Raw genomic sequence first — 115343 nt, 5'->3', positions numbered from 1 at the left:
GACCCGCAGATCGAGAACATCGACATCAACGGCTGCGACCGGGTCTTCCTCTCGTACGCGGACGGCCGCGAGGTCATGGGGGAGCCGGTCGCCGAGAGCGACGACGAACTGATCGACCTGGTCCAGGTGCTCGGCGCGTACTCGGGACTGTCCTCGCGCCCGTTCGACTCGGCCAACCCGCAGCTGGACCTGCGGCTGCCGGACGGCTCGAGGCTGTCCGCGGTCATGGACGTCACGCGGCGCCCGGCCGTCTCGATCCGCCGCGCCCGGCTGGGCAAGGTCTTCCTGTCCGACCTGGTCGGCAACGGCACGCTGGCGCCGGAGCTCGGCTCGTTCCTCGCGGCCGCGGTCAACGCCCGCAAGAACCTGATGATCGCGGGCTCCACCAACGCCGGCAAGACCACGCTGCTGCGCGCCCTGGCCAACGAGATCCCGGCGCACGAGCGCCTGATCACAGTCGAACGGGCGCTGGAACTCGGTCTCGATCAGTTCCCTGAGCTGCACCCGAACGCGGTGGCCTTCGAGGAGCGGCTGGCGAACTCCGAGGGCCTGGGCGCGATCACGATGGCGGAACTGGTACGCCGCTCGCTGCGCATGAACCCGTCGCGGGTCATCGTCGGCGAGGTGCTCGGCGACGAGATCGTCACGATGCTCAACGCGATGTCCCAGGGCAACGACGGTTCGCTCTCCACGATCCACGCCAACTCCTCGCTGGAGGTCTTCAACCGCATCGCGACCTACGCGCTGCAGGCGCAGGAGCGGCTTCCGGTGGAGGCCTCGCACATGCTGATCGCGGGCGCGATCGACTTCGTGGTCTTCATCGAGAAGCGCAACGACTACGCGCGCGGCGGCACGCTGCGCCGCTTCGTCTCCTCGGTGCGCGAGGTCAACGGCGTGGACGGCAGGGTGCTGTCCTCCGAGGTGTTCGCCGCCGGCCTGGACGGGCGCGCGGTGGCGCACTCGCCGGTCTCCTGTCTCGACGAGCTGGTCGCGCACGGCTACGTGCCCAGCGGACTGTGGCGGTGACGTGGTGAAGAGATGGTGACGCGGTGAATCCGGGCGAGCTGTTCACGCAGAACACCGCGCTGGCGGTGCTGATCGGCGTCGCGACCGGGCTCGGGCTCGCGCTGCTGGTCGCCGGCCTGGTGGGCTGGCCGCGCCGGCCCAGGGACGCCAGGTCGGCGTCCGAGACGGACCGGTTGCGCAGGCTCGGCCGGCGCTCGGTGATCGCGCTCGCGGTCGGCCTGGTCGTGGGCCTGGCCAGCCAGTGGCCGGCGCTCGGGCTCGGCGCGGTGGTGCTGGTGTTCTTCTGGAACGCGCTGTTCGGCGGCGCGGCGTCGGAGAAGCTGGCGATGCGCCGGGTCGAGGCGCTGGCGATGTGGACCGAGTCGCTGCGTGACACGATCGCGGGCGCGGTCGGCCTCGAACAGGCGATCCCGGCCTCCGCACGCGGCGCGGACCCGGTGCTCCGCGAGAATCTCAATGCCCTGCTTGACCGGCTACGCGGCCGCATGCCGCTGGCCGAAGCCCTGCAGTTTCTCGCCGACGACCTGGACGACCCGTCGGCGGATCTGGTGATCGCGGCGCTGATCCTCAACTCGAAGCTGCGCGGTCCCGGTCTGCGCGAGGTGCTCGGCGCGCTGGCCAAATCAGCGCGCGAAGAGGTCGACATGCGCCAGCGGGTGATCGCGCAGCGCGCCGGGACGCGTCGCTCGGTGCAGATCATCGTGGGCGTCGTCGTGGCGTTCGTGCTCGGCATGGCGCTGTTCAACCGGAATTTCGTCGAGCCCTACGGCTCGCCGGTCGGCCAGTTGATGCTGACCGTGGTGCTGGCGCTGTTCGGCCTCGGATTCATGTGGCTGCGCCGGCTGGCCAAGGTGGAGTCCCCCGGCCGCTTCCTGCTGCGGCACGCCACGGGCGAGCAGCCGCCCGAGGCGGGCCGGGCGCACGGCCGGCCGGGCGCGGCGGACCCCTCCGGTACGCTGCGGGCCGGAGGCCGCTGATGTTGACCGATGTGATGGTCGGCGCGCTGTTCGGGTTAGGGCTCTTCATCCTCGTCAGGGCCCTGGTACCGTCGCGGCCCGGGGCGACCGCGCAGGTGGCCCAGATCGACGCGTTGCGTGCCCGCGGCCAGTTCGGCGCGCCGGCCCCCGGCGGCGATTCGCTGCGAGAGCGCATCGGCTGGCGCATCGCGCGCTTCTACGCGAGCCAGGGCTGGCAGCAACGCTCGATCCGCGCCGACCTGGCTCTGCTGGAGCGCTCCTGGCAGCAGTTCCTGGTGACCAAGGTGGGACTCGGCGCTCTCGGCTTCGTCTTCGGGCCCTTCTTCTTCGCCCTGCTGTGGCTGGTCGGCCTGCACCTGACGCCGATCATCCCGGTGTGGCTCGCGCTGGCCGTCGGCGGGCTCTGCTTCGTCCTGCCCGATGTCGAGGTGCGCCGCGACGCCACGGCCAAGCGCGAGGACTTCCGCCGGGTCATCGCCGCGTACCTGGACCTGGTCTCGATGAACCTGGCCGGGGGGCGCGGCCTGCCCGAGGCGCTGACGTCCGCGGCCGAGGTCAGCGACGGCTGGGCACTGCGCCGGGTGCGCGACTGCCTGACCGACGCGCGCCTGGCCGGGGTGCCGCAGTGGAGCGCGCTGGGCGAGCTGGGCACCGAGATCGGAATCAAGGAACTGACGGATCTGGGGGCCGCGCTGAACCTGGTCGCCGACGACGGCGCCAAGGTGCGCGCCTCGCTCGCGTCCCGCGCCGAGACGATGCGCAGGCGGGAACTGGCCGAGATGGAGGGCAAGGCTGGTGCGCGCTCGCAGTCGATGCTCGTGGCGCAGATGCTGCTGTGCGCCGGATTCCTGATCTTCATTCTGTACCCGGCCACGGTCCGCATCTTCCAGATGCGCTGACCCTGGCACAACCGAAGGAGGGAACTGCGATGGGCAGACTGTTCGGCGGCGACGCAGCGCTGCAATACGCGTGGGTGAGCCTGCGCGCCCGGATCGCGCGGGTCCGCTCCGGCGAGTTGGAGCGGGGCGCCTCGGCGGTGGAGTGGGTGGTGATCTCGATGATCGTGGTCACCATCGTGGCGGTGGTCGGCTACGTCATCTCGACCGCGCTGAAGAACAAGGCGAATGCCGTGAGCACCTGCATCGGCGGCGCCGACGGCACGACGAACGGCTGCGGCGGTGGCGGTGGGGCCGGCGGGGGAGCTGGTGGCGCCGGGTGAGGTGCCGATGAGGCGGCCGGGTGGCGCGGCACGGCGTCGCGCCGGGAGTGAGCGCGGCGTCTCGGCGATCGAGTTCGTGCTGCTCACCCCGGTGCTGTTCTTCCTGCTGTTCGCCACGGTGCAGTTCGCGCTCTATTTCTTCGCCCGGCATGTCGCGATCGCCGCGGCGCAGGAGGGCGACCGCGTGGCGCGCGAGGAGCGGGCGAACCCGAACGAGGACTGGTCCGGCGACGCGGTGGCCAAGGCGAACGGCTGGGTCGACCAGTTGGCCTCGGGCCTGGTGGGCGACTCTCGGGTGCAGCCGCCCGGCGAGTCGGGAACGCCGGGCACGGCCACCTGGACCGTGTCCGTCACCGTCACCGCGACCGTGCATTCGCTGTGGGGCGACATGAGCGTGACCGAGACGAGCGCAGGTCCGGTGGAGCAGTTCGTTCAGGACCCGACCAACTGAATGGCCTGACATGAGACGAAACGGGCGAGGGGAGCGATGAAGCGAGTGCGGCGGGACCGCGACGGCGAGGGCGAGCACGGCATGTCCGCCCTCGAAGTCGTGCTGCTCGCGCCGCTCGTGATCGGGTTCATCATGGTGCTGGTCTGCTTCGGGGTGCTGGTGAACGCGCGTGGCAACGCGCAGGGCGCCGCGCGGGACGCGGCCCGGGCGGGCTCGCTCCAGCGCGACCACGACGCCGCGCTCGCCGCCGCGACGCAGGCGGCGGCGTCCGACCTCGGCGGCGTCTGCTCCGGCGGATCGCACGTGGACGAGGTGGATCCGGTCAGCGAGCTCTCGTCCCGGTCGTTCGTCAGCGGAGGGCTGTACACGATCCAGGTCACGTGCACGGTGTCGCTCTCCGGCCTCGACTGGTTCGACCTCGGCGACCAGACGATCACCGCTTACTCGACCGCGCCGCTCGACACGTATCGCAGGGCGGGATGATGCGGGCGCGGAGAGTCTGGATCAGGAAGTTGATCGCGCGCCGGCCGCTCGGCGAGCGCGGGTCGTTCACCTTCGCGATCGTCTTCTGGGCGCTGGTGACGATGATGCTCGCCGGGCTGGTCGTGGACGGTGGTCTGGCACTGACCGAACGGCAGCGCGCGGGGGACATCGCCGAGCAGGCGGCCAGGGCCGGCGCGGACGATCTGAACCCTGACCTGCTGCGCATCGGCACGTATAAGCTCGTTGATGGCGCCTGCGGCCGCGCCACGGCCGTCGCCGCAGCCTCGGGTGTCGATGCGAATCTGGTCACCTGCGGTCCGATCGGCTCGGTCACTTTGCCGAACGGGCTGGTCGTGCCCACCATTACCGTAACGATCCAGATTCACTACACGCCGATCCTGATCGGCATTGTCTACTCAGGGAACTTCATCGCTAACGCGTCCGCCACCGCCCATCCCCAGCCGGGGCCCTGAGCCGGAAAGCGAGGAACGTCATGAGTCCGCCGACGAACGCCCCTGTCCGGCCCGTGCCGGATGCCGGTGGGCCGCACCCTGTGGGCTGGAACCCGCAGCCGCAGCGGCTCAAGCACCGCCGCACCGCTGGCGACGTGCTCAAGGGTGTCGGCGCACTGCTGGCACTGCTGATCCTGCTCGGCGCCATCCCGGCGGCGCTGGTGTGGTTCATCGGCTGGCCGCTGCCGCACCACCTGCCGTCGGCGCAGATGTTCAACCGGCCGATCACGCCGCAACTGCTGCTCAAGGCGCTCGCGGTGATCGTGTGGCTGGCTTGGGCGCAGTTCGTCGCGTGCGTCCTGGTCGAACTCGTGGCCGCGGCCCGCGGGGTCGGCATGCCGGCGCGCGTGCCTGGCGCGGGCCCGAGCCAGTTCCTCGCCCGGCAGCTGATCGCGGCACTGCTGATGATCACGGCCTCGGCCGCGTCCTTCGTGCCGAACCTGGCGCACCTGGGCGCGGATCCCGGGCCCGCGGCGGCGAATCCGAGCACAGCGACCGCCGGCCGGCTGCCCGCGGCGCAGCCGCATCAGCATCCGGCGATGGCTGCGGCGGCGCACGGCCCGGACGCGGCGGGCCCGGCGGCCGTCGCGCACAGCGCCGCGAATCTTCCCGCGGTACGCGGGGAATCGGGGATGCGCGCCGCGGGTGATTCGCTTTCGGCGGCGTCGCTCGGTGCCAGCAAGCTGTATCGAGTCCAGCCGCCGCACGGCCGTCACCACGACACGTTGTGGGAGATCGCGCAGCGGCATCTCGGGGACGGCCGCAGGTACAAGGAGATCTTCGAGCTCAACAAGGAGCGGGTGCAGCCGGACGGCTCCCGGCTCACCCACGCGGCGCTGATCCGGCCCGGCTGGATCCTGATGATGCCGCCCGACGCGACCGGCGGTGACCTCGTCGCCGAGCCCGCGCCGATCGGGCCCGGCAACCTCAGCCCGGTCCAACCCGGTGGAATCCAGGTGCAGCCGAGTGCCGGCCAGTCAGCGGGCGCGCAGGGCACGGTTTTGCAGGGCGTGCAGGGCGTGCAGCAAGCTGACTCGCAGACCGCTGATTTCCAGACCGGCTCCGCGGCTCAGCTCCCAGCACCAGCCGCGCCATCGCAGACGTCTAACGCTGTGGGCAATGGCAATGGCAATGGCAATCCGACTGCCGGTGCCACCGCCAGTGCCAGCCGCGCGGGTGACGGCAGCCGAATCGCTCCTTCGGCGCTCACGCCGGTTCCGGCCACGCCGCCGCCCCCGATCGCCGCGGCCGCGCCGAGCGCGCCGGACACCTCCTCGGCCACGCATCACCAGGCGCCTCCGGCAGCCACGCATCACCAGGCGCCTCCGGCAGCCACGGACCGCCAGGCGCCTGCGGCCGTCGATCAGTCCGCAGACGAGCTTGTGAAGATCGCGAGCGCCGCCGCCGCGGCCGCCGCCGACCTGAGCCACACCGCTGCATCCGCAGTGCCGCCCGCGGCTGCGCCCGCAGTGCCGGCGACCGCGTCCCCGGCTCCCGGCACGGCCTGCGCGCAACAGCCGGCCGAGCGGCAGGCAGCGCCCGCTGCGCCGGCCCAAGCCGTCCCGGCGACCCCCGCCGCACTCAATGCCGCAGCACCCAGTGCAGCCCCGCCCAGTGCAGCACCACCCAACGCCGCCGTCCCGCTTCCGCAGGCGCCCACGCGGGCGCAGATCGCCCCTCCGCGCCCGGCCGCCACCGGAGCCGCACTCGTACGTCAGGGCACGGTCGTCGCAGGCACTGGAACTGGCACTGGAACTGGCACTGGAACCGGCACTGGCACTGGAACCGGCACTGGCACCGGCACCGGCAACGCGGCCACCGGCCGGCCGTCACACCGCGGCGCGCACTCCCCGGAGGAAAGCCAGCCGCCCTCCACCGAGGACCGGGTGCTCTACGGGCTGGCCGCCGCGCCGCTGCTCGCCGCCGGACTGCTCAAGGCGCTCGGCAGGCACCGCCGCCGCCAACTGTTCAACCGGGTCTTCGGCCGTCGCCCGGTCACCGCTGCCGGAGACGCCGCGGTCGCCGAGGAATCCATCCGCGTCGGCGCGAACGAAGTAGAGGTCTGGTTCCTCGACCTGGCGCTGCGCGGCCTGTCCGCGGGACTCGCCGAACGCGGCCGCAGCGTCCCGGGGGCGTACGCGGTACGGCTGCGCGGCGAAGGCATCGAGCTTCTGCTGAACAAGCCGGTGGACCCGGACGACCCCGAGGCACAGCCGCCCGCGCCCTGGTTCACCGCCGCCGACGGCCGCTCCTGGAACTTCCCGCGCCCCGGCATCGTCGACGTCGACGCACAGGCCGCGCACCGCCGCTTTGCCCCCTACCCGGGCCTGGTCTCGATCGGCGCCCTCGCCGCGCCCGGTGAGCGGGGCCGTGACCGGCTGATGCTCGACCTCGAAGAAGCCCGCGGCCTGATCGGTCTGGACGGCGCGCCCGAGGTGCGCCGCGCCGTGCTGGCCGCCCTCGCCGTGGAACTCGCCACCAACTCCTGGTCCGACCGGATGACCGTGACCCTCGTCGGATTCCCCGGCGACCTGACCGCGCTCGCGCCGGCCCGGGTCCGGCACGTGCGCACCCTCGACGAAATCCTGCCCAGCCTGGAGATCGAGGCGGCGGAGCGGGCAAAGGCCCTGGCCGCCGCCGGGCTCGGGTCGGTGCTCGACGGACGCTGCCGGGCCAGCCAGGCCAGCTCCTTCCCCCCGCACTTCGTCCTGGTCTCCGAGGAACCGCACGCGGCGATCCTGGCCCGGCTCGGCGCCGTGGCCACCACCGCCGCGCGCGTCGGCCTCGGTTTCCTGGTCGCCGGCGAACCCGCCGGCGCGACATGGCAGCTGACCGTCGGCTCGGACGGACGGATCACCGCGCCGCAGCTCGGAATCGAGGCGCAGGCCCAGTTGCTGCCCGAGGAGCAGTACGCCGCCGTACTCGGGCTCTTCCGCACGGTCTGCGACATCGAGGGCAGCGAACTGCCGCAAGGGCCGGTCCACCAGTCCGTCGGTTACGGCGGTCCGCTGCCCGACGAGCCACCCGCCGTCTACGCCGCGCTGCTCGGGCCGGTCGAGGTCACCGGCGCCGGCCGGATCGAACCCGAGCGAACCGCGCTGCTGCACGAGGCCCTGGTCTTCCTGCTGCACCACCGCGACGGCGTGCACCCGCGGGTTCTCGCGGCCGCGCTGTGGCCGCGCGGCGCCACCGCGGACGTCGCCGAAGCCACCTTCGTGCGGCTCGCCGGCTGGCTCGGCGACGATCCGCACGGGCGGCCGAACCTTTCCACCGACGCGGACGGCCGGCTACGCCTCGGTCCTTATGTGTGGTCCGACTGGGACGCCTTCGTCTCACTCCAGTCGCGAGCGCTGTACGACGCGTCGGTGGGTGATCAACAGCAGCGCGACCAGTTGCTCAAGGCGGCTCTCGATCTGGTTCGCGGCCCGTATCTCGCGGAACGCGAGCCGAACCGCTACGGGTGGCTCGCGTACGAGGTCGCCGAGGCACAGGTGCCCGCGGTGATCGCGGACACCGCGCTCCGGCTCGCCGAGTCGCGCATCGCATCCGGCCGCGCCGAGGAAGCGATCGACGCGATCAAGGCGGGCATGCTCGGCAGTCCCGACGATGAGGAGCTCTGGCGCGGCTTGCTGCGTGCGACGGCCGCGACCGAGGACACCGAGCGGCTGCGCGGCGCGATCGAAGGGCTTTACAAGCGCACCTGGTACGTCCACGGCGTGCAGGGGCTGCATCCTCGCACCGAGGCGCTCGTGAACGAGCTGATGCCTGATTGGCGGGACGCGCTCGCGGCCTGAGCGGAGCGCTTCACCGCGCGTCCGGCGCTGCACGCGCTTCAGGGTGCGGCCTCCCGCCGAAGGCCACGCTTGGCGGCGCACCCACGTCAAGCCCCGAAACAAGGTCGAACGCCCTTATCAGGCTGAAGGACGGCTGGCCGCGCATCGGCTATCGTGCGAACTATGGTCGGTCGGACAGCGGTGGTGACGGATTCGACCGCGTGCCTGGCGCCGGAGCGTGCAGCGGCCGCAGGGATCACGGTTGTACCGCTTCAGGTGGTCGTAGGTACCGAGTCGTACACAGAGGGCACGCCCCAGGCGCGCGCCGCGCTCATGGACGCGCTGCGCAGGCGCCAGCCCGCCACGACCTCCCGCCCCTCGCCCGAGCAGTTCGCGGCGCAATACCGCGAGCTGGCCGAAGCCGGTGCGACCGGCATCGTGTCCGTGCACCTTTCCGCGGAGCTCTCGGCCACGCACGAGTCCGCGGTTCTCGCCGCAGCCCGCTCGCCGATCCCGGTCGAGGTCGTCGACTCGCGCTCGGTCGGCATGGGTCTCGGCTATGCGGCGCTGGCCGCGGCGCAGGCCGCCGCGCAGGGCGAATCCCCGGCCGCGTGCGCCGCGGCCGCCGCCAAACGCGCGACGATGACATCAGCGTTCTTCTACGTGGACACGCTCGATTACCTGCGACGCGGCGGCCGGATCGGATCGGCGCGCGCGTTCGTCGGCTCGGCCCTCGCGGTCAAGCCGCTCCTGCACCTCGTCGACGGCCACGTGGAGCCGCTGGAGAAAGTACGCACCGCCGCGCGCGCGATCGCCCGGCTTGAGCAGGTCGTACTGGAGCGGGCGGGCCAGGACGCGGTAGACGTGGCGGTACATCACCTCGGCTCGGTCCCGCGCGCGGAACTACTGGCGGAGCGGCTGCGCGCGCAACTGCCGTGCCTGTCAGGAGCCGCGCGGGGCTCCCGGCCGGATGCTTTCGGCTCGTTCGCCATGGCCGGGGGAACGAGTATCGCCGACTTGCCGTCATCCGCGGTCGCGCTCGTCGAGCGAACCGGGGAGCTGACGGTCTCGGAGGTCGGCGCGGTACTCGGCGCGCACGCTGGTCCCGGGCTGCTGGGCGTGATCGTCTCGCCGCGCCTTCCCTAGTCTTCGGGCCATTCCCGCGCTGCTCTCCTGAGCCGCTGCGCCTCACCCGCCCGGCGGGACCGGGTCGCCGGTGCCGGTGGTGCGTGCTCGACTGTGGTTAGCCAGCGGCGGCCGCGACGGGAGGTGCACTGTGACGATCGCCGGAGGACTCGGTCTGATCATCCTCGGTGCGATCCTGCGGTACGCCGTGACCTGGCGAGCGAACTGGATCGACATCGACAAGCTCGGTGCGATCCTGATCTTCGGCGGCGCGGTCGGCCTGGCCGCGGGCCTAGCGGTCCAGTACACGCGTCGCCGCGGCCGAACCCGCAAAGGTATCTAAACTAAAAGCACGGATACAAAGGCGGCGACCAGCGCTCCTCGGGCTTGAACCGTCGTCGGCGCAGACGCGATATGTCTTGACTTTTCGAAGTCGAGCTATATCGTGTCCGTCGACGGATTCATTTCGCGTTGGCCCGGGAGGGTAGCGATGCACGCTGCGCTGAATCTGGCGGTGGATGCCAGAGAGCTGGTCAAGACCTACAAGGGCGGCGTCGAGGCGGTGCGCGGGATCAGCCTGCGCATCCCGGCCGGCTCCGTCTTCGGCCTGCTCGGCCCGAACGGGGCGGGCAAGTCGACCGTCGTCAAGATGCTCACCACGCTGTCCGCGCCCACGTCCGGGACCGCGACCGTCGCAGGGCACGACATCGTGCGCGAACCGAACGCGGTGCGCCGGGCGATCGGCTGCGTCGCCCAGGAATCAGGGGTCGACGTGCAGGCCACCGGCCGGGAGAACCTGATGCTCCAGGGCCGCATCTACGGGCTGCGCGGCCGCGAGCTGAACCTCCAGACCATCGAGCTGCTCGACCGCTTCACGCTCACCGAGGCCGCCGACCGCCTGGTCAAGACCTACTCGGGCGGCATGAAACGCAAGCTCGACGTGGCGATGGGCCTGATCCACCAGCCGCAGGTGCTCTTCCTCGACGAGCCGACCACCGGCCTGGACCCCGAGGCGCGCGCCGAAATGTGGGAGCAGCTCAGGGAACTGGCATGGGATCGCGGCCTGACCATCCTGCTGACCACGCACTACCTGGAAGAGGCCGACCAGCTCGCGCAACGGCTCGCCATCGTCGACAGGGGCCGGATCGTCATCGAAGGCAGCCCGGACGAGTTGAAGGCGGAGTTGCACGGCGACGCGGTCACGCTCGAACTGGCCGCGGACGCGGACGCCGAGCGCGGCCGGGACCTGCTCGGCTCGATGACCGTGGTCGAACAGGTCGCGCTGGACGGACGGGTGCTGCGTGCGCGCGCGGCCGACGGGGCCAGCGCCGTGCCCGGCCTGCTCGGCGCGCTCGACGCCGCCGGCGTCACCGTCGCCGCGGTCACGGTCGCCCGGCCCTCGCTCGACGACGTGTACCTGCGGCACACCGGCCGGTCCTTCTCCGAGGCCGAGGAAGAGGCGGGCCGCGCGAAGCGCCAGGACCGTTCCGCCGTGGCCGCGTAACCAGTCGCTCGCATCATCGACGCAAGGGAGGAACAGTGCTCGCGCTCACCCACACGTGGTACATGACGCAGCGTCACTTCAGAGCTTTCGTCCGCCAGCCCATGTACGTGGCCTTCACCCTCGTGCAGCCGGTGATCTGGCTCTTCCTGTTCGGCCAGCTGTTCAAGCGGGTGACCGAACTGCCCGGCTTCGGCGAGGGCGTCAACTACGTCACCTACCTGGCGCCCGCGATCGTGGTCATGTCCGCGCTGTTCGGCTCCGGCTGGGGCGGCATGAGCATCCTCGAAGACCTCAACCGCGGCGTGATCGACCGCTTCCTGGTCTCACCGGTCAGCCGCGGTTCGCTGATCGCCGGGCGCCTGATCGTCCAAGGCGTCGCAACGATCATCCAGGCGGTCATCATCCTGCTGCTCGGCGCGCTGGCCGGAGCCGACTACCGGCAGGCGGTGCTCGGCGCGCTGGTGCTCCTGGTGGCGGCGAACCTGCTGGCCACGGCGATCGGCTCGCTCTCCTACGGCCTCGCCCTGGTCGCCCGCAAGGAGGAGTCGATCATCGCGGTCTCCAACTTCGTGCTGCTGCCCCTGCAGTTCCTCTCCACCGGCTTCATGGCCGCCGCGCTGATCCCGGGCTGGATCCGCTCGGTCGCCGCGTACAACCCGGTCAACTGGACGCTCACCGCCGGCCGCGGCGCGCTGATGCCGAACCCCGACTGGGGCTCGATCGGCGCCCACCTCGGCTACCTCGCGCTGTTCGTCATCGCCTGCGGGCTGCTCTCCACCCGGGCCTTCAGGTCGTACCAGCGCTCGATCTGATCGGCGCGGACCCGGTCGTGGACACTTGACGCATACCCCCAGTCGGGTTATGAAGTAGCTATAACCCTTCACTAACCCCATGAGGGAGGTATGGTGCCCAAGATCAATGTCTACGTCCCGGACGAGCTGGCCGAGGCGGTGAAGGAAGCCGGCATCCCGGTCTCGGCCGTGTGCCAGCGGGCGCTCGAGACCGCGGTGCGCAGGGTCACCGCGATCCGGGAGGCGGTGCTCACCCCGTCGACGGGACTCGAAGAGCGATCCGACCGGCTGACCCACTTCACCCAGCGCTCCCGGACCGTACTCAAGCTGGCCGCCCAAGAGGCACGCGACCGGTCCGCGGCCGAGGTGGGCACCGGGCACCTGTTGCACGGTCTGCTCGCCGAAGGCGGCAACCTCGCGCTTCAGGTGCTCGGCGCCATGGAAATCGATCCGGAGCAGATCCGGCGGGAAATCGACCGGTCTCGGGCCGACGCGCCCGCGGCAAGCGCGGCGGGCCCTGGCGAGGCCGGGACGTCCGCCGAGCAAACCGCGGCGCCCGCCGTCGACGGACTGCGCTTCGGCAGCCAAGCGGCGGCAGCGCTCGAACTCGCGGTCACCGAGGCGACCTCGCTCGGCCACAACTACGTGGGCTGCGAGCACCTGCTGCTCGGGCTGGTCGCGGAACCGGACGGCGAGGGCGGGCGCATCCTGCGCGGCCTCGGCGCCGAGCTGCGGTTGACCCGGCGCGCCGTCGGCGCGGCGATCGCAGGGTACGTCCACCTGCGCGCGCAGCAGGGGCAGAACACCGCGCCCGCGACCGCACCCGAGCTCGCGGACCCGATGACCAAACTGTCCGCACTGATCGACCAGCAGCTCAAGCCGGTCGTCCAGCGGCTCGAACGGATCGAGAACAACATGCGTCTCGGCGACGGCTGAGCCACACACGGCGCTGCAGCGGGTCCACGTGCCTGCTGACATGCACATTCCTGCTTGCGGGAGCACCCGGTTCCGGAGTCCCGGGAGAGTTATCCACAGATTTCCGGAACCGGGTGTTGTGCGGCGAGCGGCTCCGTAACGTCGGAAGCGAAGATCACGACCGTGATCCCCGCATCCTGAGGAGCCGTCATGTCAGGCAGCGAACGCCCTGGATTCACGCACTACGAGTTCGACGGGACCGCCCGCGCCGTCGGCGTCGAACCCGCCGCCGCGCCGGTGCGCAGGCCCGGTCGATTGGACCAGCTCGCACAGCGGATCAACGATCGATTACCGGTCACGCTGCGCGGCCGCTGGCGGCTCGACTGGCGCTCCGGCACGGCACTGGCCGCGGCCGTCGCCCTCGCCGCCGTCGTGTTCGGCGGCTGGACCCTTTTTCGCGCCCGATCGCAGGCGGTCGCCCGCCCGCAGTTGTTCGCCGCAGGGCACAAGGCACACCGATCGGCCGCCGCCTGGGAACGCACCGGCGCCGCGCGTCCGGACCCGGGGCTCGACCCGCCCGGAACCGATACCACGGGCACCGAAGCCGCGGGCGTTGATTCGGGCATTGATCCGGGTTCTGGATACGCGGGTTCGGCCGTGCCGCTCGACACCGCGGGCCCGCTGCCGGCGGCCGCGGGTTATCCGGGGTCCGCGGCGATTGGGACGGTAGTCGTCGACGTCGAGGGAAAGGTGGCCCGTCCCGGAGTCTTCCACCTGCCCGCCGGTTCGCGGGTGATGGACGCGCTAAGAGCAGCGGGCGGCGCGTTGCCGGGCACGGACCTCGCGCCGCTGAACCAGGCGCGGATCCTCAACGACGGAGAGCAGGTGCTCGTCGGCGCGGCCCCGGGCCTCGAAGGCGCCGCCGGTCTTCCCCCGGCGAGCGCCCGTGCAGGCGGACGCGGCAAGGCGCCGCTGACCGGACCGGTGCACCTCAACACCGCAACCGCGCAGCAACTGGAGCAGTTGCCCGGGGTCGGGCCCGCGCTGGCACAGCGGATCCTGGACTACCGCGCCGAGCACGGCCCGTTCACCTCCATCGCCGAACTGCGGCAGGTGCACGGGCTCGGCCCGAGCAAGCTCGCAGCGTTACGCCGGTGGGTGACACCGTGAGACGGCGCGGCGGTCCCGCCGACGTCAGGCTGCTGCCGGCGGTGATCGCCGGCTGGGCGGCGACCTGGCTCGGCCTGTCGCTGCCGCCCGGGTTCACCGCCGCGGCAGGCAGTGCGGTCGGCCTCGGCGGCGTGGCCGGACTCATCCGAGCAAAGCGCCGGCTGGTGGCGCATCCCACGCAGCCGGAACCGTGGTCCTCCGCGCTGTGCGCGCTGCTGCTCGTCGGGGCCGGACTAGCGCTGTCAGCCGCCTTACACGTCGCGGCCGGCTCCAGCGGACCGGTGCCGCACCTGGCGGCGCAGTCAGCCTTCGTCGGTACGACGCTCACGGTCACCGGCGACCCGCGCAGGGTCGCCACCCGGCGCCCGCCCGACCAGCTCTCGGGACGTAACGGCCTGCACGGCTCCGCGGGTTCCTCCGCGCTGGTGCTGATCCCGGTACGCATTACCCTGATCGTCCCGGAGCGCGGAGCGTCAGACCAGCCCGCCTACCGCGTCGGCACCGCAGCCACCGTGCTCGCCCTGCCCCGCTCCCAGGCCGACCTCGACGCCTGGCTCGCCCTGCTGCCCTCACAGCACCTGTCGGTCTTCGGGCGGCTCGAGCCCCCGCGCGGTGGCACCCGCGATGCGGCGCTTCTCGTCGCGCACGCGGCGCCCAAGCTGATCGGCGGCCCCTCTCCGGTGCAGCGGCTGGCCGGCCGGCTGCGGGCGGACCTGCGCGAAGCGGCCGCCGACCTGCCCGCCGAGGAGGCCGGGATGTTGCCCGCGCTGACCGTCGGCGACATCAGCCGCGAGCCGACCGAGCCAGCCGAGGCGCTCAAACGCACCGGGCTGACCTACCTGACGGTCGTCAGCGGCGAGAACCTGGTGTTCGCCATGGCGGCGCTGCTGCCCGTGGCACGCTGGGCCGGACTGCGCGGCCGGGCGGTCACGGCGGCCGGAGCCGTGTTCGTGGTCGGATTCACCGTGCTCGCCCGGCCCGGCCCGCCGATGGTGCGCGCCACGGTCACCTCGCTGCTCGGCTGCTTCGCCGCGCTGTCCGGCCGCCGCTTCCGCGCCCTGGCCGCCATGGCGGGCGCCGTGCTGGTCCTGCTCCTGGTCGACCCCTGGCTCGCCCGGAGCTACGGTTTCGCGCTGTCCGTCGCGGCGACCGCGGGTCTGCTCGTGGCGGCGCCCGGCTGGTGCGACCGCCTGCTCGACCGCGGCCTGCCGCTCTGGGCGGCGGCGCCGGCGGCCGCGACCGCAGCCGCGGAGTTGTTCTGCGAGCCGCTGCTGGTCACCTTCTCCGGCTCGCTGCCGCTGATCGCCGTGCCCGCCAACGTGCTGGCCGTGCCGGCCGCGCCCGTGGCCACGGTACTGGGCATCGGCGCCATGGCCGCGGACGCGCTCTCCCCGGCACTCGGACACGCGGTCGCCTGGGTCGCCCAATGGCCGGTGCGGTGGATCTGCCTCGTCGCGCGGACCGGCTCGGCGGTACCCGGCGCGGCGATCGGCTGGCCGCGCGGCCTCGGCGGCTGCGGCCTGCTGCTGGCCTGCTACGCCCTGGCGTGGCGGCTACTCGCACGCACTCGCCGCCCGGCCGGGGCCGGTGGCGGTTCGACGCCACATGCCCGGAGCAGTCTAGACAAGATCGGCTTGGTGTAGATATGACTGGGGATCGTCGCCGAGGGAGGGGCGAGCAACCGGACCGGAGCGCCGGAGGGGAGCGCTCGCGTCCAGGCTCGGTGGCTACCACGCATCGGCGCAGACTGCTCCGGTTGGGCGTGCTGACCCTCATCGGTGTGCTGATCACGGGAGCCGTGGCCGTGGTGCGGCTGGCCGTGGCGCCCGCGTGGCCGCCGCGCGACTGGGCCATGGTCGTGTGCGACGTCGGCCAGGGCGATGCGCTTCTGCTGCACACCGGACCCTCGACCGCGATCGCCGTGGACACCGGGCCACAGCCCGAGCGCGAGGACGCCTGCCTGCGCCGTTTCGGCATCACGCGCCTCGCTCTGGTCGTGCTCACCCACTTTCACGAGGACCACATCGGCGGCCTGGCCGGCCTGCTCGCCGGGCGGGCGGTCGGCGCGATCGAGACGACGCTCGTCGAGGATCCGGCCGCCGGAGCCAGGCGGGTGCGCGACGAGGCGGCCGCGGCGGGCGTCCCGGTGCGCCAGGTGCGGCCGTTCGAACGCGGCAGCCTCGGCAGGGTCGCGTGGCACGCGCTGTGGCCGGATCCGCGGGAACTGCCCGCGGTCGAGGCTCCGGCCGCGGACCAGGACGAGCGCAGCGGAGAGGGTTCCGGCCCGAACAACTCCTCGATCGTGCTGGCCGTGTCCGTCGCCGCGGACCCGGCAGGCTCGGCCGCGCCGCTGACCGCGTTGCTGACCGGCGACATCGAGACTCCGGTCCAGCAACTGCTGCTGACCGGAAGCCACCGCGGCGACCTGCGCGCCGAGGTGCTCAAGGTGCCACACCACGGCTCGGCGAATCAGGCCGTAGGTTTCGACGCGGCGGTCGGCGCGAGCGTCGCGGTGGTCTCGGTGGGGCGCGGAAACCCGTACGGGCACCCGTCAGCGCGTGCGCTGCGCTTCGCTGGAGCCGACGGAGCGCGGGTATACCGCACCGACCAGGACGGCGACGTGGTCATCGGCGAGGTGCCGAACAGCGGCCAGATCGCGGTCACGGCTCAGCACGGCGACGGCGTGCCCGGCGACCTGGCCGGCGCGTCCGGCGACGCGCGGCCGGGCGACGCGCCGCACGGTCGCCGCAGCCACCGCCATGCGCGCGAATACAGCGGCAGCTACGGCCATAGCCACGATCAGCAGTTCGGGCGCACCGCCTCCGGTCGCGATGACCAGGGGCCGGCGTCCGACCGAGACCGTAGGATCGGTAACCATGCAGCCCCCAGTCGCGAAGACCATTGCGCACCAGCGTGTCCATCACGGCGACACCGTGGACGATCCCTACTTCTGGCTCGCCGACAAGGAGAACAAGGAGGTCATCGCGTACCTCGAGGCCGAGAACGCGTACACCGAGCAGCGCCTGGCCGGGCTGGCCGGGCTGCGCGAGCGGATCTTCCAGGAGATCAAGGGCCGCACCCAGGAGACAGACCTGTCGGTGCCCGGCCGCAAGGGCGACTGGTGGTACTACGCCCGGACCGAGGAGGGCAAGCAGTACGCCATCCATTGCCGGCTGCGCGCAGCCGGGGACACCCCGCCGCTGCTGCCCGCGGACGGTTCGGCGCTGCCGGGCGAGCAGGTCCTGCTGGACGGCAACGAACTGGCCGAGGGCCACGGCTTCTTCAGCCTGGGCACCTTCGACGTCTCCCCGGACGGGCGGCGCCTGGCGTACTCGGTGGACTTCGCGGGCGACGAGCGCTTCACCCTGCGGATCAAGGACCTGGAGTCCGGGCGGCTTCTGCCCGACGAGATCCCGGGCACCTCCTACGGCACCGCCTGGTCCCGCGACGGGTCCACGCTGTTCTACCTGACCGTCGACGAGGCGTGGCGGCCTTACCGGGTGCATCGGCACGCGGTGGGCGCGCCGGTCGAGCAGGACGTGCTCATCTACGAGGAGAGCGACGAGCGCTTCTGGGTGGGCGTCGGACTGACCCGCAGCGAGCGTTACCTGCTGATCTCGGTCGGTTCCAAGGTCACCAGCGAGCTGCACCTCCTGGACGCGGACGACCCGGCCGGGCAGTTCCGGCTCGTCGTCGCCCGGCAGAACGGGGTCGAGTACTCGGTCGACCACTGGGCGCACCCCGGCGACCGCTCCAAGGACCTGCTGATCGTGCTGCACAACCGGGACGGCAAGAGCAACTTCGAGCTGGCCACCGCCTCGGTGCACGCTCCGGACGAGTGGACCGCGCTGATCCCGCACCGCCAGGACACCCGGCTGCTGGAGGCCGAGGCATTCGCGGGCCACCTGGCGGTGGAGTACCGCCGCGACGGGCTCACCGGGCTGGCCATCCACCCCGTCGCCGACGGTCGGCCGTCCGCGCAGGGCACGCCCATCGCGTTCGACGAGCCGGTGTACACCGTCGGGATCGGTGAGAACCCCGAGTTCGAGACCAGCCGGCTGCGGCTCGGATACACCTCGATGGTCACGCCCTCGACCGTCTACGACTACGACATCGCCACCGGCGCACTGCACCTGCTCAAGCGACAGCCGGTGCTCGGCGGCTATGAGCCGGCCGACTACGAGCAGCACCGGGTGTGGGCCACCGCGGAGGACGGCACGCGCGTGCCGATCTCGGTGGTGCACCGCAAGGGTGTCGAACGTGACGGCAGCGCGCCCGCGCTGCTCTACGGTTACGGCTCCTACGAGATTTCGCGCGACCCGTACTTCTCGGCTGCCCGCCTCTCGTTGCTCGACCGCGGATTCGTGTACGCCATCGCGCACGTACGCGGCGGCGGCGAGATGGGCCGCTCCTGGTACGAGGACGGCAAACTGCTGGCCAAGCGCAACACCTTCACCGACTTCGTCGCCTGCGCCCGGTCTCTGGCGCGGGAAGGCTGGACCGGCGTGGACCGGCTGGTCGCGCGCGGCGGTTCGGCCGGCGGGCTGCTGGTCGGCGCGGTGGCGAACCTGGCGCCCGAGGCGTTCCGCGGAATCGTGGCGGAGGTGCCGTTCGTCGACCCGCTCAACACGATCCTCGATCCGACGCTGCCGCTGACCGTGATCGAGTGGGAGGAGTGGGGCAATCCGCTGGAATCGGCGCAGGTCTACCGGTACATGAAGGGCTACAGCCCCTACGAGAACGTGGAGGCGAAACAGTACCCTTCAATCCTCGCCACCACGAGCCTCAACGACACGCGGGTCTACTACCACGAGCCGGCCAAGTGGATAGCGCGGCTGCGCGCCACCGCGACCGGCGGCGACTTCCTGCTCAAAACCGAGATGGAGGCGGGCCATGCCGGCCGCTCCGGGCGCTACGACGCGTGGCGGGAAGAGGCGCTGACGCTGGCCTGGGTCATCGCGACCGCCACCGGTTCGCCGGCCGGCGAGGCCGCCGGCGCGGACCGCGCCGCGGCGCAGGGCTGAACGCGATGGCCGGATCCAGGGCGGCCGGCGGCGCCGCGCCCGCGCCACTGACCCTGGTCAGCGGGCCGGAGGAACTGCTCGCCGACCGGGCCGTGGCCGAGGTGGTCGCCGCGGCCCGGGCGGCCGACCCCTCCGTCGAGATCTGCGATCTGGCGCCCGGCGCGCTGCAACCGGGCGGGCTGGCCGAACTGGTCTCGCCGTCCCTGTTCGGCGAGGCCAAGGTCGTGGTACTGCGCGCGATCCAGGACCTCGGCGCGGACCAGGCCGAGGAGGTCAAGCGGTACCTGGCCGACCCGGCCGAGCAGATCGTGCTGGTGCTGACGCACCCGGGCGGTGTGAAAGGCAAGGCGCTGCTCGACGCGGTCCGCAAGCACAAGCCGGTCGTGGTGGACTGCCCGAAGCTGACCAAGCCGGCCGAACGGATCACGTTCCTGCGCGCCGAGTTCCGCCGGCAGCGGCGCGCGATCAGCGAGGAGGCCGCGCAGGCGGTGGCGGACGCGGTCGGTTCCGACCTGCGCGAGCTCGCCGCGGCGGCCGATCAGCTGATCGCCGACACCGAGGGCACGGTCGACGAGGCCGTGGTCGCCCGCTATTACAGCGGAAAGGCGGAGGTCTCCGGCTTCGCCGTGGCGGATCTGGCGGTGGAGGGCCGGCTCGGCGAGGCGCTGGAACAGCTGCGCTTCGCGCTGGACACCGGCGTCGCCTCGGTGCTGATTACCAGCGCGCTGGCCACCGGGGTGCGGCAGATCGGAAAGGTGGCCGCCGCCGGACCCAACGCGCGCGACCTCGGCATGCCGCCCTGGCGGGTGGACAAGATCCGCAGGCAGGCCCGGGGATGGACCCCGGACGGCTTGAGCGTCGCCCTGCGCGCCGTGGCCACGGCCGACGCGGCGGTGAAGGGAGCGGCGGCGGATCCGGCTTACGCGCTGGAGAAATGCGTCGTGGCGATCGCCGGCGCCCGCAGCGCGCAGCGTTGACGGCATTCTCGCGGGTCCGCTTCCCGCGCGAACCCGGCGGGCGATGATCAGCCGAAGCAGCGGCCCGGCCGGATTCACGTGAATCCGACCGGGCCGCGACGTGCTGGCCTGGATCAGGCAGCCATGTCGTTGACCTTCTTCGCCAGCGCGGACTTCTTGTTCGCGGCCTGGTTGGCGTGGATGACGCCCTTGGAGACCGCCTTGTCCAGCTGGCGGGAGGCCGCTCGGGTGAGCTCCTGGGCCTTGGCCTGGTCGCCGGCCTCGACCGCCTCGCGGGCCTTGCGGATCGCCGTCTTGAGTGACGACTTGATCGACTGGTTGCGCTGACGCGCCTTCTCGTTGGTCTTGATCCGCTTGATCTGGGACTTGATGTTCGCCACGAAAGCCTCTTCGGTGTCCTGGTGGTGGTTACAGCGCGGCGGACCCCGGTTTCGGTTCCGGCGGTCGCGCGGCGTCTTGGAGGTGTGACCACCGGCGGGCCTCAACGGCCCGCGCGTCCCAGGGGGACGCTGTGCAACGCCGCGCTGCTGCGGACCTTTGTCGTGAACGCGGTCCGCAGGCCACGCGACTGGCCACTTTAGCAGCCGTCGCGCGCTGCCCCGAAACCGCGCTCAATCGGTCAGGAGATTGACGCAGTGCGCCGCGCCGATGCCGAACCGGACCATTCAGGCGCCTTCCGGCGATCGGGACGAGCGGCCGGGCGGGAGATCACCGCTTCGCGGCGCTCCAGCATGGCACGGCCCTCATGCCGTCCGCTGGCACTTCGCCGGGACGCCGTCGCTGCGCGGGCCGCGTCCGTGGGACCATGGAGCCGGTTCCCACCAGTCGAATGGAATTACTTCGTTGCCCTCGCTTCCGCCCAACGTGCCGCAGCCGTCCCGCACGGACCCCGCGCTGATCCGGAACTTCTGCATCATCGCGCACATCGACCATGGCAAATCCACCTTGGCCGACCGCATGTTGCAGCTGACGGGCGTGGTCGACGAGCGGCAGATGCGCGCGCAGTACCTCGACCGGATGGACATCGAGCGCGAGCGCGGCATCACCATCAAGTCGCAGGCGGTCCGGCTGCCCTGGCGGGTGGGAAGCACGACGCACATCCTCAACCTGATCGACACGCCCGGGCACGTGGACTTCACCTACGAGGTCTCCCGCTCGCTGGCCGCTTGTGAGGGCGCGATCCTGCTGGTGGACGCGGCGCAGGGAATCGAGGCGCAGACCCTGGCGAACCTGTACATGGCGCTTGAGAACGATCTGACGATCATCCCGGTGCTCAACAAGATCGACCTGCCCGCCGCGCAGCCGGAGAAGTACGCCGCGGAGCTCGCGCGCCTGATCGGCTGCGCACCCGAGGAGGTGCTGAAGGTCTCCGGCAAGACCGGGCAGGGCGTGCCCGAACTGCTGGACCACGTGGTGCGCACGATCCCGGCCCCGGTCGGCGATCCCGGCACCAAGGCCCGCGCGATGATCTTCGACTCGGTCTACGACTCCTACCGCGGCGTGGTCACCTACGTCCGTGTCGTCGACGGTCACCTGTCCAAGCGTGAACGCATCCTGATGATGTCGACCGGCGCGACGCACGAACTGCTGGAGATCGGCGTCATCTCGCCCGAGCCGACGCCCGCCGACGGCCTCGGCGCCGGCGAGGTGGGTTATCTGATCACCGGCGTCAAGGACGTGCGCCAGTCCAAGGTCGGCGACACGATCACCGCCCAGAACAAGGGCGCCACCACCGCGCTGGGCGGCTACAAGGAGCCCAAGCCGATGGTGTTCTCCGGGCTCTACCCGATCGACGGCTCGGACTACCCGGACCTGCGCGAAGCGCTGGACAAGCTGCGCCTCAACGACGCCGCGCTGGTCTACGAGCCGGAGACCTCGGCCGCGCTGGGCTTCGGCTTCCGCGTCGGGTTCCTCGGCCTGCTGCACCTGGAGATCATCCGGGAGCGGCTGGAGCGCGAGTTCAATCTGGACCTGATCGCCACCGCGCCGAACGTGGTGTACCGCGTCGTGATGGAGAACGGCCAGGAGTACACGGTCACCAACCCGAGCGAGTTCCCCTCGGACGGCAAGATCGCCGAGGTGTACGAGCCGATGGTGCGCGCGACCGTGCTGTCCCCCTCCGACTACATCGGCGCGATCATGGAACTGTGCCAGTCCCGGCGCGGCAACCTGCTCGGCATGGACTACCTGTCCGAGGACCGGGTCGAGTTGCGCTACACGCTGCCGCTCGGCGAGATCATCTTCGACTTCTTCGACGCGCTCAAGTCCAAGACCCGCGGCTACGCCTCGCTCGACTACGAGGCGACCGGCGAGCAGCAGGCCGAACTGGTGAAGGTGGACATCCTGCTGCACGGCGAGAAGGTGGACGCGTTCTCCTCGATCGTGCACAAGGACCGGGCCTACAACTACGGCGTGAAGATGGCCGAGCGGCTCAAGGAGCTGATCCCGCGTCAGCAGTTCGAGGTGCCGATCCAGGCCGCGATCGGCGCCCGCGTGATCGCCCGCGAGACGGTGCGCGCGATGCGCAAGGACGTGCTCGCCAAGTGCTACGGCGGCGACATCACCCGCAAGCGCAAGCTGCTGGAGAAGCAGAAGGAGGGCAAGAAGCGGATGAAGATGGTCGGCCGCGTCGAGGTGCCCCAGGAAGCCTTCATCGCCGCGCTGTCCACCGACTCCGACGCGCCGACCGACGCCAAGAAGAAGTAGATCCGGTCGAGGGCGGACAATAGCCTCATGCCTTCAGCCGCACCCGACGGAATCCCGGTTCCCGGCGACGGCGCCCTGCCCGCGGCGTCGGCCGCCGCGTTCGGCGAGCGGTCGTTCGGCTTCTACGTGCACGTGCCGTACTGCGCGACGCGCTGCGGTTACTGCGATTTCAACACCTACACGGCGAAGGAGCTCGGCGGCGGCGCGTCCCAGGCGTCTTACGCACAGAACGCGATCGCGGAGATCCGGATGGCGCGGCGGGTGCTCGGGGACCGCTACGTGCCGGTGGAGACGGTGTTCTTCGGCGGCGGCACGCCGACGCTGCTGCCCGCGCGCGAGCTCAAGGCGATCCTCAAGGCGATCCGCGACGAGTTCGGGCTCGACGCGGCGGCCGAGATCACCACGGAGGCGAACCCGGAGTCGGTGGACGAGAAGTACCTGGTGGAACTCGCCGAGGGCGGTTTCAACCGGATCTCCTTCGGCATGCAGTCGGCGCGCAGGCACGTGCTCGAGGTCCTGGAGCGCGGGCATACGAGCGGCCGGCCGGAGCAGTGCGTGCGCTGGGCCTACGACGCGGGATTCGAGCAGGTCAACCTGGACTTGATCTACGGCACGCCGGGCGAGACCGACGACGACTGGCGCGCTTCGCTGGAGGCGGTCATCGCCGTCTATCCGGACCACGTCTCCGCCTACTCCCTCATCGTCGAGGAGGGAACGCGCCTCGCGGCCCGGATAAGGCGCGGCGAGCTGCCTGACATCGACGAGGACGTACACGCCGACCGCTACACGATCGCGGACGAGTTGCTGACCGCGGCGGGCTACAGCTGGTACGAGGTTTCCAACTGGGCGGTGTCCGAGGACGCGCGTTGTCGCCACAACCTGCTGTATTGGAGCGGCGCCGACTGGTGGGGCATCGGGCCCGGCGCGCACAGCCACGTGTCAGGTACGCGCTGGTGGAACGTCAAGCACCCGGCGGCCTACGCGCAGCGCGTCGCCGAGGGCCGCTCGCCGGGGCACGCCCGGGAGCTGTTGAACGCGGCGGACCGGCGGGTCGAGCGGATCCTGCTGGAACTGCGGCTCAGCGACGGCCTCGACCTCGCGCTGCTTTCCCGGCAGGGCCGCGCTGCCGCCGGCCGCGCGATGCAGCAGCGGCTGCTGGAACCCCTGCCGTTCGCGGACGGCCACGCGGTGCTGACGCTGCGCGGCCGGCTGCTCGCGGACGCCCTGGTGCGCGACTTCACCGACTGAGCCGCCGCGCAGCGCGAACGCCGCGGCATTCCCCGCCTTTCCGCTGACTAGTCGATCTCGGCGCTGCCCTCGCGGTAGATCCTGGCGGAGGCGATCCTGCCGTCGCGCAGCCGGTAGAACCCCGCGATCCGGAACGAGTGCGGGCCGTCCGAAGCGGTCAGTGTCTCGGTCAGTTCGCAGGCGACCCGGTCGTTCGCGGTGATGACTTGCACCACCACGAGGGTGGGCCGCAGGCCGGCGATGGCGGCGGCGAAGAGCTCAGTCAGCTCGGCGCGCCCGCGCACGATGGTGGTGCCGGTGACCCAGACCGCGTCCTCGGTGAAGCCTGAGATCAACGCCTCGACGTCGCCAGCGTTGAAAGCCGCGATGTGCCGCCCGATCACCTCGGCGGGATCCTTGCCCGTCACGGCGCGGTGACGAAGTCGATCAGCGCCTCGACCCTGCCGAGCAGAGTAGGCTCCAGGTCCTTGTAGGAGGTCACCGCGCCGAGGATGCGGGGCCACGCCCGCCGCGGGTCGAGCGGCCAGGACGGGTCCTTGCGGCGCAGGCGCTCGCAGACCCCTCGTTTCCACTCCTCGGTGCGAGGCACCCTCGGCCACGCCTCGAAGCCGAGCACGGCAGGTTTCACGGCCTGCCAGATGTCCACGTAAGGGTGGCCGAGCACCAGAACGCTCTCTTCGCGGCCCTCCTGCGCCTCGCGCGCGATCCGGGTCTCCTTCGAGCCGGCGACCATGTGGTCCACCAGCACGCCGAGCCGCCGGCCGGCACCGGGCCGGAACTCCTCGATGATGCCCGGCAGGAAGTCCACGCCGTCGAGCAGCTCGACCACGACGCCTTCGACGCGCAGATCGTCGCCCCAGACCCGTTCGACCAGTTCCGCGTCATGCTTGCCCTCGACGTAGATGCGGCCCTCGCGCGCCACCCGCGCCCGCAACCCGGCCACCGCCCGGGAACCGGACGCCGTGCGCTCCTGGCCCGCCTGCCCGGCCTTCGGCCGGGGCCGCACCAACACGACCGGCTCGCCGTCCACCAGGAAACCCGGGCCGAGCGGGAAGACCCGGTGCTTGCGGAAACGGTCCTCCAACGTGACGGTGAACCCGCCGGGCGTCTTCTCGACCCGCACCACCGCGCCGCAGAAGCCGGTGGTCACCTCCTCGACCACCAGCTCGGCCGCCGCCTCGACCTGTGGAAGCGCGGTGCGTGCGGGCGCAGACAGATCGTGCGGCCCGTAATGCCGGGCCCGCGGGTCACGGCCGCCGGGACCGAATCCTGGGTTCACCCGGTCGAGGCTAGCGTGCGGCCGGCCCCGGGCGGCAGATCGGCAGCCCCTGCTTGAAGACTGAGCCCGGTGCCGCGCCGTACACTGTACTAGCCGCCATTGGCACTCGCGGTCATTGAGTGCCAGGAGCGCTCGGTGATCAGGCCGCTACAGGAGCGGGAGGTGGTGGACGTGCGCGAGGAGCCCAGGCCGGGCGAGACATGGCCGGGCGATTCCAGGGGCGAGGACGCTCGACTGGACCGCAGGCGCCTGGAAGTGCTGCGCGCGATCGTGCAGGACTACGTCTCCACCCAGGAGCCGGTCGGCTCGAAGGCCCTGGTGGAACGGCACAACCTGGGAGTCTCTCCGGCGACCATACGCAACGACATGGCCGCGCTGGAGGAGGACGGCTACATCCACCAGCCCCACACCAGCGCCGGCCGCGTGCCCACGGACAAGGGATACCGCCTGTTCGTGGACCGCCTCTCCAGCGTCAAGCCGCTCTCTTCCGCGGAACGCAACGCGATCCACGCCTTCCTCGGCGGCGCCGTCGACCTGGACGACGTGGTCTACCGGACGGTGCGGCTGCTCGCGCAGATCACACGGCAGGTCGCGGTCGTGCAATACCCGTCGCTGTCGCGCTCCGCGGTGCGGCACGTCGAACTGGTCGCGATCACGCCGAGCCGTGTCATGCTGGTGCTGATCACCGACACCGGCCGGGTCGAGCAGCGCTTCGTGGAGACGATCCCGCTGGGCGAGTCGACCCTGGCCGACCTGCGCGCCCGGCTCAACGCGCTGATCGTCGGGCACCGGCTGGCCGACGTACCGGGCCGGGTGGAGGACTTCGCGGAGCAGTTCGTGCACGAGGACCGCCCGGCCGTGGACGCGCTGGTCGCCGCGCTGCTGGAGGTCATCGTGGAGCAGCGCGAGGAGCGGGTCGTGCTCGGCGGCACCGCCAACCTCGCCCGGTTCCGCCAGGACTTCCCCGACACCATCGGTCCGGTGCTCGAAGCGCTGGAGGAGCAGATGGTGCTGCTCAAGCTGCTCGGCGAGACGACCGGGCCGTCCACGCTCACGGTGCGTATCGGGCATGAGACAGGGTATGAGGGTCTTTCGTCCACCTCCGTCGTCACCAGCGGTTATGGCCGCGACGGTGACACGGTCGCGCAACTCGGGGTGCTCGGCCCGACGCGGATGGATTATCCGGGCACTATGGGGGCGGTGTCGGCCGTTGCACGTTACGTGGGGAGGATCCTTGATCAGGCGTAGCCTGATCGGCCGCTTCGCGTCACGACGCTCGTCCCCGGCGTTCAGCGGTCAAGGAAACTGGTAAACAGAGCACTACAACAGGCACAGACGCATAACGCAGGCAGTGTCCGATCCGGCTGGAGTTTACACACGTGGCGACCGACTACTACGCGGTCCTGGGGGTACGGCGTGACGCCACCCAGGAGGAGATCAAGAAGGCGTACCGCCGTCTCGCCCGCGAACTGCATCCGGACGTCAACCCGGATCCAGAGACCCAGGAGCGGTTCAAGGAGATCGGACTGGCGTACGAGGTCCTCTCCGACGCGCAGAAGCGCCAGGTCTACGACCTGGGCGGCGACCCGACCCGCGCCTCCGCCTCGCCGGGCGGGCCGGGCGGCTTCGGCGCCGGGTTCGCGTTCAGCGACATCATGGACGCGTTCTTCGGCGGCGGGGCCTCGCGCGGGCCGCGCTCCCGGGTGCGCCGGGGCCAGGACGCGCTGATCCGGGTCGAGATAGACCTGAGCGAGGCGGCCTTCGGCGCGCAGCGCGACATCCAGGTCGACACGGCCGTGGTCTGCCCGACGTGCGCCGGCGACGGCGCGGCGCCGGGCACCTCGCCGGTCACCTGCGACATGTGCCGCGGGCGCGGCGAGGTCTCCCAGGTCACCCGGTCGTTCCTGGGCCAGGTGATGACCTCGCGGCCGTGCCCGCAGTGCCAGGGCTATGGCACGGTCGTGCCCACGCCCTGCGTCGAGTGCGCGGGCGACGGGCGGGTGCGTACTCGCAGGACCCTGACGGTGAAGATCCCGCCGGGCGTGGACAACGGCACCCGGATCCAGCTGGCCGGGGAGGGCGAGGTCGGGCCGGGCGCGGGCCCGGCCGGCGACCTGTACATCGAGATCGTCGAGGAGCCGCACCCGATCTTCCAGCGCCGCGGCGACGACCTGCACTGCACGGTCACCATGCCGATGACGGCGGCGTCGCTGGGCACGAAGATCCCGCTGGAGACCCTGGACGGCTCGGTGGACCTGGACATCCGGCCCGGAACCCAGTCCGGTCAGGCGATCACCCTGCGTGCCCGCGGCATCCAGCACCTGCGCGGCACGAGCCGGGGAGACCTGGTGGTGCACGTGGAGGTGCAGACTCCGAAGAACCTCGACGCGGAGCAGGAGGAGCTGATGCGCAAGCTCGCCCGGCTGCGTGGCGAGGAACGTCCCTCGGGCACCTTCGCCCCGGGCAAGCAGGGCCTGTTCTCCCGGCTCAAGGACGCGATCAACAACGGCTGACCGCGAGAAACCGGACGACGAGCGGATCGCGAGCTCTCGATGACGACTGTTCCCGTGTTCCGCGTCGAGACGGCCAGACTGTCCGGCGCGGCGATCCGGCTCGACGGCCCGGAGGGGCGCCACGCCGCGCTGGTGCGCAGGCTGCGCCCCGGCGAGCGGGTCGATCTGACCGACGGCGCCGGACGGCTGGCCGAGTGCGTGGTGCGCGCGGCCGGTGGACCCGGTGATCCGGCACTCGACCTGGAAGTGCTGGAGCAGCGCAGCCTGCCCGGTCCCCAGCCGCGCATCACCGTCGTGCAGGCACTGGCGAAGGGGGAGCGCGGCGAGCTGGCGGTCGAGCTGATGACCGAGCTCGGCGTGGATGTGATCGTGCCGTGGCCGGCGTCCCGTTCGATCGTGCAGTGGCGCGCCGAGCGGGGCGAGAAGGCGCTGGCCAAGTGGCGCTCGACCGCCGCGGAGGCGGGCAAGCAGTCCCGCCGGGTCTGGTGGCCCGAGGTGACTGAACCGGCGAGCACCGCGCGGGTGGTCGAGCTGCTGGCCGGCGCGAGCCTGGCGGCCGTGCTGCACGAAGACGCGCGATCCTCTCTGGCCGATCTCGAGCCCACCCGGACGGGCGACATCGTACTGGTCGTCGGGCCCGAGGGCGGGATCTCCCCGGATGAGCTGCGCGTCTTCGGCGAGGCGGGCGCGGCTGCCTACCGCATGGGGCCGACCGTTCTACGCACCTCGACGGCCGGGGCCGCCGCCGTCGCAGTGCTGCTCGCGCGCAGCGGCCGCTGGTCGGCGCAGAACCAGTCAGCACAGCACCAGTCAGCACAGCACCAGTTAACACAGAACCAGCCGGCATAGGAGTCGGCGTAGACCACTGGTCGGCGCGCACTACCAGCAGTGCTCGCGGGTGAGGGTGTCCGTCTCGGTGTCGGTGAAGAAGATGTGCACCAGGCCCTGCGTGCAGGCCCCGGCAGGCGGCACGTACGGCGCCGACCAGAAGCCCCGGTCGCCCGCGGCCGCGACGAAGCTGCGCGCGCCGTTGATCGCGTCGTGGGCGGCGTCGAAGACCGCCAAACCCACGCCGTAGCGCTGCTTGAGCTCCCGGAACTGGAGCCATGGGTATGCGTAGGCGTACACGCTGTGGCAGGTGGGCGAGTAGAACTGCTTCACCGAGAACGCGATCAGGCCGTGCCGGCGCGCATAGGACGTCGCACCGACTTGGCGCGCATCCGGGCACGGGATCGGGACCAGCGCGGCAGCCTCGGGAGCGGCCGTCGAGGCGGACCGGCTCCCCGGCGCCGCGGCGGTCGGCCCGGCCATCGCGGCCGGCGCCGCGGCGAGCGTGAGGATGAGCGCGGCGGTGACGACAACGTGCGCTGCGAAGCGATTCATGGGCGGGTGGCTTTCCCTGGGCGCGGGGACCGGATCCGATGCCCGCTTGCGATCATGGTGGCGATCCGGAAACGGTACACACCGTCCGGCGCACTAAAGCCTCTAAGATCAGTGCGACCGTACGGAATCGACTCGTTCGCACGAATCGCGATCACCGAAATGAGCGAATCGAGCTCCGCCGCGACAGTTTCTGAGGGTGGTATGAAAAGCGTGGAAGCGGCCTACGACGACAGCTGCCTGTTCTGCCGGATCGTGGCGGGGCAGATCTCCGCGACAGTGGTGCGCGACAGCGCCGACTTCCTGGCGTTCCGCGACATCGCGCCGCAGGCGCCGACCCACGTGCTGGTGATCCCGAAGCGGCACGGCTACCGCGACGTCGCGCAACTGGCCGCCGAGAATCCGGACCTGGCCGCGCGGCTGCTCGCCGAGGGCGCCGAGGTGGCCCGCCAGGAGGGGCTGGCGGACAACGAGATCCGGCCCGGCTACCGTTTCGTGTTCAACACCGGCGACGCCGCGGGACAGACGGTCTACCACGTTCATCTGCACGTTCTCGGCGGCGACGCACTCGGGCACTTCGGCCGCGCGGGCCTTGGCTGAGCGGGCCGGCGGCCGGCCGGGAAATAATGGGCAGTGAACCAGACGTTCGTGCTCGATACGATGGTTAGCGTCCATCGTCGACGTCGAGTGAAGGAATGATTCGAAGGCCCCTGCGGCCAGCCTATGAGTGAGCAGCCGAACCGGTCACGTACCGCTTCCCCATCCCGCGCGCGCACCCGCAAGGGCGCACCCGCGACTGCCGCGCCCGCCTCGCCCTCCGCTGAGCCCGAGGCCGCCGCGACCCTCGCCCAGACGAAGATCACGATCCCGGCGGCGCATCCCATGGTGGCCGTGCTGGGCACCGGCGACAGCATCCTGCGCGTCATCGAGGAACAGTTGCCCGGTCTCGACCTGCACGCCCGCGGCAACGAGATCACCGCGTCCGGCCCGCGCGAGGACGTGGAGCTGGCCGAGCAGCTGTTCAGCGAGATGCTGCTGGTCCTGCGCACCGGCGCGCCGCTGACCGAGGACGCGGTGCAGCGCTCGATCGCGATCCTGCGCTCCGCCCGCAGCGGCGAGGCCGGCGAACGGCCCGCCGAGGTGCTGACCCAGAACATCCTGTCCAACCGGGGCCGCACCATCCGGCCGAAGACCGTGAACCAGAAGCGGTACGTCGACGCGATCGACAAGTACACGATCGTCTTCGGCATCGGCCCGGCCGGCACCGGCAAGACCTACCTCGCGATGGCCAAGGCCGTGCAGGCGCTCCAGGCCAAGGACGTCAACCGGATCATCCTGACCCGGCCCGCGGTCGAGGCGGGCGAGCGGCTCGGCTTCCTGCCCGGCACCCTGTACGAGAAGATCGACCCGTACCTGCGCCCGCTCTACGACGCGCTGCACGACATGATCGACCCGGACTCGATCCCGCGCCTGATGGCCGCCGGGACGATCGAGGTGGCTCCCCTCGCGTACATGCGTGGCAGGACGCTCAACGACGCGTTCATCATCCTGGACGAAGCGCAGAACACCTCCGCCGAGCAGATGAAGATGTTCCTGACCAGGCTCGGGTTCGGCTCCAAGGTGGTCGTCACCGGCGACGTCACGCAGGTTGACCTGCCCGGTGGCACCGACTCCGGGTTGCGCGTGGTCCAGGACATCCTGGAGGGCGTGGAAGACATCCACTTCTCCCGGCTGACCAGCACCGACGTGGTGCGTCACCGGCTGGTCGGCGAGATCGTGGACGCCTACGGGCGCTACGACGCGGCCCGGCAGGAGCGCGAGCAGGCGGGCATCGCTCCGATGAACCGGGCGCAGCGGCGCGCCGCACCGCGCACCCGCGCGGTGGGATGATTCCCGCCATGTCGATCGATATCAACAACGAGTCGGGTGTGGCCGTGGACGAGGCGGCCATCGTCGCGCTCGCCCGGCACGTGCTCGACCAGATGGGAATCCACCCGCTGGCCGAGCTGTCGATCCTGCTGGTCGACACCGCCGCGATGGAACAGCTGCACATCCAGTGGATGGACGAGCCGGGGCCGACCGACGTGCTGTCCTTCCCGATGGACGAGTTGCGCCCCTCGCGCGCCGAGGACGACAACGAGCCGTCCCCGGGGCTGCTCGGGGACGTGGTGCTGTGCCCGGAGGTGGCCGCCAAGCAGGGCGAGGCGGCCGGCCATTCGATGGCGGACGAACTGCATCTGCTCACCACGCACGGCATCCTGCACCTGCTCGGTTACGACCACGGCGAGCCGGACGAGAAGGCCGAGATGTTCGGACTCCAGCAGGAACTGCTGGACCGCTGGCGCAAACGCGGCGCCGACGAGCGGCGCGGGCGCTGAGCCGTGACCGCGACGATAGCGTGGCTCCTGGTCGGCGCGGCGGTCTCGGTGCTGGTCGCGGGGCTGGCCGCGGGCGTGGAGGCAGCACTCGCGCGCATCTCCCGGGTGCGCGCGGCGGAACTGCTCGACCGGGGTGAGCCGGGCGCGGCGCGACTGGTCAGGCTGACCGCGGACCCGGCCAGGTACGTCAACCTGGTGCTGCTGATCCGAGTGGTCGGCGAGATGGCCGCGGCGGTGATGGTCACCATGGTGTGCGCGCACCGCTGGGGCCTGACCTTCGGCACCGGGGCGCTGTCGGTCGCGATCATGGCCGTGGTCTCCTATGTCGCGATCGGCGTCACGCCGCGCACGCTGGGTCGTCAGCATGCGCCGCGGATCGCGGTGGCCGGGGCGGCCGTGCTGCTGCCGCTCGGGCGCATTCTCGGCCCGCTGCCGCAGGCGCTGATCGTGCTCGGCAACGCGCTGACTCCGGGTAAGGGCTTCCGGGAGGGGCCGTTCGCCACCGAGGCGGAGTTGCGCGCGCTGGTCGACATCGCGGAGCAGAACAGCGAGATCGAGGCCGCCGAGCGGCGCATGGTGCACTCCGTCTTCGAGCTCGGCGACACGCTGGTCAAGGAGGTCATGGTCCCGCGCACGGACATGCTGTTCATCGAGCGCGGCAAGACCCTGCGGCAGGCGTTGAGCCTGGCGCTGCGCAGCGGCTTCTCCCGGATTCCGGTGACCGGGCAGGACGCCGACGACGTGGTCGGCATCGTGTATCTCAAGGACCTGGTGCGCCGGATGCATGAGTCCGGCGAGGACGGCGACGCGATGGACGAGCCGGTGGAGAGTGTGATGCGGGCGCCCACCTACGTGCCCGACTCCAAGCACGCCGACGAACTGCTGCGGGACATGCAGGCGCAGCGCATCCACCTGGCGATCGTGATCGACGAGTACGGCGGCACGGCGGGGCTGGTCACCATCGAGGACATCCTGGAGGAGATCGTCGGAGAGATCGCCGACGAGTACGACCAGGGCAGGGCGCTGGTGGAATGGTTGGCCGAGCCGGGCGATCTGGACCGCGGGGCCCGGGTCTCGGCGCGGCTGGGCCTGGACGAGCTCGGCGAACTGTTCCACCGCGACCTGGAGGACGAGGACGTCGAGACGGTCGGCGGTCTGCTGGGCAAACGGCTCGGCAAGGTGCCGATTCCCGGAGCCACGGTCCGCATCGACGGATTGACCTTCACCGCCGAGTCCACCGAGGGGCGCCGCCGCAGGATCGGAACGGTCCTGGTACAGGCGGTTGCGCGCTCGCAGGACGAAGGTGCCGAGACGGCGTCCGGCGGCACCGGCGCGCGCGACACCGGCGAGCAGGGTGGACAGGGCGGGCAGGGCACTGATGCGCGATCGAAAGGTCAGCAGGACGAGGGGCCCCCGGCCGGCCAAGGCGTCGCAGCCTCCTGATCGCGGTGCCGCGCGTGCCCGTGTGCATCGGGCGATACGAACCGAGCTGTGCCGACGAACCGAGCCGACGAACCAGATACCGCCTGACGGGTACTGCCTGACAGGTACCGCCTTACTAGTCTGAGGATCCGATGACCGCCGAGCCGTCCGCCGCAGCCGCCGAACTCGACCCCGAGGATGCGAAGATCATCACGCTGGCCCGTTCCGCGCGTGCCCGCAACCGGGCCCCGGAAGGCGCGGCCGTGCGGGACGCCACCGGCCGCACGTACGTGGCTGTCACTGTGGCGCTGCCTTCGCTCAAGCTGTCCGCGCTTCAAGCGGCGGTGGCGACGGCGGTCGGTTCCGGCGCCGAGCGCCTTGAGGCCGCCGCGATCGTGTCCGAGTCGGGAACGCTGGCCGAGGCCGATCTCGCGCCGGCGCGGGACCTGAGCGTCGGCGCGGTGTTCCTGGCGGCCGCGGACGGCACGGTCGTCGCGCGGGCTTAGCGGGCTTGAGAAGGTGGCGTCGGAACATCCGTTTCGCCCGGTTACCGATCGACGGGCGTGTCGCGGAATCTCGACAGTTCTGCACGAAAGTGCCGAACCGAGCGCGGCAGCGGCCTGCGGCCGTGTGGGTTGTCGTACGGTGGCACGGTGAGCGGTGACGGTTCAGACCGGTACTACGGAGCCGGCGCACGGCGGCCGGAGTTCGACCCCGGACAGGCCACAGCGGACGGCCCGGCGCGCGATCCGCTGGGTCCGTCCGTCTCGACCTATGGGCGGGGCGGGAAAAGCGCGCGGCCGCCGAAGGCCGGGCGCGCGGGCGGGCGGCGGCGCCGCCGCGGCCGCACCGTCGTGCTCGTGCTGCTGGCGCTCCTGCTGGTCGTGCTCGGCAGCGCGGTCGGTACCTGGCTGTGGGCCTCGGCCAAGCTGACGAAGGTTGCCGCGCTGTCCGACTACGACGGCCGTCCGGCCCCGGGCGCGGGCACGAACTGGCTGGTCGTGGGTTCGGACAGTCGTTCGAACCTGACTGCGGCGCAGAAGAGCCAGCTACACGTGGGTTCGGACCAGGGCCAGCGCACCGACACGATCATGCTGCTGCACTACGGTTCCGGCGCCCCCGAGCTGATCTCGATCCCGCGGGACTCGTACGTCACGATCCCGGCCTACACGGACTCCTCCGGCAAGAGCCACGGCGCGAGCAGGAACAAGATCAACGCCGCTTACGACCTCGGCGGCGCGCCGCTGTTGGCCAAGACCGTGGAAACGGCCACCGGAGTGCGAGTGAACCACTACCTGGAGATCGGTTTCCTCGGCGTGGTGAACGTGGTCAACGCCGTCGGCGGCGTGAACCTGTGCCTGGACGCGCCGGTCAAGGACAGCCATTCGGGTGCGGACCTGCCGGCCGGCTGCCAGACCCTCGACGGCACCCAGTCGCTCGCGCTGATCCGCACCCGCTACTCGCTGGCCAACTCCGACATCAGCCGGATGGCGAACCAGCAGAAATTCGTGGCCGCGCTGGCCAAATCGGCGCTGCGGCCGGGCGTCGAGTTCAATCCGTTCACCCTGTACCCGTTCCTGGACTCGGCGCTCGGCTCGGTCGCGGTGGACAACGGTTCGGGCCTGTCCGACCTGGTGGGCATGGCCCGCAAGGTGCGCCCGATCACCGGCGGGAAGGGCGTGGTCGGCACCGTGCCGATCAAGAACGAGGGTTACCAGGTCTCGGGTATCGGCTCGACCGTGCTGTGGGATTCGACGAAGGCGAAGCGGTTGTTCGGCGCGGTGAACCAGGACGCCGCGATCCCTTCCGGACTGCTGAACACCATCGGTTAGGGCGCAGCGCTCAGCTCTAGCCATGCACTAGCCGCGGGACACTAGCCGCGGATCGCCGCGATCAGCGACACCACCGCGAGTGACGCCATGGCCAGCGCGGCGATCCGGGTGATCAGCCTGAGTGAGACGACGCGCAGCAGCGCCTGGCCGCCGAGGATCGCGAGCGCGGCGACCGTCCACAGCGCCACGAGCGCGCCGATGCCGACCTGCAGCCAGTCGTACTTCGCGGCAAGGTTCGCGGTGACGATCTGGGTCAGGTCGCCGAACTCCGCGACCGTGATCACGGTGAAACTGGTGAGGATCGCGCGCCGCGTGCCGTTGCCGTTTCCGCTGACGGGGCCGGCGGCCTCGGCGGCCTCCTGCGCCTCGCGCTGATCTTCCTCCTCCTGGTCGGCGTGCCGGTAGATCAGGACCGCGCCGAGCAGGAACAGCCCGGCCACGACGGCTTCCAGGACCCGGTGCGGCAACAGGGAAAGCAGCTTCCCGGCGGCCAGCGCGATGACGACCTGGACGGCGAACCCGCTGCTGGCGCCGAGGAACACGTCCCGGGCGCGGTACTTGGTCGCCAGCACGAGGCTGGCCAACGCGGTCTTGTCGGGCAGTTCGGCGAGGAAGACGACACCGAAGGTGGTCGCGATGACGGCCGCGTTCATGAAACGCAGTTCATCGGGGCGGGCCGGTTCGTGCGGCACCGTGACGGTAGGTTCACTGGTCGGGCTACCTCGCTCGGCGGGCTTTGTCCGCGACCAGTTTAGGCGGTTGACAGTGCCGGGCCCGCCGGGCCCCGATCAGTCGCCGTAGAAGGCGCGTTTGAACGCGATCATGCCGATGACGGTGCCTGCCACGACGAGGCCGACGATGACGCCGACCGGGAACGCGGCATGCTCCTGGCCCGCGAGGAACGCCGCGATCAGGCCGATGCCCAAGGCGGGCAGCACCGTCGAGCGGGTGAGGACGCGCGGACGTTCGGCGTCGTGCGTGGCGGGCTTGGTCGGCATGCGCCGAGCGTAAGGCAGCACCGGCTCGGCGGGAAGGGGCGGGGGCGCCTCACCCGGATGGCCGATCGCCCGTGAAATGACCATCGCCGCATCGGTGCGGCGATGCGGCGATGTCTATTCAATTCAGCGCTCCGGACCGGCTCGGCTCAGGGGCCGGGCGGTTCGGGGCCTGGGCTCCTGGGCGCGCGATGCGCTCCCCCGGAGTCCACCCTCGACTACGAGGGTGGCTGAGATCACGTTATTTGTCAACTCGCGCAACAAAACTCGTGAGAGCGGTTGCACAGCCCCTGTTCAACACGCCGGGTCGCCGGCTGCGGCAAGCCCGACGGGGTCGTCGCTTGCATTCTCAGCCGCATAAGCTACGTTAGCGTAACTTACGTGATCGTAGGTTGGCCCACGCGGTCGGCCGCGTTCGCGCCGACCACCATGCATCAGGAGCCAGCTGTGTCCCTGTCCACCGACTCGCGCACCGCCGCCGGCCAGGCGGACCAGACCGCGCTGCTCTACGAACTCGAACCCGTCGTCGAGGCCAACCTCAACCGGCACCTCTCCGTGGCCAAGGAGTGGTTCCCGCACGCCTACGTGCCCTGGAGCCAGGGGCGCGACTTCGACGGTCCGCTCGGCGGCGAGGCCTGGGAGCCGGGGCAGTCGAAGCTGGACGAGACCGCGCGCACCTCGCTCATCCTCAACCTGTTGACCGAGGACAACCTGCCCAGCTACCACCACGAGATCGCGCTGCTGTTCGGGCGCGACGGCGCGTGGGGCTCGTGGGTGCACCGCTGGACCGCGGAGGAGGGGCGGCACGGCACGGCGATCCGCGACTACCTGCTGACCACGCGCGCGGTCGACCCGGTCGCCCTGGAGCGCGCCCGGATGAACCACATGTCCACCGGCTATGTCTCCATGAACTCGCGCCAGCTGGTCAACTCGGTGGCGTACGTCTCGTTCCAGGAGCTGGCGACCCGGATCTCGCACCGCAACACCGGGAACTACAGCGGCGATCCGCTCTGCGAACAGCTGCTCGCCCGGGTCGCCGCCGACGAGAACCTGCACATGGTCTTCTACCGCAACCTGCTTTCCGCGGCCTTCGACGCGGCTCCGGACACGGTGATGGAGGCGGTACTGGATGTGGTCAAGCGTTTCGAGATGCCCGGCGCGACCGTCGAGAACTACACGCGCAAGTCGGTTCAGATCGCGCTGGCCGGGATCTACAACCTGCGCATCCACCACGACGAGGTGCTGATCCCGGTGCTGCGCCATGTCAGGGCGCTTGAGCGCACCGACCTCGGCCCGCGGGGCGAGCGCGCCCGCGAGGAGCTGTCCGGGGTGCTCGACGCTCTCGACGCCGCCGCGCGGCGTTTCGAGGAGAAGCGCGATGCGCGCCTGGCCCGCCGCGCTCAGGCGGGTGCGTGAACGGCGCGGCAGTTGAGCGGCGCGGTCAGGATTCCGGGATGACCGGCAGGCCGGCGGCGTCCAGCGGCCAGAACGGGTTGTGCGCCACCTCCCACAGGTGGCCGTCCGGATCGGCGAAGTAGCCGCTGTAGCCGCCCCAGAAGGTCTGCTGTCCCGGTTTCACCGGCGTCGCGCCCGCGGCGACCGCGGCGGCCAGCCCGCGGTCCACGGCCTGTGCGGACTCGACATTGATCGCGAGGGCGACGTGCCGGAACCCTTCCCCGTCCGCCGGGACGCCCGCGTCGTGGGCCAGATCGCGGTACGGGAAGAGCGAGAGCAGCGCGCCGCCCGTGCGCACGAAACTCACCCCGTCTCCCGCGTTCTCCACGAGCGGCCATCCCAGGGCTCGATAGAACGACGTCGCGCGGGCGAGGTCGGCCACCCCGAGGGTGACGAGGCTGACGCGGGCGGGCAGGGGGAGCGGAGTCGGCATGCCGCCGACTCTTCCAGACGGCACCGACATACCCGCGTCACACCATACTTTTCGGATGGGCCGTGGGTGTTCGGGCCGTGGGTGTGGCAGTGCCATGCGGCGGGCTTGTGCGGACCATGTCACGTGATCCGCTCATATCAGCATTCACCCGTTAGACCGTAGCGCGCGTGACCTGAGGCTTGCTGAGCCGTTTCGAGGGGAAGGCGGCGCCCTTTCCCGCCGCCTTCTCCTCGACTGATCACAAGAGGTTCTTCATGTACGACATGGCCAAGCGCAGCCTGGCTTTCACGGTCGCGACAGGCGGGCTGCTGCTGACCGGCACGGGTTACGCCCCGGCCGAAGCGGCTGTCGGTTTCGGTGCAGCCACGGACCCCGCGCCGGGCGCTTCGGCGAGCAGCACCGTGAGCGACTCGGGCGGCGTCCTGTCCGGCAACACTCTGCAGATTCCGGTCGATATCCCGGTGAACGTGTGCGGCAATCAGGTCGCCGGCATCGCGGTGGGTGACACGGTCGGCGGTGGTACTTGTGGTGCGGCCGGCGGTTCGGGTGGTGCGAGTGCGGCTGCGGCGAGCGATCATTCCGGTGGGGTTCTGTCCGGCAACACTCTGCAGATTCCGGTCTACATTCCGGTGAACGTGTGCGGCAATCAGGTCGCCGCAGTCGCGATGGGCGACCAGGTCGGCGGCAGCACCTGCGGCGGCGGCGCCGGCGGGGCGAGCGCCGTCGGCGCTTCGTCGAACTCGGGCGGAACCGCGTCGGGCAATCTGACGCAGCTGCCGATCTCCTTGCCGGTCTACGTGTGCGGCGACCAGGTCGACGCGGTCGGGATCGGAAACGGCGTCAACGGCTCCGTGTGTGATGACGCGCCGCCGGCCATCACCCCGGGCGGTACCCCGGCAGCGACGCCGAGCGGCACCCCGAGCGGCACCCCGGGCGGTACGCCATCCGCCTCGTCGAGCGCGTCGCCCGGCGACACGCCGAGCAGCTCGCCGTCGGGTTCGCCGTGCGGGGAATGTGGATCGCCGTCGAGTTCGCCGAGCGCTTCGCCATCGGGTTCGCCGTGCGGGTGCGGTTCGCCGTCGAGTTCGCCCAGCAGCCCCGCCTCGACCTCACCCAGCTACCCGCCGAGCAACTCGCAGAGCAACTCGCCGACCATGATGAAGCCGCCCGGCACCCCGACCATCCCGCCCGGTCAGCTGGCGAGCACCGGCACCGAGGAAGGACTGGCGCTGGCGGCGGCCGGTGCCGCGCTGCTCACGGGCCTCGGCCTGCGTACCGCATCGAGGCGAGGACGCCGCTCCCGCTGAGCGCGGACGGACTCGAACAGTCATGTGATGACTGGCAAGAGGATAAGAGGGCAGATCACACTGATGCGTGATCTGCCCTCTTCTTTCCGGTGAAAACGGTAGTATCGCCGCACCGGGAGCGCAGCGGAAGGAGCGGGCGTGTCCGAGAACGCCGCGGGGGCACGTCACGCCCGAATGGTCGAGGCCCGGGAAACCGGTGTGGACGTCTACGATCCAGGCGGCGGATACGACCTCTACGACACTGCTCCCTCCACCTGCGCCGTCGTGCTCGGCCGCTGGGCCCGCGCGCTCGGCGGGCTCGGCGAGGTGCTGATCACCCTCGGCCTGGTCATCGCCCTCTACGCGGTCTACGAGCTGTGGTGGAGCAACATCACCGCGGGTCAGGAGACGCGGCGCAACTCCACCGCGCTGCTGCACACCTGGTCCACGACCCCGCGCGCCGCGGCCGTCCAGCCGAGCGACGCGATCGCCGACGGACAGAGCTTCGGCTTCCTGTACATCCCCGCCTTCGGCGCGGACTGGCGAGCACTGATCATGCAGACGGTGGACCGCACCCGGGTACTGAACACCGGAGCGGTCGGCCACTACACGCAGCCCGCCTCGGCGCTGCCGTGGGATGCCTCGGGCAACTTCGCCCTGGCCGGTCACCGCGACGGTCACGGCATGATCTTCCGCGACCTGGACCGGCTGCGCCCCGGCGACCCGGTGTATGTGCAGACCGCGTACGGCTGGTTCGTATACCGGCTCGACCGGGAAGCCGCGTCGGTGCCGATCAACGATGTCGGCGCGGTCGCCCCGATCCCGGTCGGCTCGGGATACACCAAACCGGGCAGGTACATCACACTCACCACATGTACGCCCATGTATATCGACTCGTCCCGGATGGCGTGGTGGGGCCACCTGGTCGAGCAGACGCCGAAGGGGCAGGTGCCCGCCGGCGTGACGCCGATCTCCTGACACCGCCGGCCTGCCGGGCGGTGTGACGGAAAAGGTGCGAGCCGTGTCTCACCCGCGCATATCGGCAAATCCGCCGTCCTGATTTGGTCACGGTTACATCTCCCGCGCAACCGGTGGGTACCAAAGGCCGTAGCCTTCCCTGCGATACGCCGTGAGCTTCCCGGAGCCGGCGTGGGAGAGCTCTTCAGAGGGGGGACCGGTGAACCTCGTGCGTGGGCATCCACGTGCAGCCTTCATGGGTTTGATCGTCGCGGGTCTGATATCAGCGACCGCGTACGTCGCCTTCCCGGCGCACGGTGACGAACTGACCATCTCGCAGGACGCCCTGCGCACCGGCTGGGACCAGAGCGAGAGCGCGCTCGACCCGGCGTCCGTCGCGTCCTCCGACTTCGGCCAGCAGTTCGCCGCCACGCTCGACGGGCAGGTGTACGCGCAGCCGCTCGTCGTCGGCAGCACCCTGATAGCAGCCACCGAGAACGACAAGGTGTACGGGCTCGACAAGTCGACCGGCGCCATCCTGTGGACCGACGACTTCGGCCCGTACTGGCCCGCCGTGACGATCGGCTGCTCCGACCTGACCCCGAACCTGGGCATCACCTCGGCCCCCGTCTACGACAACGCGACCGGGTACGTCTATCTGGTCTCGAAGGTCGACAACGGCACCGACGCGATGCACCCGAACTACTACATGCACGCGGTCGACCCGAACGCGGGCACGGAGAAGTCAGGCTTCCCGGTGCTCATCGGCGGCCACCCCTCGAACGACCCGGCGGCCACCTTCGACCCGGCCTACGAGGGCCAGCGGCCGGGCCTGCTGTTGATGGACGGCGTGGTGTACGCGGCCTTCGGCTCCCACTGCGACTTCGGATCCGATTTCCGCGGCTACATCGCGGGCGTCTCCACGGCGGGCAAGCAGACCGCGCTGTGGTCGGACGAGACCGGCACCGGAAACAAGGGAGGCGGCATCTGGGCCGGCGGCGGCGGCCTGGTCTCCGACGGCTCCGGGCAGATCCTCTTCGCCACCGGCAACGGCGTGTCCCCCGCGATCGGGCCGGGCGGCACCCCGCCCGGGAACCTGGCCGAGTCGGTGGTGCGGCTGCACGTGAACGCGGACGGTTCGCTGGCGCCGAGCGACTTCTTCAGCCCCTCGAACGCGCCGACCATGGACGCCAACGACACCGACTTCGGCGCCGGCGGCCCGCTGGCCCTGCCGGACGGCTTCGGCACCGCCGCGCACCCGCACCTGATGGTGCAGATGGGCAAGGACGGCCGGCTGTTCCTGCTCGACCGGGACAACCTCGGCGGCCGCGGCCAGGGCGCCGGCGGTACCGACGCGGTCCTCGGGATGGTCGGCCCGTACCAGGGGCAGTGGGGCCATCCCGCCTTCTACGGCGGCGACGGCGGCTACGTTTACCTGATCGGCAACGGCGGCCCGCTGCGCGCGTTCAAGGTCGCGGTCAGCGGTTCCGGGATTCCGGCCCTGACACCGGCCGGCACCAGCGCCGGCAGCTTCAACTACACCTCCGGCTCGCCGGTGGTGACCTCCGACGGCACCACCCCGGGCACCGCCGTGGTCTGGGCCGTGTGGTCCTCCGGCCCGACCGGGGCGAACGCCGAGCTGCGCGCGTACAGCGCGGAGCCGGACGGCAGCGGCACGCTGGCCGAACTGTGGTCCGCGCCGATCGGTACCGCAGTGAAGTTCGTCACCCCGGCCACCAGCGGCGGCCGCGTGTACGTCGGAACCCGCGACGGCAAGGTCCTCGCCTTCGGACGCCCGTCCAGCGCCCCGCTGACCGGCTCGCCGGTCTCGTTCGGCGACGTGCAGGTCGGCACGACCGGCTCCGCGACGCTGACCGTCACGGCGTCGACGGCGCTGAGCGTGACCGCGGTCACGGCCACCTCGCCGTTCACGGCCGCAGCCCCGGACCTGCCGCACGCGATGAACGGCGGCGACACCTACCAGATCCCGGTGTCCTTCGCGCCCGGCGGCCCCGGCACCATCAGCGGCACGGTGACCTTGAACACGAGCGCCGGCAAGGTCTCCTTCACCGCCTCCGGTTACGGCACCCAGCCGGGACTCGGCGCCAGTCCGCCCAACGCCGTCTTCCCCGACCAGCCGGTGAGCCTGAGCAAGACGCAGAACATCCAGGTCACCAACACGGGCACGACCACCGAGACGATCAGCGCGGTGACCACGCCGGCCGCGCCTTACTCGGTCACCGGACTGCCCGCGATCGGCACGGTCATCCCGGCCGGCGGCTCGTTCGTCGCCTCGGCCACGTACGCCCCGACGGCCACCGGGACGAATACGGACTCGATCACGGTGACCTCGACCGAGCCGGACGCCTCCGCGCGCGTCCTGACGATCTCGCTGACCGGCAACGCGATCGTCGGCCAGGGCAACCTGGTGGTCTCGCCGTGGCCGCTGAACTTCGGCTCGGTGCCGCTCGGTTCCACCGCGACGCAGAGCTTCACCATCACCAACACCGGCAACATCCCGGTCACCGTCACCAAGGCCAAGGCGCCCGACTCGGACTTCACCTCCGCCTCCCCGCTGCCCGAGGGGCAGGTGATCGGCCCGGATCAGACGTACGTCCAGTCGGTCACCTTCACCCCGACCGCACTCGGCGCCGAGAGCGCGCAGTACGAGATGACCAGCGACGACGGCCAGGGCGCCGAGTACCTGCCGATCAACGGCACCGCGGTCGCCACCCTGTCGGTCGTGCCGACCGGCTGGCAGGCCAACGGCGTGGCAACCGTCGACGGCTCGACCGGGACGATCCAGCTGACCCCCGCCACCGCGCAGTTCGTGGCCGGCTCCGCCTTCAACACATCGCCGGTCGGCACCGCCGATCTGGCGGCGTCGTTCACCGCGCAGCTGAGCGGAGGCACCGGCGCGGACGGGCTGACCTTCTCGCTGATCGACGCGACCAAGGACGCGCCGACCTCGCTCGGCGGCGCGGGCGGCGGCCTGGGCCTGGGCGGGCTCAGCGGCATCGGCGTGGTGCTGGACACGTATCAGAACGCTCAAGCCAACTCGGCCAACTACGTTGCGATCGCGACCGGGACGGGCAGCGGTTCGGGCGCGATGACCTACCTGGCCACGGCACCGGTCCCGGCCCCGCTGCGCACCGGCACCCACAAGGTCGCGGTGACGGTGCTCGGCGGCGTGATCACCGTGTACGTGGACGCGGCGAGGCTGCTGAGCTACACGCCGGCGGCCGGACTGATTCCGGCGAGCGCCTACGCGGGGTTCACCGCGGGCAGCGGCATGGAGACCGACGTGCACGCCGTCAGCGGCATCGCGATCGCGAGCTCGCCGGCCGCGGCGGTCGCCGCGGCGCCCGCGCCGAGCCCGGCCACGGTGTCCTTCGCCGGCACGCCGGTGAGCTTCTCCGTGATCAAGACCGTGACGTTCAGCAACAGCAGCCTGGTGCCCGTGGTGGTCACCGGGGTGACCGTTCCGACCGGGGAGCTGAGCGCGCCCGCGGTGCCCGCGATCGGCACGCTGATCCCGGCCGGCGGATCGGTGACCATACAGGTCGTCTTCACGCCCAAGGTGCTCGGCATCGCCACCGGCGCGCTGGCGCTGGCGACGAGCGGGGGTACCGCGACCGTGTCGATCAGAGGCGCCACGTGGCCGCTGCCGGGCCTGCTGCACCCGGTGAAGGTGAGTAGCGCTACGGCCAGATGATCGACCCTGGTCACGGCACCGCGGCGCAGCAGCGCGCCGCGGTGCCGGGTTTGCACCGGTGTGCAAGTTTCAGGCCCGCTTGAACGGTTAAGTCCCGGGCCCTACCGTGCTGGCGAGCGCGACGAAGGCGTGCGCTCATCCTGCCCACGGAGGTTTCTGCATGGATACGCTCCACCACCGGTCCCGTTCTCCACGGTTGCGCGCCGCTCTCGCCGGCACCGGCGCCGTCGTGCTCGCCGCGGGAGCCGGGATCGTCGCGCTCACCTCGACGGCGGCCTCGGCCGCGACCCCAGCGTGTGCGGTCACGTACACGGTCAGCAGTCAGTGGCCCGGCGGCTTCGGCGCGAGTATCACCGTCGTCAACAACGGCGCGGCCATCAACGGCTGGACGTTCGGTTTCTCGTTCCCCGCCTCCGGGCAGAGCGTGACTCAGGGCTGGAACGGCACGTGGTCGCAGGTCGGCGCCAACGTCACCGTCACCAACATGAGCTGGAACGCCGGGATCTCGACCGGAGGGTCGCTGCAGCTCGGCTTCAACGGCGCCTGGACCGGCAGCAACCCGGTGCCCACCGCGTTCACCCTCAACGGCGTGACGTGCAACGGCGGCCCGGCCGGCAGCCCGTCGGCCTCGCCCACGCCGAGCCCGTCGAAGTCCGCCTCGCCCAGCGCGTCCCCGTCCTCGTCCCCGTCGTCCTCACCCTCGCCCTCGGCCTCGCCGACCGGCAGCTCGGGCGGCGGCGCGGCCCCGCAGCTGCACGTCTCCGGAAACAAGATCCTCACCTCGGGCGGCGCCGCCTGGACGCCGCACGGGGTGAACCGGGCCGGCGGCGAGTACGAGTGCGTACAGGGTTACGGGATCTGGGACGGCCCGGCCGACCAGGCCTCGGTGTCCGCGATCAAGAGCTGGAACGCCAACGCCGTGCGGGTCCCGCTCAACGAGGCCTGCTGGAACGGCGAGTCGTATGTGAACTCCGCGTACGCCGGCTCGAACTACATCAACGCGGTCAAGTCCTTCGTCAACCTGCTCAACTCCAACGGCCTGGTGGCGATCCTCGACCTGCACTGGACCGACGGCACCTACACCGGCAACTCCTCCGGCTGTTCCTCGGCGCAGGCCACCTGCCAGAAGCCGATGCCGGACGCCGCGCAGGCGATCCCGTTCTGGACGTCCGTCGCCAGCACGTTCAAGGGCGACAACGCGGTCATCTTCGACCTCTTCAACGAGCCCTACGCCTCCCGCGCCACCGGTGACACCACCAGCGGCTGGCAGTGCTGGAAGAACGGCGGCACCTGCAACGGCATCGGCTACCAGGTCGCCGGGATGCAGAGCATGGTCAACGCGGTGCGCTCCACCGGTGCGAGCAACGTCATCATGCTCGGCGGCGAGGAGTACTCCAACGACCTGACCCAGTGGCTGAGCTACGAGCCCACCGACCCGGACAACAACCTGGTGGCCTCCTGGCACGACTACAACTTCAACACCTGCGCCCCGCAGTCCTGCTGGACCAGCCAGGTCGCCCCGGTCATCGCGAAGGTCCCGGTCATCGCGGGCGAGATCGGGGAGAACGACTGCTCCGGCAGCTTCATCAATCCGCTGATGTCCTGGCTGGACTCGCAGGGCACCGGCTATCTGGCCTGGACCTGGGACAACTGGAGCGGCGGCTGCTCCAGCGGCCCGACCCTGATCACCGACTACACCGGCACGCCGACGAACTTCGGCGCGGCCTACAAGGCGCACATCACCACGCTCCCGTAGGACGCTCCCGGAGCAGTGCGCCTGAATCCGCTGCGCGACCCCTTCTCCCCGGGGCCGCGCAGCGGACTTCTCCGGCGCTGTGCCGCGCAGCGGCCTTTCGGCGTCGCGCGCGCAGCGGCCTCTCAGTGCCCTTCGCCCGGCGACTTGTCAGCCTTCGAGCTTGAGCACCCGTACTCCGAACGGCGGCAGCGACACGGTGTCCTCGGCCAGCTTTCCGCCGTCGCGCACCACGGGCTTCACGGTCAGTTCCTCGGCGGCCTGGCTGACGAACCACACGTAGCGGGTGCCGTCTTCGTGCACGAGCACGTCCACTGCGACCCGCGGATCGTCCGCCGTGACCGCCCTGGTGACGCCCGCGAATTCGGCCAGCGCTTCGTACAGGTCCCGGGTCGGCTCGGGATTGACCCGCGGCAGGCTCGCGGCCATGTGCTCGATCCCGTAGGTGCAGAACACCATCGCGCCCGCGCCGACCCGCCGCGACAGCAGCGCCGGGCGGCCCTGGCCGTCCACCGCCAGCACCTCGGCCTCGGTCGGCCGCACCGGGAGCATCGCCCGGCTGTGCTCGTTGCCGCCCGTGCGGAAACGCAGCCGCGAGCCCTCGCCGAGCGGACCGAACGGCCGGACGAACTCGAATTCGAACTCGTCCTGCGAGACCGGGTCCACGAGCCCGTACATCAGCTGGTGCTCGAACCCGAACATCTTGTTCATCGCGGCGTGCCAGGGACCGCGCTGGTTGAAGTGCGCCCCGGCGGAGTAGGACACGTACACGGTCGCCCCGCCGCGCGCCAGGTCCTCCAGCTGGTACCAGGTCGGCGAGAGCAGGTGCTTGGTCGAGGGCACCAGGTACAGCTTCGCGTCGGAGCCGATCCCGTCGCTCTCGCGGGCGAGCGCCACCGGCAGGTCGGCCAGCCGCGCCGAGACGTACGCCTGGCGCAGCGTGTCGAAGACGTGCGGTCCGTCCTTCTCCGGCTCGGTGAACGGGTGTTCGGTGTCCAGGAACGAGCTGACCACCATCGCGGTGTCGGCCGCAGTGCGGCGCAGCCGGGGGAAGTCGACCCGGGCGAGCACGTCGGCGAACGCGCGCAGCTCGGCCAGCTGCGGCTTGGGCCTGCCCGCGGCGTCGGTCAGGCCGAAGTGCAGCTCGAAGGGATGGTGCCGATACGGGTCCTGATCTTCGAGGCCGTCGAAGTCGGTGTTGTTCCAGGCACCCCAACCGGTGGCGCCGGCCAGCAGCGAGTTGTGCAGCGCCTGCCGGTAGTAGTGCGCGCCGTTGGCGTCCGAGGCGAAATCGGAGGTCAGGCCGAACTCCTCCAGGATCACCGGGCGGCCGAAGGAACCGGACAGTTCGCAGATCCAGGCGGCCGTGTAGTGCTGGCGCACCGGATCGTCGCCCATCGGATAGCTGTGCGGGCCGATGAAGTCGCACAGCCGCGCGATGTCCCGCAGCCGGAAACCATTGTCCAGCCCGGTGATCTCCAGCCCCCAGGCCCCGTCGCCGAGCGAGATCGGCTGGCTGCCGCCGCCCGCGCGCACCGCGTCGATGATCAGCTGCGCCCACGAGGCGACCTGCTCGCGCGCCCCCGGGCCGCCGTAGATCGGCATCTCGTTGCTCACCAGCCAGCCGGCCACGGCGGGGTGCGCGGCGTAGCGGCGCGCCATCTGGCCGCCGAACCAGGCCTGCTGCGCGACCATCCACACGTCGCCGTAGAGGTCGCGCCCGCCGCGCCAGGCAGGGTCCCAGTTCTCCCCGGACATGTGCCCGACGATCAGGGTGGGAATGGTGTACATGCCCAGCTCGGTGTGCAGGTCGAGGAATTCCTCGTAGCGCGCGCAGCACTCCTGGTCGAGCGTGTTCGGTTCCGGCATGAAATCCGGCCAGTAGAAGAACGAGCGGGTGAAGGTCAGCCCGTGCTCGCGCAGCACCCGCAGCTCGGCGCGGACCGTGTCCGCGTCGAACCGACGCCACATCAGCGGCCCGCCGCGGCGGGACCAGAAGTTCGCGCCGATCCACGGCGCGGGACTGGATCCGGGTTCGCCGGGCAACCGGAGGGAGGGACGTTGCATGCGGGTCACGACCTTTCACGGGCGGGACTTTCGGGGCGCGGTTCGAGCGGCAACGGGCCTCGACGCCGCGCCGTAAGGTGCTATACCGGTTTAGTGGATCGCAAAACCGCCCGGCGCGCAAGAGCCCGTACGGGCGTCCGGCGTGTGGACGGGTCGTAGACTGCCCAGCGAGGTCGGGGTTGGCCGGCTCGAAGCGCCGGGCAGGCACTGGGTACTGGAGGTCTCACGAGGTGAAGCGGCCCACGATCGCGGACATCGCCCAGCGGGCCGGTGTTACCAAGGCGGCGGTCTCCTTCGCGCTCAACAACCAGCCGGGGGTCTCTCCGTCCACCCGGCAGCGGATCCTGGAGATCGCCCGGGAGATCGGCTGGCAGCCCAACAGCGCCGCGCGCGCCCTGTCGGACGGCCGGGCCGGGGCCTTCGGCCTGGTTATCGACCGGCCGGCCGGCACGCTGGGCGCGGAGCCGTTCTTCATGCAGCTTATCGCCGGGATCCAGGGCGAGCTGGCGGCCGGCCACACCGCGTTGCTGTTCACGGTGGCCGAGGACCGCAAGGCGGAGATCGAGCTTTACCGCACCTGGTGGGGACAGCGCAGGGTGGACGGGGTCTTCATGGTCGACCTGCGCATCGACGACCCGCGCATCGGGGTGCTGCGTGACCTGGCCCTGCCCACGGTGGTGGTCGGCGCGCCGGAGGGCTCGGGCGGCCTGTCGGCGGTGTGGACCGATGACGAGACCGCGGCGCGGCTCGCCGTCCAGCACCTGGTCGGGCTCGGCCATCGCCGAATCGCCCGGGTGACCGGCATGACAGACCTCTGGCACACGCGGATCCGCACCGGCGCGTTCATGCAGGCGGTGACCCAGGTGGGCGTCGAGGCGCGGTGCGTCACGGCGGACTACACCGCGCAGGGCGGCGCCGACGCGACCACCGCGCTGCTGGCCGAGCCGGCGCCGCCGACCGCGATCGTCTACGACAACGACCTGATGGCGGTCTCCGGGCTCGGCGCCGCCCAGCGTGCCGGGGTGGACGTGCCCGGGCAGCTGTCCGTGGTGTCCTGGGACGATTCGGTGCTGTGCCAGCTGGTCCACCCGGCCATCACCGCGCTGCGCCGGGACGTGGTCGCGTACGGCGCGCACGCGGCGCAGCGGCTGCTGGAACTCGCGGCCGGCGGCGCCCCGGGCTCCCGCGGCGAGCCGCCCGCGGTGCTCGAGCCGCGCGCATCCACCGCCGCGCCGCCGCGAAGCTGACAGCGGGCGGCCTCTCGCTCCATCTCGGGCCTGACGCACGGCTCTGTCACGGTCGGCCGCCCATGCCGCGGACGTGCGCGCGGATCAGCGCAGCGATGGTTCCGGCAGCGCGCCGAGCGTCCCGCGACCGCCTCGCCCGTGAAGGTTTCCGCGACGTGGCCGGGAGCACTGATCGGCCGATCCGGGCCCGCAGCGGGGTGCGACGCCCGCCGGGCCGGAGGGGCTGACACTATAGGTCAGGGAATTGACATATCCTGCCGCCTCGTCGCCGGCCCGCAGCCCGGTCGCCGGGCTTTTCCGCCGGCGGCGTGCCGCACTCTTGACGCTTAACCGGTTCAGTGCCAGCATCCGTGAGCACTCGGCAATGCTGCGAACCGGTGGCAGCAGTACCCGCCTGGGTTGTGACATCCGCACAAGCACTCCTGGCGTAGCGAAGTGAGGCTCAACGATGAGAACTAGATGGCGCGCGGCATCCGCCCTGGTCCTGGTCCCTGTGATGGTCGCCGCGGCGGCCTGCGGCAGCGGCTCGGGCTCCGGCTCGAAGTCCGGCTCCGGCTCCGGCCCGCATGGCCTGATCACCGTGACGACCGGTTCCACCTCGCCGTTCGTGGCGAACTTCAACCCCTTCTCGCCCACGGTGCAGCCCGGCGCCAACGGTATGATCTACGAGCCGTTGATGTTCTTCAACACGGCGCGAGCCGGTGATGTGCAGCCGTGGCTGGCGCAGTCCTACAGTTGGAACTCCGACGGCACGGCGATCACCTTCAAGCTGCGCAGCGGCGTCACCTGGAACGACGGCAAGCCCTTCAGTGCGGCGGACGTCGCCTACACCTTCAACCTGGACGTGCAGGAGCCCGCGCTCAACACCAAGGGCCTGCCGATCAAGAACGCGGTGGCCAACGCCGACGGCTCCGTGACGGTCAGCTTCACCAAGCCCGCCTACCAGCAACTGGTGTACATAGCCGGCAAGACCCTGATCCTGCCCCAGCACATCTGGTCCGGCGTCTCGGACAAGAAGACCTTCGCCGACGCCAAGCCGGTGGGCACCGGAGCCTGGACGGTCGGCAAGGTCAACAGCCAGGTCATGGAGCTGACCGCGAATCCGCACTATTACATGCCGGACATGCCCAAGGCCAAGACCATCCGCTTCCTGACCTTCACCGGCAACAGCACCGCGGACCAGGCCATCGAGTCCGGCGAGATCGACTGGGGCGGCGGCTTCGTCCCGGACATCAAGAAGAACTTCCTGTCGAAGAACGCGAAGTACGCCGTCGAGGACATCCCGCTGTCGGTGACCTATCTGGTCCCGAACTACAAGCAGGGCCCGACCGCGGACAAGGCGGTGCGCCAGGCGATCAGCCAGGCGCTGGACCGGGAGTTCATCAGCCAGTCCGTATACAACGGCTACGCCCCGCCGACCAACCCGATGGACCTGCTGACGCCGAACTTCAACAGTATCCTGGACCCGAGCCTGGCAGACCAGAAGTTCGGCAAGGCCGACCCCGCGGGCGCCAAGCAGACCCTGCAGTCCGCCGGCTACGCCCTCGGCTCCAACGGCATGTTCAACGACAAGTCGGGAAAGCCGCTGGAGATCACCGTCAAGCAGGTGACCGGCTGGTCCGACTACACCAGCGTGCTGCAGATCGCGGAGCAGGAGCTGGCCGCGGCCGGGATCAAGCTGAACGTGCAGGCCGAGGCGTACGCGTCCTTCATCCAGGACCAGAACAACGGCGACTTCCAACTGCTGATCGACAACTTCGGCTACACCTCCGATCCGTACCAGTACTACAACCAGCTGCTCAACGGCTCGGTGGCCCCACCGATCGGCCAGGTGGACCAGTTCGGCGACTACGGCCGCTTCGACGACCCGCAGGTCGACTCACTGCTCGCGGACGTCTCCGCGACGCAGGACGCGAACAAGCAGAAACAGGACTACTACCGGATCGAGCACCTGGTGCTCCAGGACGTGCCGACCATCCCGCTGTTCGCGGCGCAGGACGAGATCGAGTTCAACGGCAACCACGTCAAGGACTACCCGACGACGGACAACCCGTACGCCGCCCCGCCGATCTGGCTCCAGCCGGACGAGGGCTGGGTGGCTCTGCACATCGCCCCGGCCAGCTGAGCGGACCACGGGTCCGTTGAGCCGCGGCGGCGGCAGCGGCGGTCGAGCCGCGCCGCGTGTCCCGGAACGTCCGGCATCGAGGGCACGCAGCGTTCCGGGACACCCGTCCGCCGCCCCGCTTGCGGGCCGCGACGCACTGAGAACCCTCTAAGACGTGAGGAGGCGGGGCGTGCGCCTGCGCTACATCGGCCGGAAACTCGGCTTCTACCTGGTGGCCGCCTGGATCGCGATCACCCTGAACTTCTTCCTCCCCCGGCTGATCCCCGGCGACCCGGTCGCCGTGATCATCAGCAAGCAGCAACAGACCGGCACCGTCCCCCTGGGCGAGGCGGACCAGCTGCGCAGGCTGCTCGGCCTCGGCTCCGGCAGCCTGGCCGGCCAGTACGGTCAGTATCTCAACTCCCTGGCGCATCTTCGCTTCGGGCTGTCCATCACGGTCTTCCCCACACCGGTGATCGACCTGGTGCGCCAGGCGGTCTTCTGGACCCTGATCCTGGTCGGCATCGCCACGCTGCTCAGTTTCGCCCTCGGCATCGCACTGGGCACGGTCACCGGCTGGAAGCGAGGCAGCAGGCTCGACGCGATCGTGCCGGCCACGACGCTGCTGACCGCGGTGCCGTACTTCTGGCTGGCGCTGCTGCTGGTCTACCTCTTCGCGAACACCTGGCAGATCTTCCCGGCACAGGGCGGCTTCGATCCGGCGCTGGACGTCGGCTGGAACGGTGCCTTCATCTCCTCCGCGATCCAGCACTCGCTGCTGCCCGCGATCACGCTGATCGTCGCCTCCGTCGGCGGCTGGCTGTTGGGCATGCGCAACATGATGGTCGCGACGCTGGCCGAGGACTACGTCGTCGCGGCCGAGGCCAAGGGCCTGACCCCGCTGCGGGTGATGGCGAAGTACGCCGCGCGCAACGCCGTCCTGCCCAGCGTGTCGGGCTTCGCCGTGTCCATCGGCTTCGTGGTGACCGGACAGATCGTGATGGAGCAGGTCTTCAACTACCCGGGCGTCGGCAACCTGCTGTTCGCCGCGGTGCAGAACCAGGACTACCCGCTGATGCAGGGGATCTTCCTGGCCATCAGCTTCGCCGTGCTCGGCGCGAACCTGCTGGTGGACCTCCTGTACGGCTTCATCGACCCGCGCACGAAGGAGGCCTGAGGTGCCGGCCACCGTCACCACACAGTTGGTGGAAGCCCCCGCCGAGGCCGCGGTGCGCGGCTCCGGCGTACTGCGCACCGCGCTGCGCTCCCGCCGCCTGATCGCGGGGCTCTGCATCGTCGGGTTCTTCGTCCTGCTCGGCGTCGTCGGGCCGCTGTTCTTCGGCAACCCGAACCTGGTCGGCACGGTCCAGCACGCCGGGCCCTCGGCCGCGCACTGGTTCGGCACCACCGACATCGGCCAGGACGTGTTCGCGCAGACCGTGGTGGGCGCCCGGGCCACCCTGGAGATCGGCGCGGCGGCCGGCCTGATCGCCACCGTGGTGTCCGTCGTGATCGGGATCGGCGGCGGCTACGCGGGCGGCTGGGTGGACGAGGCGCTCGCGCTGCTGTCCAACGTGGCACTGGTGATCCCGACGCTGCCGCTGGTCATCGTGGTCGCCGCGTTCGTGAAGAACACCGGCCTGCTGCCGACCGTCTTCGTGATCGCGCTGACCAGTTGGGCGGCCTCCGCGCGGGTGCTGCGCGGGCAGACGCTCTCGATCCGCAACCGGGACTACGTGCTCGCGTCCAAGGCGCTCGGCGAACCGGTCTGGCGCATCGTGCTGGTGGAGATCATGCCGAACGAGCTGCCCATCATCGTCTCGCAGTACCTGTTCGCGATGATCTTCGCGATCCTCGCGCAGGCGGGCCTCGCCTTCCTCGGACTGCAAAGTCCTGACCTGCTGACCTGGGGCAACACCCTGTACTTCGCGCAGAACGCCCAGGCGCTCTCCTCGGGAGACTGGTGGTGGTTCGCCCCGCCCGGCCTGTGCATCGCGCTGCTCGGCGCGGGTCTGGCGCTGATCAACTTCGGGCTCGACGAACTGCTCAATCCCAGGTTGCGCGTGTACCGCGAGCCGCGCGCCCGGCGCGCCGCGCGCGCAGACGGAACGGAGACCGGCCAGTGATCCCCAGCACCGGAACCGAGACGCGCGACGACTCCAGCGGCCTGGGCACGGATCTCGTCCTGCGCGCGAGCAACGTAAGCGTCGAATACGCCGGCAGCCGCCCGACCAGGGCCGTGCGCGAGGTGTCGCTGGAACTGCGGCGCGGCGAGGTGCTCGGCATCGTGGGGGAGAGCGGCTGCGGTAAGTCAACCTTCGCATACGCGCTGACCCGGATGCTGCGGCCGCCGGCCCGGATGACAGCGGGTGTGGTCGAGTACTACGGCCGCGACGGCGAAGTGATCGACCTGGCCGCCCTCTCCGGCGACCGGCTGCGGGAGTTTCGCTGGAACAAGATCTCGATGGTCTTCCAGAGCGCGATGAACGCCCTGAACCCGGTCACCGGCATCGGCAGCCAGATGGACGACATCTTCCGCACGCACCGGCCGGGCATGGACAAGGCCGCGCGCCGCGCCCGCGCCGGGCAGTTGCTGGAGATGGTGGGCATTGACCCCAGGCGGCTGCGTTCCTTTCCGCACGAGCTGTCCGGCGGCATGCGCCAGCGCGTGGTGATCGCCATGGCGCTGGCCCTGGAACCGGAGATCGTGGTGATGGACGAGCCCACCACGGCACTGGACGTGCTGGTGCAGCGGGAGATCCTGGACGAGGTGGAGCGGCTGCGCGCCGAACTGGGCTTCTCAGTGGTCTTCATCACCCACGACCTGGCGCTGCTGCTGGAGATCAGCGACCGGCTCGCCGTGATGTACGCGGGACAGGTGGTCGAGTACGCCCCGGCCGAACAGGTCGCCACCGAGCCGCTGCACCCTTACACCCGCGGCCTGCTGCGCTCGTTCCCCGACCTGCGCGGGCAGCGCCGCGAAATGCACGGAATCCCGGGAAATCCGCCGGACCTGCGCGAGGCGCTGGTCGGCTGTCCCTTCGCGCCGCGCTGCGAATCGGTGTTCGAACCCTGTCGCGAAATCACCCCGCCGCTGCGCGCGCCCGCCGGAGGGTGGCCGGTCGCCTGCCACCTGCATGACCCTGCCCATGACGACTACTCCAGCGAGGGCGGCCGATGAGCGCGCTGACCGTCACCGATCTGACCGTCGACTACCGCCAGCGCGGCGGCTCCCGCTTCCGCGCGGTGGACGCTCTGTCCTTCGCGCTGGAACCCGGCCAGACCCTCGCGCTGGTCGGGGAGAGCGGCAGCGGGAAGTCCACGGTGGTACGTACCCTGAGCCGCTTCGTCAAGCCCAGCGCGGGCGAGATCCTGCTGCGCGGTGTCGACGCCGCGGACGGGGTGGAGCGCGGCCTGCCGCGCGGCAGGCGGGCGAAACGCAAGGCGTATCACAAGACCATGCAACTGGTCTTCCAGGACCCGTTCGCCTCGCTCAACCCGATGCACACGGTCGCGCACCATCTGCGCCGGCCGCTGCTGCTGCACGGCGGTCACCGGCGCGGCCCGAAGCTGGAGGCCGCCGTGCTCGACCTGCTGCGCTCGGTGAACCTGACCCCGGCCGAGGACGTGGCGCGCAAGCACCCGCACGAGCTGTCCGGAGGGCAGCGCCAGCGGGTGGCGATCGCGCGCGCCCTGGCGACGGACCCGAAGGTGCTGCTGGCGGACGAACCGGTCTCGATGCTCGACGTCTCGATCCGGCTGGAGATCCTCAACCTGCTGGACCGGCTCAAGCAGGACCGCGACCTGGCGCTGCTGTACGTCACGCACGATCTGGCCACCGCGCGGCACTTCTCGTCGCAGATCATGGTGATGTACCGCGGCGAGGTGGTCGAACGCGGGCCGAGCGACCAGGTGATCCTGCATCCCGCGCACCCTTACACCCGGATGCTGGCCGCGGCCGCACCCGATCCGACGGTGAGTCGGGCCGCGCTGGCCGAGGCGCGGGCGCAGCGGGCCGCGCTGCGCGACACGCGCGCGGCCGAGCACCGGGAATCAGTGCTCGATCAGGGCTGCCGGTTCCGCAGCCGCTGTCCGTTCGCGATGCCGGTCTGCGCGACCCGGCCGCCGGACCTGCCCGCGGTGAAGGGGTCGGTTCCCGGGGCAGGCGCCGGCGGCGCGGGCCATGCGGCGCGGTGCTGGTTACTGGACGAGTCGGCGGCCGCCGCACCGGCCGCCGACTCCGCAGACTAAGAGGGTCAGCACCACGCGATTGCGTTACACCGCGCGACACCCGCGCGACACCCGGTGTACGGCCGCTATTTGGTGACGGCGGCGGCGAAGGAGAGGGCGGCGGGCACCTGGTGTGCCTGGCCGCCCTCGTGGCCGTTGTACGGGTAGACCGTGATCTCCTTCGGCCCGGCGTAGTGGTTGTAGGAGGCGAACACGGTCGACGGCGGGCAGATCTCGTCCATCAGGGCGACCGAGTACAGCGCCGGGGCGCCGGCCCGCACGGCGAAGTTGAGCCCGTCGAAGTACGACAGGGTCCTGAAAACCTGCTCGGTCTTGTCCCGGTGCACCTTGCAGAAGTTGGCGATCTCCTTGTAGGGGAAGCCGTCGGTGATCTCGGTGGCGTGGCGCAGGTGCTGGAGGAACGGCACGTCCGCGAGCACCCCGGCCAGGTCGCCTACGAGCCCTGCGACGGCGAGCGCGAGCCCGCCGCCCTGGCTGCCGCCGTGCACGACGATCCGCGAGCCGTCGACGTGCGGATGCGAGCGGGCGGCCTCGACCGCGCGGACCGCGTCCGTGTACAGCCGCCGGTAGTAGTACGTCTCCGGGGCGAGGATGCCGCGGGTCATCACGCCCGGGTACGCCGGTCCGTTGCCGTCGGCGAAGTCGTCAGGGGTCTCACCCACCGACCAGCCGGCGCCCTGCCCGCGGGTGTCCATGACGAAGTGCGCGTAGCCGGCGCTGGCCCACAGCAGGCGCTCGAAGTGCAGGCCGCGGCCGCCGCCGTAGCCGACGTACTCGACGATGGCCGGCAGCGGGCCGGTGGCGGCGGCCGGGCGCAGCATCCAGCCCTTGATCGGCTGGCCGCCGTATCCGCGGAAGGTCGCGTCCTCGACGACGACGGTCGTCAGGGGGCTCTCCAGCGCGGTGAACGCGGCGTCCAGGGGGTGTGAGCGGGCCGCGGCGAGGGTGTCGGACCAGAACGCCGCGAAGTCGCCGGGTTCGGTGCGGGCGGGCAGGTAGCCGACGAGTTCGTCGAGGTCCTTGTCTATGAACGCCATGTTCAGACCTTACCGATGTGTCGCGTGGCGGGGGACGGCTGTTTCAGCGCTCGGGCGAGCGCCGCGATTCCCTCCGGGCCGACCCGGCAGCAGCCGCCGATCAGCCGCGCGCCGGCCGTCGCCCAGGAGCGCACGAGGGCCGCGTCGAACGAGTTCGAGCCCTGCCACGCATGTGTGGCGGCGTCCCACGTCTCGCCGCTGTTGGGGTAGGCGACCACGGGCTTGCCGGTCGTCTCGGCGGCGAGGCGCACCGCGTCGGCGACGTCGGCCGGGGCGCAGCAGTTGACCCCGACGGCGATGACCGCGTCCGTGCCGCGGGCGAGTGCGAAGGCCTCGCCGAGCGGCTGCCCGGCGCGGGTGTGTCCGCCGGCGATGGTGTAGGACAGCCAGCACGGCAAGCCGACCGAACCGGCGACGCGCAGCAGTGCCTCCGCCTCGTCGAGGTCGGGGATGGTTTCGAGGGCGAGCGCGTCGGGCGCCGCGTCGGCGAGCGTTTCGATACGCGGCCGGTGGAAGGTCTCGAGTTGCGCGACGGTCAGCCCGTACCGCCCGCGGTATTCGGAGCCGTCCGCGAGAACCGCGCCATACGGCCCCACGGAGGCCGCGACGAACCGTGGCGGGGGCGGGTCGGGCGCGCCCGTTTCGTACGGCGTGGACCGGGCGGCGCGGCGGGCCAGTTCCACGCTGCGCCGCAGCAGCCCGGCGGCCTGGTCGCGGCTGAGACCCCGGCGCGCGAAGCCCTCGAAGCTCGCCTGGTAGCTGGCCGTGATCGCGACCTGCGCGCCCGCGGCGAAGTACGCGGCGTGTGCGGCGGCGATGGCGTCGGGCCGCTGCGCGAGCAGCCGCGCGGTCCACAGCGCGTCGGACAGGTCGTGCCCGCAGGCTTCCAGCTGATTGGACATCCCGCCGTCGAGCACGACCGGTCCGGCGGCGAGCGCCCGGGCCAGGGCACCGGGCTTCGCGGCACGGCTCATGTCTTGAGCATAGGTTCCAGGTTCGGCCTCGGCAGTAGCCGTGCTCTGCGCGCGACGACACAGGTGATTCGGCATGTGAACGGTGATCGCGGACAGCCGGGCGGCTGGCCCGAGGGCGCCGCGCGGCGGGAGACGGCACGTGGCGGGCTGTCAAAGCTCCAGCCGCGCCGCCACCGCCTTCGCCAGTCGGCGGAAGTCCTGGTAGCACTTGTCGACGTAGGCCTGGGTGGCGCCGAGTGCGCCGTCTCCCGCCCGAAGATCGAACATCGGCTTGCGGGCGTCATGGGCGAGCGGCATCAGGCTCTGGTAGTTCGGCATGGTTGCGATGTGATAGTCGCCACCCGCTTCCGGGTCGAATGGCTCACCGAGCACCGAGGTGGCGTACACCTCGGGGATGCGCCTGAGCCATGGCTCGTAGGCTCTGACGGGACGGCTCAGACGCATGACCGGCTGCATGATCACGTAGCCGATCGGCTCCATGGTGCCCGCGGGCAGCCGCATGTCCTTCGGCGCCCTGGGGATCACGGTGTCCTGCCACGCTCGACGCCAATCGCGAAGCGACGGTCCCAGGTTGCGCAGTCCACGCAGCGAGTACAGGTCCGCGGCGAGCGGCATGAGTACGCAATCGGCTGCCAGTAACGCCGAACGGTTGATCGCGCCCAGGTTCGGACCCACGTCGATGAGGGCGATGTCCGCCGTGGCGCGTTCGCCGGCGTCCTGGATGATCCGGTGGAAGGCGGTCGAGACGCGCAAAGCCCCCTTGTCGGATCCCGTGAAGCAGCGCGGCCAGGCGTCGGAGAGCTTGTCTTCGAATCTGCTCAGTTCGAGATCACCGGGCACGAGGCTCAGCTTCGCCCGGATCTGTGCGGGGTCGAAGAAGCGGACGTCACCGGTCTGGTCGAGGAGCGGTTCGATCGCCGCGGCCACCGTGCCGGTATCGCCGGACATGATGCCGGTCCCCGGTAGCCTGCGTGGATAAGCGGAACCCGCGAGGGCGTCCTCGGGCTCGCCCCAGAGTTCGGCGAGGTCCCCGTCGTCCAGGAAGGACGAGGTCAGGTTGGCCTGCGGGTCCAGGTCCACGGCGAGGACCCGGTAGCCGAGTCGCTGCAGCATGTGCGCCAAGTGGTAGGTCAGAGTCGTCTTGCCGACTCCGCCTTTGTTGTTGAACAGCGCGAGCGTCTTCACCGGGTGCTCCGCAGAATGACAGCCCACTGAGCGTCGTTCACCAGGAATTCCGGCTCGGGATTCCCGTTGTCCGCCATCGATGTCTTGATCCGGGTGATGCCGCGCCCGAACCGGTTGACCAAGCCGAGATTCTTCATCGCCCCGGCGAGTGACGGATTGCGGTAATCGTTGATGCTGTAGAAATTATCGGGAGTGACCCTCCCGTACGGTCCTTGAGGTTCAGGTCATCCTGTGCCGCGGACGGACGGGTGTGCAGGTCGAATGGAAGATCGTTCGCCCGGCGTCGCTCTGTCAGAACCCTCTCGTCGTCGGCGTGCGCCTTGCGCGTCGTGGGCCCGGGCCGGACGTAGACGACGTTGTTGAAGCGCACCGGGGGTGCAGCGGAGGCATTGACGTGCAGTCTGACGACTGGCTTTGTCTTGTACGTGGCGATGTTCACTGTCAGGCCGGGGCGGTCGAGGATGCGTCCATCGTCGCGAAAGTCAGCGAAGGCACGCAAAGCCCCGTCGGAAGTGTCGACGTCGTCGGCCGGATTTCCATTGTCGTCCACACCGACGAGGATGTCGCCGCCACCGGCGGCGGTCAGATCGTTGGCCATGGCGCAGATGGCCTGCCCGATCTTTTCCCGGGTCGAAGCGCTCTTGGCCGCGACCTTGAATTCAAGGGTCGCTGTCTCCACCGTGCCAAGCGCCAGGGCCAGGTCAACACTCGTCATGGGTGCATTCTTGCAGTTTGCCCGCCGATGTGTCCGTCCGCCTGCCTAATGCCGTTCGCTGCGCAGGTCCAGGCGGCGCAGCAGCCGGTCGACCAACTCAGGGTCCATATCCGGCTCGGCGCGCGCGTCGAGCAGTTCCCTCCGCCCCGCCGCGATCATCTCCTGGTCCAGTTCGCGCAACCGCGCCGCCTCGCGGTAACGCTTCTTCGCCGCCGCGCGCAGCTCCTCGTCGACCGATTCCGGGAACGACTGCACCAGCCGGCCGCGCCGCCGGTCGGCCAGCCGCTCGTACAGCTCGTCGGGGATCGAGCCCGCCTCCGCGGCCTCGTTGAGCCGGCGCAGCTCCGCCTTCGCGACCCGGTACCACAGTCGCTTCTCCGCCTCGCGCAGCGCCTGGTCGTCCGCGCCGATGTTCAGCGACCGCACCAGCAGCGGCAACGTGAGGCCCTGCACCACCAGCGTGAACAACACCACCGCGAACGCGGTGAACAGCAGCGCGTCGCGGCCCGGGAACGGCGCGCCGCCGTCGACCGTGAGCGGGATGGCCAAAGCCAGCGCGACCGTGACCACCCCGCGCATTCCCGCCCACCACATGACCACCGTCTCCTGCCGGGTGATCGGCCTGTCGTCGGCCGCCTGCGTGCCGCGGGCGCGCCCCAGCCGGTTGGCCAGCCAGGCGGCCGGCAGCAGCCACGCCAGCCGGACGACCACCACCACCGCGACCACCACGAAAGCCTTGCTGGCCAGCGCGGTCCAGCGACCGCCGACCTCGTTGACCACGACGTACATCTCCTGGCCGATCAGCCCGAACGCGAATCCGGTCACCAGCAGCTCGATGATGTCCCAGAACGCCGTGCCCACCAGCCGGTACGCCACGTCGTCCGCGTCGATCTTGTCGGAGAGGTAGAGCCCGTACACCAGCACCGCGAGCACGCCGGAGCCGTGCAGGCGGTCCGCCGCCACGTAGGCCGCGTACGGAACCAGTAGGCTGAGACTCACCTGCAGGGTCGCGTCGCCGAGCAGGCTCATCGCGTGGTTGGAGAACCAGCCCAGGCCCAGCCCCACCGCGAGCGCGATCAGCCCGGACAGGGCCAGTTCGCCCAGCGCCTCCCAGCCGGAGAAGTGCCGCGAGACCACGGCGGAGACCGCGACGCCGTAGATCACGACCGCGGTCACGTCGTTGAACAGACCCTCGGTCTCCAGGGTGTTGATCAGCCGCCGCGGCAGGCTCAGATCGCCGGCCACCGCGGTGGCCGCGACCGGGTCCGGCGGCGAGATCAGCGCGCCGAGCAGCACCGCCACGCCGACCGGCAGGGTCGGGTTGAGCAGGCTGAAGACCCCGGCGACCGCCGCCGTGGTGACCAGCACCAGCAGGATCGCCAGCAGCAGCACGGTGCGCCAGCTCGCCTTGAACTGCCGCCAGTGCGTGCGCCGGGCGGCGGCGAACAACAGCGGGGGCAGCACCAGCGGCAGGATCAGGTCCGGGCGCAGGTTCGGGTTCGGCACCTGCGGCAGCAGCGCCATCGCGACGCCGAACAGGGTCATCAGCACCGGGGAGGGGATCGCGATGCGGCGGCCCACCGGGACCGAGAAGATCGTGGCCAGGAAGATCACGAACAGGATGGTCAGTTGGTCCATGCGGGCGCTCCCTGTCGGGCCGGGCGGGCGGTGCCCGCGGCCGGTTCGGCGGGATACCCGCGCTGCTGTCCGAGTGATCGACTGTCCGAACGATCGACGGTCAAGCGGACGTGTCCCGATGGCGAGATGCGCGGCCGGATATCCGGTGCCCGTATATCCGGTACCGGTCGGCCCATGCGGAGGCCGACCGGCACCGGGGTTCGAGGGAACGTGGGCGCAAGAGGGGAAGGGGAACAACCGACGTGCCGAGCGGTGCGTCAGTGCCTGGCGCTACGAGGCGGCTGCGGCTCCGGTGCCCTGGTCCGCGCCGAGCTGCGCGAGCTGCTGCGCGATGAGCCGCTCGTGCGCGGCGAGGTCCTCGCGCGCCTTGCGCGGGCTCCAGCGTCCGGCCATCAGGAAGATGAACGGGATGAACACCGCCTCGCCGCCGAGGCACACCCACCACCAGTTCTGCCAGTCCTTCGGGTTCTGCGCCGCCGCCTGCTGCACCTGGCTGCCGTACGCGCCCAGCACCGCGAGCTGCGGCCCGGCCTTCTGCACCGCCAGCAGGTTCGCGATGCCGACCTCCTGCACGGCCTGCGCCTGAAGCGCCGGCGGGATCTGGCTCGGCGGGTACTGCTCAAGCTGCGCGAACAGCTTCGGGTGCGCCTGCACGATCGCCAGCGCCGGCCCGGCCTGCGCCTGAGCCGCGGCGACCTGCGCGCCGTGGTCCACCAGCGGTGTCGCGCTGGAGACGACGATCGGCAGGACGGCGGATGAGATCGCGACGACCGCGCGGATGATCCAGCCGTACACCGCCAGGCCGGTCGCGGTGGCCGCCGGGTTGCGCCGCTCGACGGTCTCGGTGAAGCCGGCCATCCACGGCGCGTAGGTGAACCCGCCGAACACGCCGATCCCGGCCACCAGCAGTGCGAAGGTGTAGTAGCCGGTCTGCGGCCTGGTCGCGGCGAGCGCGAACGGGATCAGGACCCCGATCGACGCCAGCGCCCCGATCGCCATGAACGGTTTGCGCACCTTCGCGCGGTCCGAGAGCAGCCCGACGACCACCAGGCTGACCGCGTTCGCCGCCCAGTACCAGTTGAGCAGCCCGGCCGTGCGCTGCACCGAGTAGCCGAAGGCCGTGACGAAGTACACGGTGAACGAGCCGACCGCGGCGAAGTACAGCAGCAGGAACAGGCTGATCGCCAGCGCCGAGCCGACGACGTCGGTGTGCAGCATCTGCCGCCAGTGCCCGCGCAGCGCCGCCTCGGTGTCCAGGCCCTGAGCCTTGGCCTCGATCAGCGCCCGGTCGCGCAGGCTCACCATGAGCTGGTCGCGCAGCCGCGGGGAGAGCTCGCGCAGCCCCAGCAGCGCCATCACGAACACCAGCAGTCCGGCCCAGCCGGCGTAGCGGAACTCGTCCTGCCACGTCGTAGAACCCGAATACGTGTGGCTGGTCACGGCTGTGACGACGAGACTGCCGACCACGGGGCCCATGGTCCAGTACCCCATCGCCGAGGCGCGGCCCAGCTGTGGTGAGAAGTCGCGCACCAGCGCCGGGGTGGTCACCAGGATGATGCCCTCGACGAAGCTGACCAGCGCGATCAGCGTCAGGAACATGCCCTTGGAGCCCGCGTTCGGCACCGCGAAGGCGACCAGCGCCCCGGTCACCAGCAGCCCGTACACGGTCAGGTTGGCGCGGCCCCAGCGGTCCGCGAGCCCGGCCAGCAGGGAGGCGAACGCGCCGACCGCGTTGCCGACGACCGACACGTACACGAAGTACGTGAAGGTCATGTTGTAATGCGTGATGATCGCGGTCGAGACCGCGTACTGGATGTAGAGCTCGTAGTAGAGCACGACGGTCGCGGCGACCACGATCGCGAGGTAGCCGTACCTCGCAGCGGTGTCAGGATATTGCGAAAGCTGTCGGTGCCACAGCACCCGGGCGGCGCGCGGGGCGGTCGGGCGCGAAGCGGGTGCGGGGATTCCTTCCGTGGCTGAAGCGGACATTGCTCTGGACCTCCTGAGCCTGAGCCTGAGCCTTGAGTCAAAGCAGAGCGGAACCGAAGGAGCCGCGCGGCGCGCTATGGCCGCGCGTGGTGGCGTGAGCGTAGTACCGACCGGACGGTATGGCTAGACGGGATGGATGCCGCGTTCGTCCGCCGGACAGGAGGACGGCGCCGAAGGGTTTTCGAGCCGACCGTAATGAGCGCCGACCGTGGCCAGCGCCGTCAGTGGTGAGGGCTGTTGCCCGTCAGCGCGCACCCAGCCCGGCGAGGAAGAGCCGCGCGTACTGCTCGGCGATCTGCTGCCGGGTCAGCCCGCCGTCGCGGTGGTACCACGTGCCCAACTGGTTGACCGAGCCGAAGAAGAAGTGCACTGCGAGGTCCGCGGGCACGTCGTCGCGGAAGGCCCCGTCGCGCTGGCCCTCCTCCACCAACTCCCGGAAACGCTCGTGGTACCTGCGCCGTTCCGCCCGCACCTGCGCGCGTTGCGGATTGGGCAGCATGTGCACGGAACGGAACGAGACGATCGCCTCGTCGATGGAGTCCAGCGTGCTCTCCACCACGTCCGCGGCCGCCGCGCGCACCCGCTCCCGCGCCGAGCCCGGTCCGTCCGCGATCGCGTTCAGCCGCTCGGTCTGCCTGCTGAGCAGCCGGTGATATATCTCGTAGAGCAGGTCGTCCTTGGACGCGAAGTAGTGGTACATCGCGCCCTTCGTCACACCCGCCGCGGCCACGATCTCCTGCACGGACGTTCCCTCGACCCCCTGCGCGGCGAACAGCCGCAGCGAGGCGGCCAACAGCCGCTCCTGCACCGGCAGGCGGGCAAGCTCCGGCGCGGGCGCGGGCAGCGCCTTGAGCGGTGTGCGAGGCATGGCAACAAGAGTATCGACCTGCGTCGATCGAGCTGTCACCGTCGCGGTTTCGCCGGCTTCGGCCCCGCCCGCCCGGCGCGCGCTGCCCGTGCCCCGGCCCTTCACGCATCACCCCGCTGCCGCTTCAGGTACGGCGCCAGTTCGGTCCGCGCGACGGAGCGCACGTGCACCTCGTCCGGTCCGTCCGCGATGCGCAGCGTCCGCAGAGCAGCCCACATCGCCGCCAGCGCAGTGTCATCGGTCACGCCGGCGCCGCCGTGTACCTGGATCGCCTTGTCCACCACGTCGAGCGCGACCCGCGGCGCCACCACCTTGATCGCGGCGATCTCGGTGCGCGCGCCCCTGGCGCCGTGGCGGTCGATCAACCAGGCGGTCTTCAGCGTCAGCAGCCTGGCCTGCTCGATCGCCATCCGGGACTCGGCGATCCACTGCTGCACCACGCCCTGCATGGCCACCGGCTTTCCGAACGCCACCCGGCCGATCGCGCGCTCGCACATAAGCTCAAGTGCCCGCTCCGCCATGCCGAGTGCGCGCATGCAGTGGTGGATGCGGCCGGGACCGAGGCGCGCCTGCGCGATGGCGAAACCGCCGCCCTCCTCGCCGATCAGGTTCGTCGCGGCGACCCGCACGCCGTCGAAGACGATCTCGGCGTGCCCGGGCTGGTCGTGGTAACCGAAAACCGGCAGCGAGCGCACCACCTTGACACCCGGCGTGTCCATCGGCACGAGCACCATCGACTGCTGCCGGTATGCCGCGGCCTGCGGATCGGTCTTGCCCATCACGATCAGGATCTCGCAGCGCGGGTCCATCGCACCGGAGGTCCACCACTTGCGGCCGTTGACGACGTACTCGTCACCGTCCCGTTCGATGCGCGTCCTGATATTCGACGCGTCCGAGCTGGCGACCTCCGGCTCGGTCATCGCGAAGCCGCTTCGGATCTCCCCGCGCAGCAGCGGCGCCAGCCACCGCTCCTTCTGCTGCGGGGTGCCGAACAGGTGCAGCACCTCCATGTTCCCGGTGTCCGGGGCGGCGCAGTTCAGGGCCTGCGGGGCGAGTTCGATCGAGCGCCCGGTCAGCTCGGCCAGCGGCGCGTAATCCGTCACCGACAGGCCGTGCCGCGGTTCCTCGGCATCGGGCAGGAAGAGGTTCCACAGCCCGCGTTCCCGCGCCGCGGCCTTCAACTCCTCGAGGACCGGCGGCACGCCGTGTACGTCCCCTGCTTCGACCAGCGACCGGCGCTGCGCGGCGTAAACCGGCTCGGCCGGGTAGACGTGGTCGTCCATGAAGGCGCGCAGCCGTTCCAGGTACTCGCGCGCCAGCGGGCTCGGTTCGAAATCCATCAGGCCGTCACTCCTCGTCTCGCTGCAAAAGAGCCCTGACACAGTTTCCAAGAGCTCTTAAACACTGCCGTCCGCGCCCTTATCCGCGCCCTTATCCGTGCTCTGCTCCGTACCGTGCTCCGCGCCCGGGATGTGCTCCAGCCTGCGCACGTCGAGCGTGCCCTCGCGGTGCCGCGCGCGAAGCACCTTCTTGTCGAACTTGCCGACGGTGGTCTTCGGCACCTCGTCCACGAAGGCCCAGTAGTCGGGAACCTGCCAGCGGGCCACCTTCCCGGCCAGGAACGCGGCCAGCGTCTCGGCCGTCGCCGGCGCCCGGCCCTGCGCGTCCGGCCGCCGCACGACGCAGGCGAGCGGCCGCTCGACCCAGGTCGGGTCCGGGATCGCCACGACCGCGGCCTCCAGCACGTCCGGGTGCCCGAGCAGCTGGTTCTCCAGCTCCACCGAGGAGATCCACTCCCCGCCCGACTTGATCAGGTCCTTGACCCGGTCGGTGACCTGGAAGAAGCCGCGCTCGTCGATGGTGCCCAGATCCCCGGTGCGCAGCCAGCCGTCGTGGAACTTCTCCGGCGCCGGATCGCGGTAGTACGAGCCGGTGATCCACGGGCCGCGCACCTCGATCTCGCCGACCGACGCCCCGTCCCAGGGCAACGACCGCCCGTTCTCCACGTCCACGACCCGCATCTCCACCCCCGCGGCGACCCGGCCGGACTTCAACCGCCAGTCGACATCCTCGGCTGTGCCCGGTTCCACCCCGGCCGGCGGGTGCGCCATCCCGGCGACCGGGCTGGTCTCGGTCATGCCCCAGCCCTGGATGATACGCACCCCGTAGCGCCGGTCGAAGGCCTCGATGAGGGCGCGCGGCGCGGCGGAACCGCCCGAGGTCGCCAGCCGCAGCGAGGACAGGTCGATCGCTCGCGCCTCGCCGTAGCTCAGGATCCAGTTCCAGATCGTCGGCACCGCCGAGGCGACCGTGGAGCGTTCGGCCTCGATGAAGTCGACCAGGCCGTCCGGACCCATGTGCGGGCCGGGCATGTGCAGCGTCGCGCCGCCCAGGAAAGCCCCGTACGGAATGCCCCAGGCGTTCACGTGGAACATCGGCACGATAGTCAGGATCCTGTCGGACTCGGTGGTGCCCGCCATGCAGGCGGACTGCCCGGCCAGCGCGTGCAGGAAGGTCGAGCGGTGCGAGTAGACCACGCCCTTCGGCTCGCCGGTGGTCCCGCTGGTGTAGCACATCGCCGCGGCGGAGAGCTCATCGATCTGCGGCCACTGATAACCCGGCTCCTCGGCGGCCAGCAGTTCGCTGTACCTCAGCACTCTGACGTCGGCGGGCAGTCCGGCGAACCGGCTCAGATCCGCCTCGCCGACCACGATGTACGCCTCGACACCCGACAGCCCGGGCGCGATCGCGGCCAGCAGCGGCGCGAGAGAGCCGTCCACGATGATCACCCGGTCGCCGGCATGCTGGACGATGTGCGCCAGCTGGTCGCCGGGAAGCCTGATGTTCAGCGTGTGCAGCACCGCGCCCATGCAGGGGACCGCGAAGTACGCCTCAAGGTGCTCCTGGGTGTTCCAGCAGAAGGTGCCGACCCGGTCGCCGGCACCGATGCCGAGCCGGTCCAGCGCGGCGGCCAGCCGCTCGGCGTTGCGCGCGATCTCGGCGTACGAGGCGCGCCGCGGCGGGTTCCCGGCCCCGGCCCAGGTCACGCATTCGCTGCCGCCGTAGATCAGCGAACCGTGCCGCAGGATCGCGGTGATGGTCAGCGGGTAGTCCTGCATCGTGCTGGCAATCATCGGCGCAGCTCTCCTTCGCCTTCGTCGGGTGCAGCGTCGTTGCTGGTGACGAGTCCTCGGCCGGCGGCCGGGAGGACGGGTGCCGTCCCGGCACTAGCCGACGTACCGACTAGTCGGTACTGTTCCACCGAGCCGTAGTCCGTGCAAGCCCCCCGAGCGAGGGATCCGAGATGACCCACTCCGCCGAGCCCCGCGCTGCGGATCCGCCCGGCCTCGCGCTCGCGCCGCTGAGCGCCTACCTGGCCCAGCACGCCCTGCACGCCCCCTTCGCGGGCGGCGCGCTGAGCGCGGAACTGATCGCCGGCGGCAAGTCGAACCTGACCTACGTGCTGCGCCGCGACGCCGGCAGCCGCAGCGTGGGTGCTGCGCCGGGTGCGTGGGTGCTGCGCCGCCCTCCGCTCGGCCACGTCCTTGCCACCGCTCACGACATGGCGCGCGAGTACCGGGTACTGTCCGCGCTCGCGCCGACCGGCGTTCCGGTGCCGGAGGTATATCACCTCTGCCAGGACCCTGAGGTCATCGGCGCGCCGTTCTACGTGATGGAGCTTGTCGAGGGGACGGTGTACCGGGACAGGTCGCAGACCGCTCAGTTGACCCCCGGCCGCGCCCGCGCGCTGTCGTGGGCGCTGGTCGACGTGCTCGCGGACTTGCACGCGGTCGACCCGGTGCGGGTGGGCCTCGCGGATTTCGGCCGCCCGGAGGGCTATCTGGAGCGTCAAGTCGCGCGCTGGGGCAAGCAGTTGGCCGCATCCCGCAACCGCGAGGTACCCGGCATCGACGAACTGCACGAAGCGCTCGGCACCGCCGTACCGCAGCCGCAGCGTGCTGCGATCGTGCACGGCGACTACCGGCTCGACAATGTGATCGTGGACGAGAACGACCGGATCGCGGCCGTACTCGACTGGGAGATGGCCACGCTCGGCGACCCGCTCGCCGACGTGGGCCTGCTGTGCGTGTACTGGACCGAACTGGAGTCGCTCGGCGGCGCGGCCGCGCTGACCTCGGCCGTGGACAGCGCCGCCGGCTTCCCCGGGCAGGAGCAGCTGGTCGCGCGATACGCCGCCCGCAGCGGTCTCGACGTGGCCCGGCTGCCGTGGTACACCGCGTTCGGCTACTTCAAGCTGGCGGTCATCGCCGAGGGCATCCACTTTCGCTACCTCAGCGGCCAGACCGTCGGATCAGGCTTCGAAGGCATGGGCGGCCTGGTGCCCGCGCTGGTGCGGCGCGGCCTGGACACCCTCGCCGCCGGATGATGCGTAAGACTACTTAGGAGAGCTCTTACATGCTGAACGAGCGCATCAAAGCCCTGCTCGACGGGCATCCGCCGGCGAGCACGCCGCGGCTCGAATTCCTGCGCGCGCGCTTCGACTCGGGACTGGCCTGGGTGCACTTCCCGGCCGGGCTCGGCGGCCTGGACGCGCCGCGCGAGCAGCAGCGGATCGTGGACGAGGCGCTGGCCGCCGCCGGCGCCCCGGACAACGACCCGCACCGCATCGGCATCGGGCTCGGCATGGCCGCCCCGACGATCCTCGCGCACGGTACCGACGAGCAGCGCCGCCGTTTCCTGCGTCCGCTGTGGACCGGCGAGGAGGTCTGGTGCCAGCTGTTCAGCGAGCCCGGCGCCGGCTCCGACCTGGCGGGCCTGGCCACGAAGGCGGTGCGCGAGAACCCCGGCGACGAGGCTTCGGACTGGATCGTGACCGGGCAGAAGGTGTGGACCTCGATGGCGCACGAGGCGCGCTGGGCCATCCTGATCGCCCGCACCGACCCGAACGTGCCGAAGCACAAGGGCCTGACTTACTTCGTCTGCGACATGACCGGCCCCGGTGTGGAGGTACGGCCGCTGCGGCAGATCACCGGGGAGGCCGAGTTCAACGAGGTCTTCCTCACCGCCGCGCGGATCCCGGACGCGCACCGGCTCGGTCCGGTCGGCGCGGGCTGGGCGGTCGCGCAGACCACGCTGATGAACGAGCGGGTCGCGATCGGCGGCGGCGCGCAGCCGCGCGAGGGCGGCGTCATCGGCGTCGTCGCCCGGGCGTGGCGTGAACGTCCCGAACTGCGCACCGCCGCCGCGCACGACACGCTGCTGGATCTGTGGACGCAGGCGGAGGCGGCGCGGCTGACCGCGACGAGGCTGCGCCAGCAGCTTGCCGCGGGAGGGCCGGGACCGGAGGGCTCGGCCGCGAAGCTCGCCTTCGCCCGGCTCAACCAGGAGATCTCAGGTTTCGAACTCGATCTGCTCGGCGAGCAGGGCCTGCGTTACGACGACTGGTCCACCGGGTCGTGGGCGAGCGAGCGGCCGACGACGGTCGACTTCGCGGGCCGTGGCGCCGGGTACCGGTACCTGCGCGCGAAGGGCAACTCGATCGAGGGCGGCACCTCGGAGATCCTGCGCAACATCATCGCCGAGCGGGTGCTCGGCCTGCCCCCGGAGATCCGGGTCGACAAGGACGTCCCGTGGAAGGACCTGGCCCAGTGAGCACGCCCGCGCCCGACACCGCATCCGGCAACGCGTCCGGCCCGGACCTGCTCTACTCAGAGCTCGAAGAAGACCTGCGCGCCTCGGTGCGCTCCATGCTCGCCGACCGCAGCCCGCACAACGCGGTGCTCGCGCGCTGCGAGACCGACGAGCCGTACGATCCGGCCGTGTGGAAGGCGCTCGCGGCCGATCTGGGCTGCGCGGGCCTCGCGGTCCCGGAGAAACTCGGCGGTGCCGGCGCGTCGTGGCGCGAGGCGGCGGTGGTCGCGGAGGAGGTCGGCCGTGCGGTCACGCCGGTCCCGTTCCTCACCGGTTCCGTCATCGCGACCGCCGCCCTGCTCGCGGCGCCCGCGTCTGCGAGTGCTGATCGCGCCGACTCCGCGGATGGCGCTGGGGCGGAAAGCGTCGCCGCGCTTCTGGCCGACCTCGCCGCGGGACACGCCACCGCGGTCCTCGCCGTGCCGTTCTCGTCCTGCCCAACCCCGGCCGGCTCAGGCTCCGGCGCCGGCTTCCCCGAAACCGTTCGCGTCGACGCCGACGGCCACCTGACCGGCACGGTCACCAGCGTCGCCGACGCGAGTATCGCAGACGTTTTGCTCGTCCCGGCGATGGCAGCTTCGGGCCCGGCGTTCTTCGCCGTCGGGGCGCGCGCCGCGGGCGTGACCCGTGACGCCGTCATCTCGCTCGACCTGACCCGGCGGCTGAGCGACATCACCTTCGCGTCGGCGCCGGCTCGCCGACTGGCCGATGCGGACGGAGCGGTACAGGCTCTCGCCCGCGGCCTGACCGTCGGCGCGGCGCTGCTCGCGTCCGAACAGCTCGGCGTCGCGCAAGCCTGCCTCGACATGTCGGTGGCGTATCTCAAGACCCGCTCCCAGTTCGGCCGCCTCATCGGCTCCTACCAGGCGCTCAAGCACCGCGCCGCGGACCTGTGGGCGGCCATCGCACAGGCCCGCGCGGTCGCCAGGTACGCTGCCGTCTGCGTCGCACAGGACGATCCCGACACACCGGTCGCGGTCGCGCTCGCGCAGGCCTACTGCTCCACGGTCGCGGTTCGCGCGGCCGAGGAGTGCGTGCAGTTCCACGGCGGCATCGGCTTCACCTGGGAGCATCCGGCGCACCTGTACCTCAAGCGCGCCAAGTCCGCTTCCCTCGCGCTCGGCACCGCGGCCCAGCACCGCGCCGCCCTCGGCCGCCTGGTGAATCTGCCCCCTGCGAATTAGTGTGCGCGGGCGTGTCGCGTCTCGGGATGCGGATGGTCGGCCGGGGGGCGCGGGCGCGCTCGCCCCGCTCCCGGCCGTCGGTCCGCGGCATCGACCGCAGCGCGCCCATCCACTGGAGGAGACCAGTGCCCGAGCTGTCCGTGCGTCTCGCCACGGAGACCGACCGCCAAATGCTTGAACGCCTGTGGCTGATGTTCCGTCACGACATGTCCGAGCTGCGCGGGACCCTGCCCTGCCCCGACGGCTCCTTTCACAGCGAACGGCTCGAAGCAGCCCGCCGCTGGATCTGTTTTGTCACGCCGGCTTGGTGATCAGAGTCGAACACGCTCCCGCGGCGCCGGCAACTCGGTCGCGCAGCAGGCGCCTCGGTCCGGCCCGCGGTGCGATCAACGCAGCGTAATCGCCCAAGACCGTGGATACCGGCCCGATCGACTCGCTAGTGTTGCCGCGTGATGAGGCGAAAGAACCGGCGGCACACCCCGGCCGCCGCGACGCTCCTGCTGACGGCCATCACGGCTTGGGCGTGCGCGGCCTGCGGCGGCGGGACGCATGCGGCCCCCACTGTGTTCGCCGCCGCATCCGAGTCACCCGTCGGCGGCGCGGGCTCCTCAGCCGCCCCGGGGTCCTCCGCGTCGACCAGCGCGAGTCCGTCCGCGTCCGCTTCGTCACCGGCTGCCGCGGCCCCGGCAGCCGACTCCGGGCTCAGCGGCAAGGTCGTCGTGCTGGACCCGGGCCACGACGGCGGCAACGAGACCCACCCGGCAGAGATCAACCGGCTCGTGCCGCAGGGCTTCGGCCAGTACAAGGCCTGCGACACCACGGGCACCAACGGCGACGACGGCTACGCCGAGCATCAGTTCGCCTTCCAGGTCGCGTTGCTGGTCAAGGCGGACCTGGAGCAGCGCGGCCTGCGGGTGATCCTCACCCGCAACGACGACATGGGCGTCGGTCCGTGCGTCAACGTGCGCGCCGCGATCGGCAACAACGCGCACGCCGCCGCGGCGGTCTCCATCCACGCCGACGGCGGCCCGTCGGGTGGCCACGGCTACCAGTTGCTGGAGGCGGTGCAGTCGGTCGGCGGCTCCGGCATCGTGTCCGCGTCGCACCGCCTGGCCGTCGCGCTGCACGCGACCTTCGACAAAGAGTCCGGCCTGATCCCGTCGAACTACGTCGGCAGCGACGGATACGAGCCGCGCGACGACATAGCCGGACTGAACCTGAGCACCGTGCCGAAGATCCTCACCGAGTGCGGCAACATGCGCAACGCGGGCGACCTGGCGCTGGAGGAGTCCGCGACCGGCCGCAAGCGCATCGCCCGCGCCATCGCCGACGGCATCCTCGCCTTCCTCGGCCAGTAGCGACCCGTCGGTGATCGCTCCCTGAAGCCGGGCGCCCTGTAGTCCGGTGCCCTGAAGTCCGGGGCGACCGCACTCGCCGACGTGTACGTGACCGCGTGAGCCCGCTGTGCTTCGGCCATCCGCCCGGGACGACGAACGGGAAGCGTTCGCGGCGGCGGCTGGGCGATTCGAGGCGGATAAGGGGCAGGCGCAGACGCGCGCGCAGGTGCACGTACAGGCCGCGGTAGCCAGAGTCAGTCGGAGCCTGGCGGAGCCTTGCGGAGCCGGTCGAAGTCAGCCGGAGTGAAGCGGAGCCCGCCGGTCCTTCGGAGCGGAGCGGCGGGCTCCCGCGGGCCGTCACACCCGCATGCCCGGCGGCGACCACGCCGGGCAGCGGCGCTGAATCCGCAGCGCCGCGGCCGGGACCGGCACTGGGCTGATCGGTCGGGGTGCTGCCCACCCCGCCCGGCTGCGTTCGGGTGCGGCCGACGCGCCGGGACGATCGCGCACTTGCCAGGTCCGCCCTCCCAGTCGCGCGGGCGCGCGGAAAGGTTGCCGCCGGATCCCCGCGGTGCGCCCGGAATCCGCGGCGTCCGCAACCTGCCTCGTCAACTGGCCTCGTGCTCATCGCCGCCCGATCTTCTCGGCACCGTCGCCGCGGTCTGCGCCGCCGACAAGCCGAGCGCGAGCACACGGCTGCATGGCGGCCGCAGTCACCGGTCCCGGCGACCTCCTCCCGGTCGGCTGCGGCCCGAAACTTTCGTCGCCCGGCCTCGGGTTCCACGGACCCCCGGCGGCCCGCCGCACGCCGCGCGCCGCGCGGATCCACCCGCGCCAGGTGGGCGCTGACCAGCCCGTTCGCCACTTCCGCCGCCCATCGGCTCAAGTCGGCGCCAGCTCGGGCGGCGGAGGAATCCGGCAACGCCGCACGGCGCAGTCTCCTTCCACGCACTTGACTTAATCGGTTAAGTAAATAGCGTTCTCCTTCGCGCCGTCGTGCGCGCACGCGCCCCCGAGAAGTAGGAGAAGCGATGAAGCAACGAAGAACCAGGACCCTGCTCGCGACCGGAGCGGCCGGCGCGCTGCTGACGGCCGCCGCCGCCGCGGTCACCGTCCCCGCGATGGCCGCCGGCGCCGGCTGCACGGTCGCCTACTCGGTCTCCAGCCAGTGGAACGTCGGCTTCAGCACCAACGTCACCATCACCAACCTCGGCAGCGCGATCAGCTCCTGGACCCTGGCCTGGAGCTTCGGCGGCGACCAGCAGATCACCCAGCTGTGGAACGGCAGCTACACCCAGTCCGGCGCGAACGCGAGCGTCAGCAACCTGTCGTACAACGGGTCGATCGGCACCAACGGCACCACCAGCTTCGGCTTCAACGGCACCTACTCCGGCACCAACGCCGTGCCCACGACCTTCACCCTGAACGGCACCGTGTGCAACGGTTCCCTCGGCTCGCCCTCCCCGAGCGCGACGCCGAGCCCCACCCCGTCCTCGTCGCCGTCCTCGTCGCCGTCATCCTCACCGTCGAGCTCACCCTCATCCTCGCCGTCGTCCTCGCCGAGTAGCAGTCCCAGCAGCACTGGCGGCGGGGGCTACAACGGCCCGGCCCCGGCGCTGCACGTGTCCGGCAACCACCTGGTCACCTCCACCGGCGCCGTCTACCGGCTGCTCGGCGTGAACCGGTCGAGCGGCGAGTTCGCCTGCATCCAGGGCAACGGCATGTGGGACGGCCCGGCGGATCAGGCGTCGATCGACGCGATGAAGAGCTGGAACGTGCACGCGGTGCGCATCCCGCTCAACGAGGAGTGCTGGCTCGGCACCGCCGACGTGCCCTCCGGCGGCACCAGCGGCGCCACGTATCAGCAGGCGGTCAAGGACTACGTCAACCTCCTGGTCTCCAACGGCATCAACGTGGTCCTGGACCTGCACTGGACCTACGGTCTCTACACCGGCAGCGGCGCCGGCTGCTCCGACGTGAAGGCCACCTGTCAGAAGCCGATGCCGGACATGCAGTACACCCCGACCTTCTGGACCCAGGTGGCCAGCGCGTTCAAGGGCGACAACGCGGTCGTCTTCGACCTGTTCAACGAGCCCTACCCGGACGCGGCCGACGGTTGGAACAACCCCACCGAGGAATGGACCTGCCTGCGTGACGGCGGCACCTGCACCGGCATCACCTATCAGGTCGCCGGCATGCAGACACTGGTCAACGCGGTGCGCGCGACCGGCGCCAGCAACGTCCTGATGGTCGGCGGCCTGGCCTGGACCAACGACCTGAGCCAGTGGGCGGCCTACGAGCCCAAGGACCCGGACGGCGACATCGTCGCCTCCTGGCACTCGTACAACTTCAACAGCTGCTCCAACACCTTCTGCTGGAACACCAACATCGGCGCCCTGGCGGCGAAGGTCCCGGTGCAGGCGGGCGAGATCGGCCAGAACAGCTGCGCCCACGACTACATCGACCAGGTCACGGCGTGGGCCGACGCCAACGGCATCGGGTACACCGCGTGGACCTGGAACCCGTGGGGGGTGTGCGGCAGCAGCGGCAACGACCTGATCACCGACTGGAGCGGCACTCCGACGAGCACCTACGGCTCGGGCTACAAGGCGCACCTGCTGACGCAGAACCCGTAGTCACGGCGCGTAAGTGGAGACCGGGCGGCATGCTCGCCCGGTCTCCGCCTGCCGCCGGTCCGCGCACACGGGATTTCCGTAACACCGGAAACGTATTTTATTGAGTCATCGATGATGTGACGTTTTCCGGCCGCGATTACGTTCTCACCGCAATGCACGATTGAATCCGCGTGAATTCCCTCTCATTCTCAAGGTGGAAACGCTCGAAGAGCGATCACCCCGGTGAAAAGAGGGTCCTCATGTCAACGGAATTCAAAGTATTCGAACGCGCCTCGAACGCCAGGCGCGAAACGCCTGCCCGGACCGCGGACGCGCGCGAGAGGTTCGCCGCGATCACCCGCGAACAGCCCGATCCGGACCGCGCGGCGGCCGAACGGGCCTTCGCGGCGGGCAAGATCCACCTGGCGAGAACCCATCCGGCCCATGACCTCGCCGGCCGCGAACACGCGCTGAGCGCAATGGCGCACTTGCTCGGGCCGGCCGCGGCCGCGCTCGGCAAGCCGGCCGGCGAGCAGCCGCCCGTTCCCGGCGGCGTCGGTTACGGCTTCTTCTACAACCCGGCCTTCCAGGGCGCGTTCGACAACGGCACCGCGCTGACCTGGGACATCATCTGCCCGAACACTCCCGGCGGCAACGTCAACACCTGGCTCTACGTCACCGCGATGAATCGGGCGGCCCTGGGTGTGGAGGCGTTCGTGTCGTACTACGCTCAGAACGACCCGCGATTCAAGATCTTCGACTGGGCGCGCGACCCGCACTGGCAGACCGACATCCCGTGGTCGCAGATGGCGGACTACCTGGGCACGACGAATGCGCACGGACAGGCGTACCAGACGATCAGGGTGTGGAATGGAACGTACCGGCTGGCGCCCGGCAGGTGGCGCAACGAGGTGTGGCTGTGGAACCACGACACCGACGGCTACGACCTCATCTACATGTACGAGTACGACGCCACGCGGGCGGACCAGGGCGACACCGACGCGCCGCCTTTCACCGGATCTTGGGGTCCGATCGTGGAGACGTTCCAGGCGCACTACGACCACACGCACGACCTCGGCTGTCTCGGCGCGAAGCTGCAGAACCTCAACAGCGACGGGGACTGGACGATCCCCACTCTGCTCGGGGCGTCCGACAGCTACGTGCGTACCGACAACGTCGGGTTCCAGCCCCGGTTCCTCGATCCGAACTACGCCTTCGCGGTCCACAGCTGACCGGTCGGCGGAAAGGCGACGCCGATGTCCGAGCCGCCCGCTTCGCAGCAGCCCGCCCAACCGCCGACCGGACCGGACAGGGACCAGCGCGCCGTGCCGGGCGGGCACGACAAGCGGGAGGAAATCGCGCGCGCGACCCGTCGCACGCCGCGGGACCTGGCCGCCGAGCGCGCTTTCCTGCAGAACAAGATCGACATCGTGCGGACTCATTCCACGCTGACCGAGGCACAGAAGCAGCAGGCCATCGCCGGGCTGCAGCGCGAACTGCGAAAGCTTTCGCAGGGCGCGGACGAAGACCGGCCGTGACCGGACCGCCCTCCCCTCGTGTATTCGAAGCCTGAAACTTTCCGGGGCCGATCCGAGCAGTGCGGCCCGGGACGGCAATCGCCCGCTGCGGCCGGCGCGGCGCTGGACAGCGCCGCGCCGGCTGTTACGCTGCGGGACGCGCCACCGATATTCGAGCTCGTCGTTGTAGTCGTTGTAGTTGTCGGGGGACGACCCGATGGAACACGGTCAGCGGCGGCCGAGTCCGGGCCCGCCCGAGACGCCCGACCCGCTCGCGGCGGCCGCGGCGACGGCCCGGACGCTGGAAGATCTCGCCGCGCTGCTGCGGGATCTGCGCCGCCGGCACGCGCGCAGCCGCCGAGACAGCAGCCTGACGTACCGGGAGCTGGCCGGCAGAACCGGCTGGTCCCACACCGCGATCGCAGAGTACTTCACTGCCCGCACCCTGCCGCCGACCGACCGCTTCGACGCCCTGCTCGAAGTGCTCGGCGCCGCGCCGGGCGAGCGGCGCGCGCTGGCCAGCGCGCGCGACCGGATCGAGGAGGCCGGCCGCCGGGGGAGGACCGCCCGCCCGGCCGGCCGCTCGGCCCGCCGCGGATCGCCTGCCACCGGCGACGGTCAGGGCGCAAGTCCTGAGCCCGCGAGTGCTCAGGCCACGCATCCCGGGCCCGCGCCGGCGCCGGCGCCGCGCCAACTGCCGGCCGCGCCCCGCATGTTCACCGGCCGCGCCCGCGAACTGGCCTTCCTGGACGCGGCCCTGCGGGAGCAGACCCAGACAGGCGGCACCGTGGTGGTCTGCGCGATCGGCGGCATGGGCGGAATCGGCAAGACCTGGCTGGCGCTGCACTGGGCGTATCGGCACCTGGACCGGTTTCCGGACGGCCAGCTGTACGTCAACCTGCGCGGCTTCGACCCCGGCGGGCAGCCCGTGGACGCGCGGACCGTGCTGCGCGGATTCCTGGAGGCGCTCGGAGTGTCCCCGAGCGCGATTCCGGTCGAACTGGAGGCGCAGGCGGCGCTCTACCGCGGTGTGGCGGCCGACAAACGGATGCTGGTCGTGCTCGACAACGCCCGCGACACCGCGCAGGTCGCCCCGCTGCTCCCGGGCGGTATGACGTGCACGGTGCTGATCACCAGCCGTCGCAAGCTGACCGGACTGCTCGCCACGAACGGCGCGTGCGCGGTCGCCCTCGACGCACTGCCCGAGGAGGAAGCGCGGCAGTTGCTCGCCCGGCACCTCGGCCGCGGCCGCATCGCCGTCGAAGCGGAAGCCGCGGCCACACTGCGCACCTGCTGCGCGGGACTTCCGCTGGCGCTGAGCATCGTCGCCGCGCGCGCCGCCACCCAACCCGACCTGTCGCTGACGGCCCTGGCCGCCGAACTGACCGCGACGCCCGGCCGGCTCGACGCCCTCGACGCCGGTGAACCCCAGGCCGACCTGCGGGCGGTGCTCTCCTGGTCCGGCCGCGCCCTTTCCCCCGCCGCGGCCCGCGCATTCGCACTGCTGGGGATCGCGCCCGGGCCGCAGATCACCCCGGCCGCCGCAGCCAGCCTGCTCGGCGTTCCCCGGAAAGCCGCCCTCGCTCTGCTCCGCGAACTGGATCACGCACACCTGATCCAGAGGCACGCAGCCGACAGTTACCGCATGCATGACCTGCTCAAGCTGCATGCTGCAGAGAAGGCACACGCCGAATGCGCCCTCGCGGAGCGGCAGGCCGCGCTACGCCGACTGGTCGAGTTCTACGTGCACACCGCCTGTGCAGGCGCTCGGCTGCTCGCGCCGCACCTACCCGCGCCGCTGCTTGAGGACCTGCCCCCCGGCTGTGTACCGCATCCGCTGCCCGATTCGGCCTGCGCGATCGCATGGTTCGACGTGGAACACGCCAGTGTGCTCGCCGCTCAGCAATCGGCCGGAAGCCACGGCTGGGACGCCCAGGTCTGTCACTTGGCCTGGGCGCTGGAGCCCTACCACCGCCGCCGTGGCCTTCTCCAGGACCGGTCCGCCGTCTGGCTTCTCGCCGTGAAATGCGCTCAGCGCCTGCCTGAACCGACCGTTCGCGCGCATGCGCACCAGATGTTCGGCGATGCCTGCGCCGAGCAGGGCAGGACCGCGGACGCCCTGCAACATTTGCGCCTGGCCCTGTCCCTGACCGAGGAAGCCGGCGACCTCACCGGGCAGGGCGAGATCCACCACAGCCTGGGCGGCACCTGGGAGCGGCACGGCGACGACCGGCGGGCGCTCGAGCACGCCCTGCGCGCGCTGCTGATCTTCCGGCAGGCGGACAATCCGTACCGGCAGGCCAGGGCGCTGAACGGTGTCGGCTGGCTGCAGACGAGGCTCGGCAGCCACGCCGAGGCGCGCGCCAACTGCCTGGCAGCTCTCGCACTGCTGCGCGAACACGGCGATCACCAGGTCGGCGAGTCCGCCATCCTCGACAGCCTCGGCCATATCGCCTGCCGCATGCGCGAATACGACGAGGCACTCGACTACTTGCAGCAGGCCCTGACCATTTGCCGCGACCGGGGCCAGGGCTTCCTCGAGGCCGACATCCTGCATCACATCGCCGAGGCGCGGCTCGGCCAGAACCGTGCCGACCTGGCTCGCGACTGCTGGCTGGAGGCCCACGGGCACTACACCGCGCAACACCGGCTCGCTGACGCCCGACGGGTTAAGCAACTGCTCGACATGCTCGACCGGGAGCCGGCCCGATAGATCGCGGAACTCGCGGCGCTGCCGGAGGCGGGCGCCCAACGGCGACGGCTCGTACCCTCGGAAGCATGTGTGGTCGGTACGTAGTCACCAAGAGCCCGCAGGAGCTGGCCGAAGAGTTCGCCGTCGACCGGGTCGCGGTGGACGGCCCGGTGGAACCGGACTTCAACGTCGCGCCCACCAAGTACGTGCCCGCGGTGTTGGTCCGCGAGCGGCGCGACCGCGACGAGAGCGGTGGCGCCGGTGCCGACGCCGGCGCGATGGAACGCCAGCTGCGGGCCGCACGCTGGGGATTGGTGCCCTCGTGGGCCAAGGACCCGTCGGTCGGCAACCGGCTGATCAATGCGCGACTGGAGAGCGCCGCGCAGAAGCCTTCGTTCCGGCACGCGTTCGCCAGGCGCCGCTGCATCCTGCCGGCCGCGGGCTACTACGAGTGGCAGGAACGGCCCGCGGGGGACCAGGGCAAGAAGGCGCCGAAGCAGCCTTACTTCATCCACCGCCCGGACAAGGGCACGCTGGCGATGGCGGGCCTGTACGAGTGGTGGCGTGATCCGACCCGGGAGCGCGAAGACGCGCAGGCTTGGCTGTTGTCCGTCACGGTGCTGACCACTGACGCGACCGACGACATCGGGCGCATACACGACCGCGCGCCGCTCATCGTGCCGCAGAGTGCTTATGAGACGTGGCTCGCGCCGGACGTGGACGACGCGGACGCGCTGCGCGGCCTGCTGGTCCCCGCGACCGTCGGCATGCAGGCGGACCCGGTGAGCACCGCGGTGAACAACGTGCGCAACCAGGGTCCTGACCTGATCGAGCGGATCGCCGACGCCGAACGTCTGTGAGCCGCGACGCGTCGGCGAACGCCGCCGCGCAGTCGCAACCGGTTCTTCAGTAGCCGCGCTCGGCCCTGCGCCGGGCGACGAAGTCCTCGAACTCGGCGCAGAGCCGGGCGAAGTCCGCGCCGGTCGCGCTGCGCAGTTCGACGGCGTCGATCTGCCGCGGATCGCCGATGCAGAAGACGTGCTGCTCTCGCCACTCGAGACGGACGCCGCTGAGGTCGGGAAGGTCGATCCGCGTGCCTGCCATCGGTGTGCCGTCGACCGTCACGCTCGTCGGCGTCTCGGGCGCGTCCGGGTCGCCCGGCAGGCCGAGGACGCCCAGGTTGCCCGCGAGGCTCTCGGTCCCGCGGATCACCGGCGTCCAGTCGACCGATCCGCGCACGGTGCGCACGCGCAGGAGGTCACGTCCCGCCAGAGCATAGGTGACCTCGACCGCCCAGGGATGACCGTCCGAGCTTTCGTAGCCGCACAGCGCGATGGAACCGGCCGGAGGCGCGCAGGCGATGGCGACCGGACCGGGGAACCGCTCGACCAGTTCCGCGTAATCCGGACTCTGCCGACTCGGTTGCTCGCCCGGCTGTGAAAACCGCATCCGTCCGCGCACCTCCCACCGTGAGTGAGGTCATCGTCAGCGTTCTAACGTTTTTCGGCCAGACCCGGTTCCGCCGCACCATCGGCGTCAGTCATCGTCGGCTCTCACAATGTGGCCGCTCCCACAACTTGGTCGGGCGTCGCGGGGTGATCGACTGTCACGGGGTGTACGGCGGGCACGAGGCGGTCGATGCGGCCGGACAGTTCCCGTACCGCGGCGTCGAACGCGGCATCGGTACCGTCTCGGGCCGGGTCGGGCACGGCCCAGTGCAGCCACTGGCCGGTGTGCGCGGCGTGTTCGTGGGCGCGGTCGCACACCGCGACGACCAGGTCGTCCGCGCGCAGCACCTGATTGAGATGCCGGGTGCCCTTCCCCTGGAGGTTCAGACCGTGGCGCCGTGCGGCCGCGACGGTGCCCGGGTGCACGCAGGGCGCGGGCTCGGTGCCGGCCGAGGCTGTCGGCAGGCGACTTCGGCGTGCCCAGAGCGCTGCGGCCAGCGGTGAGCGGGCGGAGTTCGCCGTGCAGACGAACACCACTCGGGCCGCGCGCCGCGCGCCCATGGGCACCAGATCGGCCAGCGCGGCGTGGTTCAGGCGCACGTAAGTACGCCGGTGGTCCGCCTCCGAGCGGGCCCGGGTGATCAGGCCGGCCTGCTCCAGCAGCGCCAGGTGGTGCGCCAGCAGGTTGCTGGCCAGGCCCAGCTCGCGGGCGAGTTCGGTGGGTGACGCGTCCGAGAGCAGCAGGCGCTCCACGATCGCCAGGCGCGCGCTTTCGCCGAGCGCGGCGTGCCGCCGGGCCCGCGCCTGCAAGGAAGAAAGCTCAGTGTCCATTGAGTCAATGATGATTGAGCTATATTCTTCGGTCAAGGCGGCCGCCGCGCGCTCCGCGCCCGTTCGGCGCGCCGCGGCAGCCGAAGACCCCCGCCCGAGCGAACCGCTCACCGAACCCCGGAGGCCACCGCGTGAACCCGCATCTGGCACGCCGCGCCCTGGCCGAATTCCTCGGCACCGCGCTGCTGGTCGCGACCGTCGTCGGCTCCGGAATCACCGCCCAGCGGCTGTCCCCGGGCGACACCGGTCTGCAACTGCTGGAGAACTCCATCGCGACCACGCTGGGCCTGGCCGCGATCATCCTGGTCTTCGGCCCGGTCTCCGGCGCGCACTTGAACCCGGTGGTCACGCTGGCCGACTACGTGCTCGGCCGCCGCGCCGGCATCGGTCCTGACCTGCGCACCGTCGCCGTGTACCTTCCCGCGCAGGTCGCGGGGGGCATCGGCGGGGCGGTGCTGGCGAACCTGATGTTCGCGCTTCCCGCCGCGACGGCGTCCACGCACACCCGCTCCGCCGTCAACCTGTGGCTCGGCGAGGTGGTGGCCACCGGCGGGTTGATCCTGCTGGTCTTCGCCCTTGCCCGCACGCAGCGGGGTCACTACGGCCCGGCCGCGGTCGGCGCGTACATCGGGGCCGCGTACTGGTTCACCAGCAGCACGAGCTTCGCGAATCCCGCCGTCACGATCGCACGCGGCTTCACCGACACCTTCGCCGGGATCGCGCCCGGCTCGATCTCCGGGTTCGTCTTCGCGCAACTTCTCGGGGCCGCGCTGGGCGCGCTGGTGGTGGCCGCTCTCTACCCGGTCGCCCGGCGCGAGGCTGCCGACCCGCTTTACGTGAGCTGCGACCTGGACGCCGCACAACCGGTCGCCGACGGCGCCCGCGTGCCCGCGACCCGCACCTGACCGCGAACCGCCCACTTCCGAAGGACAGCGATCTGATGACTGACGCCAAGCCCAGCGTGCTGTTCGTCTGCGTGCACAACGCCGGACGCTCCCAAATGGCCGCCGGATTCCTCAGCCACCTGGCCGGCGGCCGCATCGAGGTGCGTTCCGCCGGCTCCACACCCGGCGACCAGATCAATCCCGTGGCCGTGCGGGCCATGACGGAGGTCGGCATCGACATCTCCGCCGAGGTCCCCAAGATGCTGACCGTGGACGCGGTCAAAGCCTCGGACGTGTGCATCACCATGGGTTGCGGGGACACGTGCCCGGTCTTCCCCGGCAAGCGCTATCTCGACTGGACTCTGGACGACCCGGCCGGACAGGGCATCGAGGCGGTGCGCCCGATCCGGGACGAGATCGAGAAGCGTGTACGTGCCCTGATCGACGAGCTGCTTGCCGAGGACGCGGCCTGAGAAGGCGTTTGCGCGATACTACGGATAGATGGCTTCCCGCCGTCCCCTGGTGGCGTGCATGGTCCAAAGCAGGCCGGCGAGATGTTCGGGGTCGACGGTAGGCATCTGCCAGACCGGATGACCCGCGGCTTTACTCTCCTCCATCTCGGTGTGGAAGGCGCTGTTCTCGATAGCCGCACCGATGTAGAGCATGCCGACGTAGACGCCCTTGTCGGCCACCTCGGCATGCAGGGCTTGCAGATAGTTGCGCTGGGCGGCTTGCGCCGGGCTGGGGCCGCTCATGTACGGCAGGCCCTGCACGGTGCTGCCGCCCTGCGCGGTCAGGATGGCGCCGTCCCCCTGCTCGAGCATGTGCGGCAGGAACTCCTGCACGAGTGCCAGCATCGTGTAGAAGACCAGCGGCATGAACTTCTGGGCGTGCTGTGGGGTCAGATCGGCTGCGGACACGAACCCGGTGTCGGGGGTGGGCGCATAGTAGAAGGCGTCGAGGTCGCCGGCCTTCGCGCGGATCTGCTCGGCCAGCCGGGGCGTGGCGGCGGTGTCAGACAGGTCGGCTGTGATGACGTGAGCGGTTGCCCCGCCGCTGATCAGCTCCTTCGCCAGACGGTCGAGTGGCTGTGAGCTACGAGCCACCAACGTGACCTCGTAACCCTCTCGCGCGTAGCGACGGGCCACAGCCTGGCCGAGGCCGGGTCCGGCTCCGAACACAGCGATCGATTTGGACACAGGAAAGCTCCGATGGGTAGTCCAGCCGTTGCTCCGAACCACCCAAGGCCACGTATACCTTGTCGTCAAGCGACTTCATGAAGTCACCACGCCACGGGCGGCGGCTCCGGCGAACGAAGCCCGGACCATCAGAGCTCACCGACACCGGCGGGCTCCATCGCCGGGCCCCGCGGCTCGCGACCGTCGCCGGGCAGCGCGGCGGCGCGTGCTGCCAGGCCCAGAGTGCGGGTCAGGACCATGACGACCGCCATGAAGATCAGGCCGTCGGTGATGGCGGCGGCGGTGACCTGATGGCTTGCGCACCAGTGCGCCAGCGAGCCGGAGAACCAGCGGGCTGATCCGTACGAGAAGACCGCTCGCGCCCCGATGATCGCGGTCCACAGCAACGCGTATGGCAAGCCCGCGGACGTGACCGGCTTTCCGGTCGCCGGGCTGCGATACACGCGGGTCAGCGCGAGCGCGGCGAGTCCGCCGAGCACACCGGCCGCCAGACCGGCCAGTTCGACCGCGAGGCCGGTGCCGCGGGTGACCACGGGGTCGATGAACAGCGGGACGATCGTCGCGGTCAGCACGGCGGGACGCAACACGCGCAACGGGCCGATCTTGCGGTTCCTACCCAGGTCGGCGTGCAGGGTGGCGACGAGAACGGCTACGTTGACGAGTTCGGCCTGGGCCAGTGCGGAGAACATGATTCGCTCCTCGGGATGCGGTGTCCGGTGACGCATCCAACGTTCGCCGCGAACGGCTCCCGGCGGATCGGCCCGCGGGCCGACCTGCGGCATGACCTCGCCGCGCCCGCCTGGTACCACCCGGTACTACGCGTGCCCGGCGGATCTCATACCGCGTCATACCGGTGCTGGCGCTCCGGGGCGACGTGCTCATACCGGCCCGGAACCTAACGTCGCAGCTGTCGGTCGAACCGCCGGCCCGCCGAAGGGCGGAAGCGAACGTGAAGGGAGCGCGCCAATGTCCGCGCTGGAGACCCTGGCCGTGATCGGCGTCATCGGGTACATCATCTTCCGGCAGGTTCAGGGCGAGCCGCTGCGCGGCAAACGCGCCGTCCTGCTGCCCGCGATCCTGACGGTGATCGGGTTCAGCGACCTGCGAGGCAACGGCGGCCACCTCCAGCCGGCCGACGTCACCTGCCTCGTCGTCGGCGTGCTCGGGTCGGCCGCGATCGGCCTGGGCTTCGGTGTGATGACCAGGCTCGAATCGCGCGACGGCTGTCTGTGGGCGCAGCTGCCGCTTCGCGGCCTGTGGCTGTGGGGCGCGATGGCCGCCTGGCGCGTCGCGATGATCGCGACTGCCGCCGCCGTACATGCGCACGTCGCCGCCTCGTCGTCCACGCTGCTGCTCACCCTGGGCGTCAACAGGCTGGCTCAGGCTGCTGTGATCGTGCCGCGCGCGATGGCCGCCGGCGTGCCCTTCGCGCCCGAGCAGGACGGCAAAACGTTCATGGCCTCGGCCTTCGAGCGCGGCCGCGGCGCCTCGCAGCGTGATGTGCCGCCGGTCTCCGAGGCGTTCGCGCAGTGGCGCTCGGCCCGCTCCGACGACGCGCAGCGGTCCGAAGCTCCCGCTCCCGCTTCAGCCTCCGTCTCAGCGCCGGCACCAGGCCCCGCCTCGCGCCGCGCCGCCGGCCGCGAGTCGCGCATGAGCCGCCGCGAGACGCGAATCCGCCGGGCCGGACGGGGATACTGAGGTCATGCTGACCGTCACCGTGTGGATACTGCGCACGGCCGGACTGGTGTTCGTAGGCGTGATGACGCTGCACAGCCCGTCCGCCCAGCGTGGCGCGCTGCCGACCCAGGCCGTCGCCTACGCGCTGGTCTGCGTCGGAACCGCGGTGTGGGGGCTGATCACCTGGCGCCCCGCCGCCGCCGCGCGGCTCGGTGATCGCGCGCTGTTCGCCGCGCTCGCGCTCACGGCCGCGGCGGCGGCACTGGGCGCGACGGCCGGCGGCAGCGGTTACTACGTGATCGCCTTCGCCGTGGTGGCCCAGCTCTCGGCAGCCAGCGACCTGAGCCTGAGTACGGCGCTGACGGTATACGCGGGCGCCGTGCTGGCCACCGAGGTCGGCGCGGTCGTGTTCAACCAGGGCATCGGTACCTATCTCGGCAATCCGATGCTTATCGCGATCGGCCTGCTGTTCGGGCGCAACCGTGCGGCCTACCGCATCCAGGCCGAGCAGTCCGCGCTGCTGCTGGCCCAGCACGAACAGCTGCGGACCGAGCAGCGGCGGGCGGATGTGCTCGACGAGCGCGCCCGCATCGCCCGGGAGATCCACGACGTGCTCGCCCACTCGCTCGGCGCGCTGAGTATCCAGATCCAGGCGGCCCGCGCGCTGCTCACCGACCACGACGACGTCGAGCGCGCGCTGGAGACGCTGGCGACCGCCCAGCGCATGGCCTCGGACGGCCTGGTGGAGACCCGCCGCGCCGTGCACGCCCTGCGCTCCGACACGCCGCCGCTGCACGAGGAGCTGGCGCGCACCGGGGAACAGCACGCGACGCGGTATCGGGTCGCCACCCGCGTCACCACCGAAGGCACCCCGGCCGCGCTGCCGCCCGACGCCACGATCGCGCTGCTGCGCACCGCTCAGGAAGCGCTGGTCAACGCGGCCAAGCACGCGCCCGGCCAGGCCGTCGACGTGCGCCTCGACTTCGAGGAGCGACACGTCCGGCTCACCGTCGCCAACGCTCTGATCGATGGCGCGCAGGAGCCCGCCGACACCCTCGCGCCGCGCACCGTCGACGGCGGCTATGGTCTGACCGGGATGCGGGAACGGCTGCGGCTGCTGCGCGGCACCCTGGAGGCCGGGCCGCGTGAGGACCGTTGGATCGTGACCGCGGACCTGCCGCTGGACGAGCGCGCCACGACGCAGAAGGCAGCCCGATGAACGACGCACTACCTCGGCGGTCGCGCCCGTGAACACGACCGCGAAGACGACCGGCGGGGGCGCCGCGCCGCTGCGCATCATCGTGGCCGACGACCAAGCCAGCGTCCGGGAGGGCCTCGTGCTCCTGCTCGGCGCCCTGCCCGACATCGACGTGGTCTCGGCGGCGGCGGACGGGCGGCAGGCGATCGAGCGGGTCGCCGAGCACCGCCCCGACGCGATCCTGCTCGACCTGCACATGCCCGTGCTCGACGGCATCGAGACCACCCGCCGGCTGGCCGCCGAGCACCCGGAGGTGGCCATCGTCGTGCTGACCACGTACCTGGACGACAGCTCGGTGCTCGACGCGTTGCGCGCGGGCGCTCGCAGTTACCTGACGAAGGACGCCGACCGCACCGAGATCGCGCACGCGCTGCGCGCCGCCGCCGGCGGACTGGCCGTCTTCGACCCGCGCGTCCACGCCGCGCTGCTGACCGCCGCCACGGCCGCGTCGCCGCCCGCCGCCGAGAGCTCCGGCTCCGGCTCCGGCGCCGTCGGCCCGGTCAGTACGTCAGAGCACGCACAAGCCCTGCCCGACGGCCTGACCCAGCGGGAGGCGGAGATCCTCGCCCTCATCGCGCGGGGTCTGACCAATCCCGAGATCGCCGCACGGCTGTTCCTGAGCAACCACACCGTGAAGACGCACATCAACCGGATCTTCGCGAAGACCGGATCGCGCGATCGCGCCGCCGCGATCGGCTACGCCCATCGCCATCACATCGGCTGACGCCATGTCGCGGATCCCGGTCGAGGGCGCCTCATCCACCCGAGGGCATCAGAACCTTGAAACAGCATGACGCGGCGTGAGGTGGTTTGGCGCAGCGTGAATACCTGCGCCGCTATCGGCTGGGGCACAACGATCAGGCCTCATGTCGGGGTCAGTGCGCAGTTCGCGGCCCGGCTGATCGGGCGCCGGCGGGCCAGGTTCAGCTGAGCGTGGCGATCGCGCCACGCAGTTCGTCGAGTTCCCGCCGGGTGATCTCGGCGAGGGACTGATGGTTGGTCGGCTCGGCCCACCGGTCGTAGGCGCAGTAGAAGGCGCGCACGCCCAGTTCGGCTGCCAGGCTCGCCGAGGGATCCGTCACGCCACGTTTGCGCAGGGCCTCGGCCGTGGCGTCGGCGAGCGCGGCGCGTTTGAGCGCGGCGCGCTCGCGCAGTTCGCCGTTTCCGGCGATGACGTCTCGCAGTCGCGCGCTGAACTCGCGCCGCTCGTCGGTGAAGGTGGCGGCCAGGGCGTCGAGCGCGGTGGCGACGATCTGCAGCGGCGTGGCCGGGTCGGGCGCCGCGGCGATCGCGTCGGCCAGCACGCGGGCGTGGATCTGCTGCCCGGCGGCGAAAAGCACCTCACGCTTGTCGGGGAAGTATCGGAAGAAGGTGGTCTTGGTCAGCCCGCCGGCCCGCTCGGCGATCTGGTTGACGGTGGTCGCCTCGTAGCCCTGCTCGACGAACAGATCGAGCGCCGCGCGCACGAGTCGCTCCCGCGTGTTCGGCTCCCAGCGACTCATGAGGACAAGCATAGTGATGTGACTTGGTAACGTGGCACTGCTACGGTGGTGACGTTACCAAGTCACATCACTTTGCCCCGTGCGGACGGGGCGAGCGATTCGAGGGAGATGTCCATGCGTGTCTTCGTCACCGGTGCCAGCGGCCACATCGGCTCTGCTGTGGTACCCGAACTGCTCCAGGCCGGCCACCAGGTCGTCGGCCTCGCCCGATCGGACGCCTCGGCCGCAGCCGTCGAGGCCCTCGGCGCCGAGGCGCGCCGCGGCGACCTGCGCGATCCGGACGACTTGGGCAAAGCCGCCGCCGATGCGGACGCGGTCATCCACCTCGCGTTCGACCACGGCAGCATCGCGGCCGGGCGGTTCGCCGACGCCGTGGAAGCCGACCACGGTGTGGTGCGCGCCTTCGGCGACGCTCTGGCCGGCGCCGGGAAGACCTTCATCGGCGTCGGCCTGGCGCGCACCGGCGACGCCCGCCGCGACGCGGCGATCAGCGCCAACCCGCGCTCAGCGGTCGCTCACACGATCCTCGGGTTCGCCGAACGCGACATACGCGCCATCCTCGTCGGCGTCCCGCCGGTCACCCACAGTTCGCAGGACAGGCACGGTTTCATTCCCATCCTGATCAAGATCGCCCGCGACGCGGGCGTGTCCGGTTACGTCGGCGACGGCGCCAACCGCTGGCCCGCCGGCCACACGCTGGACGTCGCGCGCCTCTTCGTCCTGGCGTTGGAGAAGGCCCCGGCCGGCGCGCAGTTGCCCGCCGCGGCCGAGGAGGGAATCACCGTGCGCGAGATCGCCGAGACCATCGCGCGCCGCCTGGACGTGCCGGCGGTCAGCGTCCCGGCCGAACGGGCCGCCGACCACTTCAAGGGCTTCCCCTTCGTCACGGTCGACCTGACGATGCCCAACACGCAGACCCGACAGCTGCTTGCGTGGGAGCCGGTCCAGCCCGGCTTGATCGCCGACCTTGAGCAGGGCCACTACTTCACCGAGGGCTGATCCTGCGGCGGGCCGACGACAACCGCCGCACCTTCGCGGCTTCGCGGCGTCCCGGCCACTCTCTGAGCGCTGACACGGTGCCTGATCGGGGTTTCAGGTCAGGGTGCTGCGGCCGGGAACTCGGGCCGGGAACTCAATTCGCGGCCGTGAACCAGGGGTTTGAGTCACGACGCCTCGGCGCGCGCGGCGGGCTTGAGCACCTCCCGGCACCAGGTCCGAAAGTCCGTCGCCGCGATCGTCGCGATCGACCAGTCCGCCTCGTAGATACCCGCGTCCTGCGCGGCGAACATCTCGGTCCGCTCCTTGACCGCCCGATCGCCCGCCCCACCGGAGCGCAGCATCGCCGCGAAGTCGTCCATGGCCATGCGGCTGTAGGCGACCGGCCGGCCGAGTTCTTCGCCGATGACCTCGGCCATGGCGTCGGGGGTGAGCCGGTCCGGCCCGAAGACCGGCAGGCTCTCCTGCCCGGACCAGGACAGGTCGGTGAGCAGGTCGGCGGCGGCGCCGGCGATGTCACGCGTCGCGATCAAGGCGAGCGGCCGATCGCCCGCGCAGGTCAACCGGAACACGCCGCGCTCGACGATCGCGTCGAGCTGACCGAGCAGGTTCTCCATGTAGAAGGGAAGCGACAGCGCCCGGTAAGCCGCGCCCGACGCGGCCAGCTCGGCGTCCATGGCGAAAGCCGCGGACAGCACGCCCGCCGGAGCCGGCCATCCGTGCCCGGCGCTGGACACCGCCACGACATGGCCGACCCGATGGCGGGCGACGGCCGCGGCGCCGGCTCGGGCGAAGGCGAGGTAGTGCTGCTCGGCGCTCGGCGCGGACGGGTTCGGGGGAACGAGCCAGAACAGCGCGTCCGCCCCGGACAGCGCCTTGTCGAGCACGGCCGGATCGTCATGGCGGCCCTCGACGATCTCGACCTGCTCGCGCACGCTCCCGTGCAGGCGCGAAGCGTCGCGGGCGATGACCCGCACCGCGCCGCCTCGGTCGAGCAGCCGCCGAACCAACCGCCCGCCGATCTGCCCGGTCGGCGTCGTGACGACGATCATGAGAAACCCCCTAAGATGAACCGGAACTCCGGTTCCGAATCTACTGTCGGGCTCGGCGCGCCGTCAACTACGATGGACCGGCCATGACCGCTTCCGAACGCTCGCTGCGCGCCGACGCCCGGCGCAACCGCGAGAGCGTCCTCGACGCGGCCGGCGAACTGTTCGCCCAGCGCGGCGACGGTGTGCAGATGGACGAGATCGCCGAGCGGGCCGGGCTCGGCGTCGGGACCCTGTACCGGCACTTCGCCGACAAGCGGGCGCTGCTCGCGGCGATCATCGGCCGCCGGTTCGAGGCGATGACCGGTCTCGCCTCGAGCGCCGAGGCGCTCGAGGATCCCTGGGCGGCGTTCGAGGCGCTGCTGTACGGCTACCTGGAGTCCGCGGAGCCCGACGCCGCCTTCCGCTTCGCGCTACTCGGCCCGCACGAGCCGACCTGGGGCGACATCGACGAGCAGAAGACGGCGTTCTCGGCGATCGTCGAGCGCATCGTGCGGCGCGCCGTCGCCGCCGGCCGCCTGCGCGCCGACTTCCGCGCCGACGACTTCGTCCTCATCACCCGTGGCGCGATGGCGAACATGGCCGGCAGCGGAAACTGGCGTCGGCACGTAGCGCTCCAGCTTGAGGGCATCCGCGGCGGCTCGCCTGGCGACGCGCCGCCGGATGCTCGATCCGAGCGCCCTTCGGAAGTGTGAAAGCACTACCCCGTCCGCAGCGACCCGGCGCGGGAGTCACAGGCGCAGACGGGCCAGGCGCGCGTCCGCCTCGGCCGGATCGAAGAACTCCGGATCGAAATCCGTCAGGCCGTGTGCTTCCTCCATCCACTCGGTCAGCTCTTCGTGCCGTTCGTCGTCCTTGTCGGTGAGTGCTTGCACGAGATCCTGATAAGCCCACACCCCGCCGCAGTCCTCGGGCGGGCAGTGACGCCGGCCGTCCACGCAAGCGGGTCGGCCGACAGTCGCGACGGTCTTCTCCAGGAGGATCTCGTGTTCCCAGCAGTCGCCTAAGTCGTAGGTGTAGCCGATCCGATCGCCCACCCCGCCCAGCACCCGGCTCAACGGCACTTTCTTCGCGTCGCGGTGACCGAGTTCGCGATCCGGCAGGCCGTACGACGCGCGCCCCGCGTTGAAGACGTGCATGTGATAGTCCTCCCAGCCCATCGCGGCCTGGATGACGTGATGCAACGCCGCCAGACTCGTGTCGGCCGGAACCGTGATCCGGCGCCAGACCGGCGGTCGCAGCCCCAGCAGCGTGACCTTGAGCTGGTACCCGGGTTTCGCCGGTGCCCCGGCCGGATCTCCCTCGGCAGCGAGAAGTCCGAGCGCGGTCGCGGCGCCGGGGTGGCCGCTGGCGCGGATCGCGGAGGCGAGATCGGCCCGCTCCTGGCCGCCGAGGTCCGCGAACACGTCGTCGATCAGCGCATCGAACTGCTCGCGCGGGATGCCACGGTCCGCCAGCGTCGCTACGGCCGCCCCGAGATCCGCGGCGATCCATCCCGAGTCTCCGGGCGAGGGCTGTGCGCCGCTGTCGACTTGATAGAGATACATGCGCGCGTGCGGTCCCACGCCGGGCAGCCGGGCGGCCCTCTTCCAGGCGGGCGCCGCCTCAGGGCCCAGACTCTGCGCCAAGCCGATCGCCATGACCCGGCTCAACGGATCAGTTCCGGCCGCGGCGGCGAGCAGTTGCTCTGCCGCGGCCCGCGCCGGACGCGCGGCGAGCCAGGACTCTGCCGCCTCGGGCCCCAGCTCGGATTCCGCGGCCAGCGCGGCGAGCAGACCGGCGGCGTCGAGCGCGGGATCGAGCTGGCGTACCGGCTCGAGACCGAGCTCGCGGCGGGCGAACACGCCGGGCGCGCTGAGCGAAGCCAGACCACCCTCACACTCGGCGAGCCCCCAGTCGACCAGATGGCCGACCGCCACCCGCTCCGGATCGCCTTGCACGGACATGCGGATCAGCGCGATCGTCGGCCCGAGGTCGCCGCGCAGCGCATCGTCCAGTTCCGCCCGCAGATCGGTGAGGGATCGCGGACCCGCACCGAGCAGTTCGAGCACGCTCAGGGTGAGCAACCCGCCGTCGCCGGCGATCAGCTCGGCCTCCTCGCCCACCTCCAGCCCGATGGCCCGGGCGAACGCCGCGAGCCAGACCTCGACGACTTGTTCGTCCGGGCCGTCCGGCCACGCGCCGCGATTCGGTCCGGGCAGTGCCTGGTCGGCCGCCAGCTCCACCAGCCCGGTGGCCAGGGCCAGGTCCCAAGCCTCGACCAGACCCGGGATCCGGGCGGCCCGGGTGATCTTCCCGGGCGGGACGCCGAGCCCGCAGGCGCGGGCAGCCCCTGCGGCGTCCGCGGGCTTCGGTACACCGGTGCTCGTGACCTTCCTACCGCTGCCCACCCAACCGGCCAGCAAGACCGCGGGCTGGAGTCGGCGGCCCACCGCCGGATTCGCACGCAGCGCCGCGGCGACCTCGGCGATACCCGGAGTCTTGTCATCCGTCTCTTCGGCCGAGCTCATGTAGATCGCCGCTTCCGATGGGGCCTTCTCGTTGACCGGTCGATGTTAGTACTCGATGGTGCGCGCCACGAATCGCCGCGTCCGCTTTCCGGAAAGCGTCCGCCGAGGCCGCGCGATGCGGGACAATGGCCGGGATGTACGGAACAATCGATCAAGACGGTCCAGCCGCCGGCTACGGCCCGTTCGCGCACTTGGCGGCGCCGAACGCGGCGCTGTACCGGCAGGTGATGGCGGCGTTTCTGGCGGCCAAGCGCCGTTTCACCGTGCACCTGCGCCCCGAGGAGGTGCACGCCGCGCTGCCGGCCGAGCGCAGACCGGAGCCGGCCGCGGTCGCCGCCGCGCTCGAGAGCCTGGAGCGCTGGGGGAACCTGCGGGCCGATCCCGACACCAGCCGGGTCACCGCGGTCGAGGACTTCTACCGGCGCCGGCTGATCTATCAGCTCACCCGCGAAGGTGAGGCCGCCGAGGAGGCGCTGACGGCCTACGACGAGGCGCTCGGGCGGCGCGGCGAGTTGCAGGCCGTGGCGCTCGCGGACATCGCGACCCAGCTGCGGGCGTTGATCGCGCTCGCCGACGGGGGCGACCCGGACCCGGCGATGGCGCACCTGACGCTGCTGGGGCTGGTCGACCGCTTCACCGGGCTCGCGGACAACGCGCGGGCGTTCATGGGCTCGTTGCAGCGCACGATCGACTTGCACGACGCGCACGTGGACGCGTTCCTCGCGTACAAGGACCGATTGATCGACTATCTCAAACGGTTCATCGAGGACCTGGTCACCCGCGGCGCGGAGATCGCCGGGCTGCTCGGACGGCTCGCCGAGGAGGGACGCGCCGAATCGCTGTTGCGCGTCGTCGCCGTGCGCGAGGCGGCGGACGCCGCGCCGGATCAGTCCGAGCGCGCGGCAGCCGACGCCCAGGCGCGGTGGCAGGAGCGGTTCGAGGGTCTGCGCTCCTGGTTCCTGAGCGCCCCGGGCAGCGACTCGCAGGCCAAGCTGCTGCGGTCGGCGGCCCGGCACGCCATCCCCGACCTGCTCGGCGTGGTGCGCGCGCTCAACGAGCGCAGGTCCGGGCGCTCGGACCGGTCGGCGGACTTCCGGGCGCTGGCCCTGTGGTTCGCGCAGGCCCCTGACGACGAGGCGCGCCATCGGCTGTGGCGCTCGGCGTTCGGGCTGTACGGCGCCCGCCACCTGACCGTGGACCCCGACACGCTCGAGGCCTGGGACGCCGAACCGGTGCCCGCGTCGGTCTCGTGGGAGGACGCTCCGGGCCTGCGGATCAGCGCTCAACTGCGGCGCACCGGCGCGTACGAGCGGCGGGGCAAGGCCCGCGCGGTGCAGGACCGGGGCGAGGCGAAACAGCGTCTGGCCGAGCTGGCGCGCAAGCAGGCCGAGCAGACGGCGGCCGCCCGCGCGAGGCTGGCCACGCGCGGCGAGGTACGCCTGTCCGACCTCGGCGAGCTGGACCCCGAGGCGTTCCGGCTCTTCCTCCAGCTGCTCGGCGACGCGCTGGCGAAGCTGCGGCCGGGAGTCGAGCAGTTGGTCGCGACGACCAACGACGGAACGATGGAAATCCGGATGACCCGCGTACCGCAGGCGCCGATCGTGCAGATCCACACCGCCGACGGCGTCCTGCGCGGCCCCGAGCACCTGGTGCAGATCACCGACCTGGCCTCCTGGGATCAGAACCCGGATTCGTCGGACGCGCGCATCGACCCGGTCGCGCAAGGCAGGGCCGCGTGAGCCTTCAGGAGACGCTGACCGCGCAGCGCGAGCAGCAGTTGCGCCGCGCGGCGCGTGCGCTGTTGCGTCGCCCGCTGCTGCGCGCCCAGGGCTCGACCGCCGACGATTTCAAGCTCGTGCGCACCCACGCGGCGCAGCTGCGGGCCTGGTTCGAACGCAACACCGGCTGGCAGCTGTACGTCGACGCCGAAGTGGCACGGCTGCGCCGGATCCCGGGCTCGGACGCCGACCCGACCCATCCCGCGCTCGACCCGAAGACCGGCCTGGAATTCTCCCGGCGCCGCTACGTCCTGCTCTGCCTGGCCCTGGCCGTCCTCGAGCGCTCCGAGGCGCAGATCGCCCTCGGCTGGCTGGCCGAGCAGGTCGTGCTCTCCTGCGCCGATCCCGCCTTCGCCACGACCGGGACGCACTTCGCCCTCGACGAGCGCGAGCAGCGCACCGACCTGGTCGCGGTGGTGCGGCTGCTGCTGGACCTGGGCGTGCTGGCGAAGGTCGCCGGGGACGAGGACGCCTTCCTCAAGGAATCGGGCGACGTGCTCTACGACGTGGAGCGGCGGGTCCTGGCCGGCATGCTGGCCTGCCGGCGCGGCCCGAGCACCGTCGCCGCACCCGGCTTCGCCGACCGGCTCGCCGCGCTCAACGCGCAGGTCCTGCCGGACAGCGACGACCTGCGGAACCGGGAGCTGCGGCACCGGCTCACCCGGCGGCTGCTCGACGACCCGGTGGTCTACCACGAAGAGCTGACCGAGGCCGAGCGCGCCTACCTCGCCTCCCAGCGCGGCCAGATCGCCCAGCGGATCAGCGCACTGACCGGCTTGGTGCCCGAGGCGCGCGCCGAGGGACTGGCCATGGTAGACCCCGAAGACGACCTGACGGACCTGCGTATGCCCGAGGCGGGCACTGACGGGCACGTGACCCTGCTGGTCGCCGAGTACCTCGCCGCGCAGCAGCGCGCCGTGCCGGTCTTCCAGCTCACCGCGCACGTGCGCCGGATCGCGGGGGAGTACGCCGGCTTCTGGCGCCGCAGCGCACAGGAACCCGGCGCCGAGGCCGCCCTGGTCGCCACGGCGCTGGACCGCCTGTCCGCGCTCGGCCTGGTCACCGTCACCGAGGTGGACGGCCGCCCGGCCGTGCTGGCCAGACCGGCGCTGGCCCGGTACGCGGTCGCCGAGGCGACGCTGCTCGAACGAGGGCAGCGGGCCGCGCCCCGGCGTTCCGCCAAGAACCCGCTGAAGAGGACAGTCACCCGATGACCTCGCACCGACCGCTCCCCTCCGCCCACCGCGAGCGCTGGCAGCCGCTGCGCGTCGGACTGGTGGACCTGTTCTACTACGACGTCGAAGAGTTCTGGTTCCACGACGGACGGCTGCTGCTACGCGGCAACAACGGCACCGGCAAGTCCAAGGTCCTCGCGCTCACGCTCCCGTTCCTGCTCGACGGGGACCTGTCCGCGCACCGGGTCGAGCCGGACGGCGACCCGAAGAAGAAGATGGAGTGGAACCTGCTGCTCGGCGGCGACCACCCGCATCCGGAGCGCCTCGGCTACGCCTGGATCGAGTTCGGCCGCCTCGGCGCGGACGGGACCGCGCACTTCACCACCCTGGGCTGCGGGATGAAGGCGGTCTCCGGGCGGGGTATCGCACGGCACTGGTTCTTCGTCACCGATCAACGGATCGGGGCGCCCGCCGCGCAGGGCGGCCTCGACCTGCTCGATCCCACCCGGTCGGCGATCGGCCGCGAGCGCCTGGCCGACGCCGTCTCCGGCCACGGGATGGTGTACGACTCGGCGCGCGCCTACCGCCGGGCCGTCGACCAGGCGCTGTTCGGACTCGGCGACCAGCGATACGCGGCCCTGGTCGACCTGCTGGTGCAACTGCGCCAGCCGCAGTTGTCGAAGCGTCCTGACGAACGCGCCCTGTCCCGGGCGCTGACCGAGGCGCTCGCCCCGATGGACCAGGCCGTACTCGCCGACGTGGCCGAGGCGTTCCGCAGCCTGGACGAGGAGAAGGAGAACCTTCAGGCGACGGCCGAGGCCCACCGGGCCGCCGCGGACTTCCTCGGCCACTACCGCCGCTACGCGCGGGCCGCCGCGCGCCGCAAGGCCAGACTGCCGCGCCAGCAGCACTCGAAGTACGAGTCGCAGCGCGCTGAGCTGTCCGCCACCGAACAGGCCCGCGACGCCGCCGGACGGCAGATCGAGGCGGGGGAGCGGTCGCTGGCGGAACTCGGCCAGGAGGAGGCGCGGCTGCGCGCGCAGGACGCCGCGCTGCGCGAGAGTCCCGAGATGCGCAGCGCCCAGGCGCTCGCGGACGCCGCGGAGAACGCTCGCACGGCCCAGGAGACCGCGCGGCGCACCGCCGCGGACCTGCAACGCGCCGAATCAGAACTCAACCGCGCGGCGGTCCGCGCCGAGTCCGCCTCGGCCCGGCTCGGCGGCGCCGAGACGCAGCTGGACCGGTCCGCCGCCTGCGCGCGAGAGAACGCGGTCCGCGCCCGGATCGAACAGGGCCACGCCGACCGCGTCGCAGCGCCCTTGGACGCCTGGAGAGCCGATCGGGACGCCGCCGAGCCGCCGGTCGCGCCCGAGGACCTGCGCCGCGCGGCCGAGGAGATGGCCGACCGGCGCGCCCGGTCCCTGGAACTGCTCGAGGAGCTGCTCGACCGGGCCGCGGCCGCCGCCGGCAAGGCGGACCTCGCCGCGCGCCGGCTCGAAGACGCCGACGCGCAACTCGCCGCGCAGGCGGAACGACGCGCCGACGCGGAAGAGGACCTCGCCACGGCCGGATCGCGCCACACCGACCGCGTGCGCGCCTACCTCGGCGAGGCCGCCGAACTCCATCCCCTCGACACGCAGGGCGCGCTCGACGCGCTCGCCGAGTGGATCGGCACCCTGACCGGCCCCAGTCCCGCGCGCGCGGCCGTCGACGCCGCCGCGCGGGAGGCGACCGCGGCGCACGCCGCCGAGCGGGCCGCCCTCGACTCCGCGCTCGCCGAGGCGCGCGCCCGCCAGGACGAGGTCCGGCGCGAACTGGCCGAGCTGGAGGCCGGCGGGCAACGGCCGCCGGCCGCGCCGCCCACCCGCGACGAGGCGGCGCGAGGGGGCCTGTCCGGCGCCCCGCTGTGGCGACTGGCCGACTTCGCCGAGAGCGCCACGGCCGAGCAGCGCGCCGGCATCGAGGCGGCCCTCGAAGCCGCCGGACTGCTCGACGCCTGGATCACCCCCGAGGGCACCGCGCTGGGGGCGGAAACGCACGACGTGCTGCTCGTGCCCGGCCCGCCCGTCGAAGGCCCGTCCCTCGCGGACCTCATGCGGCCCGCCCCCGACCATGGGGATCCGCGCGCCGCAGCCGTCCCCGAGCGGACCGTAGCGCGACTGCTCGCCGGTATCGCGCTGCTGCGACCCGGTGTCGCAGAGCCCGAATCGAGCACCGATCCGACCTGCGCGACCTGGATCTCGACCGACGGCCGGTTCCGCAACGGTCCGGCGCGGGGCGCGTGGGCCAAGCCGGCCGCGCAGTTCATCGGTGAGGGCGCCCGCGAGCAGGCCCGTCGCCGCCGCATCGGCAGGCTCGGCGAGATCCTCACCGGTATCGGGCACGAACTCGCCGCCCTGGCCGAACGCGAACAGGACCTCGCGGCCCGCCGCGCCCGCCTGGCCGCCCAGGTGGCCGCATACCCCACCGAAGACGACCTGCGCCGTGCCCACGCCCGCCTTGCCGCGGCGGCCGAGGAACAGCAGCGCCTGGCCGAACGCCGCGGGGCCCTCGCCGCCGCGTGCGCCCGCGAACAGGCCGACGCCGACGTCGCCCAGGCCGAGGTGCGCCGCGGCGCCGACGAGTTGGACCTGCCGGCCGAACCGGAGGCACAGCGCCCGATCCGCGACGCCCTCGGCGCCTACCGCGAGGCCCTGGCCGCGCTGTGGCCGGCGATCAGGGAGCTGCGAACCGCGCGGCGGACCCTCGCCGAGGAGCGCGCCGGCTGCGAGCGCGCCGCCGAGTACGTCGCGCAGATGGGCGAGCGCGCCGAACAGGCCGCCGCCGACGGCGAAGCCGCAAACGCGCGGCACGAGACCCTCGCCGCGACCGTCGGCGCCGCCGTCAGCGAACTGCAGCAGCGGCTCGGCGAGGTCGCCGCCGCCCAGCGCGCCCGCCGCGACCGGGAGGTCGAGGCCCGCCGGGCGCTGGACGCCGCGCGCGAGGCCCGCGGCGAGGCGGCCGGGCGGCACCGCCAGCTCGAAGCAGACCTCGAAGAAACCGTGCGGGAGCGGCGCGAGGCCACCGAGGCGCTGCGCCGCTTCACCGTGACCGGGCTGCTCGCGATCGCCCTTCCGGATCTGGAGACCCCGGACCCCGCGCAACCCTGGGCGCCCGACCCGGCGATCCGCCTGGCCCGCACGATCGAGCGGGAACTGGCCGACACCGACGACTCGGACGCCGCGTGGGACCGCGTGCAGAAACGGACGACCGAAGAACTCAAGGACCTCGCCGAGGCGCTCGCCCGCCACGGGCACAGCGCGGGCGCCGAGATGCACGAGGACGGCATCGTCGTCTCCGTGGTCTTCCAGGGCCGGCCCCAGTCGGTCCCGCAGCTCGCCGACGCGCTGGAGACCGACATCGCGGACCGCCGCCGCCTGCTGTCCGAGCGCGAACAGGAGATCCTGGAGAACCACCTGATCACCGAGGTGGCCGGCACCCTGGCCGAGTTGATCGCCGCCGCAGACCGTCGTGTCCTGGCCATGAACACCGAGCTGGAGTCGCGGCCCACCAGTACGGGCATGCGGCTGCGGCTGCTGTGGCGTCCGGCGAAAGACGCCCCCGCCGGGCTGGCCGCCGCGCGACAGCGCCTGCTGCGCCAGAGCGCCGACGCCTGGTCCGCCGCCGACCGCGCCGCCGTCGGCGAGTTCCTGCAAGGGCAGATCGAGCGTGCCCGCGCCGAGGACCCGACCGGAACCTGGGCGGAACACCTGGGCCGCGCCCTGGACTACCGCTCCTGGCACGAGTTCGCCATCGAACGCCACCAGCACGGCCGCTGGCAGTCCGCCACGGGTCCCGCCTCGGGCGGCGAGCGGGTGCTGGCCGTCAGCATCCCGTTGTTCGCCGCCGCCTCGTCGCACTACGCGTCCGCAGGCAACCCGCACTGCCCGCGCCTGGTCACCCTCGACGAGGCATTCGCAGGGGTCGACGACGACTCGCGGGCCAAGTCCCTCGGGCTGCTGGCCGCCTTCGACCTGGATGTGGTGATGACTTCGGAACGCGAGTGGGGCTGCTACCCGCAGGTGCCCGGGCTCGCGATCGCCCAGCTGTCCCGGGTGGACGAGGTCGCCGCGGTGCTGGTCACCCGGTGGGAGTGGAACGGGAGGGAACGGCGTCCCGGAGCGGATCCCGGCGCCCTGCTGCCCGCCCGATCCGCCGCCCCGGACACTCAGGCCGCCGACGCGACGCCGGCCGGCGTCGAACCGCTCCTGCGATGACCCGGCCCGACGGCGGCCCGCCGCCGCACTCGACCCCGGCCGCCGAGCGCCGCGCCCACCTCCTGCGACTCCTCGGCGGCCCGGACCTGGCATGGCTGGTCGACAGGGCACGACGCCGGATGGAACTCGGCCGGGATCTCGACGGCCCGGTGACGAACAGCACTCCCAGCGAGTCCGAACGAGCCGCCGCCGCACGACTCTTGGGCCGTGCGCTGCGACCGGCCCGATCCATCCACGTCCCGTTGCCCGCGGTCGACCGGATCCTGCGCGAGAGCGGCGCCTGCCCCGAGGGCCTGGCCGCCGCCGTCGTCGAGCTCACCGGCCCGGTGACCCCGCGCCATGAGACGGAAGCCGCCCGCGAGCGCGCCTGGCAGGACGCCTTCGCGCCGCTCGCGGCCGCCGTACGCGCCCGACCGCAGCTGGAGGCGTGGTTCACCGCACTTCGGGCGCAGGGACTGGTCACGCGCCTGTCCTCGGGGAGCCCCACGACAGCCGCGGCGATGCTGGCCGACCTGGCGCAAGTCGTGTCGGCGCTGCCGGCCGAGGACGAGTCGCTCGCCGCCTTCGCCGCTCGCGTCCTCGCGGACGCGCACGCCCTGGACGACGACAGACCGCTCAGTACGCTCTCGCTCAGCGCCGCCCGCGCGCTGACCGGGGGCGCGCACGGAAACGGCGCGCAGTGGCGGCGGGAGACCTGGGCCGCGGTCGGCCTGCTCAAGGACGAGCTGTCCAGCCAGGTGCTCACCCTCGGCCTGCCGGGCGACAGCGCGACCGCGACCGGCCGAGCGCTGGCCGCACTGCACCCGGCCGGGCAGCCCGCCGTGCTCACCCTGCGTCAGCTCGCCCGCGACGCGCCCAGGCCGCTGCCGCCCGGCACGCGGGTCTTCGTGTGCGAGAACCCGTCCGTGGTCGCGGCCGCAGCCGACCGGTTCGCCGCCCGCTGCCCGCCGCTGGTCTGTGTCGGCGGGCAGCCGAGCGCCGCCGCCGTCAAACTGCTCAGCCTCCTCGCGCAGGGCGGCGCCACGCTCCTCTACCACGGGGATTTCGACTGGGGCGGCCTGCGCATCGCCGCGGGACTGCGCGCCCGGATCGGGTGGCTGCCGTGGCGTTTCGACACCGACGCATACCGGGCGGCGCTCAAGGAACACCCGGGCACCGGCGCGTTGCCTCCGCCGTCGGCGGTGCCCACCGCGGCATGGGATACGGATCTACCCGCCACGATGATCCGCGAGGGCCGGCGGGTGGAAGAAGAACTCGTCCTCGCCGACCTTCTCGCCGATCTCGCGCAAGCCGCCGCAGCCCCGGTCGGGCTCCCGGTATCCGACGCCCCCGGGACGGCCGGCCCGGCGCGGGTCACGGCGGCCGAGAGGTCGAATTCGGATTTCGACACCGCGGCGCACTTCTGAGCGTGACGCCCCCGGCGCCGGCATCCGGCGCTGCCTCTCAAACACGGCCCAGGGTGAGCCGATGACGCTCGAATGCTGCCATACGCATGCTTGCGCTCAGGGTATACGGACCGCACGCCCCGGACCCCTGTCTTCGAACTCTTCGTTATCAGGGGTCGTTGTCGATCAGCCGGCGTGTGCGGGCGGATCGAGGCGACGCGCCTGGTGATCGTGTACGTAACCCCGCTTTGTTCGACAGTTGCGTGATCGCGTGTCACCCGCCGCCGCCCGTTGCCTCAGGGGTCAGCCGGTGATACACGCCGGTTGATCCAGGTTCGAAATGTGGACGATCGTTGTACCAGTGTGCTTCCACCCGCTAACCTCGACGTAACGCGGAGGTCTACCTGCCGCGATGCCTTTCCGCACGCTCTTCCAGGCAATCTGCCGTCGACGCCGGATCGCCGAGTTCTGCGCACCTTGCCCTATTGAAACTCGCAGCGCCACCCGTGTGTCCGGTAGACCGCGGGAGCCATCCGACCGTGCTCAAAGGGGGATACGGAAAGACCGCTCACCAGTGCTTCTCGAGACCGTCGGCGACTTCGGGCGGAGCGCTCGCCCGCGTGAAGGACCGCCGCCGGTCGTGCGGACAATGTACTGCGACGTGCTCGAACGCAATCGAGCACGGGTTTCACCGAAAGATCACGAGTGGGGGGCCTGCTCTTTTCTTCGCGTTGCCTCTCCGCCCCGTGAGCGCCGGATCCCTTTGAGCGAGGCGAGATCATGCAAGAACGTGTTGTGAGCCGCGAACGTGCGACCTTCGGCCAACTGTCCCTGTGGCGTTCCATCGCGAAACTTCCACCAGCGGCCTGCAATCTACCGCAGATATGGGCCCTGCCGCGCGACGCCGCCAAAGAAGAGATCGAACACGCGCTGGAAGACCTCGAACGCCGCCACGAGTCGCTGCGCACCTGCTACGAGGAGCGCGGTGAGCACGGGCTGACGCAGGTGGTCCAGGATCCCGCCGCGGTGAGCCTGGAGACGGTCGAGGCGGATGCCGCGCAGGTGGCGGAGGAACTGGCCGCCGAGCCGTTCGATCTGTCCGCGGACCGGCCGTGGCGCGCGCGACTGGTCACCGCGCGGCAGGTCCCGTCGCAACTCGTGATCTGCTACCACCACATCGCAGTGGACGCATGGGCGATCAACCAGCTGCACGAGGAGTTCCTGGCGCTGCTGGCCGGCCGGCCACTGCCCGAGGATGCGCCGAACTGCCGGGAACTGGCCGTCGAGCAGTGGTCCGACGCCCGCAAGAATCGCCGCGCGTCGGCGCGCAGGTACTGGCGGGAGATCTTCCTGGCCGCTCCGCCGATGGCGCGGGACACCGGGCCCAGCCCTGTCACCAGCCGCTGGGCCCGGCACAGTTCCCAGGAGGCGGCCGCGGCCGCGCACCGGCTCGCGAAGCGGCTGAACGTGTCGGTCCCGTCCGTACTGGTCGCGGCTTACTGCATGGCGCTGGCGCGGCAGAGCGGCGAGCGGAAGCTGCTCGTCGCCGTGTACGCCAACAACCGCAGCGACCCGCGCTGGGAGAGACTGGTCGCGGCCCAGACCCAGATCATCCCGCTGCTCGTGGCCGTCGATCCGGACGAGGAGTTCGGCGCGTTCGCGACGCGGGTCCACTGGGAGAGCCTGCGCTCGTACAAGCACGCCGCCTACAACGTGGACGACGTGTTCGAGGAGGGCGCCCTGCACGGCTACCACGGCACCGTGAACGGCTCCTTCGAAGGATCGGTCAGCGGCTTCTTCCGCTACTTCTTCAACTACCTCGGCGAATATCAGAAGGATCAGACGATCCCGCGGCGGGAAATGGAGTCGGGCACCGCGGGGCGCAACATCGGAGCGCCCCTCTACCTCCAGGCGCAGGACGGCGACACGCTCACCTGCACTCTGCGGGAGAACTCCACTTCCACCGGCTTCGACGGGGTCATCGGGCTGCTGCGCGCTCTTGAGGACGTCCTGGTTCTGGCCGACGCCGACGCCGAACCGGCCGAGGAGTCGTAGGGCCGCGCGCGTTCCCTGCGTTCCGCGACCGCTGCGTCGCAGGCCCGCGACATCCTCGCCGGGCAGTCCATCGACACATCCGCCGCTCTGGGAGGGGAAGTGCCAGAACACCTCATCGTCCTGCACCGATGGGCCGACCGGTACGCGAACTACGGCTCCTACGTGGACCACGGCGCCCATCGGGTCAGCTATGTGACGACACGCCGCGCCGCGGGCTCGCTGCCCGAGGCGCCCGCGGCGGTGCGGACCGTGCACAGCACCGAGGACGGCAAGGAGGTCCGGGCCGCCGTCAGCTCCCTGATCGAGGAGCGCGGCCGGCCCGCCCGCGTCGTCGCGCTGCACGAGGTCGACCTGGACATGGCCGCGGAACTGCGCGAGGAACTCGGCGTCCCGGGCGAGCGGTTGGCCGGGCTCGCCCCGTTCCGCGACAAGCTCGTCATGGCCCGGCGCCTGGCCGCCGCGGGTGTTCCCGTCCCGGCGACCGGGCCCGCGCCGGATCACGAGGCGGTACGCGCCTTCGCCGCCGCCCACGGGTGGCCGGTCCTGGTCAAGCCGCTGCGAGGCACCGCGAGCGCGGGCGTCGCGCGCCTGGATTCCGAAGCCGATCTCGCCGCGTACAGCTTCCCGCCCGACCTGGCGATGCTGGTCCAGCCGTATCTCCCGCACGAGGTGCTGCACGTCGACGGCGTGTACCACGGCACGGGGCTGGGGGCGTGGCGCGCCTCCCGCTATCTCAACACCTGCCTCGGTTTCACCGCGGGCGCGCCGCTCGGCTCGGTGGAACTGGACGATCCCCGGCTCCTCAAGGCCGTCGGCGCGTTCACCGCTGAAGTCCTGCGCGCCGTTTCGGACGGGCCGCGCGTGTTCCACCTCGAACTCTTCCGATCCGGCCCGGACTCGGCCCCCGAACTTCAGGTCCTGGAGGTGGGCGCACGCCCGGGCGGCGCGGAGGTCCCCTTCGTGTGGCGCGAGGTGCACGGAATCGACCTGATGGAGGCGGCCTTCGCCCTCCAGATCGGCGCGCCGCTGCCGGCGGCCGCCCGGGCAGCCGGCGAACCGCCGTCCGTGGAGCGCGGCGGCTGGCTGCTGGTGCCCACCCCGGCGGCCCGGCCCTGCCGGGTCACGGCGGCGGACCCGCAGGTGGGAACCGACGGCGGCCCTTACGCCGAGCGGGTGCCCCTGGTCGGCCAGACCCTCGACGACCTGCCCGGTTACGAGCATGCGGGCGCGCGGTTCCGTTTCCGGGGCGCGAGCACGGCCGAGGTCCAGGCCGCCGTGGAGCGCACCGCGACAGCGTTCGAATATCGGTGTACGAGCATCGACGAGTCGGCGCGCGGCCTCGTGGTCCTCGTCGGCAGCGGCGGGCGGCCCTACCGCGAGTACGCTTTCGCCGCGGCCGCCGCCCGCGCCGACGTGGCACTGGTCACCACCGCCGAACCGAGCTGGCAGCAGCCTTACCTGGCCGGCTGCCACCGGATGCCGCAGGACACCCCGGACGCGACCGCCGCCGCGGCCGCGCGGGCCTGCGCCGCGCACCCCGGCCGCGTCGGTCTCCTGACGTGGGACGAGGTTCTGCTGGAGGCGACCGCCGAAGCCGCCTCGCGTCTGGGCCTGCCGCACATGTCCCTGCTCGCGGCGCGCAACTGCCGCGACAAGCTCTCCACCCGGCGGCTGCTGGCCGCGGCCGGCGTCGCGGGCGTGAAGTTCGCGCACGTGCACGGGCAGCAGGAGGCGTTGCGCGCGGCCGAGAGCATCGGCTACCCCGTCGTGGTCAAGCCCCGCTCACTGGCGGGCAGCGCGGGCGTGGTCGTCATGCACGGACCGGACGAGTTGCGCGCGCTGTACCACTACGCCGCCGAAGCGGTGTTCCCCGGCATCGAGCCGCTGGACGGTCTGGTGCTGGAAGAGTTCCTCGACGGCCCCGAGGTCAGCGTCGACAGCGTCGTGCGCGACCGCGAGGTTCAGCCCGTGAACGTGGCCCGCAAACGGCTCGGCTTCGAGCCCTTCTTCGAGGAGATCGGCCACCTGGTCTCGCGGTGGCGGCACGAACCGTGGGCGGACGAACTCACCCACCTCGTCGTCGAGGCGCACCGCGCGCTCGGCGTCACCATGGGCGTCACCCACGCCGAGGTGCGGCTCACCGCGGCCGGCCCCCGGCTCGTGGAACTCAACGGCCGCCTCGGCGGCGACTTCATCCCGCACCTGGGGTCGCTGGCCACCGGGATCGATCTGACCGCCGCCGCGGTGGACCTCGCCCTGGGCCGGGAGCCCGACCTGCGCCAGCAGCGCGACGTCTGCGCCGAGGTGCGTTTCCTCTACCCGGACCGCGACTGCGTGGTCCGTTCCCTGGACACGGCTGCCGCCGCGGCCGTGCCCGGGGTGGCCGAGGTGGTGCGGCTGGCCCAGCCGGGCGCGCGGCTGCTGCTGCCGCCGCGCGGCGTCGTGCCGCGGCTGGCCGCGCTGCTGGTCACCGGAGAGACGCCAGAGGAGTGCCAGGTCGTGCTGGACCGGGCGGCGGCGCTGGTCGCGGTGGAACTCGAGCCGGCGGGCCACGACGGAGGGACGGCATGAGAGGCGAGGTCATGCGGCGCCTGCTGGGCAACTACGCGCTGCCGAGCAAGGGCGGCCGGATCATCGCCGCCGGGGTCGTGGTCTATGCGTCGAGCAGCGGGCTTTACCTGGCCGGCGGCACCGTCTACTTCGTCAAGGGCATCGGCCTGAGCGCCGCGCAGGTCGGCGCCGGACTGACGATCGCCAGCCTGGTCGGGTTCGTGACCACGGTGCCGGTGAGCATGCTGGCCACCCGCTGGGGACCGCGGCGCTTGCTGCGGCTGCTCCAGGTGTGGAGGGCGCTGTGGTTCGCGTCGCTGGCCTTCGCGCACGGCATGGTCGCCTTCACCCTGTTCGCCTCGCTGTTCACGATCTCGCAGGGACCGATCTTCCCGATGGTGCAGCTGCTGGTGAACGCCGTCGTGGGCGAGGCCGACCGCACCCGCACGCTCGGCCTGATCAGTTCGGTGATCAACGTCGGCATGTCCTTGGGCATACTCGCGGCCGCGCCGTTCCTCGCCGTGGGCGGCACCGGCATGCTCCGGGCGGTCCTCCTGGTCGGCGCCGGGTGCTGCCTGGCCTCCTCGGCGGTGTTCGGCCTGCTCAAGGTGGGTGTCATCACCGCCGGGCCGACGCAGACCCGCCGCTTCGGCGGGCTGCTCACCGTCGCCCGCGACCGCCCGTATCTGGGCCTGACGCTCGTGAACGGCGCGCTGTTCCTGCACACGGTGCTGCTGGGCATCGGGCTGCCGCTGTGGATCGTGCAGTCCACCAACGCACCCGTCGGCCTGTTGAGCGCGCTGTTCGTGGTCAACACCGTGCTGGCGATCGTCTTCCAGGTGCACGTCGCCAAGAACGTCAACAGCACCCGGGACGGCATCCGCGCCCTGCGCAGGTCGGGACTCGCCCTGGCCGCGTTCAGCCTGCTGCTGATCGCCACGACGCACTCCTCTCGCTGGCTGACCATCATCCTGCTGATAGCCGCGACCGCGGTGCTCACCTTCGGCGAGCTGCTCCAGGGGGCCGGCGGGTGGGAACTGTCGTTCCGCCACGCGCCCGAGGCGCGGCGCACCGAGTACCTGTCCGTGTTCAACCTCAGCACCTCGGCCGCCGGCATCGTCGGCCCCGTGCTGCTGGCGCTCCTGCTGAGCCGGCGCACCACCGGGCTGATCGCGCTCGCCGCGGTGTTCGTGTGCACTGCGCTCGCCGTCACGGTGCTCGGCGCCCGGCTCGGCCGGCTCGAGCCACCGCCGGGAGCGCCGCGGGAGTCCGAGTCCGAGCAGGCCGCCGCGGCCGGCTCGCATTGAGAACCCTGATGCAGACAGTAGAACCCTTACATACGCTCACCGCGTCCCCGGACCGAAGAAAGGCACAGCTATGCGGGACCAGCTCCTCGCCCTGCTCGTGAACGTCGTGGACGAGCTCAACGAACGGCGGGACGAGAAGATCCCCACGGAGAACCTGCTGGAAGTCGGCCTGTACGGCGAGGCAGGGGTCTTCGACTCGATGCACCTGGTGAACTTCCTCGTCCTGGTCGAGGAGGCGTTGGAGGACGAATTCGACGTCGAAATCTCGCTGACCTCCGAGAAGGCCGTCTCGCGCAGGGTGAGCCCGTTCAGCAGCGGCCGCAGGCTGATCGATTTCATCGAGGAGGAGATCGCGCTCGCCCGGGACGGGGAACCCGACGAGCAGGGCACTGAAGCGGGGAACGCGATCCCGGCGCAGGGCCTTGCGGGCGGACCCGGGGAATGATCGTCCTGATCACCGGCACCCGGACCGGTATCGGCAGGGCCCTGGCCGAGTACCTGCTCGGCCGCGGCCATCAGGTGGTGGGGTGCAGCAGGAGGCCGGCGACCATCGAGCACCCGCAGTACGTGCACCACGCGGCCGACGTCACCGACGTCAAGGCGATCAAGTCCATGTGCCGGGCGATCCGAGCCGACCACGGACGCCTCGACGCGGTGATCAACAACGCCGGCACGGCGAGCATGAACCACTTCATGACGACACCGGCCGAGACCTCGCGCCGCATGTTCGAGGTGAACTTCTTCGCGGTTCTCGACTGCTGCCGGGAGACGGTCAAACTGCTGCGCAAGAGCGAGGAGCCGGCCCCGGCGATCCTCAACGTCAGCACGGTCGCCGTGCCGTGGGCGCTGGAGGGACAGCTGCTCTACTCGGCCAGCAAGGCCGCGGTCGAGCAGCTGACCCGCGTGATGAGCAAGGAACTGGCGCAGTTCCCGATCCGGGTCAACGGCATCGGCCTGCCGCCGGTACACACGGTCCTGACCCGGTCCGTGCCGGCCGAGAAGATCGACGTGCTGATCCAGCGGCAGGCGTTCAAGCGCATGTGCACGGTCGAGGACATCGTCGGCCCCGTCGATTTCCTCATCTCGCGGGAATCAGGGTTCATCACCGGAGAGACGCTCTTCCTCGGAGGGGTCCACTGATGGGCAGCGAACTGCTCGACAGCTTCGACGAACTCGGCGACCGGGTGGCGGTCGTCCACGGCGAGGCGAGGCACGGCTACGCCGAACTCGCCGACCGGATACGGCGACTACTCAAGGAGTTGGACTCGCACGGCGTGCGACCGCACGACGCCGTGGTCCTCAACGGCGACTTCTCCTTCGCGTCGATCGCCGCGCTGTTCGCGCTGCACCTCAACCGGAACGTCGTCATCCCCGTCGTCTCCCTCACCGGGACGACCCTCACCACGGTCATCGAGTCCTGCGATCCACGCCACATCCTGAGGGTGTCGCACGACACGGAGCCCGCGGACGAGGCACCCGATGTGACGATCGAGGCCGTGCCCGGCGCCGCAGCGGACCGTGGCGAGCGTTACTCCCGCCTCGCCGACCGCGGCGCCTCCGGGCTGGTACTGCTCAGCAGCGGCAGTACCGGGGTGCCCAAGGCGATCCTGCACGACCTCGACGCGTTGGTCGAGGAGAAGCTCGGCAGGCGGGCGCGCGGCGGCGGAAGGCCTTCCAGCATCCTGATGTTCCTGCTCTTCGACCACATCGGCGGCATCAACTCACTGCTCGGCGCGGTGCGCGTCGGCGGCACGGTGGTCGTGCCGCGCCGCCGCACCCCGGAGGAGATCTGCGCCCTGATCGAGGAGCACCGCATCCGGCTGCTGCCCACCAGCCCGACCTTCCTCAACCTCATCCTGATCGGCGGCTTCCACGAGAAGCACGATCTGAGCAGCCTGCGCCTGATCAGCTACGGCACGGAGCCGATGCCCGAGGAACTGCTCAAGCGGGTGGGCGCCGCCTTCCCGCGCGCCAGGCTGCTGCAGACCTTCGGCACCAGCGAGACCGGGATCTCGACCACCACCAGCGAGTCGTCCCGCAGCACGTACTTCCGGATCGAGGACACGAGCGTCCAGCACCGGATCGTCGACGGCGAACTCCAGCTCAAGAGTTCCACGCAGTTCCTCGGCTACCTCAACCATCCGGGCGACAGCCTGACCGAGGACGGCTGGTTCCGCACCGGCGACCTCGTCGAGCTGAACGAGGGCGGCTACCTGAGGATCAAGGGCCGCGCGAAGGAGGTCATCAACGTGGGCGGGCAGAAGGTGCTGCCGCTGGAGTTGGAGTCGGTCCTGCTCTCCAGCCCGCTGATCGCCGACTGCGTGGTGTACGGCACGCCCAACGCCATCACGGGACAGTCGGTGTGCGCGGACATCATCCCTCGCGGCGAGCCGACCCGCGCGCAGATGCGCAAGCACGTGGTCGAATTCCTCACCGGAAAGCTGGAGGCGTTCAAGATCCCCACGAAGGTCAACCTGGTCGACGCCGTCACCGTCTCGGAGCGGTTCAAGAAGAAGCGGATCGTGCCGTGACGGGACTGACGCTGATCGGAGCCGGTAAATTCGCCCTCGAAATCACCCGGTACGTCGAGGACGCGTTCGCCGCGAGGGGCGGCCTTCGCGTCGAGCGGTACCTGAGCGTGCCCGGCGAGCAGGTGCAGGTCCCCGCCGGCCGGTGCGCCGAATTGGACACCTGCGACCTGCCGGCCGGCACGCCCGTGGTGCTCGCCGTCGCGGACCCGGCGACGCGGCGCGAGATCATCGACCGCCACATAGTGGGGCGCGGCCTGCTCGCCGAGAACGTCGTCCACCCCAGCTCCCGGGTCGACCCGGCGCAGCTGACCGGGCCCGGCAACGTCATCGGCCCGCACTGCTACCTGGGCGTCAACGTGAGCCTCGGCGGGTTCAACGTGATCAACTACCACTGCACCGTGGGCAACCACTCGCACCTCGGCTCCAACAACTTCCTCTCGCCGAACTTCCACTGCGGCAACAGCGTCGCAGTGGGCGACGACAACTTCTTCGGATTGGGCTGCACGCTCGTCCCCGAGGTCGTGATCGGCAGCTCAAGCAGGTTCCAGGCCGGCATCACCGTGTTCGAGGACGCTCCGAGCGGCCACACCTACCTGCTCCCGAACCGCATCAAGGCACTGCCCATCTCTCCCGCCTCCCGATGAACGCCGGGCCGGGAGTACAAGGGCACGAACACCGAAGAGAAGGACACCAGTGATGAAACGAGCGAAGGTCGCCGTCATCGGCGCCGGCCCGGGTGGCTGCGTGGCCGCCCTGACCCTGCAGAAGCTGGGCCATGACGTCGAGGTCTTCGAGAAGGGCCGGTTCCCGCGCTACCGCGTCGGCGAGTCTTTCCTGCCGGGAACGCTCTCGATCCTGCACCGCCTCGGCCTCCAGGAGCGGATCGACGCCGCGGGGTTCGTGCCGAAGCCCTCCGCGACCTTCCTCTGGGGTCAGGACCAGGCGCCCTGGACCTTCTCCTTCGCCACGCCGAAGAGCGCGCCCTGGGTCTTCGACCACGCGATCCAGGTCAAGCGCGAGGAGTTCGACCAGCTCCTCGTCGACGAGGTCAGGGAACGCGGGATCGTCGTGCACGAAGGCGCCGCCGTCACGGACGTGGACATCAGCGCCGCCGACCGGGTGGCGCTGACGCTCCGCCAGGACGAGGCCACCCGAAGCGTCGTGGCCGATTTCGTCATCGACGCCGGTGGCTCGGGCAGCCCGCTGGCCAGGCAGCTCAAGGTCCGCCGCTATGACGAGTTCTACCGCAACTTCGCCGTCTGGTCGTATTTCAAGTGCCGCGATCCCTTCGAGGGCGACCTGAGGGGCACGACGTACTCGATCACCTTCGAGGACGGCTGGGTGTGGATGATCCCGCAGAAGGGCGACGTCTACAGCGTCGGCCTGGTGGTCGACCGCTCCAAGTCGGCAGAGGTCAAGGAACTCGGCCCGGAGCGCTTCTACCGCGAGACCCTCGCCAAGGCGCCCCGCGCCGCCGCCATCCTCGGCGCCGCGGAGATGATCGACGAGGTGCGCATCGTCCACGACTGGTCGTACGACTCGGAGCACTTCTCCGCCGGCCGCTACTTCCTGGTCGGCGACGCCGCCTGCTTCACCGACCCGCTCTTCTCGCAGGGCGTCCACCTGGCCACCCAATCCGCCGTGTGCGCGGCGTCGGCGATCGACCGGATCACGCACGCCGAGGACGAACTCGACGCGGTCCACGCGTGGTACAACCGCAGCTACCGCGAGACCTACGAGCAGTACCACGAGTTCCTCGCGTCCTTCTACACCTTCGCCTCCTTCACCGAGCCCGAGTCCGAGTTCTGGCTCAAGCGCAGGATCAGCGAGTCCGACGACGAGCGGCTCAACCGGAAGAAGTGGTTCGACCGGCTTGTCGCGGGCGACGCGCGGCATCCCGACGCCTCGGTGGCCGGCTTCCACGACCGCGCGGCCACGATGATCGCCATCGGACGCCACCAGCGCAAGGAGTTGACCGACGAGTTCGCCGACCAGGAACTGAACGGCGCGCGGGTGCGCTGGATCGGCGATCTGACCAAGCGGCTCAACCGCATCACGCGCCTGGCCTGGACCGGCGAGGAGGTCCTGCTCAAGCCGTACTTCAAGGTCGACCCGCTCTCCTTCCGCCTGGAGAGCAAGAAGGTGCTGGCCAACGAGGACGGCCTCGATATGATCAAGTACCCGCTGGAGGAGCGGCACCGGGAGATCTTCCAGCTCGTCGCCAAGGAGAACGTGGGTTACAAGAACCTGATCAAGCAGCTCAACGACGCCGGAATGCAGGAGTCGAGTTCGCAGATCGTCATCCGGCTGATGGAGGCCGGCTTGCTCACCGGCTACGACAAGGACGACCGGCGCGTGTTCATCCAGGACCGCCTGCGCTTCGACGGTGTGGGCACGGAATACGAGGTCTGATCATGCAGTCCCTGACGTACGTCTTCCTCGCGGGCATCGACAACTCCGGGCCCGAGCACTGGCAGTCGCACTGGCGCGGCCGGGTGGCCGACTCGGTGTGGGTCGAGCACGCTTCCTGGGACGCGCCGGTGCGCGATACCTGGGTCGAGGAGTTCGACGACGCCCTGCGCAAGATCGAGGGCCCCAAGATCCTGGTGGCGCACAGTCTCGGCTGCACCCTCGTGGCCGAATGGGCCGCGCAGCATCAGGACGCCGGGATCGTCGGCGCCTTCCTGGTAGCGGTGCCGGACGCGCGCGGTCCCGCGTTCCCGAGTGCGGCCGTGGGCTTCGACCCGGCCCGCCACGGCCGGCTGCCCTTCCCCTGCCTGGTGGTCGCAAGCGAGGACGATCCCTACTGCTCCATGGAAAGCGCGGCGGCCAACGCGGAGTTGTTCGGCGCCGCACTGGTGAACGTCGGCCGCAAGGGACACCTCAACGCCGGCTCGGGGCTCGGGAACTGGCCCGAGGGCTGGTCGCTGTTCAGCGAGCATTTCCTGAGCTGAGAGCCGCCGAGAAGTGAATCCGGCGTGGTCACGCCGTCTTCGCAGGACAGCACACGACGGCCGGTGGCGTCCGCTTACCGGCCGTCGTGTTTGGGAACCGCGGGATTGACAGTTGGCGGCGTGGACTGTCGTGACCGGCCCGCCGTTGATCGGGTACGAGCAGCCAGCGATGCCTTGACCTGAGGAGAAGATGAAGGTGCCGCTGAGTGTTCGGCGCGTTCGAAAGGCGCGTGAGGGTAGACCGGAGACGGCCTACAGCGCGCCGTCCCGCCAGGCCGCCCTTGCGCTCGGATAGATCGGGCGGAAGCCCAGTTCGCGGTACGCGCGCGTGGTGTCCGGCACGCCATACCAGGGATCCGCGGCGGTCCTGCCCTCGGCCGCGGCCAGGTCCATGCTGCGCCCCACCAGCTCATGCAGTTCGAACACCGTCGAGACTGCGTCACCGCAGATGTTGTACGCGCGGTAGGAACTCTGCTTTGACGGCAGGACCCTGAGAGCACGGTGCACTCCCTGGGCCACGTCCGCGTGATGCACCATCGCCATCGGCTCGTTCGCCGCCGCTGCGTTGAAGCGCGGCAGGATGTTCTCGATGTGCGGATCGCGGTCGCCGTATACGAAGGCGAGGCGCAGCGTGACGATGTCGAGCCCTGATTCCCCGCTCAGCTCGCGCAGCCGCTCCTCGGCCTCCCGCTTGCTCGCCGGGTATGCGCGCTGCTGCGGCGTGACGACCGCGCGCAGTTCGTCGTCCTCGCGCACGGGTCGGCCGATGCCCGGACCGTAGACGAGGTTCGTGCTCACCTGCACGAAGCGGCGCACCCCGGCCTGGGCGCTTTCCTCGGCCAGCGCGACGGCCGCGTCCCGGTTCACCGCGAACATGTCGGCGTCGCTCACCTCCGGGCCGCGGAAGGTCGCGGCGTTGTTGACGACCGAAGTCACCGCGTCCAGCGCCCGCTTGCGATCCTCGGCCTCAAGCAGGTCGCCGACCACGGGCAGCGCGCCCAGGTTCGCGAAATGCTCGGCGGCCTGCTGCGTGCGCACCAGCACCCTGATCTGGTCGCCGTTTTCGCGCCAGGACAGCAGCCGCGGCACCAGCCGCTTGCCGACCTGTCCGGTCGCGCCCGTCACCAGGATCGTCTCGTTCACCATGTCGTGCTCCGTTTCCCGCTCCGTTCAGCTTGCACAAGCCAGCCTGGCGCGCCGCCCGGCCGGATTGCAGAGGCCGGCTTAGCCACGGACTGGCAGTACCTGGCTACCGTCCGGGCCCCGCGCGAGAATGATCGGGTGAACCGGTCTGATCTCGCGGCACTGGCCGACTTCCTGCGGCGCAGCAGGCAGCGAATCGATCCGTCCTCGGTGGGCCTTTCGCCGCGCGCCCGGGTGCGCACCCCCGGCCTGCGTCGGGAGGACGTGGCCCAGATGGCCGGGATCTCGGTCGACTATTACGCGCGTCTGGAACAGCAGCGCGGCGCCCGGCCCTCCGAGCAGGTGATCGGAGCGCTGGCCCGCGCTCTGCGGCTGACCGACGACGAGTGCGACTACCTGTATCGCCTGGCCGGCTATCCGACCCGGGCGCGCGGCACGGCGAGCCGGCACGTGCCGCCGGGTCTGCTGCTCATCCTGGACCGCTTGGTGGACGCGCCCGCGCAGGTGATCAGCGACACCGGTCAGGTGCTCGCGCGCAACGCCGTGGCGGAGGCGCTGTTCGGCGGGCCCGTTCTGCCCGGCCGCGCCGGCAACGCCATCTGGTTGCTGTTCACCGAGACGCAGTCGCGGCCGGTGCTCAAGGAGCAACTGCCCAGGCTGATGGCCAACCACGTGGCCGATCTGCGCGCCGTCCACGCCCGCCGTCCCGACGACGCCGAGGTCAATGCGCTTATCAGCGACCTGCTTCAGGCCAGCGCCGCTTTCCGTGAACTGTGGGATCGGCACGACGTCGCGGTGATACGCAGCTTGACGAAGACGTTCGTCCACCCCCACGTCGGCCCGATCACGCTGGAGTGCGAGGTGCTGCTCTCCGCCTCGTCCTCGGGGGAGCAGTCTTTGGTGCTCTACACGGCGCGGCCCGGCACCGAGAGCGCCGGCAAGCTCGAGTTGCTGTGTGTCCTGGGCCGGGAGACCTTCGCCGAGGGCGAGGTCCGTTGACCAGGACAGGAGTTGTTGCAACAGCAAATACTTCGCTCTCGTCCCGGACGGTGGCACTGCCGAGGAGGCCATCGGGCTGGTGCGCCGCATCCACACTCAGCCGTTGCCGCCCGACAGGGACGAGCGATCACCGGCGGACCGCGGGCGCGTAGGTCTCGCCAGCAAGGTCGGGACTTGGGGTGGCCATCGCTCATGTACATGATGTACATTGTGGCTGTCATGTACACGGAGGCAGGAGTCTCGATGGTACTTACCTTCGACAAGATGGCCGATGCTCGCGACCATTTGAAGGACTTGTACGACTCTGCCCAGAGCGGCGTTCCCGCAGTTGTGCAGCGGTCAGATGATCCCGCGGTAGCGATGGTTCGGCTTGATTCGCTCAAGCGACTTCTGCGCAGCTCGTGCCCGATCGATCCTCAAATCCGCTTCGGAGAGCAGTCGGTAAGCGTTTGGCTGCCTGGGTTCCCGGTTAGCGCGCAGGGCGCCGACTTCGAAGCAGCGGCCAGCGAGTTCGTCGCTGCACTGCGCGATTACGCGGAAACCTGGGTCGAGGATCTACGCCACTACCCAAATCATGCCGAGAACTGGGGCCTGGTGAACCTTGTTCAGCTCTCCGACGACGCAGAGTTGCTTCGGCACGCCTTCGGGGAGGAGTAGTGCGCCTGCCCACCTTCGCGCAGCTTCGGAAATTCGTCGAAGTAGAGGGCTGGGATGACAAGGACAAGCTGTCGTCGAAGCGTACCGGCGACCATCACCGATATGTCATAACCACCCCTACCGGCGAGCGCCTCATGACTCGAGTCTCGCACGGAGCCGGTCAGATTGCTGACCGTGACCTGTTCGCTCATATCTTGCGTGACCAACTTCAAGTTACGGAAGCTCAGTTCTGGGATGCAGTCGATCACGGAGTGGGTCCCGAACGGCCGACCCTCCCCGGCCCGGATCCAGCTGAAGGCCCGTCTGTCGACGCCAAGCTCGCCAGAAACCTCCTCACGAAGGTGGGGATGACCCAGCCGGAGTTGATCGGCCTGACACAGGCTGAGGCAGTGGCGATCTGGCAACACTGGCTGACCACTGGCGAACGGCCCAGCGTTCCGGCCGACCAGTCCGGTCGGTAGGCGCCGCGACGGTCCTGGCAGATGGCGTCAGGATCCCAAGCATACGAAAGTGGCCCCTCACGCTGGTGAGGGGCCGTTTTTGCTCTTGACGCTGTGTGCCCCCGGCGCGATTCGAACGCGCGCACCCGCCTCCGGAGGACTGTGGAAACGATCGCCTGTGACCGTCACCTGCGCCTTCGTCTCCGTTGACGGCTTCCCAGCCCTCCGCGCCGCCCCCGCGAGGTCGCGAACAAGACAGCACCCCGCAACCGGCTCGCCATGGCCGCCGCCATCAGAGCCCACCTACACCGCCTCCAGAAGCAGCCCACCCGCGTGATCTCCTTCTTCCACAAACCCGAGGTCACCTACGCAGCAGCCTGACCACGAC

General features: G+C 71.0%; 100 protein-coding genes and 1 pseudogene (1 of these 101 running past the window's edge). 73 read left to right on the top strand and 28 right to left on the bottom strand.

The window, feature by feature from the left end; genetic code table 11:
- The 16 genes and pseudogenes from KGA66_RS02900 to KGA66_RS31940 all read left to right on the top strand — a co-directional run.
- Nucleotides 1-1026: the 3' portion of a TadA family conjugal transfer-associated ATPase gene (locus KGA66_RS02900; protein ID WP_211464170.1), read on the top strand. It extends 273 nt beyond the left edge of the window; only the last 1026 of its 1299 coding nucleotides appear in the window; the start codon falls outside the window, past its left edge; it ends in the stop codon at nucleotides 1024-1026.
- A 23-nt stretch (nucleotides 1027-1049) separates the two neighbouring features.
- Nucleotides 1050-2003, top strand: a complete 954-nt coding sequence (locus KGA66_RS02895; RefSeq protein WP_312886711.1) for a type II secretion system F family protein — start codon at nucleotides 1050-1052, stop codon at nucleotides 2001-2003.
- On the top strand, nucleotides 2003-2902 hold the full coding sequence (locus tag KGA66_RS02890) for a type II secretion system F family protein (RefSeq protein ID WP_211464169.1): 900 nt from the start codon (nucleotides 2003-2005) through the stop codon (nucleotides 2900-2902). Before KGA66_RS02895 ends, KGA66_RS02890 begins: the two co-directional genes overlap by 1 nt.
- 29 nt (nucleotides 2903-2931) lie before the next feature.
- Nucleotides 2932-3222, top strand: a complete 291-nt coding sequence (locus KGA66_RS02885) for a Flp family type IVb pilin (RefSeq protein WP_246506922.1) — start codon at nucleotides 2932-2934, stop codon at nucleotides 3220-3222.
- 7 nt (nucleotides 3223-3229) lie between these two features.
- Nucleotides 3230-3673: a TadE family protein gene (locus KGA66_RS02880; protein WP_211464167.1), complete on the top strand. Its 444-nt coding sequence runs from the start codon at nucleotides 3230-3232 to the stop codon at nucleotides 3671-3673.
- Between the two features lie 36 nt (nucleotides 3674-3709).
- Nucleotides 3710-4156, top strand: a complete 447-nt coding sequence (locus KGA66_RS02875) for a TadE/TadG family type IV pilus assembly protein (protein WP_211464165.1) — start codon at nucleotides 3710-3712, stop codon at nucleotides 4154-4156.
- A 29-nt stretch (nucleotides 4157-4185) separates the two neighbouring features.
- Nucleotides 4186-4629, top strand: a complete 444-nt coding sequence (locus tag KGA66_RS02870; RefSeq protein WP_211464163.1) for a TadE/TadG family type IV pilus assembly protein — start codon at nucleotides 4186-4188, stop codon at nucleotides 4627-4629.
- A gap of 20 nt (nucleotides 4630-4649) precedes the next feature.
- Entirely contained in the window at nucleotides 4650-8462 is a 3813-nt protein-coding gene (locus tag KGA66_RS02865; protein ID WP_211464161.1) for an AfsR/SARP family transcriptional regulator, read from the top strand.
- Nucleotides 8463-8624: 162 nt separating this feature from the next.
- The gene (locus KGA66_RS02860; RefSeq protein WP_211464159.1) at nucleotides 8625-9587 is read left to right on the top strand and encodes a DegV family protein; all 963 of its coding nucleotides are present in this window, start codon (nucleotides 8625-8627) and stop codon (nucleotides 9585-9587) included.
- A 130-nt stretch (nucleotides 9588-9717) separates the two neighbouring features.
- Nucleotides 9718-9909 carry a hypothetical protein gene (locus KGA66_RS02855; RefSeq protein WP_211464158.1) on the top strand — a complete coding sequence of 64 codons (192 nt, stop codon included), beginning with the start codon at nucleotides 9718-9720 and terminating at the stop codon, nucleotides 9907-9909.
- 147 nt (nucleotides 9910-10056) lie between these two features.
- Nucleotides 10057-11070 (top strand): ATP-binding cassette domain-containing protein, encoded by a 1014-nt coding sequence (locus KGA66_RS02850; RefSeq protein ID WP_211464157.1) that lies wholly within the window; start codon nucleotides 10057-10059, stop codon nucleotides 11068-11070.
- Between the two features lie 62 nt (nucleotides 11071-11132).
- Nucleotides 11133-11882 carry an ABC transporter permease gene (locus tag KGA66_RS02845; protein WP_281416358.1) on the top strand — a complete coding sequence of 250 codons (750 nt, stop codon included), beginning with the start codon at nucleotides 11133-11135 and terminating at the stop codon, nucleotides 11880-11882.
- Between the two features lie 93 nt (nucleotides 11883-11975).
- On the top strand, nucleotides 11976-12797 hold the full coding sequence (locus tag KGA66_RS02840) for a Clp protease N-terminal domain-containing protein (protein WP_211464151.1): 822 nt from the start codon (nucleotides 11976-11978) through the stop codon (nucleotides 12795-12797).
- A 189-nt stretch (nucleotides 12798-12986) separates the two neighbouring features.
- Complete coding sequence (locus KGA66_RS02835; RefSeq protein WP_211464149.1) at nucleotides 12987-13946, top strand: ComEA family DNA-binding protein; 960 nt, start codon at nucleotides 12987-12989, stop codon at nucleotides 13944-13946.
- Nucleotides 13931-15589, top strand: coding sequence for a ComEC/Rec2 family competence protein (locus KGA66_RS31350; RefSeq protein ID WP_211464147.1), 1659 nt, complete (start codon nucleotides 13931-13933; stop codon nucleotides 15587-15589). Before KGA66_RS02835 ends, KGA66_RS31350 begins: the two co-directional genes overlap by 16 nt.
- A 2-nt stretch (nucleotides 15590-15591) precedes the next feature.
- A pseudogene (locus KGA66_RS31940) lies at nucleotides 15592-16023 on the top strand (ComEC/Rec2 family competence protein); the annotation flags it as partial.
- On the opposite strand, the gene KGA66_RS29645 reads toward KGA66_RS31940, so the two are convergent.
- Both KGA66_RS29645 and KGA66_RS02820 read right to left on the bottom strand, forming a co-directional pair.
- Nucleotides 15957-16322 carry a hypothetical protein gene (locus KGA66_RS29645; RefSeq protein WP_246506920.1) on the bottom strand — a complete coding sequence of 122 codons (366 nt, stop codon included), beginning with the start codon at nucleotides 16320-16322 and terminating at the stop codon, nucleotides 15957-15959. The pseudogene KGA66_RS31940 and the gene KGA66_RS29645 overlap by 67 nt on opposite strands.
- Nucleotides 16323-16497: 175 nt before the next feature.
- Entirely contained in the window at nucleotides 16498-16824 is a 327-nt protein-coding gene (locus KGA66_RS02820; protein ID WP_211464145.1) for a hypothetical protein, read from the bottom strand.
- Between KGA66_RS02820 and KGA66_RS02815 the strand changes: the two genes are divergently transcribed.
- Both KGA66_RS02815 and holA read left to right on the top strand, forming a co-directional pair.
- On the top strand, nucleotides 16823-18970 hold the full coding sequence (locus KGA66_RS02815) for a S9 family peptidase (protein WP_211464143.1): 2148 nt from the start codon (nucleotides 16823-16825) through the stop codon (nucleotides 18968-18970). The genes KGA66_RS02820 and KGA66_RS02815 overlap by 2 nt on opposite strands.
- Before the next feature lie 5 nt (nucleotides 18971-18975).
- Nucleotides 18976-19947: a DNA polymerase III subunit delta gene (gene holA, locus KGA66_RS02810; RefSeq protein ID WP_211464142.1), complete on the top strand. Its 972-nt coding sequence runs from the start codon at nucleotides 18976-18978 to the stop codon at nucleotides 19945-19947.
- Between the two features lie 113 nt (nucleotides 19948-20060).
- Here the strand turns inward: holA and rpsT are convergent, their stop codons facing one another.
- Nucleotides 20061-20327, bottom strand: a complete 267-nt coding sequence (gene rpsT / locus KGA66_RS02805) for a 30S ribosomal protein S20 (RefSeq protein WP_211464141.1) — start codon at nucleotides 20325-20327, stop codon at nucleotides 20061-20063.
- Between the two features lie 463 nt (nucleotides 20328-20790).
- Here rpsT and lepA point away from each other — a divergent pair, with 463 nt between their 5' ends.
- Nucleotides 20791-22653: a translation elongation factor 4 gene (gene lepA / locus KGA66_RS02800; protein ID WP_246506919.1), complete on the top strand. Its 1863-nt coding sequence runs from the start codon at nucleotides 20791-20793 to the stop codon at nucleotides 22651-22653.
- A 27-nt stretch (nucleotides 22654-22680) separates the two neighbouring features.
- Nucleotides 22681-23901, top strand: a complete 1221-nt coding sequence (hemW, locus tag KGA66_RS02795) for a radical SAM family heme chaperone HemW (RefSeq protein ID WP_211464140.1) — start codon at nucleotides 22681-22683, stop codon at nucleotides 23899-23901.
- A gap of 47 nt (nucleotides 23902-23948) precedes the next feature.
- Here hemW and KGA66_RS30785 read toward each other — a convergent pair whose 3' ends face one another.
- Together KGA66_RS30785 and KGA66_RS02785 are read right to left on the bottom strand one after the other, a co-directional pair.
- Nucleotides 23949-24308 carry a nuclear transport factor 2 family protein gene (locus tag KGA66_RS30785; RefSeq protein WP_211464139.1) on the bottom strand — a complete coding sequence of 120 codons (360 nt, stop codon included), beginning with the start codon at nucleotides 24306-24308 and terminating at the stop codon, nucleotides 23949-23951.
- Nucleotides 24305-25180 (bottom strand): DUF3097 domain-containing protein, encoded by an 876-nt coding sequence (locus KGA66_RS02785; protein WP_312886710.1) that lies wholly within the window; start codon nucleotides 25178-25180, stop codon nucleotides 24305-24307. The genes KGA66_RS30785 and KGA66_RS02785 overlap by 4 nt, the downstream gene beginning before the upstream one ends.
- A 234-nt stretch (nucleotides 25181-25414) precedes the next feature.
- On the opposite strand from KGA66_RS02785, the gene hrcA reads away from it, so the two are divergent.
- From hrcA to KGA66_RS02770, 3 genes are all read left to right on the top strand, one after another.
- Nucleotides 25415-26428, top strand: coding sequence for a heat-inducible transcriptional repressor HrcA (hrcA, locus tag KGA66_RS02780; protein WP_246506938.1), 1014 nt, complete (start codon nucleotides 25415-25417; stop codon nucleotides 26426-26428).
- Nucleotides 26429-26559: 131 nt separating this feature from the next.
- Nucleotides 26560-27693: a molecular chaperone DnaJ gene (gene dnaJ / locus KGA66_RS02775; RefSeq protein WP_211464138.1), complete on the top strand. Its 1134-nt coding sequence runs from the start codon at nucleotides 26560-26562 to the stop codon at nucleotides 27691-27693.
- Between the two features lie 39 nt (nucleotides 27694-27732).
- Nucleotides 27733-28542 (top strand): 16S rRNA (uracil(1498)-N(3))-methyltransferase, encoded by an 810-nt coding sequence (locus tag KGA66_RS02770; protein ID WP_211464136.1) that lies wholly within the window; start codon nucleotides 27733-27735, stop codon nucleotides 28540-28542.
- Between the two features lie 30 nt (nucleotides 28543-28572).
- On the opposite strand, the gene KGA66_RS02765 is transcribed toward KGA66_RS02770, so the two are convergent.
- Nucleotides 28573-29076, bottom strand: coding sequence for a hypothetical protein (locus tag KGA66_RS02765; protein WP_211464134.1), 504 nt, complete (start codon nucleotides 29074-29076; stop codon nucleotides 28573-28575).
- 201 nt (nucleotides 29077-29277) lie between these two features.
- On the opposite strand from KGA66_RS02765, the gene KGA66_RS02760 reads away from it, so the two are divergent.
- From KGA66_RS02760 to KGA66_RS30780, 6 genes are all read left to right on the top strand, one after another.
- Nucleotides 29278-29673, top strand: coding sequence for a histidine triad nucleotide-binding protein (locus KGA66_RS02760; protein ID WP_211464133.1), 396 nt, complete (start codon nucleotides 29278-29280; stop codon nucleotides 29671-29673).
- A 282-nt stretch (nucleotides 29674-29955) separates the two neighbouring features.
- A complete protein-coding gene (locus tag KGA66_RS02755; protein WP_369015798.1) occupies nucleotides 29956-30963 on the top strand; it encodes a PhoH family protein in 1008 nt (335 codons plus the stop codon).
- A gap of 8 nt (nucleotides 30964-30971) precedes the next feature.
- Nucleotides 30972-31451: an rRNA maturation RNase YbeY gene (gene ybeY, locus KGA66_RS02750; protein WP_211464123.1), complete on the top strand. Its 480-nt coding sequence runs from the start codon at nucleotides 30972-30974 to the stop codon at nucleotides 31449-31451.
- 3 nt (nucleotides 31452-31454) lie between these two features.
- Nucleotides 31455-32894 carry a hemolysin family protein gene (locus KGA66_RS02745; RefSeq protein ID WP_211464115.1) on the top strand — a complete coding sequence of 480 codons (1440 nt, stop codon included), beginning with the start codon at nucleotides 31455-31457 and terminating at the stop codon, nucleotides 32892-32894.
- Nucleotides 32895-33025: 131 nt separating this feature from the next.
- Nucleotides 33026-33379, top strand: coding sequence for a cytidine deaminase-like protein (locus KGA66_RS02740; RefSeq protein ID WP_211464113.1), 354 nt, complete (start codon nucleotides 33026-33028; stop codon nucleotides 33377-33379).
- A 147-nt stretch (nucleotides 33380-33526) separates the two neighbouring features.
- Complete coding sequence (locus KGA66_RS30780) at nucleotides 33527-34705, top strand: LCP family protein (protein WP_211464111.1); 1179 nt, start codon at nucleotides 33527-33529, stop codon at nucleotides 34703-34705.
- A 41-nt stretch (nucleotides 34706-34746) separates the two neighbouring features.
- Here the strand turns inward: KGA66_RS30780 and KGA66_RS02730 are convergent, their stop codons facing one another.
- Together KGA66_RS02730 and KGA66_RS02725 are read right to left on the bottom strand one after the other, a co-directional pair.
- Nucleotides 34747-35358 carry a TMEM165/GDT1 family protein gene (locus tag KGA66_RS02730; protein WP_211464109.1) on the bottom strand — a complete coding sequence of 204 codons (612 nt, stop codon included), beginning with the start codon at nucleotides 35356-35358 and terminating at the stop codon, nucleotides 34747-34749.
- 135 nt (nucleotides 35359-35493) lie between these two features.
- The gene (locus KGA66_RS02725; protein WP_211464107.1) at nucleotides 35494-35703 is read right to left on the bottom strand and encodes a hypothetical protein; all 210 of its coding nucleotides are present in this window, start codon (nucleotides 35701-35703) and stop codon (nucleotides 35494-35496) included.
- 450 nt (nucleotides 35704-36153) lie between these two features.
- Between KGA66_RS02725 and KGA66_RS02720 the strand changes: the two genes are divergently transcribed.
- Nucleotides 36154-37116: an acyl-ACP desaturase gene (locus KGA66_RS02720; RefSeq protein ID WP_246506934.1), complete on the top strand. Its 963-nt coding sequence runs from the start codon at nucleotides 36154-36156 to the stop codon at nucleotides 37114-37116.
- Nucleotides 37117-37141: 25 nt separating this feature from the next.
- Here KGA66_RS02720 and KGA66_RS02715 read toward each other — a convergent pair whose 3' ends face one another.
- The gene (locus tag KGA66_RS02715) at nucleotides 37142-37588 is read right to left on the bottom strand and encodes a VOC family protein (RefSeq protein WP_211464105.1); all 447 of its coding nucleotides are present in this window, start codon (nucleotides 37586-37588) and stop codon (nucleotides 37142-37144) included.
- Nucleotides 37589-37842: 254 nt separating this feature from the next.
- Between KGA66_RS02715 and KGA66_RS02710 the strand changes: the two genes are divergently transcribed.
- The 4 genes from KGA66_RS02710 to KGA66_RS02695 all read left to right on the top strand — a co-directional run bounded on the left by KGA66_RS02710 (nucleotide 37843) and on the right by KGA66_RS02695 (nucleotide 45302).
- Nucleotides 37843-38895 (top strand): chaplin, encoded by a 1053-nt coding sequence (locus KGA66_RS02710; RefSeq protein WP_211464097.1) that lies wholly within the window; start codon nucleotides 37843-37845, stop codon nucleotides 38893-38895.
- Nucleotides 38896-39033: 138 nt separating this feature from the next.
- Complete coding sequence (locus tag KGA66_RS02705) at nucleotides 39034-39852, top strand: class E sortase (protein WP_211464095.1); 819 nt, start codon at nucleotides 39034-39036, stop codon at nucleotides 39850-39852.
- Between the two features lie 199 nt (nucleotides 39853-40051).
- Entirely contained in the window at nucleotides 40052-43546 is a 3495-nt protein-coding gene (locus KGA66_RS02700) for a choice-of-anchor D domain-containing protein (protein WP_211464093.1), read from the top strand.
- 160 nt (nucleotides 43547-43706) lie between these two features.
- Nucleotides 43707-45302 carry a cellulase family glycosylhydrolase gene (locus KGA66_RS02695; protein ID WP_211464091.1) on the top strand — a complete coding sequence of 532 codons (1596 nt, stop codon included), beginning with the start codon at nucleotides 43707-43709 and terminating at the stop codon, nucleotides 45300-45302.
- 147 nt (nucleotides 45303-45449) lie between these two features.
- Here KGA66_RS02695 and KGA66_RS02690 read toward each other — a convergent pair whose 3' ends face one another.
- Nucleotides 45450-47366, bottom strand: a complete 1917-nt coding sequence (locus KGA66_RS02690) for a cellulase family glycosylhydrolase (RefSeq protein ID WP_211464088.1) — start codon at nucleotides 47364-47366, stop codon at nucleotides 45450-45452.
- Between the two features lie 230 nt (nucleotides 47367-47596).
- On the opposite strand from KGA66_RS02690, the gene KGA66_RS02685 reads away from it, so the two are divergent.
- The 6 genes from KGA66_RS02685 to KGA66_RS02660 all read left to right on the top strand — a co-directional run bounded on the left by KGA66_RS02685 (nucleotide 47597) and on the right by KGA66_RS02660 (nucleotide 54968).
- Nucleotides 47597-48613: a LacI family DNA-binding transcriptional regulator gene (locus KGA66_RS02685; protein ID WP_211464086.1), complete on the top strand. Its 1017-nt coding sequence runs from the start codon at nucleotides 47597-47599 to the stop codon at nucleotides 48611-48613.
- Nucleotides 48614-49061: 448 nt separating this feature from the next.
- Nucleotides 49062-50738, top strand: coding sequence for an ABC transporter substrate-binding protein (locus KGA66_RS02680; protein WP_211464084.1), 1677 nt, complete (start codon nucleotides 49062-49064; stop codon nucleotides 50736-50738).
- A gap of 175 nt (nucleotides 50739-50913) precedes the next feature.
- Complete coding sequence (locus KGA66_RS02675; RefSeq protein ID WP_211464178.1) at nucleotides 50914-51894, top strand: ABC transporter permease; 981 nt, start codon at nucleotides 50914-50916, stop codon at nucleotides 51892-51894.
- 1 nt (nucleotide 51895) lies between these two features.
- Nucleotides 51896-52843 (top strand): ABC transporter permease, encoded by a 948-nt coding sequence (locus KGA66_RS02670; protein WP_211464082.1) that lies wholly within the window; start codon nucleotides 51896-51898, stop codon nucleotides 52841-52843.
- On the top strand, nucleotides 52840-53898 hold the full coding sequence (locus KGA66_RS02665; RefSeq protein ID WP_211464080.1) for an ABC transporter ATP-binding protein: 1059 nt from the start codon (nucleotides 52840-52842) through the stop codon (nucleotides 53896-53898). Before KGA66_RS02670 ends, KGA66_RS02665 begins: the two co-directional genes overlap by 4 nt.
- Entirely contained in the window at nucleotides 53895-54968 is a 1074-nt protein-coding gene (locus KGA66_RS02660) for an ABC transporter ATP-binding protein (protein ID WP_211464078.1), read from the top strand. The genes KGA66_RS02665 and KGA66_RS02660 overlap by 4 nt, the downstream gene beginning before the upstream one ends.
- Before the next feature lie 65 nt (nucleotides 54969-55033).
- Here the strand turns inward: KGA66_RS02660 and KGA66_RS02655 are convergent, their stop codons facing one another.
- The 10 genes from KGA66_RS02655 to KGA66_RS02610 all read right to left on the bottom strand — a co-directional run bounded on the left by KGA66_RS02655 (nucleotide 55034) and on the right by KGA66_RS02610 (nucleotide 66508).
- Nucleotides 55034-56005: an acetylxylan esterase gene (locus KGA66_RS02655; RefSeq protein WP_211464077.1), complete on the bottom strand. Its 972-nt coding sequence runs from the start codon at nucleotides 56003-56005 to the stop codon at nucleotides 55034-55036.
- A gap of 2 nt (nucleotides 56006-56007) precedes the next feature.
- On the bottom strand, nucleotides 56008-56979 hold the full coding sequence (gene mmuM / locus KGA66_RS02650) for a homocysteine S-methyltransferase (protein WP_211464074.1): 972 nt from the start codon (nucleotides 56977-56979) through the stop codon (nucleotides 56008-56010).
- Nucleotides 56980-57129: 150 nt separating this feature from the next.
- Nucleotides 57130-58164: a ParA family protein gene (locus KGA66_RS02645; protein WP_211464072.1), complete on the bottom strand. Its 1035-nt coding sequence runs from the start codon at nucleotides 58162-58164 to the stop codon at nucleotides 57130-57132.
- Nucleotides 58161-58337 carry an ATP-binding protein gene (locus KGA66_RS31935; protein ID WP_211464177.1) on the bottom strand — a complete coding sequence of 59 codons (177 nt, stop codon included), beginning with the start codon at nucleotides 58335-58337 and terminating at the stop codon, nucleotides 58161-58163. The genes KGA66_RS02645 and KGA66_RS31935 overlap by 4 nt, the downstream gene beginning before the upstream one ends.
- Nucleotides 58298-58879, bottom strand: coding sequence for an AlbA family DNA-binding domain-containing protein (locus KGA66_RS02635; RefSeq protein ID WP_211464070.1), 582 nt, complete (start codon nucleotides 58877-58879; stop codon nucleotides 58298-58300). Before KGA66_RS02635 ends, KGA66_RS31935 begins: the two co-directional genes overlap by 40 nt.
- A 45-nt stretch (nucleotides 58880-58924) precedes the next feature.
- The gene (locus KGA66_RS02630; protein ID WP_211464068.1) at nucleotides 58925-60517 is read right to left on the bottom strand and encodes a Na+/H+ antiporter; all 1593 of its coding nucleotides are present in this window, start codon (nucleotides 60515-60517) and stop codon (nucleotides 58925-58927) included.
- 270 nt (nucleotides 60518-60787) lie between these two features.
- A complete protein-coding gene (locus KGA66_RS02625) occupies nucleotides 60788-62506 on the bottom strand; it encodes an MFS transporter (protein ID WP_211464066.1) in 1719 nt (572 codons plus the stop codon).
- A 244-nt stretch (nucleotides 62507-62750) separates the two neighbouring features.
- Nucleotides 62751-63374: a TetR/AcrR family transcriptional regulator gene (locus KGA66_RS02620; protein WP_211464064.1), complete on the bottom strand. Its 624-nt coding sequence runs from the start codon at nucleotides 63372-63374 to the stop codon at nucleotides 62751-62753.
- A 101-nt stretch (nucleotides 63375-63475) separates the two neighbouring features.
- Nucleotides 63476-64714 carry an acyl-CoA dehydrogenase family protein gene (locus KGA66_RS02615; protein WP_211464062.1) on the bottom strand — a complete coding sequence of 413 codons (1239 nt, stop codon included), beginning with the start codon at nucleotides 64712-64714 and terminating at the stop codon, nucleotides 63476-63478.
- A 57-nt stretch (nucleotides 64715-64771) separates the two neighbouring features.
- Nucleotides 64772-66508, bottom strand: a complete 1737-nt coding sequence (locus tag KGA66_RS02610; RefSeq protein WP_246506917.1) for a long-chain fatty acid--CoA ligase — start codon at nucleotides 66506-66508, stop codon at nucleotides 64772-64774.
- Nucleotides 66509-66678: 170 nt separating this feature from the next.
- Here KGA66_RS02610 and KGA66_RS02605 point away from each other — a divergent pair, with 170 nt between their 5' ends.
- The 10 genes from KGA66_RS02605 to KGA66_RS02560 all read left to right on the top strand — a co-directional run bounded on the left by KGA66_RS02605 (nucleotide 66679) and on the right by KGA66_RS02560 (nucleotide 79231).
- Nucleotides 66679-67761 carry a phosphotransferase family protein gene (locus KGA66_RS02605; protein WP_211464060.1) on the top strand — a complete coding sequence of 361 codons (1083 nt, stop codon included), beginning with the start codon at nucleotides 66679-66681 and terminating at the stop codon, nucleotides 67759-67761.
- 29 nt (nucleotides 67762-67790) lie between these two features.
- On the top strand, nucleotides 67791-68987 hold the full coding sequence (locus tag KGA66_RS02600; RefSeq protein ID WP_211464058.1) for an acyl-CoA dehydrogenase family protein: 1197 nt from the start codon (nucleotides 67791-67793) through the stop codon (nucleotides 68985-68987).
- Nucleotides 68988-69082: 95 nt separating this feature from the next.
- Nucleotides 69083-70210, top strand: a complete 1128-nt coding sequence (locus KGA66_RS02595) for an acyl-CoA dehydrogenase family protein (protein ID WP_211464175.1) — start codon at nucleotides 69083-69085, stop codon at nucleotides 70208-70210.
- Nucleotides 70211-70335: 125 nt separating this feature from the next.
- Entirely contained in the window at nucleotides 70336-70521 is a 186-nt protein-coding gene (locus KGA66_RS02590) for a hypothetical protein (RefSeq protein WP_211464056.1), read from the top strand.
- A gap of 141 nt (nucleotides 70522-70662) precedes the next feature.
- Nucleotides 70663-71568 carry an N-acetylmuramoyl-L-alanine amidase gene (locus KGA66_RS02585; RefSeq protein ID WP_246506928.1) on the top strand — a complete coding sequence of 302 codons (906 nt, stop codon included), beginning with the start codon at nucleotides 70663-70665 and terminating at the stop codon, nucleotides 71566-71568.
- 1010 nt (nucleotides 71569-72578) lie between these two features.
- Nucleotides 72579-74183, top strand: coding sequence for a cellulase family glycosylhydrolase (locus tag KGA66_RS02580; RefSeq protein ID WP_211464052.1), 1605 nt, complete (start codon nucleotides 72579-72581; stop codon nucleotides 74181-74183).
- 239 nt (nucleotides 74184-74422) lie between these two features.
- Nucleotides 74423-75394: a hypothetical protein gene (locus KGA66_RS02575; protein WP_211464050.1), complete on the top strand. Its 972-nt coding sequence runs from the start codon at nucleotides 74423-74425 to the stop codon at nucleotides 75392-75394.
- Nucleotides 75395-75418: 24 nt separating this feature from the next.
- Nucleotides 75419-75700 (top strand): hypothetical protein, encoded by a 282-nt coding sequence (locus KGA66_RS02570; RefSeq protein WP_211464048.1) that lies wholly within the window; start codon nucleotides 75419-75421, stop codon nucleotides 75698-75700.
- A gap of 196 nt (nucleotides 75701-75896) precedes the next feature.
- Complete coding sequence (locus tag KGA66_RS02565) at nucleotides 75897-78392, top strand: ATP-binding protein (RefSeq protein WP_211464046.1); 2496 nt, start codon at nucleotides 75897-75899, stop codon at nucleotides 78390-78392.
- Nucleotides 78393-78457: 65 nt separating this feature from the next.
- Nucleotides 78458-79231, top strand: a complete 774-nt coding sequence (locus KGA66_RS02560; protein ID WP_211464044.1) for an SOS response-associated peptidase — start codon at nucleotides 78458-78460, stop codon at nucleotides 79229-79231.
- A 46-nt stretch (nucleotides 79232-79277) separates the two neighbouring features.
- Here the strand turns inward: KGA66_RS02560 and KGA66_RS02555 are convergent, their stop codons facing one another.
- Nucleotides 79278-79820, bottom strand: coding sequence for a hypothetical protein (locus KGA66_RS02555; protein WP_211464043.1), 543 nt, complete (start codon nucleotides 79818-79820; stop codon nucleotides 79278-79280).
- Between the two features lie 104 nt (nucleotides 79821-79924).
- Nucleotides 79925-80650, bottom strand: coding sequence for an arsenate reductase/protein-tyrosine-phosphatase family protein (locus KGA66_RS02550; RefSeq protein ID WP_211464041.1), 726 nt, complete (start codon nucleotides 80648-80650; stop codon nucleotides 79925-79927).
- A gap of 131 nt (nucleotides 80651-80781) precedes the next feature.
- Here KGA66_RS02550 and KGA66_RS02545 point away from each other — a divergent pair, with 131 nt between their 5' ends.
- Both KGA66_RS02545 and KGA66_RS02540 read left to right on the top strand, forming a co-directional pair.
- Nucleotides 80782-81555: an aquaporin gene (locus tag KGA66_RS02545; protein ID WP_211464039.1), complete on the top strand. Its 774-nt coding sequence runs from the start codon at nucleotides 80782-80784 to the stop codon at nucleotides 81553-81555.
- A 35-nt stretch (nucleotides 81556-81590) separates the two neighbouring features.
- Nucleotides 81591-82007, top strand: coding sequence for an arsenate reductase ArsC (locus KGA66_RS02540; protein WP_211464037.1), 417 nt, complete (start codon nucleotides 81591-81593; stop codon nucleotides 82005-82007).
- A gap of 18 nt (nucleotides 82008-82025) precedes the next feature.
- Here KGA66_RS02540 and KGA66_RS02535 read toward each other — a convergent pair whose 3' ends face one another.
- Together KGA66_RS02535 and KGA66_RS02530 are read right to left on the bottom strand one after the other, a co-directional pair.
- Entirely contained in the window at nucleotides 82026-82733 is a 708-nt protein-coding gene (locus KGA66_RS02535; RefSeq protein WP_211464035.1) for an SDR family NAD(P)-dependent oxidoreductase, read from the bottom strand.
- A gap of 128 nt (nucleotides 82734-82861) precedes the next feature.
- A complete protein-coding gene (locus KGA66_RS02530; protein ID WP_211464033.1) occupies nucleotides 82862-83422 on the bottom strand; it encodes a hypothetical protein in 561 nt (186 codons plus the stop codon).
- 277 nt (nucleotides 83423-83699) lie between these two features.
- On the opposite strand from KGA66_RS02530, the gene KGA66_RS02525 reads away from it, so the two are divergent.
- From KGA66_RS02525 to KGA66_RS02515, 3 genes are read left to right on the top strand one after another with little or no spacing between them, the layout of a single operon-like run.
- Nucleotides 83700-84431 (top strand): hypothetical protein, encoded by a 732-nt coding sequence (locus tag KGA66_RS02525; RefSeq protein ID WP_211464032.1) that lies wholly within the window; start codon nucleotides 83700-83702, stop codon nucleotides 84429-84431.
- A 4-nt stretch (nucleotides 84432-84435) separates the two neighbouring features.
- A complete protein-coding gene (locus KGA66_RS02520) occupies nucleotides 84436-85629 on the top strand; it encodes a sensor histidine kinase (RefSeq protein WP_211464030.1) in 1194 nt (397 codons plus the stop codon).
- 28 nt (nucleotides 85630-85657) lie between these two features.
- Nucleotides 85658-86392 carry a response regulator gene (locus KGA66_RS02515; RefSeq protein ID WP_312886705.1) on the top strand — a complete coding sequence of 245 codons (735 nt, stop codon included), beginning with the start codon at nucleotides 85658-85660 and terminating at the stop codon, nucleotides 86390-86392.
- Nucleotides 86393-86591: 199 nt separating this feature from the next.
- Here the strand turns inward: KGA66_RS02515 and KGA66_RS02510 are convergent, their stop codons facing one another.
- On the bottom strand, nucleotides 86592-87170 hold the full coding sequence (locus tag KGA66_RS02510; RefSeq protein WP_211464028.1) for a TetR/AcrR family transcriptional regulator: 579 nt from the start codon (nucleotides 87168-87170) through the stop codon (nucleotides 86592-86594).
- A 114-nt stretch (nucleotides 87171-87284) separates the two neighbouring features.
- On the opposite strand from KGA66_RS02510, the gene KGA66_RS02505 reads away from it, so the two are divergent.
- Nucleotides 87285-88169, top strand: a complete 885-nt coding sequence (locus KGA66_RS02505; RefSeq protein WP_211464026.1) for an SDR family oxidoreductase — start codon at nucleotides 87285-87287, stop codon at nucleotides 88167-88169.
- 164 nt (nucleotides 88170-88333) lie between these two features.
- Here the strand turns inward: KGA66_RS02505 and KGA66_RS02500 are convergent, their stop codons facing one another.
- The gene (locus KGA66_RS02500) at nucleotides 88334-89218 is read right to left on the bottom strand and encodes an NAD(P)H-binding protein (protein WP_211464024.1); all 885 of its coding nucleotides are present in this window, start codon (nucleotides 89216-89218) and stop codon (nucleotides 88334-88336) included.
- Nucleotides 89219-89301: 83 nt separating this feature from the next.
- Here KGA66_RS02500 and KGA66_RS02495 point away from each other — a divergent pair, with 83 nt between their 5' ends.
- Complete coding sequence (locus KGA66_RS02495) at nucleotides 89302-89910, top strand: TetR/AcrR family transcriptional regulator (RefSeq protein WP_246506915.1); 609 nt, start codon at nucleotides 89302-89304, stop codon at nucleotides 89908-89910.
- Nucleotides 89911-89946: 36 nt separating this feature from the next.
- Here KGA66_RS02495 and KGA66_RS02490 read toward each other — a convergent pair whose 3' ends face one another.
- A complete protein-coding gene (locus KGA66_RS02490; protein WP_211464022.1) occupies nucleotides 89947-91725 on the bottom strand; it encodes a plasmid pRiA4b ORF-3 family protein in 1779 nt (592 codons plus the stop codon).
- Nucleotides 91726-91859: 134 nt separating this feature from the next.
- Between KGA66_RS02490 and KGA66_RS02485 the strand changes: the two genes are divergently transcribed.
- The 13 genes from KGA66_RS02485 (at nucleotide 91860) to KGA66_RS02425 (ending at nucleotide 111716) form a co-directional block, all read left to right on the top strand.
- Nucleotides 91860-93464 carry a TIGR02677 family protein gene (locus KGA66_RS02485; RefSeq protein WP_211464020.1) on the top strand — a complete coding sequence of 535 codons (1605 nt, stop codon included), beginning with the start codon at nucleotides 91860-91862 and terminating at the stop codon, nucleotides 93462-93464.
- The gene (locus KGA66_RS02480; protein ID WP_211464013.1) at nucleotides 93461-94717 is read left to right on the top strand and encodes a TIGR02678 family protein; all 1257 of its coding nucleotides are present in this window, start codon (nucleotides 93461-93463) and stop codon (nucleotides 94715-94717) included. The genes KGA66_RS02485 and KGA66_RS02480 overlap by 4 nt, the downstream gene beginning before the upstream one ends.
- Nucleotides 94714-98934 carry a TIGR02680 family protein gene (locus tag KGA66_RS02475; protein ID WP_211464011.1) on the top strand — a complete coding sequence of 1407 codons (4221 nt, stop codon included), beginning with the start codon at nucleotides 94714-94716 and terminating at the stop codon, nucleotides 98932-98934. Before KGA66_RS02480 ends, KGA66_RS02475 begins: the two co-directional genes overlap by 4 nt.
- Nucleotides 98931-100340, top strand: coding sequence for a TIGR02679 family protein (locus KGA66_RS02470; protein ID WP_211464009.1), 1410 nt, complete (start codon nucleotides 98931-98933; stop codon nucleotides 100338-100340). Before KGA66_RS02475 ends, KGA66_RS02470 begins: the two co-directional genes overlap by 4 nt.
- Before the next feature lie 774 nt (nucleotides 100341-101114).
- The gene (locus tag KGA66_RS02465; protein ID WP_211464007.1) at nucleotides 101115-102374 is read left to right on the top strand and encodes a condensation domain-containing protein; all 1260 of its coding nucleotides are present in this window, start codon (nucleotides 101115-101117) and stop codon (nucleotides 102372-102374) included.
- Nucleotides 102375-102473: 99 nt separating this feature from the next.
- Nucleotides 102474-104945, top strand: a complete 2472-nt coding sequence (locus tag KGA66_RS31345) for an ATP-grasp domain-containing protein (RefSeq protein ID WP_211464005.1) — start codon at nucleotides 102474-102476, stop codon at nucleotides 104943-104945.
- Nucleotides 104942-106231: an MFS transporter gene (locus tag KGA66_RS02455; RefSeq protein WP_211464003.1), complete on the top strand. Its 1290-nt coding sequence runs from the start codon at nucleotides 104942-104944 to the stop codon at nucleotides 106229-106231. Before KGA66_RS31345 ends, KGA66_RS02455 begins: the two co-directional genes overlap by 4 nt.
- A gap of 70 nt (nucleotides 106232-106301) precedes the next feature.
- Nucleotides 106302-106676, top strand: a complete 375-nt coding sequence (locus KGA66_RS02450) for a hypothetical protein (protein ID WP_211464001.1) — start codon at nucleotides 106302-106304, stop codon at nucleotides 106674-106676.
- Nucleotides 106673-107371: an SDR family NAD(P)-dependent oxidoreductase gene (locus KGA66_RS02445; protein ID WP_211463999.1), complete on the top strand. Its 699-nt coding sequence runs from the start codon at nucleotides 106673-106675 to the stop codon at nucleotides 107369-107371. Before KGA66_RS02450 ends, KGA66_RS02445 begins: the two co-directional genes overlap by 4 nt.
- Nucleotides 107371-108762, top strand: coding sequence for a long-chain fatty acid--CoA ligase (locus tag KGA66_RS02440; protein ID WP_211463997.1), 1392 nt, complete (start codon nucleotides 107371-107373; stop codon nucleotides 108760-108762). Before KGA66_RS02445 ends, KGA66_RS02440 begins: the two co-directional genes overlap by 1 nt.
- Nucleotides 108759-109406 (top strand): LbetaH domain-containing protein, encoded by a 648-nt coding sequence (locus KGA66_RS02435; protein ID WP_211463995.1) that lies wholly within the window; start codon nucleotides 108759-108761, stop codon nucleotides 109404-109406. The genes KGA66_RS02440 and KGA66_RS02435 overlap by 4 nt, the downstream gene beginning before the upstream one ends.
- Before the next feature lie 52 nt (nucleotides 109407-109458).
- Nucleotides 109459-111174, top strand: coding sequence for a chloramphenicol-biosynthetic FADH2-dependent halogenase CmlS (gene cmlS, locus KGA66_RS02430; protein WP_211463993.1), 1716 nt, complete (start codon nucleotides 109459-109461; stop codon nucleotides 111172-111174).
- Between the two features lie 2 nt (nucleotides 111175-111176).
- Nucleotides 111177-111716, top strand: a complete 540-nt coding sequence (locus tag KGA66_RS02425; protein ID WP_211463991.1) for an RBBP9/YdeN family alpha/beta hydrolase — start codon at nucleotides 111177-111179, stop codon at nucleotides 111714-111716.
- Nucleotides 111717-111968: 252 nt separating this feature from the next.
- Here the strand turns inward: KGA66_RS02425 and KGA66_RS02420 are convergent, their stop codons facing one another.
- Nucleotides 111969-112862, bottom strand: a complete 894-nt coding sequence (locus tag KGA66_RS02420) for an NAD-dependent epimerase/dehydratase family protein (protein WP_211463989.1) — start codon at nucleotides 112860-112862, stop codon at nucleotides 111969-111971.
- 135 nt (nucleotides 112863-112997) lie between these two features.
- On the opposite strand from KGA66_RS02420, the gene KGA66_RS02415 reads away from it, so the two are divergent.
- The 3 genes from KGA66_RS02415 to KGA66_RS02405 all read left to right on the top strand — a co-directional run bounded on the left by KGA66_RS02415 (nucleotide 112998) and on the right by KGA66_RS02405 (nucleotide 114976).
- Nucleotides 112998-113858, top strand: coding sequence for a helix-turn-helix transcriptional regulator (locus KGA66_RS02415; protein WP_211463987.1), 861 nt, complete (start codon nucleotides 112998-113000; stop codon nucleotides 113856-113858).
- A gap of 243 nt (nucleotides 113859-114101) precedes the next feature.
- Nucleotides 114102-114515: a RelB antitoxin-like protein gene (locus KGA66_RS02410; protein ID WP_211463985.1), complete on the top strand. Its 414-nt coding sequence runs from the start codon at nucleotides 114102-114104 to the stop codon at nucleotides 114513-114515.
- Nucleotides 114515-114976, top strand: coding sequence for a hypothetical protein (locus KGA66_RS02405; RefSeq protein ID WP_211463983.1), 462 nt, complete (start codon nucleotides 114515-114517; stop codon nucleotides 114974-114976). Before KGA66_RS02410 ends, KGA66_RS02405 begins: the two co-directional genes overlap by 1 nt.
- The last annotated feature ends 367 nt before the right edge of the window (nucleotides 114977-115343 follow it).

The organism is Actinocrinis puniceicyclus, assembly GCF_018283645.1.
GTDB classification, from domain to species: domain Bacteria; phylum Actinomycetota; class Actinomycetes; order Streptomycetales; family Catenulisporaceae; genus Actinocrinis; species Actinocrinis puniceicyclus.
This window is presented reverse-complemented; position numbering and strand designations above follow the sequence as displayed.

Excerpts from the sequence above, each read along its gene's own strand:
- KGA66_RS02740 (WP_211464113.1), top strand. The coding sequence starts at position 33,026 with ATGACCGCCGAGCCGTCCGCCGCAGCCGCCGAACTCGACCCCGAGGAT.
- KGA66_RS02425 (WP_211463991.1), top strand. The coding sequence starts at position 111,177 with ATGCAGTCCCTGACGTACGTCTTCCTCGCGGGCATCGACAACTCCGGG.
- KGA66_RS02600 (WP_211464058.1), top strand. The coding sequence starts at position 67,791 with ATGCTGAACGAGCGCATCAAAGCCCTGCTCGACGGGCATCCGCCGGCG.
- KGA66_RS02760 (WP_211464133.1), top strand. The coding sequence starts at position 29,278 with ATGAAAAGCGTGGAAGCGGCCTACGACGACAGCTGCCTGTTCTGCCGG.
- KGA66_RS02690 (WP_211464088.1), bottom strand. The coding sequence starts at position 47,366 with ATGCAACGTCCCTCCCTCCGGTTGCCCGGCGAACCCGGATCCAGTCCC.
- KGA66_RS02765 (WP_211464134.1), bottom strand. The coding sequence starts at position 29,076 with ATGAATCGCTTCGCAGCGCACGTTGTCGTCACCGCCGCGCTCATCCTC.
- KGA66_RS02890 (WP_211464169.1), top strand. The coding sequence starts at position 2,003 with ATGTTGACCGATGTGATGGTCGGCGCGCTGTTCGGGTTAGGGCTCTTC.
- KGA66_RS02475 (WP_211464011.1), top strand. The coding sequence starts at position 94,714 with ATGACCTCGCACCGACCGCTCCCCTCCGCCCACCGCGAGCGCTGGCAG.
- KGA66_RS02470 (WP_211464009.1), top strand. The coding sequence starts at position 98,931 with ATGACCCGGCCCGACGGCGGCCCGCCGCCGCACTCGACCCCGGCCGCC.
- KGA66_RS02605 (WP_211464060.1), top strand. The coding sequence starts at position 66,679 with ATGACCCACTCCGCCGAGCCCCGCGCTGCGGATCCGCCCGGCCTCGCG.
- KGA66_RS02565 (WP_211464046.1), top strand. The coding sequence starts at position 75,897 with ATGGAACACGGTCAGCGGCGGCCGAGTCCGGGCCCGCCCGAGACGCCC.
- KGA66_RS02655 (WP_211464077.1), bottom strand. The coding sequence starts at position 56,005 with ATGGCGTTCATAGACAAGGACCTCGACGAACTCGTCGGCTACCTGCCC.
- KGA66_RS02620 (WP_211464064.1), bottom strand. The coding sequence starts at position 63,374 with ATGCCTCGCACACCGCTCAAGGCGCTGCCCGCGCCCGCGCCGGAGCTT.
- KGA66_RS02490 (WP_211464022.1), bottom strand. The coding sequence starts at position 91,725 with ATGAGCTCGGCCGAAGAGACGGATGACAAGACTCCGGGTATCGCCGAG.
- KGA66_RS02835 (WP_211464149.1), top strand. The coding sequence starts at position 12,987 with ATGTCAGGCAGCGAACGCCCTGGATTCACGCACTACGAGTTCGACGGG.
- KGA66_RS02875 (WP_211464165.1), top strand. The coding sequence starts at position 3,710 with ATGAAGCGAGTGCGGCGGGACCGCGACGGCGAGGGCGAGCACGGCATG.
- KGA66_RS02550 (WP_211464041.1), bottom strand. The coding sequence starts at position 80,650 with ATGGACACTGAGCTTTCTTCCTTGCAGGCGCGGGCCCGGCGGCACGCC.
- KGA66_RS02845 (WP_281416358.1), top strand. The coding sequence starts at position 11,133 with ATGACGCAGCGTCACTTCAGAGCTTTCGTCCGCCAGCCCATGTACGTG.
- KGA66_RS02850 (WP_211464157.1), top strand. The coding sequence starts at position 10,057 with ATGCACGCTGCGCTGAATCTGGCGGTGGATGCCAGAGAGCTGGTCAAG.
- KGA66_RS02755 (WP_369015798.1), top strand. The coding sequence starts at position 29,956 with ATGGTGGCCGTGCTGGGCACCGGCGACAGCATCCTGCGCGTCATCGAG.
- KGA66_RS02820 (WP_211464145.1), bottom strand. The coding sequence starts at position 16,824 with ATGGTTACCGATCCTACGGTCTCGGTCGGACGCCGGCCCCTGGTCATC.
- KGA66_RS02495 (WP_246506915.1), top strand. The coding sequence starts at position 89,302 with ATGACCGCTTCCGAACGCTCGCTGCGCGCCGACGCCCGGCGCAACCGC.
- KGA66_RS02455 (WP_211464003.1), top strand. The coding sequence starts at position 104,942 with ATGAGAGGCGAGGTCATGCGGCGCCTGCTGGGCAACTACGCGCTGCCG.
- KGA66_RS02865 (WP_211464161.1), top strand. The coding sequence starts at position 4,650 with ATGAGTCCGCCGACGAACGCCCCTGTCCGGCCCGTGCCGGATGCCGGT.
- KGA66_RS02520 (WP_211464030.1), top strand. The coding sequence starts at position 84,436 with ATGCTGACCGTCACCGTGTGGATACTGCGCACGGCCGGACTGGTGTTC.
- ybeY (WP_211464123.1), top strand. The coding sequence starts at position 30,972 with ATGTCGATCGATATCAACAACGAGTCGGGTGTGGCCGTGGACGAGGCG.
- cmlS (WP_211463993.1), top strand. The coding sequence starts at position 109,459 with ATGAAACGAGCGAAGGTCGCCGTCATCGGCGCCGGCCCGGGTGGCTGC.
- holA (WP_211464142.1), top strand. The coding sequence starts at position 18,976 with ATGGCCGGATCCAGGGCGGCCGGCGGCGCCGCGCCCGCGCCACTGACC.
- KGA66_RS29645 (WP_246506920.1), bottom strand. The coding sequence starts at position 16,322 with ATGTCGCCGGTCAGCAACGCGGTCAGCGGCGCGGCCGAGCCTGCCGGG.
- KGA66_RS02555 (WP_211464043.1), bottom strand. The coding sequence starts at position 79,820 with ATGCGGTTTTCACAGCCGGGCGAGCAACCGAGTCGGCAGAGTCCGGAT.
- KGA66_RS02445 (WP_211463999.1), top strand. The coding sequence starts at position 106,673 with ATGATCGTCCTGATCACCGGCACCCGGACCGGTATCGGCAGGGCCCTG.
- KGA66_RS02715 (WP_211464105.1), bottom strand. The coding sequence starts at position 37,588 with ATGCCGACTCCGCTCCCCCTGCCCGCCCGCGTCAGCCTCGTCACCCTC.
- KGA66_RS02505 (WP_211464026.1), top strand. The coding sequence starts at position 87,285 with ATGCGTGTCTTCGTCACCGGTGCCAGCGGCCACATCGGCTCTGCTGTG.
- KGA66_RS02860 (WP_211464159.1), top strand. The coding sequence starts at position 8,625 with ATGGTCGGTCGGACAGCGGTGGTGACGGATTCGACCGCGTGCCTGGCG.
- KGA66_RS02695 (WP_211464091.1), top strand. The coding sequence starts at position 43,707 with ATGGATACGCTCCACCACCGGTCCCGTTCTCCACGGTTGCGCGCCGCT.
- KGA66_RS02410 (WP_211463985.1), top strand. The coding sequence starts at position 114,102 with ATGGTACTTACCTTCGACAAGATGGCCGATGCTCGCGACCATTTGAAG.
- KGA66_RS02615 (WP_211464062.1), bottom strand. The coding sequence starts at position 64,714 with ATGGATTTCGAACCGAGCCCGCTGGCGCGCGAGTACCTGGAACGGCTG.
- KGA66_RS02770 (WP_211464136.1), top strand. The coding sequence starts at position 27,733 with ATGACGACTGTTCCCGTGTTCCGCGTCGAGACGGCCAGACTGTCCGGC.
- KGA66_RS02630 (WP_211464068.1), bottom strand. The coding sequence starts at position 60,517 with ATGGACCAACTGACCATCCTGTTCGTGATCTTCCTGGCCACGATCTTC.
- KGA66_RS02500 (WP_211464024.1), bottom strand. The coding sequence starts at position 89,218 with ATGATCGTCGTCACGACGCCGACCGGGCAGATCGGCGGGCGGTTGGTT.
- KGA66_RS02560 (WP_211464044.1), top strand. The coding sequence starts at position 78,458 with ATGTGTGGTCGGTACGTAGTCACCAAGAGCCCGCAGGAGCTGGCCGAA.
- KGA66_RS02530 (WP_211464033.1), bottom strand. The coding sequence starts at position 83,422 with ATGTTCTCCGCACTGGCCCAGGCCGAACTCGTCAACGTAGCCGTTCTC.
- KGA66_RS02510 (WP_211464028.1), bottom strand. The coding sequence starts at position 87,170 with ATGAGTCGCTGGGAGCCGAACACGCGGGAGCGACTCGTGCGCGCGGCG.
- KGA66_RS02440 (WP_211463997.1), top strand. The coding sequence starts at position 107,371 with ATGGGCAGCGAACTGCTCGACAGCTTCGACGAACTCGGCGACCGGGTG.
- KGA66_RS02485 (WP_211464020.1), top strand. The coding sequence starts at position 91,860 with ATGTACGGAACAATCGATCAAGACGGTCCAGCCGCCGGCTACGGCCCG.
- KGA66_RS02885 (WP_246506922.1), top strand. The coding sequence starts at position 2,932 with ATGGGCAGACTGTTCGGCGGCGACGCAGCGCTGCAATACGCGTGGGTG.
- KGA66_RS02710 (WP_211464097.1), top strand. The coding sequence starts at position 37,843 with ATGTACGACATGGCCAAGCGCAGCCTGGCTTTCACGGTCGCGACAGGC.
- KGA66_RS02540 (WP_211464037.1), top strand. The coding sequence starts at position 81,591 with ATGACTGACGCCAAGCCCAGCGTGCTGTTCGTCTGCGTGCACAACGCC.
- KGA66_RS02880 (WP_211464167.1), top strand. The coding sequence starts at position 3,230 with ATGAGGCGGCCGGGTGGCGCGGCACGGCGTCGCGCCGGGAGTGAGCGC.
- KGA66_RS02595 (WP_211464175.1), top strand. The coding sequence starts at position 69,083 with ATGCTCGCCGACCGCAGCCCGCACAACGCGGTGCTCGCGCGCTGCGAG.
- KGA66_RS02680 (WP_211464084.1), top strand. The coding sequence starts at position 49,062 with ATGAGAACTAGATGGCGCGCGGCATCCGCCCTGGTCCTGGTCCCTGTG.
- mmuM (WP_211464074.1), bottom strand. The coding sequence starts at position 56,979 with ATGAGCCGTGCCGCGAAGCCCGGTGCCCTGGCCCGGGCGCTCGCCGCC.
- KGA66_RS02525 (WP_211464032.1), top strand. The coding sequence starts at position 83,700 with ATGTCCGCGCTGGAGACCCTGGCCGTGATCGGCGTCATCGGGTACATC.
- KGA66_RS02610 (WP_246506917.1), bottom strand. The coding sequence starts at position 66,508 with ATGATTGCCAGCACGATGCAGGACTACCCGCTGACCATCACCGCGATC.
- KGA66_RS02580 (WP_211464052.1), top strand. The coding sequence starts at position 72,579 with ATGAAGCAACGAAGAACCAGGACCCTGCTCGCGACCGGAGCGGCCGGC.
- KGA66_RS02575 (WP_211464050.1), top strand. The coding sequence starts at position 74,423 with ATGTCAACGGAATTCAAAGTATTCGAACGCGCCTCGAACGCCAGGCGC.
- hemW (WP_211464140.1), top strand. The coding sequence starts at position 22,681 with ATGCCTTCAGCCGCACCCGACGGAATCCCGGTTCCCGGCGACGGCGCC.
- KGA66_RS02570 (WP_211464048.1), top strand. The coding sequence starts at position 75,419 with ATGTCCGAGCCGCCCGCTTCGCAGCAGCCCGCCCAACCGCCGACCGGA.
- KGA66_RS02635 (WP_211464070.1), bottom strand. The coding sequence starts at position 58,879 with ATGACGAGTGTTGACCTGGCCCTGGCGCTTGGCACGGTGGAGACAGCG.
- KGA66_RS02420 (WP_211463989.1), bottom strand. The coding sequence starts at position 112,862 with ATGGTGAACGAGACGATCCTGGTGACGGGCGCGACCGGACAGGTCGGC.
- KGA66_RS02660 (WP_211464078.1), top strand. The coding sequence starts at position 53,895 with ATGAGCGCGCTGACCGTCACCGATCTGACCGTCGACTACCGCCAGCGC.
- KGA66_RS02815 (WP_211464143.1), top strand. The coding sequence starts at position 16,823 with ATGCAGCCCCCAGTCGCGAAGACCATTGCGCACCAGCGTGTCCATCAC.
- KGA66_RS02450 (WP_211464001.1), top strand. The coding sequence starts at position 106,302 with ATGCGGGACCAGCTCCTCGCCCTGCTCGTGAACGTCGTGGACGAGCTC.
- KGA66_RS02625 (WP_211464066.1), bottom strand. The coding sequence starts at position 62,506 with ATGTCCGCTTCAGCCACGGAAGGAATCCCCGCACCCGCTTCGCGCCCG.
- KGA66_RS02725 (WP_211464107.1), bottom strand. The coding sequence starts at position 35,703 with ATGCCGACCAAGCCCGCCACGCACGACGCCGAACGTCCGCGCGTCCTC.
- KGA66_RS02730 (WP_211464109.1), bottom strand. The coding sequence starts at position 35,358 with ATGAACGCGGCCGTCATCGCGACCACCTTCGGTGTCGTCTTCCTCGCC.
- KGA66_RS02585 (WP_246506928.1), top strand. The coding sequence starts at position 70,663 with ATGAGGCGAAAGAACCGGCGGCACACCCCGGCCGCCGCGACGCTCCTG.